Here is a 114,449-nt window from a genome sequence, read left to right as displayed (position 1 = left end):
CTACGCAGCCTTCTCCTCCACCGCCACCGACCTCCTCCCCGGCGCCCCGCGCGGCGGCCTCTTCGTCCGCGACCTGCGCACCGGAAAGCTGACCCGCGTGGCCGACGGCACCGACCCGTCGCTCAGCAAGGACGGCCGCCACCTCGCGTACACGGACGCGGGCCTGCACCTGCTGGACCGCCGCACCGGCCGCACCGAACGCCTCGACACCGGCCTCCCGGCCGGCTTCGGCCCGGGCGGCCACGCCTACCTGAGCGGGACCGCCCGGTACGCCGTCTTCACCGCCACCAGCGCCGCGGACGGCCCGGTCGTCTTCCTCCGCGACCGCGTCACGCACACCACCGAGCGGATCAGCCCGCCCAAGCCCACCTGGGAGCCGCGCAGCGCGGGCGACGCCACCGTCAGCGACGACGGCCGCCGGGTCGTCTACCAGTACACCTACTCCAACGGCCCGCGCGGCGACGACTGGAGCGACATCTGGCTCTACGACCGCAGCACCGGCACCCGCACCCAGATCGACCGCTCCACCGACGGGTCGCCCACCGCCCGCGAGTCCCTGAACCCCGCGCTGAGCGCCGACGGCCGTACCGTCGTCTTCGAATCGGCCGACACCCATCTGGTTCCGGACGACACCGACAACAGCTGGAACGTGTTCGTCCATCACCTCGCCACGGGCCGCAACGACCGCATCCAGGGCTACGGACGGGACGCGGCGGTCAGCGCGGACGGCCGGTACGTCACCCTCACCACCCACGAGGGCCCGGCATACCCCCTGTATGTGCGGGACTTGACGAACGGCACCCGCGCCCTGGTCGCGACCGAAGGACATGTGGAGCCCGGGGGAGTCTCGGCCCGCCGGATCGCCTTCACGTCCTACGACGTCACCCTGAACCCGCGCGGCGACGACAACAACGAACAGGACGTTTTCGTCAGGCATTTGCAGTAAGGGAATTCCCGGTTCGCCCGCCGGGCAGGAACGGCCCATGGGACAACAGCACTGGAAGCAGATCTGGGTCGGCTCGGCAGGCAACATGGTCGAGTGGTTCGACTGGTTCGTGTACGCGAGCTTCGCCACCTACTTCGCCGGGGCGTTCTTCCCGAGCGGGAATCCCACCGCGCAACTGATGAACACCGCCGGCATCTTCGCCGTCGGGTTCTTCATGCGCCCGGTGGGCGGCTGGCTGCTGGGCCGGGTCGGCGACCGGAAGGGCCGCAAGGCCGCGCTGACCCTCACCGTCACGCTGATGTCGGTGTCCGCGCTCCTCATCGCGGCCGCCCCGACGTACGACGTCGCCGGGTACGGCGGGGCCTTCGTACTGCTCGTCGCCCGCCTGCTGCAAGGACTCTCGGTGGGCGGCGAGTACGCGGCCAGCGCCACCTATCTGACGGAGGCCTCGGACCCCCGTCGGCGCGGCTTCGCCTCCAGCTTCCAGTACGTGTCGATGACCGCGGGCCAGATCGCCGGCCTCGGCCTGCTGATCATCCTCCAGCACACCCTCTCCGACACCGCGCTGCACGACTACGGCTGGCGCATCCCCTTCGCCGTCGGCGCGCTGGGTGCCGCCGTCGTCTTCTATCTGCGCCGGACCATGCTGGAGACCGAGGTCTACGAGGAGGACACCTCGCACGCGGCCGAGCGCGGCACCCTGCGCCTGCTGTGGCAGCACCGGCGGGAGGCGTTCCTGGTCGTCGCGCTGACCATGGGCGGCACGGTGGCCTACTACACGTACACCACCTACCTGACGAAGTACCTCTCCAACTCGGCGGGCCTGTCCAAGGAGACCGCGACCCTCGTCTCCTTCACCGCGCTCACCGTCTTCGCCTGCCTCCAGCCACTCGCCGGCGCCCTCTCCGACCGCATCGGCCGCCGCCCCCTCCTGATCACCTTCGCGGTCGGCTGCACCGTCCTCACCGTGCCGATCCTGACCCTCCTCAAACACGCGAACGGTTACTGGCCCGCCCTCGGCCTCTCCCTGCTCGCCCTCGTCGTGGTCACCGGCTACACCTCGATCAACGCCTGTGTGAAGGCCGAGCTCTTCCCGACCGGCGTCCGCGCCCTGGGCGTGGCCCTGCCCTACGCCCTCGCCAACGCCCTGTTCGGCGGGACGGCGGAATACGTCGCCCTGTGGTTCAAGAACGCCGGGATCGAGTCCGGCTTCTACTGGTACGTGGCGGGCTGCGCGGCCGTGTCGCTTGTGGTGTACGTCACCATGCGGGAGACGAAAGACCTGGATCTGGCACGGACGGCGTCCCGCGAGGCACCCAGTGTGACGACCGCATCCTGAGACGGTGAGTGAGCCGGAGGCGGGGCTGTGCCAGACTGCCCCCGTGCTCTCGTTCGCCATGATTATTGGCAGCAGGCGCGCCGGTCCGCAGTGACCACCACGTACGACCAGGTACGGGTGGCCATCGTCGTCCTCGACCCGCGCGCAGACCTCTCGCACCCGCGAGGGGTTTTTTCGTTTTCCGGCCCACCTTCAGCCGGAAGGCAGGCGCGAGGGACCATGGAGGGACGGTGGAGCCGGTCATTCCGGTACGACCGAGATTCGACATCAGGAGCCTTGAGACCATGACCGAGACGGAAACCAACGAGCTGGACGACTCGTTCCACGTCTTCGACACCACGCTGCGCGACGGCGCGCAGCGCGAGGGCATCAACCTCACCGTCGCGGACAAGCTGGCCATCGCCCGGCACCTGGACGACTTCGGCGTGGGCTTCATCGAGGGCGGCTGGCCGGGCGCCAACCCCCGGGACACCGAGTTCTTCGCCCGCGCCCAGCAGGAGATCGACTTCAGGAACGCCCAGCTGGTCGCCTTCGGCGCCACCCGCCGGGCGAACGCCAAGGCCGCGGACGACCCCCAGGTCAGGGCGCTGCTGGAGTCCGGCGCCCCGGTGATCACGCTGGTCGCCAAGTCCCACGACCGGCATGTCGAGCTGGCCCTGCGCACCACCCTCGACGAGAACCTGGAGATGGTCCGCGACACGGTCTCCTTCCTGAAGGGCCAGGGCCGCCGGGTCTTCGTCGACTGCGAGCACTTCTTCGACGGCTACCGCGCCAACCCCGAGTACGCCAAGGCCGTCGTACGGGCCGCGTCCGAGGCCGGCGCCGACGTGGTCGTCCTGTGCGACACCAACGGCGGCATGCTCCCCGCCCAGGTCAACGCCGTCGTCTCCACCGTCCTCGCGGACACCGGCGCCCGGCTCGGCATCCACGCCCAGGACGACACCGGCTGCGCGGTCGCCAACACCCTGGCCGCGGTCGACGCGGGCGCCACCCACGTCCAGTGCACGGCGAACGGCTACGGCGAGCGGGTCGGCAACGCCAACCTGTTCCCGGTGGTCGCCGCCCTGGAGCTGAAGTACGGCAAGCAGGTGCTGCCCGAGGGCCGGCTCCGCGAGATGACCCGGATCTCGCACGCCATCGCCGAGGTCGTCAACCTCACGCCCTCGACGCATCAGCCGTACGTGGGAGTCTCGGCCTTCGCACACAAGGCCGGGCTGCACGCCTCCGCGATCAAGGTCGACCCCGACCTCTACCAGCACACCGACCCGGCCCTGGTCGGCAACACCATGCGCATGCTGGTCTCCGACATGGCCGGCCGCGCCTCGGTGGAGCTCAAGGGCAAGGAACTCGGCGTCGAGCTCGGCGGCGACCGCGAACTGGTCGGCCGGGTGGTGGAGCGCGTCAAGGAACGCGAGCTGAAGGGCTACACCTACGAGGCCGCCGACGCCTCCTTCGAACTCCTGCTGCGCGCCGAGGTCGAGGGCAAACCCCGCTCCTACTTCCGCGTCGAGTCCTGGCGGGCCATCGTCGAGGACCGCCCCGACGGCACCCACGCCAACGAGGCCACCGTCAAGCTCTGGGCCAAGAGCGAGCGGATCGTCGCCACGGCCGAGGGCAACGGCCCGGTCAACGCCCTCGACCGCGCCCTGCGCGTGGGCCTCGAAAAGATCTACCCGCAGCTCGCCAAGCTGGACCTGGTCGACTACAAGGTCCGCATCCTGGAGGGCAAGCACGGCACCGAGTCCACCACCCGCGTCCTGATCTCGACCTCCGACGGCAGCGCCGAATGGTCGACGGTGGGCGTCGCGGAGAACGTCATCGCCGCCTCCTGGCAGGCCCTGGAGGACGCGTACACGTACGGCCTGCTGCGCGCGGGCGTGGAGCCGGCGGAGTAGCAAGGAGCCGGGCGGAACACCCGGCGCCGGCTCGGCCGACGCCGGGTGGGCCTCACCTCTCTCCCGACCGAGTCGGGTGGTGGGTGGGCAAGCCTTACTGGAGGTGCCACTTCTGGTTGGACGCCCCGGTGCAGGACCAGATCTGCGCCCGCGCCCCGTTCGCCGACGAGTTGTCCGTGACGTCCAGGCACTTGTTGGCCGCCGTGTTCACCACGTCACCCGTCGAGGAGTTGTACGACCACTGCTGTGCGCCGGTGCCGTTGCAGTCGTACAACTGCACCTTCGCGCCGTCCGCCGTCGACGCCGACGTCACGTCGAGGCACTTGCCGAGCGACCGGATCGACCCGTCGGACTGCACGGTCCACTGCTGGGCGGTGGAGCCGTTGCAGTCGTAGAGCTGGACGGCCGTGCCGTTCGTGGTCGAACCGCCCGCCACGTCCAGGCACTTGCTCGCGAGCCCCACGAACGCACCGGTCTGGCTGGAGCCGCCCGACTGGGTGCCGGACCAGGTGAAGGTCGCCGAGGTCTTGCCGGGGAGCGAGTAGGTGGCGTGCTGCGAGCCCCAGTTGATGGTCACCGTCTGCGCGCTCGACGAGTCGTTGTAGGCGATCAGCGCCTTCGAGCCGTCCGGGTTGCGCCAGGCCACGTTCGGGACGGTGGTGGACGCGGTGGAGGCGATCCGCTGCGCGCCGGGCCGTACGAACTTGGTCAGGTGGCCCATGTCGTAGTACTCGACGGTGTAGTCGACCGTCCCGCTCGCCCCGTCACCGTTGTGCACGGTGATCAGACCCGTGCAGGTGCCGCAGCCGCCGTTGTGCGGGCCCATGTTCTGGTCCACGGCCAGCGACCACTTGGTCACCGACTTCGCCCAGTTGCGGGTGTAGTCGATGATGTTGGACATGTCCTCCTTCTGCTGGTTGGCGACCCAGGTGCCGCCGGAGTGCTCGGTGCCGAAGGCGTCCAGCGTCGGGTACTGGTTGTGCACGGTGGTCTGCTCGGAGACGTCACCGCCGTAGCCGTGCCAGGCGATCCCGCCGAAGTTGGGGTGGTTGCGGATCGTCGAGTCGTTGACGAGGGCGGCCGCGTACGAGTCGTACACGTCCCAGTTCCAGTCGTGCGCGAGGACCTTGGTGGACAGGCCGGCCGACTGGAGCTGCGGCAGCAGGTCGTTCTTGAGGAAGTACTGCAGCCCGGAGGCGTTCCAGCTCATCGACGGGTAGCCGGAACAACAGGTCGGCTCGTTCTGCGGGGTGACGTAGGAGACGTTGACGCCCTGCGCCTGGTAGGCCTGGAGGTACTTCACGAAGTACGCGGCGTAGGCGGCGTAGTCCTCCGACTTGAGCCAGCCCCCGTTGAGCGAGCCGCTGTCCTTCATCCACGCCGGCGCCGTCCATGGCGAGGCCATGACAGTCAGAGAGGGGTTCAGCTGGAGCGCCTGCTTGGTGAGCGGGACGACGTCCGCGAGGTCGTGCGAGATGGAGAAGCTGTTGAGGTTCGGGTCGGTCTGCCCGGCGGCCACGTCGTCGTACGTGTACCCGTACCGGGCCAGGTCCGAGGCGCCCATCGGATTGCGCAGGAACGACAGCCCGATCCCGTTCGTCGGCGAGAACAGCTTCTGCATGGTGGCGTCCCGGGTGGCCTGGGACAGCGCCCCGCTGCTGTTCATCAGCCAGGCCGCGGTGTCCGTGAAGGACGCGCCGCCGCCGGTGAAGGCCTGGTAGCGGGTGTTCTCGTCGACGGTGATGTTCGTGCCGCTGCCCCCGGTCCCGGAGGAGAAGGCGAACGGCGTCTGCGCCTGGAGCCCGCGGGTGACATGGCGTCCGGCGGAGTCGTCGGTGGTGGTGAGGTACGCGGTGACCTGCTCACCGGCCGCGTGCGCCGGCGGTACGACGGCGCTGAAACCGGCCGCGGTGAGCAGCCCGGCCAGCAACAGGCGCAGTGTGTGGGGGGTTCTTCTCATGGGCACATCGCCCTTCCTGACGGGACGTCTTGACGGGGGTGCGAGCCGTTAGTTAACTCACGACGTGATCTAAGCCATGAGTGAACTGTGAGAGCCCCGAGTGAACCAGAGAGTCGAGGGAAGGTCCATGCCAAGAGCCGCCCTGCTCGTCTCCACCGCCCTACTCGCAGCCCTGATCCCCCTGTCCGCCGCCAGCGCCGCCGACGACCCGGCCCCCACCCCCGTCGACCGCTTCGAGGGTGAGGTCCCCTTCGCCTCCCAGCCCGCCGAGGGCATCTTCACCTGGGGAGGCGACAGCGACGACCCGCCCGCCCTCCAGTTCGCCGACCGCGCCGACGCCCCCGAGGGCGCCAAGGTCCTCTCCGGGACCTACGACATCAGCGGCTACGGCGGCTTCACCCACGACTTCGCCGCCACCGAGCCCGCCCACGACTGGTCCGCGCACAAGGGCATCCGTTTCTGGTGGGACGGCCAGGACAACGGCAAGAAGATCGCCTTCGAGATCAAGGACGGCGGCACCAACGGCGAGGCCTCCGAGCTGTGGACGACGTCCTTCACCGACGACTTCACCGGCTGGAAGCAGATCGAGATCCCGTTCACCGACTTCGTGTACCGGACCGACTATCAGCCGGTCGGCGGCATCGACCACGTCCTCGGCCTGGCCCAGATGTGGGGCTACGCGGTCACCCTCCCCGTCGGGGTCAAGGGTCAGTTCGCCATGGACGACGTGGAGTTGTACGGCAAGGCCGACCAGGCGCTGCGCGCGTCGGTCACCACGGACGCGGCCGTCTACCCGGTCAAGGAGGGCGGCACGGCGACCGTGAAGGTCACCGTCGCGACCACCGGCTCGGCCCCGATCGACGATCCGGTGACCGTCGCCTACGAGACGTCCGGCGGGACCGCCGAGGCCGGCAAGGACTACCAGGCGGTCTCCGGCACCGTCACCTTCCCGGCGGGCACGGCCTCCGGCGCCACACAGACCATCAAGGTGCCGACGCTGAAGGACCGTTCGGCCGAATCGGCCGAGACCATCCCGCTCAAGCTCACGGTCACCGGCGCCAAGGCTCCGGCCGAGACCCCGCAGGTCGTCGTCGACGCCCACGGACTGCCCTACCTGGACAGCAAGTTGCCCGTGAAGAAGCGGGTCGCCGATCTCCTCTCCCGGATGTCCCTGGAGGAGAAGGTCGGCCAGATGACCCAGGCCGAGCGCGGAGCCGTGGGCACCGGCGGTGACGTCACCGCCTACGACCTCGGCTCGCTGCTCTCCGGCGGCGGCTCGACCCCCACGCCCAACACGGCCGCGGCCTGGGCGCAGATGATCGACTCCTTCCAGCTCCGGGCGCAGGCGACCCGGTTCCAGATCCCGCTGATCTACGGCGTCGACGCGGTGCACGGCCACAACAACCTGGCCGGCGCCACGATCATGCCGCACAACATCGGCATCGGCGCCACCCGCGACCCCGGGCTCGCCGAGAAGACCGGCGCGGTGACCGCCTCCGAGGTCCGCGCCACCGGCATCCCCTGGGACTTCGCCCCCTGCCTCTGCGTCAGCCGTGACGAACGCTGGGGCCGCTCCTACGAGTCCTTCGGTGAGGACCCGGCCCTGGTGAAGTCCATGGAGACCATCATCCAGGGCCTCCAGGGGCGTGCCGACGGCCGCGACCTCAAGGACGACGACAAGGTCCTGGCCACCGCCAAGCACTTCGTCGGCGACGGCGGCACCGCCTACGGCTCGTCCACGACCGGCACGTACACCGTCGACCAGGGCGTCACCACGGTCACCCGGCAGCAGCTGGAGGCCATCCACCTGGCGCCGTTCCAGACCGCCGTGGACCGGGGCATCGGCACGGTCATGCCGTCGTACTCCTCGCTGGACATCGTCGGCGACGGCCAGGGCCCGGTGAAGATGCACGCCCGCGCCGACATGATCACCGGCGAGCTCAAGGGCCGGATGGGCTTCCAGGGCTTCGTGATCAGCGACTGGAACGCCATGGACCAGCTCCCCGGCGACTACGCCTCCCACGTGCGCACGGCCGTCAACGCGGGCGTCGACATGATGATGGTCCCGTACGGCTACAAGGACTTCACGACGAGCCTGACCGACCAGGTCAAGGCGGGCAGCGTCACCGAGCAGCGCATCGACGACGCGGTCTCCCGCATCCTCACCCAGAAGTTCAAGCTGGGCCTCTTCGAGCACCCGTACGCCGACACCGGCAACGCCTCGGAGATCGGCTCCACCGCGCACCGGGCCGTCGCCCGGCAGGCGGCCGCCGAGTCGCAGGTGCTGCTGAAGAACTCCGACGGCGTCCTGCCCCTGAAGAAGTCGGAGAAGGTCTACGTCGCCGGGTCCAACGCCGACGACCTCGGCAACCAGACCGGCGGCTGGACCCTCACCTGGCAGGGCCAGTCCGGCACCCACACCACCGGCACCACCATCCTCCAGGGCATGAAGAACGCCGGGGGAGACGTCACCTACTCCAAGGACGCCTCGGCGTCGACGAGCGGGTACGACGTGGGCGTGGTCGTGGTCGGCGAGACCCCGTACGCCGAGGGCGTCGGAGACGTCGGCAACGGCAACGACCTCACGCTGACCCCCGCCGACCAGGCCGCCGTGGACAAGGTGTGCGCGGCCATGAAGTGCGCGGTGCTGGTCGTCTCCGGGCGCCCGCAGCTGATCGGCGACCGGCTCGGCGAGATCGACGCCCTGGTGGCCTCCTGGCTGCCGGGCACCGAGGGCGACGGCGTGGCCGACGTGCTCTACGGGAAGAAGGCCTTCACCGGTCAGCTCCCGGTCACCTGGCCGAAGTCCGAGGCGCAGCTGCCGATCAACGTGGGCGACGCGTCGTACGACCCGCAGTACCCCTACGGCTGGGGTCTGACCACGCTGACCAAGGACCCCAAGGGCGGCGAGGCCACCCTGAAGGCGCTCGGCGCGGCGGCGAGGGCGGCGGAACGGACGGGCTCCGACTCGGCCGGCCGCAAGCTCGTCACCAAGGCCCGGCTGCTGGTCCAGGCGAAGATCGGGCAGTCGGTCACGGCTGCTGTCTCCAAGCCCTTCGCCGACGCGGACCACCTGCTGCTGACCGGCAAGTACGCGGCGGCGGTGGAGAAGCTGACGGAGGCCTACCGGGCAGCGTAGGAGGACAGCGCTCCTGGGGAGGCTTGGGGGTAGTTTCGAAGCATGAACGCGGTGCGACGGACCACCCGAAGCCTCCCGGGGCTGCTGTTCCTGGCGCTTGCGCTTGCGCTGGTCGCCCTGACCGCGCCCGCCCCACGGGCGAGCGCGGTCACCGGCGTCTCGGCGGTCGCCGACGCCCTGCGCAAGAACCCGGTGTACGTCGACCCGGCGGCCGCCGCCCAGCTCTCCACGGCCGACGCCGACGCGCTGGCCCGGCAGATCAAGGACGCGAACAAACCCCTGTTCGTCGCCGTCCTGCCGGCCGACTACCCCACCAAGAACCTCTTCACCGACCTGCGCACCGCCACCGGCGTCACCGGCCTCTACGCCGTCCGCCTCGGCGACCGCTTCGACGCCCGCGCCGACTCCTCCGTCCTGCCCCGGACGGCCGTGCAGAACCTGGTCACCAGCGTCCAGGGCGAGAGCGCCAAGACCCAGCTGACCGACTTCACCGACCGCGCCCTGACCAACATGGGCGGCAAGGCCCCCGCGAGCTGGGGCGGCGGCAGCACGGGCGGCTCGGGAGTCTCCAGTACGGCGCTGATCGCGGTCGGAGCCGCGGTCGTGGTCGGCGGGGCGGGCGCGTACGCCCTGGTCCGCCGCAACCGCCGGCGCCACGAAGAAGAGCAGCGGGCCGCCCTGGACCGGCTCCGGGTGGTCGTGGACGAGGACATCACCGCGTTCGGCGAGGAATTGGACCGCCTCGACTTCCACCCGGCCGAGCCGGGCGCCGACGACGCGATGCGCGCCGGCTACGAGCGCGCGCTGAACGCCTACGAGCAGGCGAAGTCCGCGATGGCCGACGCCCGCAGACCGGAGGACGTCCGGGCGGTCACCCAGGCCCTGGAGGACGGCCGTTTCTCGCTCGCCGAGCTGGCCGCCCGCCGCGAGGGCCGCCCGCTCCCGGAGCGCCGCCCGCCCTGCTTCTTCGACCCCCGGCACGGCCCCTCGGTCACGGACGCCACCTGGACCCCGCCCGGCGGCGCGCCCCGCGAGGTCCCGGTCTGCGCGGCCGACGCCACCCGCCTCGCCGACGGCCACGATCCCGCGGTCCGCGAGGTCGACACCGACTACGGCCGCCGCCCCTACTGGGACGCGGGCCCCGCCTACGGCCCCTGGGCGGGCGGCTACTTCGGCGGCGGCATCCTCCCCGGCCTCCTCCTCGGCACCGCCCTGGGCGGCTGGATGTCCGCCCCCGCCTACGCGGCCGACTACGGCACCGGGTACGGCGACTTCGGCGCCGGCGGCTACCAGGGCGGCGATGTGTCGGGCGCGGACTTCGACCCCGGGGACTTCGGGTCCTTCGGAGGCGGCGACTTCGGCGGGGGCGGGGACTTCGGCGGCGGGGGCGGCGACAGCGGGGACTTCGGCGGCGGCTTCTGACCTACCGGGCGTCCCCCAGCCGCTCCATCACGGCGGCCGCGAGCGACAGCACCCCGCGCTCGGTCTCGCTCAACGCCCCGAGCGCCTCGGCCAGCCAGGCGTCCCGCTGCGCCATGTCGTCCTCCAGCGCCCGCCGCCCCGCCGCGGTCAGGCTCAGCACGGACTGCCGTCGGTCGGCAGGGTCCGGCGCCCGCCCGACCAGCCCCTCCGTCTCCAGCTCCGCGAAGACCCGGGTCAGCGACTGCGGCCGCTGCCGCTCGGCGGCCGCGACCTCGCCGGGCGTGGACGGCCCGTGCCGGTACAGATGGCCGAGCACCGACAGCTGATTGGGACTGAGGCTCCCGTCCACGCGCTCCTGCCGCAGCCGACGGTTGAAGCGGAGGACGGCACGACGGAAACGGGCGGCTTCGGCGAGGTGCTCCATGGAGAGAGATCGTACGCGCATACTTACTACTGGCGGCGCAATATCCCGTACTCTCAACCCTTGTGACCGTCAAACTCATACGCAATGCGTACGAAGCCGGGCTGACGATGACAGCCGTGCTGCTCTCCTGGGGAGCCGCGCTGGCACTGGAGAGGGCCGCCGGGCTGCACACCGACGTGCTGGTCCTCGCGGTCGCCCTGTCCCTGACCCTCGCCTCCAGCCAGCGCACCGCCGACACCCGCCGCCGGCTCACCGCACTGGTGCTGCTGCCCGTCACGGCCGGCGCCTCGATCTTCCTCGCCCGCCTGATCGCCTCCCACTACCCGATCGGCGCCGCCGTCTACACGGCCGCGATGGCGCTGGCCATCTGGATCCGCCGCTACGGGCCCGCCGCCACCAAGGCCGGCACCCTGATCGCCCTCCCGCTGGTCGCCCTGCTCGTCGTGCCCGGCCCGGCCCTGCCGCCCGAGGCCCAGAGCGGGCTGGTGACCTGGGGCTGGTCGGCGCTGATCGGCGCGATGGCGTGCGCCGCTGTGTGGCTGGTGCAGGGGCCGGCGGACCACTTCGGCCCCTGGCGCCCGGACCCGGCCCCCGCCACACCCTCGCGCCGCTCCCGCCTCCACCCCCGCCCCAGCACCCGCATGGCACTCCAGATGGCCGCCGGGATCGCCGCCGCCTTCGCCCTCGGCCACCTGCTCTTCGACGACCACTGGCCCTGGGTCGTACTGACCGCCTACGTCGCCGCGAGCGGCAACCGCGGCCGGACCGACGTCCTGCGCAAGGGACTTGAACGCCTGGCCGGCGCCTGCCTCGGCACGCTCCTGGCGGCGGGCGTGGCGGCGGCCGGCGTCACCGGCCACACCGCGGTGGCCCTGATGTTCACGACCCTCGCGATCGCCCTCTGGCTGCGCCCCCTGAACTACGCCTACTGGGCCGCCGGCATGACCTGCGCCCTCTCCCTCCTCCTCGGCTACTTCGGCCAGGACGCCGCCTCCCTGCTGCCGACCCGCCTGGAGGGCATCGCGGTGGGCGCGGTCCTGGCGGTGGCGTCGGCCTGGTGGCTGCTGCCGGTACCGAAACGCCGCGAGCCCGGCGCGACACGGCCGGCATGGACCTAGTGGTGCCAGGCCTGGCCGCCCGTGTTGTGGATGAAGCGTTGCAGCACCTTGAGAGTGATGAGGTACTCCTCGTCGGGGATGCCCGCGTGCCGTTCCGCTCGCAGTTCGTCCTGGACGGCCGCGGCCCTGTCGTAGAACGCCCTGCCGTCGGCCGTGAGGCTCAGGCGGCCCGCGGCGTCCTCGGTGATCCATCCCTGGGAGATGGTCGTGTCGATCTCGGACTCCATGATCTCCGGGCCGGCGCCGAGGTAGTTCCGCAGGAGACGGGACACCTCGTCGCGGGTCTTGACGCGGTCGGCGTTTGCGACCTGCGCGAGGACCCACCACTGCGGCTGGGTGGTACCGATCCCGGAGAGCGCGGCGCGGATGCGGTCCACGACGGACTTGTAGGCGGCCCAACTCCAGTAGCCGATGGGCTGCTGGAGCAGTTCGGCGTCGGTGTGCGAGTACTGCATGACCGGTCCCTCCGTCTTGGCCTGCCTGTTTCGGAGTGACCGACCCTAGGAGCTCAACCTCGCTTGAGGTCAAGGTCCTTCGGCTCTGCGTGAGTGGACTGGCCACCAACGCGTTGCTCCACGGCGTCCCCCCGGGCCGCGGCTTCCGCGTCCGGCTCGCCCTACCCCGACGGAGTCCTCCGCGCCGAGGTCCACGACAGCGGCCCGGGCGAACTCCGCTACGGCGACATGTCCCCGGACTCGGAGCACGGCCGGGGCCTGCTGCTGGTCACGCTGCTCGCGGACAAGTGGGGGGTGGGGGAGCGGGAGCCGGGGAAGGTGGTGTGGTGCGAGTTCGCGGTGTACGGGTGATCATTCGTCGGCCCGCGGGGTACCCGGCGCGGCTCCACGAAGGTGAGTGAGCCGGGTGACCGGCCTAGACTTGGGGGCCTGGGAGGGGGACCCCACTCCAGGAGGACGCGATGGTGCGGCAGACCAGGCTGGACGGGGAGTCCGAGGAGTACCTCGGCGCCCGGGAGAAGCTGCGGCTGGCCGAGATCGACCTGATGCGGCGCCGGGAGGAGGTCGCGGCGCTGCGGCGGGTGCTCCCGCCGGGGCCGGCCGTCGACGACTACGTCTTCCTCGAAGGGCCCGGTGACCTCGACGCCGGGGACACCCCGGTGCGCGAGGTCGCGTTGAGCGAGCTGTTCTCCGGGCCCGAACGGCCGCTGGTCGTCTACCACTTCATGTACGGCAAGCTCCAGACCAGTGCCTGCCCGATGTGCACGATGTGGATCGACGGTTACAACGGCATCGCCCACCACGTGGCCCGCAACGCCGACTTCGTCATCGCCGCGGCCGCCGACCCGCCCACCCTCCGGACGTACGCCCGTGACCGCGGCTGGGACCGGCTGCGGCTGCTCAGCTGTGGTGACAGCACGTTCAAGTACGACCTGGGGAGCGAGGACGAGGACGGCGCGCAGGACTCCACGGTCTCCGTCTTCACCCGCGACGGCGACGGCACGGTCCGGCTCACCTACTCCGCCCATCCGCGCATGGCCGACGACATCCGGGAGCGCGGCATCGACCTGCTGACGCCCGTCTGGCACCTGCTCGACCTGACCCCACAGGGGCGAGGGGACTGGTACCCGACCATCGACTACTAGGGCGCGGTACGCGCAGGGCATCCGGACCTGGCCGAGCGCCGCCCTCAGGGGAGTGGAGGGCGGCGCTCAGCGGGTGTGATCGGGGCCGGTGGTCCGGCGCCGGGGGCTCACGCGTTCTTGATCGCCGAGATGTCGAAGTTCAGCTTGATCTTGTCGGAGACGAGGACGCCGCCGGTCTCCAGCGCCGCGTTCCAGGTGACGCCCCAGTCGGAGCGCTTGATCTCGGCCTTGCCCTCGAAGCCGACGCGCTCGTTGCCGAACGGGTCCTTGGCGGCGCCGTTGAACTCCAGGTCGATGGTGACCGGGCGGGTGACGCCGAGGATCGTGAGGTCGCCGGTGATGCGGTAGTCCTCGCCGCCGAGGGCCTTCGCCTCGGTGGAGCGGAAGGTCATCGTCGGGAACTCGTCGATCTTGAAGAAGTCGGCCGACTTCAGGTGACCGTCGCGGTCGGGGCTGCCGGTGGTGATGCTGTCCATCTTGATGTCGAGGGAGGCCGTGGACTTGGACGGGTCCGCGCCGTCCAGGTGCAGGGTGCCCTCGAACTCCTGGAAGCTGCCCTTGACGTTGGTGACCATCGCGTGGCGGGCCACGAAGCCGAGCGTGGTGTGCGCCGGGTCGATCGTGTAGTCGCCGGTCAGCGCGGCCGTGTCGGCGGTCGTGCCGGCGGCGGTGGTCTCGTCGTTCTTGCGGCCGAAGATGCCCATGAGGTGCTCCTTGAGGGGACGGGGCGCGACTTCCGAGCGGTGCGTGCAGCGGTACGTACGGAAGGCGCGACCTTGATGTTTAACGTTCAACGAACTCAATGAAAGACACCGTAGACCCATTCCATTCAACCTTCAACATCATCCGCACGCGTGTCGCGGTCATTACTCAACGTAGTGGTGTGTCGCGTGATAGGGCGACGGGACCCGCGGAGGGAGCGGCTAGGCTCTGTGTGGGTGAACCGCCGTCCGGAGGCCTGTATTACTCCGCGGGTGGTATGGGCCGCCGGTGAATGTGAGGCGCATCTCAACCTCGCCTTTGTCGCACCCCTACAACGGCGAAGCCCTCTGAGCAGTCGGAACGGCTGCATGTGGTTCTGGTTCTGTTCAGTGGTTCCAGGAAAACGCGTCGGAGACTGTACGGAGTCGACGTCTCGCATTCCTTGGTGTCCTTCGTAAGGTCGCTACATGACCGTTTTGGAAGAGACCACGGGCGAGCCCACCGGTGAACCGACGGACGCGCGCGGACGGGTCGCCGAGCTGCACGAGATCCGTGCGGTGGCCGTGGCGGGCCCCAGCGAGAAGGCGACCGAGGCGCAGCACGCCAAGGGCAAGCTGACGGCCCGGGAGCGCATCGAGCTGCTCCTGGACCCGGGTTCCTTCCAGGAGGTCGAGCAGCTGCGCCGGCACCGCGCGGTCGGCTTCGGGCTGGAGGCCAAGAAGCCGTACACCGACGGTGTCATCACCGGCTGGGGCGCGGTCGACGGCCGTACCGTCTTCGTCTACGCCCATGACTTCCGGATCTTCGGCGGCGCGCTGGGCGAGGCCCACGCCACCAAGATCCACAAGATCATGGACATGGCCATCGCGGCCGGTGCCCCGCTGGTCTCGCTGAACGACGGCGCCGGCGCCCGGATCCAGGAGGGCGTCTCCGCCCTCGCCGGCTACGGCGGCATCTTCCAGCGCAACACCAAGGCGAGCGGTGTCATCCCGCAGATCAGCGTGATGCTCGGCCCGTGCGCCGGTGGCGCGGCCTACTCGCCCGCCCTCACCGACTTCGTCTTCATGGTCCGCGAGACCTCGCAGATGTTCATCACGGGACCGGACGTCGTCAAGGCGGTCACCGGCGAGGAGATCACCCAGAACGGGCTCGGCGGCGCCGACGTCCACGCGGAGACCTCCGGCGTCTGCCACTTCGCGTACGACGACGAGGAGACCTGCATCGCGGAGGTCCGCTACCTCCTCTCGCTCCTCCCGCAGAACAACCGCGAGAACCCGCCGCGCGTCGAGTCCACGGACTCCGTCGACCGCCGCAGCGACGTCCTCCTCGACCTGGTCCCGGCCGACGGCAACCGGCCGTACGACATGACCAAGGTCATCGAGGAGATCGTCGACGACGGCGAGTACCTGGAGGTCCACGAGCGCTGGGCGCGGAACATCATCTGCGCGCTGGCCCGGATCGACGGCCAGGTGGTCGGCATCATCGCCAACCAGCCGCAGGTTCTCGCGGGCGTCCTGGACATCGAGGCGAGCGAAAAAGCTGCGCGCTTTGTTCAGATGTGTGACGCTTTCAATGTTCCGATCGTCACATTCCTGGACGTACCGGGCTTCCTCCCCGGTGTCGACCAGGAGCACGGCGGGATCATCCGCCACGGCGCGAAGCTCCTCTACGCCTACTGCAACGCGACCGTGCCCCGGATCTCCCTGATCCTGCGCAAGGCGTACGGAGGTGCCTACATCGTGATGGACTCCCAGTCGATCGGTGCCGACCTGACGTACGCATGGCCGACGAACGAGATCGCGGTCATGGGCGCCGAGGGTGCGGCCAACGTGATCTTCCGTCGGCAGATCTCCTCCGCCGAGGACCCCGAGGCCATGCGGGCCCGCATGGTCAAGGAGTACAAGTCCGAGCTGATGCACCCCTACTACGCGGCCGAGCGCGGCCTGGTCGACGACGTCATCGACCCGGCCGAGACCCGCGAGGTGCTCGCCAAGTCGCTGGCGATGCTGCACACCAAGCACGCCGACCTGCCGTCGCGTAAGCACGGCAACCCCCCGCAGTAATCCTGCGGAAACCTCTCTCACGGAGACTGACACCCATGAACGTGCCTGACATCCGCGTCGAGAAGGGCAATGCCGACCCGGAGGAAGTCGCCGCCATCACGGCGGTCCTCCTGGCCCGCGCGGCCGCCCGGCCGACCGCCGACACCGAGCAGACCCACCGCGGCCGCGCCAAGGCAGGCTGGCGCCGCCTGGAGCGCGAGAACGGCTTCCGCGCCCCGCACAGCTGGCACGGCTAGGCTGCGCCGCTCAGCCGACAGTACGTAGGAGAAGGGCCCCTCTCTGTCCGAGAGGGGCCCTTCTCCGTGTGCGAGGACCGAAAACTTTGGGCCCCTTCGAAGAAGGGGCCCAGTACGCGCCCCTCAAGGGGCGCTGGGGGTACCCCCCGGCCGAAGGCTGGGGGAGGAACTGCGCGACGAGCCACGATCCACTCGCAGTCGGCGTACGACCGGCCGTGGCAGCCAGGTCGCCGGAACTACCGCAGCCGAGCCATCAGAGCGTGCTCGACCAGAGTGATCAGCGCCGACTTCGCATCGGCGCGGTGCCGGGCGTCGGTCGTGATGATCGGCGTGTCGGGCCCGATCTGCAGCGCCTCGCGTACCTCTTCGGGGTTGTACGGCTGGTTGCCGTCGAAGCCGTTGAGGGCGATGACGAACGGCAGGCCCGAGTTCTCGAAGTAGTCGACCGCGGGGAAGCAGTCGGCGAGACGCCGGGTGTCGACCAGGACGATCGCGCCGATGGCGCCGCGTACCAGGTCGTCCCACATGAACCAGAAGCGGTCCTGACCGGGGGTGCCGAACAGGTACAGGATCAGGTCCTGGTCCAGGGTGATGCGGCCGAAGTCCATGGCGACCGTCGTGGTCGTCTTGTCCCCGGTGTGGGTGAGGTCGTCGATGCCGGCAGACGCGGACGTCATCACGGCCTCTGTGCGCAGCGGGTTGATCTCCGAGACGGCGCCGACGAACGTGGTCTTGCCCACGCCGAAGCCGCCCGCCACCACGATCTTCGCGGAGGTGGTGGAGCGGGAAGGACCGCCGCTAGAGCTTGCGAAGTCCACTGAGCACCCTTTCGAGCAGTGTCACGTCTGGCTGGCCACCGGCGTTCTCGTCGCCGCCGGGCTGATGGATGGCGACCAGGCCCGCCTCCGCCAAGTCGGCGACGAGGATCCTGGCCACGCCGAGAGGGATCGAGAGCAGGGCCGAGACTTCGGCCACCGACTTGATCTCCCGGCAGAGGTTGCAGATCCGCTGATGCTCGGGCAGTTGGCCCTGCATCTGGTGCGGCTGCGCGGTGGTGTGCACCAGCGCCTCGATGGCGAGCTGGTACCGCGGGCGGGTCCGGCCGCCGGTCATGGCGTACGGACGCACCAGGGGGTTGCTGGATCCCGAGGCCGGCGCCGGCTCGGGGCGGCGCTGCGGCTGCACCGGCTGGATGCGCGGCGCCGGCGGCTGGTCGTACGGCGAGGGACCGGGGCCCTGCGGAGCGTACGGCTGCCGGTGGCTCGGCGTGGAGGGGAAGTTGTACCGGTTCCCGGAACCGTCGCCCTGGCCCTGCGCAGGCCCGTACGACCAGTTGCCGTTATTAGAACCGCCTGGGGGTGTTGCCACTTTCTCTCCTCCTCCGACCGTGCCGGGCACCCAACCTTGTGGAGCCGCGTCCCGAAACCTTACGGCCCCGGGACGCGAAAACGCACCGTCTGACTATTAGTTGAGAAGGCTTCCCTGGAGTTCCGCACGCAGATCCGGGGTAAGTACCGTGCCCGCGCGGTCCACCAAAAGGGCCATCTCGTACCCAATCAGGCCGATGTCGGCCTCCGGGTGGGCCAGGACCGCGAGCGAGGAACCATCGGAAACGGACATGATGAACAGGAATCCCCGCTCCATCTCCACAACCGTCTGATTCACGCTGCCGCCCTCGAAGATCCGGGAGGCGCCTGCCGTCAGAGACGTCAGACCGGAGGCGACGGCCGCGAGCTGGTCGGCGCGGTCGCGGGGGAAGCCTTCGGACATCGCCAGAAGGAGTCCGTCGGCGGAGACCACCACCGTGTGGGACACCCCCGGGGTGTTGTCCACGAAGTTGGTGATCAACCAGTTCAGGTTCTGTGCCGCCTGGCTCATCGGGCTCACACTAACGCTCCTGGTTGTAGGTGCTGTCAGGACCGAAGCCCTGGCCGTTCGTTTCACTGCCTGCGCTGCGCCCGCGCTCGACGCCGCGACGCAGGTTGCTCAGCCTGCCCCGGATGTCCTCCGGGGCGCGGGAGACCTGTGGGCCTCCCTGAGGGGTGCTCTCGGCGGCTCCCTCGACCAGGTTGGCCTTGGGTACCCGCCTCGGCAGACCGGAGGAGGTGACCCCGCCCGCCTTGGGCCTCCGCAGCGCCGAGGCCTGCTGCCAGCGCTCGTCGTTCTGCGAACGCCAGGAGTTGTCGCCGGCCGGCCCGGGAGCCGGTGCCGGTGCCGCGGCCGGAGCCTGCTGCATGGCACCCGCGCCGTTCCGGCCGCCCGTGCCGCCGCCGACGGAGCCTCGGCGGGGCAGCCCCGCGTCGGTCAGCCGGTGGCCGTTGGAAGGGGCCGGTCCCGGACGGTCGAAGCCTACGTGGTTCCGCTCGTCCACGTCACCGGCCTGCGCCGACTCCGCTTGCGGAGCGTACTGGGCCGGGTAGCCGTTCGTGTAACCGTCCTGCTGCGGCCAGTCGTCCTGGTAGGGCTGCTCGCCGAAGGCCGGGAACGCCTCCGCGGCGGCGGCCTGCGCGGCCGCGGGCTCCTCCTGCACCGGCTCCGGATAAGTGGGCTCCGGGTAGCCGCCGTTGGCGGAGAACGCGTCGGGGGAGAACGTGTCGTTCTGCGGCAGGCCGCCGTTCGGCGCGTAGTACTGCTCGTCGTACGTGCTCTGCGGCTGCTCCTGGTACGCCGGCTGCCCGTCGTAGCCCGTGGGCTGCTCCTGGAAGCCCGTACCGTTCGGGTCGTAGCCCTGCCGGCCGCTGTCGAACTCGTCGACGTACGCAGGAATCTCAGCGGTCTCCTGCGGGGCCTGTGGGGCTTGTGAGGCCTGCGGGGGCTGCGCCTGGGCCTCCAGGGCCGCACGGCGCTCCTCGCGCATCAGCGAGCGGCCCACGGGGTCCAGGTCGCGGATGTCGTCGGGGACCTCGATGTAGCGGCTGTCGTCGAAGCCGAGTTCGGCCGCCGTACGCATCGGCTGGAGCTGCGGCTGGCCGAAGCTCTCGGGCTGGAACTGCTGCTCCGGGATGATCTGCGAGACCGTGAACTCGTCGCGCTCCAGAGGCTGTTCGCCGCCACCGCCGTGGGTGATCGCGTCCGGCAGCATGACCAGCGAGGTGGTGCCTGCCTGCTCGCCGGAGGGGCGCAGCTGGACCCGGATGCCGTGCCGGTCGGAGAGGCGCCCGACCACGAAGAGGCCCATGCGCTGGGAGATCGCGGCGTCCACGGTCGGCGGGTTGGCCAGCTTGTGGTTGATGTCCGCGAAGTCCTCGGCGGTGAGGCCGATGCCCTTGTCGTGGATCTCGATCATGATGCGGCCGTCGGGGAGACGGGTCGCGGTGACGCGGACCTTGGTCTGCGGCGAGGAGAACGTGGTGGCGTTCTCCAGGAGCTCGGCGAGCAGGTGCACGAGGTCGGTGACCGCGCGGCCGTGGATCTCGGCCTCCGGGACGCCGGAGAGCTCGACGCGCTCGTACTGCTCCACCTCGGAGGAGGCGGCGCGCAGGACGTCGACCAGCGGGACCGGCTGGTCCCAGCGGCGGCCGGGCTCCTCGCCGGCGAGGACCAGGAGGTTCTCGCCGTTGCGGCGCATACGGGTCGCGAGGTGGTCCAGCTTGAAGAGGTTCTCCAGCTGGTCCGGGTCGGCCTCGTTGTTCTCCAGGTCGGTGATCAGGGTCAGCTGGCCCTCGATCAACGACTGGTTGCGGCGCGACAGGTTGGTGAAGATCGCGTTGATGTTGCCCCGCAGCAGGGCCTGCTCGGCGGCGAGCCGGACGGCCTCGCGGTGGACCTGGTCGAACGCGCGGGCGACTTCGCCGATCTCGTCGGTCGAGGTGATCGGGATCGGCGCCACCCGGGTGTCGACCCGGCCGGGGTCGGTGCGGGAGAGCTGGTCGACCAGCATCGGCAGGCGCTGCTCGGCGATGCCGAAGGCGGCGTTGCGCAGCTGGCGCATCGAGCGGGACATCTGGCGGGCCACCATGCCGGCCAGGATGAACGCGGCGAGCAGCGCGACCATGACCGCGGCGGCGGTGATGAACGCGTCCGTCTTGGCGCTGTCGGCGATGTCGGAGGCCTCGCTCACCGCCTTGTCGGCCATGTCCGACTCGATCGTGCGGTAGGCCTGGTACTTGAGGGTGTTGACCGTCCACCAGTTCTCGGCGGTGATGCCCTGGGTGGCCAGCGCCTGGCGGGTGCTCGGGTCGGTGTCCTGCAGCGTGGCCAACGCGCTGACCATCGCGTTGTCCTTGGACGGCGGGGCCACGTAGTTCGGGTCCTTGGCCTTCGCCTGCTGGACCAGCGCCGCGCCGTCCGTCTTGATCTTCTTCTCGAGGTCGGTCAGCTTCTGCGCGTCCGCCTCGGTGCCGCCGCCGATGTACTCCTCGACGGCGATGCCCTCGAGGTAGGCGTACGAGGAGAGTGCGACCCGCTGGCTGGCCAGGTTGCCGGCGTCCGGGCCGGGCTTGACCAGCAGGTGCATGCCGATCGACCGCTCCAGCGACAGGGCCGCCTTGGTGAGCGAGATGGCGTAGACGGTACGGCCGTAGGAGGTGATGTTTCCGGTGCCCAGACCGAGCTCGTTGGCGAACTCCATCAGCGGGTGGGCGACCTGGGTGTAACCCTCTTCGGTCTGCACACCGCTGAGCTTGCTGGTGTACGCCGCGGCGCGCAGGTTCGTGAGCTGCGGCTCGGCCTCGCGGAACAGCTTCAGGCGGCGCTCCAGGCCCGGCTTCTGCGGCATGTTCTGCGCGGCGGCGTCGAAGGCGTCGGCGGCCTTGTCGGTCGCGGCACGCGCCTGGGTGACCGTCGCCTTGTCCTTGCCCAGGAGCAGCGGTGCCGCGCTGACGTCACGCTCGTTGTAAAGGGCGTCTCCGTAGCTGAGGGCGGCGCGGACCAGGCGCGCGGTGTTCTCCGCGTCCCGGGCGTCCTGCCAGGTGTCGATCGAGCTCTTCACCTGGAAGCCGCCCATGACCAGGCCGACGACCACGGGTATGAGCAGAATCGCGTTCAGCCTGGTCGGCACTCGCCAGTTCCGCGGGGAGAAACGGCCGCCGCTCTTCGCGGGCGCGGCCGGTGGTTCCGCGGCTGGCACAGGGGTGGGCGCCGCAGCGCGCGGCGGCGGGGTGAAGTTGCCCCGTGCCGACGGCTCGGGACCGTTCTTGCTTCGCCTCACTCGACCAACAACCTCTCGGCGGCGGGCACCTATCGTCGTGCCGCAGTCTCTCAGAGCCCGGTGTGTCTCAGACCACTACTCAGTACGTCTTTGACTTATGGGCAGTTCAGGCATTCCAGCACGGGGGCCGGTGCACTTCCAAACAGTCCATTGGGGCAGAGCGCACGGATGTAAGCCCCAGATAAAACGGTCATAAAGAGCGAGCCCCGCCAAAAGGCGGGGCCATTGTGAGCGCAGCGGCACCGCGTGACCGCGACGCGTGGCGATACCACTGGATTCCTCTGCCGAAACGTTATGAACACCGAAGCCGACCGTGTCAAAGGCCACAGTCGGCTCCGGTTTCCTTACGACAACTGCCGTAGGCGACGACGGACTTGGTTACCGCGCCGTGGCTACCGCAGGCGCGCCATGAGGGCGTGCTCCACCAGCGTGATCAGCGCGCTCTTGGCGTCGGCCCGGTGCCGGGCGTCGGTCGTGATGATCGGCGCGTCCGGTCCGATCTGCAGTGCCTCGCGCACCTCTTCGGGTGTGTAGGGCTGGTGTCCGTCGAAGCCGTTGAGGGCTATGACGAACGGCAGACCGCTGTTCTCGAAGTAGTCGACCGCCGGGAAGCAGTCGGCCAGACGCCGGGTGTCCACGAGCACCACCGCGCCGATCGCACCGCGCACCAGGTCGTCCCACATGAACCAGAACCGGTCCTGACCGGGCGTGCCGAACAGGTACAGGATCAGGTCCTGGTCAAGCGTGATACGGCCGAAGTCCATGGCCACCGTGGTGGTGGTCTTGTCCCCGGTGTGCGTCAGGTCGTCGATGCCCGCCGAGGCGGACGTCATCACGGCCTCCGTGCGCAGCGGATTGATCTCGGAGACCGCTCCCACGAACGTGGTCTTGCCGACGCCGAAGCCGCCCGCCACCACGATCTTCGCGGAGGTGGTGGCCCGACCTCCGTCAGAGCTTGCGAAGTCCACTGAGCACCCTTTCGAGCAGCGTCACGTCAGGAGCGCCGCCGTTGTTCTCGTCGCCGCCCGGCTGGTGGATGGCGACCAGGCCGGCCTCGGCGAGGTCGGCCACCAGGATCCGGGCCACACCGAGCGGCATGGCGAGCAGCGCCGAGACCTCGGCCACCGACTTCACCTCGCGGCACAGGTGGCAGATGCGCTGGTGCTCCGGGAGCAGCCCCATGAGCGCTGCCGGGTCGGCCGTCGTGCTGATCAGCGCCTCGATGGCGAGCTGGTAGCGCGGCCGGGTCCGGCCGCCGGTCATCGCGTAAGGACGTACCAGCGGCTGGTCGCCCTCGTCCCCGTACGGCTCCGCGTACGGATCATGAGAGGCGGTGGGCGGGGTCATCGTTCCTCCGGGCGGGACAGCAAGTCGGTCGGGCTAGCCGTCGGACGTGGCCGGTGGGGGGATTGTGGCGGCCGGACGGTGATTTGGTGAGGCGGGTTGGATCCGGGCTGTCAGTGGAGCAGACTGCCTTGCAGTTCGGCGCGCAGGTCGGGCGTGAGCACCGCGCCCGCGCGGTCGACCAGGAGCGCCATCTCGTAGCCGACGAGGCCGATGTCGCACTCGGGGTGGGCCAGCACGGCGAGGGACGAACCGTCGGAGACGGACATCAGGAAGAGAAAGCCGCGTTCCATCTCGACGACCGTCTGCGCCACGTTGCCGCCCTCGAAGATCCGGGAGGCCCCGGCGGTCAGCGAGGTGAGCCCGGACGCGACGGCCGCCAGCTGGTCGGCACGGTCCCGCGGGAAGCCTTCGGACATCGCCAGAAGGAGACCGTCGGCGGACACGACGACGGTGTGGGACACACCTGGGGTGTTGTCCACGAAGTTGGTGATCAACCAGTTGAGGTTCTGTGCCGCCTGGCTCATCGGACTCAACTAACGCTCCTGCTGGTGAGTGGGGCTCGGGAAGCTGCCGGTCTGCGGGCCGGTGCCGGCCTGCCTACCCTGCGCGATACCCCGACGGAGATTGGTCAGCCGGCCGCGGACGTCATCAGGCGCACGCGAGACCTGCGGACCCGCTTGGTGCTGTTGCTGCTGCGCCGTGCCCGGGACGAGGTTCGCCCGGGGGACCCGGCGCGGCAGACCGGAGGTGGTGACACCGCCCGCCGCCGGCTGCCGTACACGCTCCGCCTGCCGGACGAGGTCGTCGTTCGGGGAGGTGCGCCAGGCTGCCTGGGCGGGACGCTGGGGGGCCGCGGCGGCGGGCGCCGGCGGCTGGGCGGGCACCGGCGGGATCGGCGGAACCGACGCCGCCGAGCCGTTGCCGTTGCTCTGGGGACGCTGCTGCTCCTGCTGGCCGCCGTGGAACCAGTTGGTCTCCAGCGTGTCGTACAGCGGGGTACGACCGTCACCGGGACCGGTGGCCGGCGGCAGCGCCTCCGGCTCCTGGCGGACCGGCGGCGCGGGCGGGACCGGCGGGCGCTGCGGCGCGCCGAAGTCGAGGCCGCGGCCGTTGGTCCCCGGACGCTCGTACTGGCCGGTGCCGTACTGGCCGTTGCCGTTCTGGCCGTTGCCCGGGTAGCCGTTCTGCCGGCCGGGCAGGGAGTGCTGACCGGTGGCGCCGCCGTCGTAGGACGGCGTGGCGAACTGGCCGGTGGAGCCGTTGTCGTAGGCCTGCGGAGCGGCGAACTGCCCGGTGTTCTGGGAGCCGCCCTGCGGTCCGGTCGGCGCGCCGAAGACATCGGAGCGGACGAACTGGCCGTTGTCCTGCTGGCCGTTGACGTTCGGCCGCGGGAACGAGCCGGTGTCGTGCTGGCCGTTCAGGTTCGGGCGCGGGAACGAGCCGGTGTCCTGCGGGCCGGTCGTGCCCGGCCGCGGGAACGACCCCGTGTTCTGCGAGCCGTTCGGCGCGTTGACGTTCGGGCGCGGGAACTCGCCGGTCGACGGAGCCTGCGGGATCGCCGGCATCTGCGAGGTGGCGCCGAAGTCCTGCCGGTCGTCGATGCGGGGCATCGGCGCGGTGTGGGCCGGGTCCTGCTCGTCGTGGCCGCGCGGGGTGTCCAGCGAGGCACGGGAGAGCGGCGGCTGGGCGTTGTCGTCGCTCCAGCTGGGCCGGCCGGCCGGCGGGTTGGCACCGGGCAGCTCGGCCCGCGGGCCGCCGCGCGGCGGCAGCTGGGGCTGACGGCCCTGGTCGGAGGAGTTCGCGGAGCGCTGCGGCGGGACCGGAGCGCGGTTGCCGAAGGCGTCCTGGCCGCCGAAGGAGTCCTGCGGGTTGCCGAACGCGTCCTGGTTGCCGAAGGCACCGGCACCCGTGTTCGGCCGGCCCTGCGAGCCGCGTCCGCCGCCCTGCGCACCGGGACGGCCGCCGCTCGGGCCCGCGCCGGGCAGCGCGGCCCGGGGACCCTGGCCGGCGCCGACCTGGCCGCGCGGACCCGCACCGGCACCGAGCAGCCCGCCACCGGAGGGAGCGCCGGAACCGAGGGCACCACCGCGTCCGCCGGCCGCGGCGGCACCGCCGCCGAGCGCCGGAGCGGGGGCACCCGCGCCGAGCGGACCGCCGGCACCGCCCTGGCCGCCTCCGCGGCGGGCGGCGGCCGCACCGGCCGCTGCCTGCGCGGCGGCCGGACCGCCGGACTGAGCGGGGGCACCGGGCTTGCCGGGAGCGGGCTTCTTGCCGCCCTGGGCGACGTCGACCGGGAGCATGACCAGCGCGGTCGTACCACCGGAGTCGGACGGGCGCAGCTGGATGCGGATGCCGTGCCGCTGCGACAGACGACCGACCACGAAGAGGCCCATGCGGCGGGAGACCGAGACGTCCACGGTGGGCGGCGAGGCGAGCCGCTCGTTGATCGCCGCGAGGTCCTCGGGGGAGAGGCCGATACCGGTGTCGTGGATCTCGATCAGGACGCGGCCGTCGGGCAGCGCGTGACCGGTGACCTTGACCTTGGTCTGCGGGGAGGAGAACGAGGTGGCGTTCTCGAGGAGCTCGGCGAGCAGGTGCACGAGGTCGTTGACCACGCGGCCGGCCACTTCGGTGGTCGGCACGGCGGCCAGTTCGATGCGCTCGTACTGCTCCACCTCGGAGGCGGCGGCGCGGAGCACGTCGACCAGCGGGACCGGGCGGGTCCAGCGGCGGCCGGGCTCTTCACCGGCGAGAACGAGGAGGTTCTCACCGTTACGGCGCATACGCGTCGCGAGGTGGTCGAGCTTGAAGAGGGAGGACAGCTGGTCCGGGTCGGCCTCGCGGGACTCCAGTTCGGAGATGAGCGAGAGCTGACGCTGGATGAGGCCCTGGGAACGGCGCGAGAGGTTGGTGAACATCGCGTTGACGTTGCCCCGGAGGAGGGCCTGCTCGGCGGCGAGGCGGACGGCCTCGCGGTGCACGTCGTCGAAGGCCGCGGCCACCTGGCCGATCTCGTCCCGGGAGTGCACACCGACCGACTCCACGGACGTGTCGACGTCCTGCGGGTCGGACTCGGAGAGCTGCTTGACCAGCTCGGGCAGCCGGTCCTGGGCGACCTTGGTGGCGGTCTCCTGGAGGCGGCGCAGCGAGCGGATCATGGAGCGGGCCACGATGAAGGCGCCGACCAGCGACACGCCGAGGACGAGCAGGATCAGCGCACCGGAGATGATCGCGGACTGCTCGGAGGAGGCCCGCAGCTCGCGAGCCTTCTGCTCCATGTCCTCGAGCAGCGTGTGCTCGATCTTCTTCATCTGGTCGATCTTGGTCGAGCTGTCGTCGACCCAGTCGAGGTACGAGCGCTTGCTGAGCTCGTTCAGACCGTTCTGGGCGCCGAGTGCACGCTTGGCGTAGGTGTCCGCGGACTCGATCGTCGGGTTGTTCCCGTCGATCGGGCTGAGCAGGTCGGCCGCATTGCCGGCGTAGATCTTCCGGAAGATCGTCAGCTCGGAGGTCTCGCTCTCCTGGGCGGACTCGCCGTACAGGCGGTCGTTCTCGGAGAGGTCGCCGGCGCTCGTGCCGTTGTCCGGCAGGGCCGCGGCGATGACGGCGCGCTGCACGGACGCGTACTCCTTGGCGGTGGAGAACGCCGCCAGGGCGCGGGTGCGCTGGATCATCTCCGGGTTGCTGGAGGCCTGCGCCATGTCCTGGGAGAGGTCGATCAGCTGGGTGATCAGCCGGTGGTAGGCCTCGACCGTCTGGGTCGAGTTCTCCTTCTGCTGATAGGCGTCCTTGCGGATCTTCGCCAGGTCGTCCAGCTGGCCGGCCAGACCGACGAGGCTGTCGCGGACGCCCTGGAGCTGACCGTTCTTGCTCGCGGTGTCGATTTCCTCGGAGGCGTTGAGGAAGTTCTCGCGGGCGCGGTCGGTCTGGTCCTCCAGACCCTTGACCGCGGAGCCCGTGGGCGACCCGCCGTGCGCCAGCGGACCGGCCGTCTTGTCGCGCTCGGTCTGGAGCGCGGTGGCCAGCTCGGTCGCCTGCGTGGTCATGTCCGTCAGCAGCTGCATGTTGTCGAGCTGCTGGATGTCGTTGAGCGAGTCGTTGATGCGCACCGCGCCGAGCGTCGTCGCCGCCACCACGGGGAGCGCGAGCAGCGACACCAGGCGCGTGGAGATACGCCAGTTGCGCAGGGCTATGCGCGAGCCCGGGTTGGACGGTCCCTGCGCGGGCTTGATCGTCGGAGTCGGAGTTGCGGTCGGCTGGGGGCCCGAAGACGCCGACACGGCGGGGCGCCCGGAGCGCTCACCGCCGTCACCACCACCGCCGACCGGGGCCGGGCCCGGGTTCTGGGCGTGCTGGGGCGAGGAACCGCGGTCGGTCCCGCCGTGCGCCTCCGGCTCCGCCGAAGCGCTGCCATCCCTCTTGAAACGTCCCTGCACTAGCGTCGCAACCTCTGGACCAGGCGCCCCTCCGGGAATGGAAGGACACGGTGTCGGCGTTGAACGGGGAGCGCCCTGAATACGCACCCTGTTGGTCGTGAGTGTGACCGGCGCTGGCTCCCCCTGTCTCGCCGCCACTCGGCGCTGCGTTGCGCCCCCTGCGCGCCGGCTCGATCCTGCGGCGGTCCGTGGAATTCCAGCACAGTGCCGGATCTCCAACAAGGGCCGTGGACCGAGCTGTGACCTCCGTGACAGCGTGTGAGTGCCACGTTACGAGATGTGGAAGTCGATCGCGTACATAAAGGGCGTATCCCTGTCAGTCGCCGGTGCGTGGACCGTGTCCCAGTCGCCATGATCAGGAGCGGAATGACAGGTTCAGTTCGCCAATGTCCGTTTCGTTGCGGTGAGTTGCCAGCCGGATATGACCGCTTTGCCCCCGAGGTCGTGAGCAAACTCACATGCGCATCAAGGCCTCTTCACGGCTTCGGCCGGGAATTCGATGTTTAGCCTGGCGCTTTACAAGAGGGAAGTCTCTGCCAACCCACACATGACGGGGTCCAGTACAACCGTGAAGACGACGATGATGTTCCGCAACATAGCCAACCCCCGGCGCACCACCCTCGCCCACCTCAAGGACGCCGAGGAACTGCAGACCCCCGAGCTGCCCGAGCACTCCCTCGATCTCCCCTCCCAGACCGCCAACCCCCGGCGCACGATCCTCATGGAGATCCCGGCCGGGACCTCGGTCGCGGACTAGTACGGGACCCGGCCGCCGATCACTCACCCACCCGGTGACCGGGTTATTCCGCGGCGGCCACCCCTCACCGCGTTAGCCTGGGGCGTCAGACTCCAGCCGGCTCAGTGAGGGGCGCCAGGATCCCGTGCGCATCGCCAGGTTCTCCATCGACGGGAACGTCGCCTTCGGCGCCGTCGAGGGCGACAAGCAGGACGAACTCGTCCTCGACATCATCAAGGGCATTCCGTTCGCGGACTTCGAGCTCTCCGGTACGAAGGTCCCGCTGAGCAAGGTCCGCCTGCTCCCGCCGGTGCTCCCCAACAAGGTCGTGGCCTACGGCCGCAACTACGCGGAGCACGCGAAGGAGCTGGGCAACGAGGTCCCGGACGCCCCCTTCGCCTTCTTCAAGCCGTCCACCTCGGTGATCGGCCCCGGCGACGACATCCAGTACCCGTCCTTCTCCCAGGACCTCCACCACGAGGCCGAACTGGCCGTGGTCATCGGCCGCATGTGCCGTGAGGTCCCGCGCGAGCGCGCGGCGGAGGTCATCCTCGGCTACACCTGCGCCAACGACGTCACCGCCCGCGACGTCCAGAAGCGCGAGAAGCAGTGGGCCCGCGCCAAGGGCTTCGACACCTCCTGCCCGCTGGGCCCCTGGGTGGAGACGGACCTGGACCTCGCCACGGCGTCCGACCTGACGATCCAGCTCACGGTCAACGGCGAACAGCGCCAGCTCGGCCGTACGAGCGAGATGATCCACTCCATCGCGGACCTGATCGTCAACATCACCGAGGCCATGACGCTGCTCCCCGGCGACGTCATCCTCACCGGCACCCCGGCAGGGGTCGGCCCCCTCAGCGTCGGCGACGAGGTCGCCGTCACCATCGAAGGCATCGGCACTCTCACCAACAAGGTTGTCAAGCGTGGCTAGCGCACCCGGCACTCCCGTTCGCGTTCGTTTCTGTCCGTCCCCCACCGGTAACCCCCACGTGGGCCTGGTCCGCACCGCCTTGTTCAACTGGGCGTTCGCCCGGCACCACCAGGGCACCCTGGTCTTCCGCATCGAGGACACCGACGCGGCCCGCGACTCCGAGGAGTCGTACACCCAGCTGCTCGACGCGATGCGCTGGCTGGGCTTCGACTGGGACGAGGGCCCCGAGATCGGCGGCCCGCACGCGCCGTACCGCCAGTCGCAGCGCATGGACATCTACGCCGACGTCGCCGCCAAGCTCCTCGACGCGGGCCACGCCTACCACTGCTACTGCTCCCAGGAGGAGCTGGACAGCCGCCGCGAGGCCGCCCGCGCCGCCGGCAAGCCGTCCGGTTACGACGGCCACTGCCGCGACCTCACCGCCGAGCAGGTCGAGGAGTACCGGGCCCAGGGCCGCACGCCGATCGTCCGGTTCCGGATGCCCGACGAGACGATCACCTTCACGGACCTGGTCCGCGGCGAGCTGACCTTCACCCCGGAGAACGTCCCGGACTACGGCATCGTCCGCGCCAACGGCGCCCCGCTGTACACGCTGGTCAACCCGGTCGACGACGCCCTGATGGAGATCACCCACGTCCTGCGCGGCGAGGACCTGCTCTCCTCCACCCCGCGCCAGATCGCCCTCTACCAGGCGCTGACCGAGCTCGGCATCGCCCAGCAGACCCCGGCCTTCGGCCACCTCCCCTATGTCATGGGCGAGGGCAACAAGAAGCTGTCGAAGCGCGACCCGCAGGCCTCCCTGAACCTCTACCGGGAGCGCGGCTTCCTGCCCGAGGGCCTGCTCAACTACCTCTCCCTGCTGGGCTGGTCGCTCTCCGCGGACCAGGACATCTTCTCGGTCCAGGAGATGGTCGCGGCCTTCGACATCTCCGACGTGAACCCCAACCCGGCCCGCTTCGACCTGAAGAAGTGCGAGGCGATCAACGCCGACCACATCCGCATGCTGGACGTGAAGGACTTCACGGAGCGCTGCGCCCCCTGGCTCAAGGCCCCCTTCGCCCCGTGGGCCCCGGAGGACTTCGACGAGGCGAAGTGGCAGGCGATCGCCCCGCACGCCCAGACCCGCCTGAAGGTTCTCTCGGAGATCACCGAGAACGTCGACTTCCTGTTCCTCCCCGAGCCGGTCGAGGACGAGGCGTCCTGGACCAAGGCGATGAAGGAGGGCAGCGACGCCCTCCTGGCCACGGCCCGCGAGAAGCTGGAGTCGGCCGACTGGACCTCCCCGGAGTCCCTGAAGGAGGCTGTCCTGGCCGCCGGCGAGGCCCACGGCCTCAAGCTCGGCAAGGCCCAGGCCCCGGTCCGGGTGGCCGTCACCGGCCGCACGGTCGGCCTGCCGCTCTTCGAGTCCCTGGAGGTCCTGGGCAAGGAGAAGACGCTGGCGAGGATCGACGCGGCGCTGGCGAAGCTGAGCGCGTAGGCACGCGCGCGTGAAGGGGCGGCAACCGGATCGTCCGGGGCCGCCCTTCGCGCGTCCCCGAGCCGTCTCCGAGAGTTAACCCCTACGGCGAAGTCCCGCTTCTTGGGCGGACGTTGGACGTTTCCTGCGCGCGTGACGTAGGTGTGTGCAGCCTGCACAGGTGGCATGTCGCCGGGGAGTGCGCACCAGGGCGGCTTGACTCGATCGTGTGATGGTCGGCCGCTGGGCTTGCGGTGGTCTGGGCCGTTTGGGCTACGGTGATCGTGCGACCTGGGACGCCGGGTGCGGCGCCAGCGTGCGGGGCCCCTGCTCCACCAGAGTGATGGTTCAGGGCCTCCCCGTCGCCACTGGCCGCGCTCACATGGCCAGGTCGCGGAGGGAACCGGCCTCCTGGGATCGGACCACGCCTCGTGGACCTGAGCGACGGCACCTTCCGCACCTACGTCACGGGAGTGGCCGCCGAACCGCCGGTCCGCTTCAACGACCGCTGGCTGGTCGCCGACTGGAGGTACATCCGCGTCGGCGCGCCGGTCGGACCCCAGACCCGCCGCAGCCCCGCCCTGGCCGACCCGACCTGACTCACGGGCGACGCCGCCTGTCCCCAGCTGGAGGCCCTCGGCGACGGGCACGTCACCCACCTGTTCACCGACTCCTCCGGCCGGGAGTACGTGATCGAGACCGGCCTCGACACCGCCTCCCTGCAGAACGTGCAGACCGGCGACTCCCGGGGCCGCATCGCCGGCGGCACCGGCCGCTACGTCCTCTACAACGGCGGTACGCCCGGCGTCCAGAAGATCGTCGACTTCCCGCGCGGCGCCACCGCCGGCAAGATCGCGCTCAGCCGGCACCGCACCACGGCGGCCCTGTGGACGCCCGGCGGCGCCAAGGGGTCGATCACCGGGCACGACCTGAAGACCGGTGAGACCACGACCACGGTCACCACCGGCTCCCGGTGCGTCCCCACCGACATCCAGGCCGTCAACAGCCGCCTCTACTGGAGCTGCGGCGCATCCGGCCCGGCCGGGGTCTACGACCGGGCGGCCCAGCGGAACATCTCCGTCCCTGCCCGCCCCTCCCCGGCCCGCCTCGGCGACGGCTTCCTGGTGCGCGAGAACCGCACCACCCACCAACTGCTGCTCACCGACGTCCACACCGGGACCGCGCAGACCCGCGTCGTGGCCGTGCTGCCCACGACCGACCAGAACACCGGAACCAGTAACGGCCGTTGGGCCGTGGACCGGTTCGGCGGCCAGATCGCCTACCTCGACTACTACAAAAAGGTGTGGATCGTCCCCAGCGGCGTCCCCACCTCGCCGCTCGCCCAGATGGACGCGCAGGTCTACTCCCCGTCCGTCATCACCAGGTCGGCGCCCTGGTCCCCGGTGTGGCAGCTGAACAAGCCGTCCACCTGGACCCTGACCATCGCCACCCCCTCGGGCACGGTCCGGCGCACCCTGACCGGCGCCTCCACGGGCGCGGCCGTACGCCCGGCCTGGGACGGCACGACCGACAGCGGCGCCGCCGCCGCGACCGGCAGGTACACCTGGAAGCTCACCGCCCGCCCCCGCGACGGCCAGGGCCGGACCCTGACCCTGACCGGCACGATGACCCTGGGCTGACGGCGCCGGCGGAGTACGGTCGGTGTCATGACGATCAGGGCCGTGGTCTGGGACGTGGACGACACTCTCTTCGACTACACGAGTGCCGACCGCGAGGGCATGCGGGCGCATCTGGCGGCGGAGGGGCTGCTCGCCGGCTGGGGGAGCGCGGAGGCCGCGCTGGTGCGGTGGCGGGAGATCACCGACCAGCAGTGGGCGCGGTTCTCGGCGGGCGAGCTCTCCTTCGAGGACCAGCGCCGGGACCGGGTCCGCGTGTTCCTGGAGACGGAGCTGACCGACGCCGAGGCCGACGACTGGTTCCGCCGGTACCGGACGCACTACGAGGCCGTCTGGGCCCTCTTCCCGGACGTCCTGCCCGCCCTGGACGCCCTCGCGGCCGGCTACCGGCACGCCGTGCTCTCCAACTCCAGCCTGCACGTCCAGGACCACAAGCTGCGCACGCTCGGGGTGTACGACCGCTTCGAGGCCGTCCTCTGCGCGGCCGAACTGGGCGTTTCCAAGCCCGCCGCCGGCGCCTTCCTGGCGGCCTGCGAGGCCCTGGAACTCGCCCCGCACGAGGTCGCGTACGTCGGCGACCACCCGGAGATCGACGGGCGCGGCGCCGCCGACGCAGGGCTGCTGTCGGTGTGGATCGACCGCCACGGACTGTCCACCGGCCCGACCAACGGCCCGGCCACCAGGGCCGACGCCCCCGCCGGCCCGCACCGGATCGCCTCCCTTGCCGAACTGCCCGCGATCCTCCGCGCCGATACCCGTTTTGGAGCCCCGTCCACCTTCAGGTAATGTTCTTCCTGCGCCGCCGGGGAGCGGGCCGAAAGGCCGGAACCGGAGGCGCAAAACTAGAACAAGGTCCCCTCAGGGGCTTGCGTTCCAGTGGCCTATGGTGTAATTGGCAGCACGACTGATTCTGGTTCAGTTAGTCTTGGTTCGAGTCCAGGTAGGCCAGCTCGCAGAGCTCATCTGCAAAGCCCCCGTTGTGTAGCGGCCTAGCACGCCGCCCTCTCAAGGCGGTAGCGCCGGTTCGAATCCGGTCGGGGGTACGGAGATCATCCACAGGTGATCGCTAGGGCCCCCGTTGTGTAGCGGCCTAGCACGCCGCCCTCTCAAGGCGGTAGCGCCGGTTCGAATCCGGTCGGGGGTACGAACTGGTCTAAACCATCATTGGTCTATGGTGTAATTGGCAGCACGACTGATTCTGGTTCAGTTAGTCTTGGTTCGAGTCCAGGTAGACCAGCTCGGATCTGCGGAAACGCAGATCTTCGCCCCCGTTGTGTAGCGGCCTAGCACGCCGCCCTCTCAAGGCGGTAGCGCCGGTTCGAATCCGGTCGGGGGTACGTGAAGAAGGCCCTCCGCTTCGGCGGGGGGCCTTCTGCCTGTGCATGCGGCGCCCTACTCGAAGCCGTAGCGCCGGGCCGACTCCTCCTCCTGGGCCAGCCGGTGCAGGGCCTGGAGCATGGGCTCCACCAGCACCGCGCTGGCCACCGCGGCCTCCACCTTCTCCTCCTCCGATGGATGCGTCTCCAGGAAGTCCAGGTCGGCGACGGCCGCCTGGTACATCAACTTCGCGCGCGGTACGAGGAGTTCGGCGTCCCAGTCGTAGCCGAGCCGGCGGAACGCGGCCAGCGCGACCACCAGCTGCCGGTACGCCGGTGAGATCGTCGTCAGCTGCCTGGCGTTCTCCCAGCCCAGCGTGTCCAGCAGGGTGTCGGCCTCCCGGTGCGCGGCCCGCACGTACTCGTCGTCCTCGTCCGGCTCCGGCAGCTGCGGCAGTGCCCACAGCGCGGCGCCCACCCGGATCGTGCGGCCCAGCGAGTCGTCGTCGACGTGCCCGAGCACCTCGCGGACCGTCGCCACGGGGATCCGCCCCACCTGGATCATCGCCCGCACCAGCCGCAGCCGCCGCAGATGCGCCTCGTCGTACTCGGCGGTCGTGGCGTTGACCTGGCGGCCCGGCGGCAACAACCCCTCGCGCAGGTAGTACTTGATCGTCGCGGCGGACACCCCGCTGCGCTCGCTCAACCGGGCAAGCCGCATGTCTTGCGCGCCTCCTTGGTAAGTGCCACTATCCAAGCATCGACAGAAGGATAGTGCCGCTATCCGACAGGCCTCCGGGGGTGTCGTTCCTCATGTTCACCAAACCGATTCCGGGCCGTACGACCGCTGCCCGTGAGGGCGACGCGGTGGTTCTGCTCATCGGCATGCGCATCAACCACTTCTGGGCGGTCCACCAGTGGCTCCCGGTCATGCTGTCGATGTTCCGCATGCTGAGGGAGCTGGTGCGGGACCCCGGCCGGGGGCTGCTGGGCCGCATCCTGCTGACGGCGTCGCCGCGGACGTACTACGTCGTCCAGTACTGGGAGTCGAAGGAGAAGCTGTACGCGTACGCGAGTTCGCCGGAGACGGTCCACCACGGGATGTGGAGCATCGTGAACCGAAAGGAGCGCGCGGGGAAGCTGCGGGGCCATGTGGGCCTGTGGCACGAGACGTACGTGGCGCCCGAGGGCGGGTACGAGTCGATCTACTTCGACATGCCGGAGTTCGGGCTGGGCGCGGCGAGCGGGGTGGTGCCGGTGGAGAAGCGGGGGCGCTACGCGAAGGACCGGTTCGCCTACCGCTCCGGGAGCTGACTCACCTAGGGGCGCGGGGAACCGCGCGACCAGCCACGACGGCGCGGCAGACGGCAGACGGCCGGTGGTGGCAGACGCTGCGCCGTGGGAGCTCCGGTCATTGGGCGGCTGCGGGCAGCACGTGGCTGGTCGAGCTCACGCGGCGGAGCCGCACATCGATACAGCCCCGCGCCCCTGGTGGGGACAGTCCCCTGCGGAAAAAGTCTCACCCCCTGAGAAAGGGCCTGCCGCGGCGTTGAGGCCGGCCTCTTTCTCCGGGGGTGTCGGCTCTCAGCCGGTACGGCGCAGCGCCTCGGAGAGGCGGGCCGCCGCGTCGATCACGGCCTGGGCATGCATGCGGCCGGGGTGGCGGGTCAGGCGCTCGATGGGGCCGGAGACGGAGACGGCGGCCACCACCCGGTTGGAAGGGCCGCGCACCGGCGCCGACACCGACGCGACGCCCGGCTCCCGCTCGCCGATGGACTGGGCCCAGCCGCGGCGGCGGACGCCCGAGAGGGCCGTGGCCGTGAAGCGGGCGCCCTGGAGGCCGCGGTGCAGCCGCTCCGGCTCCTCCCAGGCCATGAGGATCTGCGCCGAGGAACCGGCCTTCATCGTCAGCGTCGAGCCGACCGGGACCGTGTCCCGGAGTCCGGACAGCCGTTCCGCGGCGGCCACGCAGATGCGCATGTCGCCCTGGCGGCGATAGAGCTGCGCACTCTCTCCGGTGATGTCACGGAGGTGCGTCAGCACCGGGCCCGCCGTCGCGAGCAGGCGGTCCTCGCCGGCCGCCGCGGCCAGTTCCGCGAGTCGCGGGCCGAGAATGAAACGGCCCTGCATGTCGCGTGCCACCATGCGGTGGTGTTCCAGGGCCACGGCCAGCCGGTGGGCCGTGGGTCGTGCCAGTCCGGTGGCCCCGACCAGACCCGCGAGGGTGGCCGGACCGGACTCCAGGGCGCTCAGGACAAGGGCCGCCTTGTCCAGGACGCCGACGCCGCTACTGTTGTCCATGCAACGATACTCACGTCTCACTCTGTGAAACGCAAGTTCAATTTTCCGTGGAACGCGCCACCCTGGAATCACACAGTGGCCCGCAGACCAACGGGCCCGGCGGCGGACGCCCGGAACCACGACTTCAGGGGCCCGGAACACGGGCAGCCGCTTCCTCAAGATCTCTAGTTGGGCCGGTGCACGTCTGCCGGCCGGAGGGAAAGCGATGGGTAGGACACTCGCGGAGAAGGTCTGGGACGACCACGTCGTCCGGCGCGCCGAGGGCGAGCCCGACCTCCTCTTCATCGATCTGCACCTGCTGCACGAGGTGACCAGCCCGCAGGCCTTCGACGGGCTGCGCCAGAACGGCCGCCAGGTGCGCCGCCTCGACCTCACCATCGCGACCGAGGACCACAACACCCCGACCCTCGACATCGACAAGCCCATCGCGGATCCCGTCTCCCGCGCCCAGCTGGAGACGCTGCGCAAGAACTGCGCCGAGTTCGGGGTGCGGCTGCACCCGCTGGGCGACGTCGAGCAGGGCGTCGTGCACGTCGTCGGCCCGCAGCTGGGCCTGACCCAGCCCGGCACGACCGTCGTCTGCGGCGACTCGCACACCTCCACGCACGGCGCCTTCGGCGCGCTGGCGTTCGGCATCGGCACCTCCCAGGTGGAGCACGTGCTGGCCACCCAGACGCTGCCGCTGGCCCGCCCCAAGACCATGGCCATCACGGTCGACGGCGAGCTGCCCGACGGCGTCACCGCCAAGGACCTGATCCTGGCGATCATCGCCAAGATCGGTACCGGCGGCGGCCAGGGCTACATCCTGGAGTACCGCGGCTCCGCCATCGAGAAGCTCTCGATGGAGGCCCGGATGACCATCTGCAACATGTCGATCGAGGCCGGCGCCCGCGCGGGCATGATCGCCCCCGACGAGACCACCTTCGCCTACCTCAAGGGCCGTGCCCACGCCCCCGAGGGCGAGGACTGGGACGCCGCCGTCGCGTACTGGAAGACCCTGAAGACGGACGCCGACGCGGAATTCGACGCCGAGGTGCACATCGACGCCGCCGCGCTCTCGCCGTTCGTCACCTGGGGCACCAACCCGGGGCAGGGCGCGCCGCTTTCGGCGGACGTCCCCGACCCGGCTTCGTACGAAGACGCTTCGGAGCGCTTCGCCGCCGAAAAGGCCCTGGAGTACATGGGGTTGGAGGCCGGCCAGCCGCTGCGCTCGATCAACGTGGACACCGTCTTCGTAGGCTCCTGCACCAACGGCCGCATCGAGGACCTGCGCGCCGCCGCCGAGATCCTCAAGGACCGCAAAGTCGCCGACGGCGTACGGATGCTGGTCGTCCCCGGCTCCGCGCGGGTCGGCCTCCAGGCCGTTTCCGAGGGTCTGGACGTGGTCTTCAAGGACGCCGGCGCCGAATGGCGGCACGCGGGCTGCTCGATGTGCCTCGGCATGAACCCCGACCAGCTGGCCCCCGGTGAGCGCTCCGCGTCCACCTCCAACCGCAACTTCGAGGGCCGGCAGGGCAAGGGCGGGCGCACCCACCTGGTGTCGCCGCAGGTCGCGGCCGCCACGGCCGTCCTGGGCCACCTGGCCTCGCCCGCCGACCTGTCCGACGCCGACGTTCGCACGCCCGCTGGAGTCTGATCAGCCATGGAAGCATTCACCACGCACACCGGCCGGGCCGTCCCGCTGCGCCGCTCCAACGTCGACACCGACCAGATCATCCCTGCTCACTGGCTCAAGAAGGTGACCCGGGACGGCTTCGAGGACGGACTGTTCGAGGCCTGGCGCAAGGACGAGAACTTCATCCTCAACCGCCCCGAGCGGCAGGGGGCCACGGTCCTGGTCGCCGGCCCCGACTTCGGCACCGGCTCCTCCCGTGAGCACGCCGTCTGGGCGCTGCAGAACTACGGCTTCAAGACCGTGATCTCCTCCCGCTTCGCTGACATCTTCCGGGGCAACTCGCTGAAGAACGGCCTGCTCACGGTGGTCCTGGACCAGAAGATCGTGGAGGCGCTGCAGGAGCTCACCGAGAACGACCCGCAGGCCGAGATCACCGTCGACCTGGAGAACCGCGAGGTACGCGCCGAGGGCGTCACCGCCTCCTTCGAGCTGGACGAGAACTCCCGCTGGCGGCTGCTGAACGGCCTGGACGACATCTCCATCACCCTCCGGAACGAGGCCGACATCGCCGCCTACGAGGCCAAGCGGCCGTCGTACAAGCCGCGGACGCTCCAGGTCTGAGCCGGAGCCCGCTTCGGCGGGAACCACCACATCTGAATACGGCTGGTTTCAGCCACCGCAACACCCCGCCTGTACCCCCGATCGCCACGATTGGGGGTACAGCCATGTCTGCACCCGAACGGGCGCTCGCGTTGTCGCAGGTCTTGCCAACTTCCCACGTTAGGGCGGATGTTGTCGGGGTACGTGAGTGCTGTGTCCGTGGCTTCCGCAAGTGCCCGGAAGGCCATTCGAGGCGCCAGTTGCACCCTGCGCAGGCGACAACTCGCCCCAGATGGCACAATCTGTGCATGGAACACGACGGCCAACTCCAGCTCTATGCGGCGGTCGCGGACCAACTCAAGGAAGCGCACACAAAAGTGCGCGCACTGCAAGTCCCGGAGGGCGTACGGATGGCGCTGACCCGGAAGCTGCTGGTCATTACGGCCGCGGCCAAGCACGACCTCGCCGACGCGGCAAGGCGGCTCGAACGGTTCAACGCGGACCTCGACGCGGGTCGAATCCCCGAAGAGGACCGCTGACCGGACCGTACGAGTCGGCCGAGTCCGTTGCGGCACAAGGGTGATAAGCCCGTTTCGTGTTTGATTTGCGGTATATATCTGCCTAACGTGCGAAAAAGCTTGAACACATTCGTTCTGGCGATGTCTCCGAAGGGGAAGACGTGAACAAGGCGCAGCTCGTAGAAGCGATTGCCGACAAGATGGGCGGCCGCCAGCAGGCCGCCGAGGCTGTCGACCATGTCCTGGACGCCATCGTCCGCGCGGTCGTCGCGGGTGAGCGGGTCTCGGTCACCGGCTTCGGGTCCTTCGAGAAGGTGGACCGCCCCGCCCGCTACGCCCGCAACCCCCAGACGGGCGAGCGGGTTCGGGTCAAGAAGACCTCCGTGCCGCGCTTCCGTGCCGGTCAGGGCTTCAAGGACCTGGTGAGCGGCTCCAAGAAGCTCCCGCGCGGCGGTGAGGTCGCGGTCAAGAAGGCGCCCAAGGGCAGCCTGACCGGCGGCGCTTCGGCGACGGTCAAGAAGGCGGCGGCGAAGAAGACCACCGCCAAGAAGGTGATCGCGAAGAAGGTCACCGCGAAGAAGACCACGGCCAAGAAGACGACGGCGGCCGCGAAGAAGACCACGGCCACGGCGAAGAAGGCGACCGCCAAGAAGACCACGGCCACGGCGAAGAAGGCCGCCGCGCAGAAGGCGCCGGCGAAGAAGGTCACCGCGAAGAAGGCGCCGGCGAAGAAGTCGACCGCGCGCAAGGCCACGGCGAAGAAGACGACGGCCGCTCGCTGAGGGCGGGGCGCCGGGACACTCACGCGACGGGCCGGATTCCCTGGGGGAGTCCGGCCCGCGGTGTGTTCAAGAGCTGGGTCGGGTTTCGGGTGCGCGCCGGTGGGGGCTTCTCGCGCCCACGCGGCGGAGCCGCATATCGAATACAGCCCCGCGCCCCTTGGGTTCTCGCCTCAGAGCGTCTGCAAGGTCACCAGGGTGATCCGAAGGTCGTCTCCGGTCCCCTCGGTCTCGATCCGCACCCGCTGCCCCGGCCTGAGCAGCCGCAGGCCGCCCGCCTCGAACGCCTCGCCGTCGAACGCCACCGGCGTTCCGTCGTCGAGGAGTACCTGACCACTGCGGGTCTCGGGGTCGTACGTGTATGCGGTCGCCTGCATGAGCGCAGCCTACTGGTCCGGGATCAGCAGGCGGGCCGCCACCGCGGCCGTGCGGGGGCCCACACCCAGGGCCAGGGCCGCGCGCAGGTCGGCGCCGGTGTCCACGTCCTGGCGTACCGAATCCACACCCACCAGACGCAGTTCCGCGGCGCCCGAGGCGGCGTGCCGGGCGCGGGAATCCGTGCCGAATGCGGGGGCCAATTCCTGGCCGGGGGTCGCCGCCAGCAGGGTGGTGCCGATTGCAGCGGCGTCCGGGAGAAAAGCGCGCGGGAATTCCGCGGCCGCGTCGAGCACCCGGGCCAATTCCAGCGGGCGGACGGCCGGGAGATCGGCGTTCAGGGCCGCCACGGGGCTTTCCGGACGCGACGCCCGGACGGCCGCCGCCCCGTGCCGCAGCGCCGCGTTCAGGCCGCTGCCCGGCGTGTCCGGGACGATGCGCGCACCCAGCGCCGACAGCTCACGCCCGGCCAGCGCGTCGTCCGTGACGACCGCCACATCCTTCACCGACTGGCAGGCCAGGGCGGCCGCCACCGTGTCCTGGGCGAAGGCGAGGGCCAGTGACGGACGCACACCGTCCGCCGCGGTGTCCGCGAGCCTGCTCTTGGCGCGGGCCAGAGGTTTGAGCGGGATGACCAGGGTCCACTGCACAGTCGTACCGTCCCTCCCTTGTTGCCTCATTGTCACCCGGGCTCACGGGGTGGTCGCGACACCGAGGCGTACGGTGTTCTCGACAGGCCGGCGGGCCGGGGCCACACTTCTTCCCGATCCCAGGCCGGGAAGAAGTCCTAGAGGAAGGTGTCCGCGTGCCCCGCCGGAGAATCGGCTTCTGGTACCGCTTCGCTGCGGTGCTCTGCAAACCTCCGCTGGTGGTTCTGATCAAGCGGGACTGGCGTGGAATGGAGAACATTCCGGCCGAGGGCGGTTTTATCACCGCGGTGAACCACAATTCCCACATCGACCCCTTCGCCTACGCCCACTATCAGTACAACACCGGCCGCGTTCCGCGATTCCTCGCGAAGAGCGGGCTTTTCAAGAAGGGATTCGTCGGCGCCGTCATGCGGGGCACCGGCCAGATCCCCGTCTACCGCGAGTCCACCGACGCGCTCAGCGCCTTCCGGGCCGCGATCGACGCCGTGGAGCGCGGCGAGTGCGTCGCTTTTTACCCTGAGGGAACGATCACCCGCGACCCGGACCAGTGGCCCATGGCCGCCAAGACCGGTGCCGCCAGGGTCGCCCTGCAGACCAAGTGCCCGGTGATCCCGGTCGCCCAGTGGGGCGCCAACGAACTGCTCCCCCCGTACGCGAAGAAGCCGCATCTGCTGCCGCGCAAGACGCATCACGTCCTGGCCGGCCCGCCGGTCGACCTCACGCGCTTCTACGGCAAGGAGATGACCCAGGACGTCCTCAAGGAGGCGACCGAGGTCATCATGGCGGCCATCACCCGCCAGCTGGAGGAGATCCGCGGCGAGAAGGCTCCCGAGACCCCCTACGATCCACGCCAGGTGCGGATCGAGCAGCGGCGCCGCACGCGTGCGCAGAGCGGTCTGGAAGAGGAGAGCGGCAAGTGAGCAAGCCTGCCAAGGCGGCGGTCTTCAGCGCGGGTTCATGGGGTACGGCCTTCGGGATGGTGCTCGCCGACGCCGGGTGCGACGTCACCCTGTGGGCGCGGCGCGCGGAGGTGGCGGAGGCCGTCAACTCCGGCCGTACCAACCCCGACTACCTGCCGGGTGTGGAACTCCCCGGGAACCTGCGGGCCACCACCGACCCCGCCGAGGCGGCCGCCGGCGCCGACTTCACGTTCCTGTCGGTGCCGTCCCAGACCATGCGGGCCAACCTCGCCGAGTGGGCGCCGCTGCTCGCGCCCCGGACGGTCCTCGTGTCCCTCATGAAGGGGGTCGAACTCGGCACCGCCATGCGGATGAGCGAGGTCATCGAGGACGTCGCCAAGGTCGGCGCGGACCGCGTCGCCGTCGTCACCGGCCCCAACCTCGCCCGGGAGATCGCGGCCCGCATGCCGGCCGCCGCCGTGGTCGCCTGCACCGACGAGACGGTCGCCCGGCAGCTGCAGGCAGCCTGCCACACGCCCTACTTCCGGCCGTACACCGAGACCGACGTGGTCGGGTGCGAGCTGGGCGGTGCGGTGAAGAACGTCATCGGCCTCGCCGTGGGCATCGCCGACGGCATGGGGCTCGGCGACAACGCCAAGGGTTCGCTCATCACGCGCGGTCTCGCGGAGACCGCGCGGCTGGGCACCGCCCTCGGCGCCGACCCGCTGACCTTCTCGGGGCTCGCCGGGCTCGGCGACCTGGTGGCCACCTGCTCCTCCCCGCTCTCCCGCAACCACACCTTCGGCACCAACCTCGGCAAGGGCATGACCCTGGAGGAGACCATCGCGGTCACCAAGCAGACCGCCGAGGGCGTCAAGTCCTGCGAGTCCGTCGCCGATCTGGCCCGCCGGCACGGTGTGGAGATGCCGATCACCGAGACGGTCGTCGACATCGTGCACGAGGGCAAGCCCCCGGTGGTCGCCCTCAAGGAGCTGATGTCGCGCAGCGCGAAGCCCGAACGACGCTGAGCGAACCCGCCCTGCCGACGCTGTCTCGGGGCCCTACCACCGGGTACTCTCAACGCGATATGAGCACCGAGAACCTCCTCCAGAGCCCTGAGCAGCCCGCTCGCAAGCCGCGCGTGGCCGTCGTCTTCGGCGGCCGCAGCTCCGAGCACGGGATCTCCATGGTCACCGCCGGAGCCGTCCTGAGCGCCATCGACCGGACCAAGTACGACGTCCTGCCGATCGGCATCACCCGGGAAGGCCGCTGGGTGCTCACGGCCGACGAACCCGAGCGCATGGCGATCAGCGAACGCCGTACCCCCGAGGTCGCCGACCTCGCGGAGTCCGTCGAGGGCGGGGTGGTGCTCCCCGTCGACCCGGCCAACCGCGAGGTGGTCTACAGCGAGCCCGGCTCGGTGCCCAAGGCGCTCGGCGAGGTCGACGTGGTCTTCCCGATGCTGCACGGCCCGTACGGCGAGGACGGCACCCTGCAGGGCCTCCTGGAGCTGTCCGGCGTCCCGTACGTCGGCTCGGGCGTGCTCGCCTCGGCCGTCGGCCAGGACAAGGAGTACATGAAGCGGGTGTTCTCCTCCTTCGGGCTCGCCGTCGGCCCGTACCTGGTGATCCGGCCCCGCGAGTGGCAGCAGGACGAGTCCGCCGCCCGCAAGCGGATCGTCGACTTCGCCGGCGAGCACGGCTGGCCGCTGTTCGTGAAGCCCGCGCGCGCGGGTTCGTCGATCGGCATCACCAAGGTCGACGGCCTCTCCGGCCTGGACGAGGCGATCGCCGAGGCCCAGTCCCACGACCCGAAGATCCTGATCGAGGCGGCTGTCCACGGCCGTGAGATCGAGGTCGGCGTCCTGGAGTTCGAGGACGGCCCGCGCGCCTCGGTCCCGGCGGAGATCCCGCCGCCCTCGGAGCACGCCTACTACGACTTCGAGGCCAAGTACATCGACTCCACCCCCGGCATCGTCCCGGCCCCCCTCACCCCCGAGGAGACCGCCGAGGTCCAGAAGCTCGCGGTGGACGCCTTCGAGGCCGCCTCCTGCGAGGGCCTGGTCCGCGCCGACTTCTTCCTCACGGAGGACGGCCGCTTCGTCATCAACGAGATCAACACGATGCCGGGCTTCACCCCGATCTCGATGTACCCGCAGATGTGGCAGGCGACCGGGATCGCCTACCCGGACCTGGTCGACCGCCTGATCCAGGCGGCGCTGAACCGGTCGACGGGGCTTCGCTAGAAATCGCCCCCAGCTGAAGCGCCCCGAAAGGGGCGCGGGGAACTGCGCGAGCAACCACTGACGACCCGCAGCCGAGAAGCGACCCCGAACGCCACGGCGACTAGTCGGCAATCCCTTCGGGAACCGCCTTCTTGACGGCAGGCGCCAGACTCACCAACGGCGCCATGCCATCCCCGGTCCGCCCCGCAGGAATCGTCACCTCGACATACGCCTTCCGCAACGTCGTCGTGAACCGAAACGATGTGTCGGCCCGCTGCTCCAGCAGCCACCCCACCCCGTTCACCTCAACCCCGTCGGCTTCCGGGTCGGCCATCTTCGCGGGTCGCGCAACACCGCAGCGCAGTATGATCGCCGGGTCCCCCCAGCCCGCGGTCAGCGTGGACGAGGGCTCGGGGTCACGGCGCGTGAGTCCGTCGACCTTCTTCGGCAGCACCCCGTCGAGGCGACGGCACAGCTTGGCGACCGCCCCGCCCGGACTGGGAACCGCCGCCGACGGGGCGTCGTCTGCTGATGAGCAGCCCGCTGCCGCGATCATCAGCGCGGCGAGCGCGGGCAGACCGAATGGCCGGTGACGGAAGAAGTTCACCGGCCAAGGGTAGACGGGGGCTACAGATGGACGACCGGGCAGGTCAGGGTACGCGTGATGCCGTCCACTTGCTGGACTCTCGCGACCACCAGCCGACCGAGTTCGTCGACGGTCTCCGCTTGCGCGCGCACGATGACGTCGTACGGTCCTGTCACATCCTCGGCCTGGATGACTCCGGGGATTTTACTGATCGTCTCGGCGACGGTCGACGATTTGCCGACCTCCGTCTGGATCAGGATGTACGCCTGTACCACGGAACCTCCAGGGCGGCCACGAGGATCATGTGGGGAAAAGGAACGCCACGGTATCGCGTCGCCGCTCACCGCGGGGAGACCTGCGCGGACAGGGGCTTGCGCGCCGGGGTGCAGGCACGACAGATGTTGACGGTCACCTCGACCGTATCCAGGACGACGGTGACGCGCGAGCGGGCACGGCAAGGCAGAGAAGGGGCGTAAGGGCAATGAAGGGCACTGTTGGTGAGCTGGGGGAGTTCGGGCTCATCAGGGAGCTCACCTCCCGTCTCACCACCACTCCGGCGGTCCGGGTCGGTCCCGGCGACGACGCCGCGGTGGTCGCCGCGCCCGACCGCCGGGTGGTGGCGAGCACCGACATCCTGCTGGAGGGCCGGCACTTCCGCCGCGACTGGTCCACGGCCTACGACGTGGGCCGCAAGGCGGCCGCGCAGAACCTCGCGGACATCGCGGCCATGGGTGCCGTGCCGACCGCCCTGCTGCTCGGCCTGGTCGTGCCCGCCGAACTCCCGGTGACCTGGCCCAGCGAGCTGATGGACGGCATCCGGGACGAGTGCCAGGTGGCCGGTGCCTCGGTGGTCGGCGGCGACGTGGTCCGCGGCGACACGATCATGGTGTCGATCACCGCGCTCGGCGACCTGCGCAACCAGGAACCGGTCACCCGGGCCGGCGCCCAGCCCGGCGACCTGATCGCCGTCACGGGCTGGCTGGGCTGGTCCGCGGCCGGCTACGCGGTGCTCTCCCGCGGCTTCCGCTCGCCGCGGGCGTTCGTGGAGGCGCACCGCCGCCCCGAGCCGCCGTACCACGCGGGCCCGGCCGCCGCCGCCCTCGGCGCGACCGCGATGTGCGACGTGAGCGACGGGCTGATCGCCGACCTGGGGCACATCGCCGAGGCCAGCAAGGTGCGGCTCGACATCCGTTCCGGCGCGATCGACATCCCGACCCAGATGAACGACATCGGCCAGGCCGTCGGCGTCGACCCCATCCAGTGGGTGCTCACCGGCGGCGAGGACCACGCGATCGTGGCGACCTTCCCGCCGGACGTGAAGCTGCCCGCCCGCTGGAAGGTCATCGGCGAGGTCCTCAACCCGTCCGCGCTGCCCCAGGTGACGGTCGACGGCGCGCCGTGGACCAGCAAGGGCGGCTGGGACCACTTCGGGGACATCGAGTCATGACCCTGCCGCGCGTACTGACGGTCGCGGGCTCCGACTCCGGCGGCGGGGCCGGGATCCAGGCCGACCTGAAGACCATGCTCGCGCTGGGCGTCCACGGCATGAGTGTGCTCACCGCGGTGACCGCTCAGAACTCGACGGGCGTGCAGGGGGCTTGGGAACTGCCGGTGGCGGCCGTCCGCGCCCAGTACCGGAGCGTGGTGGACGACATCGGGGTCGACGCGGTGAAGACGGGGATGCTTGCCTCGGCCGAACTCGTCGAGGAGGTCGCGGAGTTGCTCGCCGGGACCGACGCGCCCGTGGTCGTCGACCCGGTCGGCGTCTCCAAGCACGGCGACCCGCTCCTCGCCGCCTCCGCCCTGGACACGGTCCGCACCAGGCTCCTCCCGCTGGCCACCGTCGCCACCCCGAACCTCGACGAGGTGGCCCAACTCACCGGCGTACACGTCGAGTCGGAGGCCGATCTGCGCCGGGCCGCGGCGGCCGTGCTGTCGTACGGCCCGACCTGGGTGCTGATCAAGGGCGGGCACCTGCCCGGCGAGGCCGTCGACCTGCTCACCGACGGCACCGAGGAACTTCTGCTGCGCGCCCCCCGGTACGACAACCGGCACACCCACGGCACCGGCTGCACCCTCGCCTCCGCGATCGCGTCGCAGCTCGCGAAGGGGCAGTCCGTGCCGGAGGCGGTGACGGCGGCCAAGGAGTACGTCACCGGGGCGATCGCGGCCGGGTTCGCACTCGGCGCCGGGATCGGACCCGTGGACCACGGCTGGGCCCTCAGGAACCAAGCAGGGCCGGGTACTCCCGCAGCCTGATGTCGGTGGCCGCCTTCTCGGTCATCCTCTTGAAGAACCGGGCCAGCGGACGGGAGGAGAGCACCCGGTACATCCGGTCCCGGCTGCGGATGCGCCGCTCGGTCGGCGGGGCGAAGAACGGGCCCGCGTTCCCGGAGATCTTCTGGCAACCCTTGGCGAAGCCCCGGATCCGGGACTCGTACTCGGCGAAGGCGGTACGGAAGTCACCGCCCGCGAGAGCCAGTTCACCGGCGAGGACATACGCGCCGACGATCGCGACCCCTGTCCCCATCCCGCCCATCGTCGCCCCGTACCCGGCATCCCCGAGCAGCGCCACCCGCCCCTTGACGAGCCGGTCGACGTGGATCTGGGCGATCGCGTCGAAGTACACGTCGTCGGCCTCTTCCAGGGCCTTGAGGAGGGCGGGCCCCTCCCAGCCCATCCCGGCGAGGCGGTCCATGACGATCCGCTTGACCGCCGTGACGTCCCGGCGGTCGTACGACAGCTCCTCGGACCGGAAGACCAGCAGCGCGCCGGCGCGGTCCGGGTCGCCGTCGTAGTTGCCGATGACGAACGCGCGGCCGGGCTCGCTGTAGACCCGGCCGGTGCGGTCCAGGCCCAGGTGGTTGGGGGCGTCGAAGCCGGCCACGTAGTGGTCGAAGAAGCGCAGGTAGCGGGACTCGTCGCCGAAGACCAGGCGGCGGGTGTTGGAGTGCAGCCCGTCGGCGCCGACGACCAGGTCGAAGCGGCGGGGCGCGCCCTTCTCGAAGGTGACGTCGACGCCCTGCGGGTCCTCCGTGAGGGAGGCGATCGAGTCGCCGAAGACGTACTCGACGTCGTCCCTGGTGCGTTCGTACATGATCTGCGCGAGGTCGCCGCGGAAGATCTCCACGTCGCCGCTCATCAGCTCGGCGGGCAGGTCCACGCGCGGGCTGCCGTCGGCGTCGACGACCGTCTGGCGGCCCATGCGGGTCTGGCGGGCGTGGATCTCGTCCCAGATGCCCATGGCGGTCAGGACCGTGCGGTGGACATGGCCGCGGAAGTCGACCGCGAAGCCGCCGCCGCGCAGCTCCGGGGCCTTCTCGACGACGGTGACGCGGGCGCCGAGCCGGGCGAGGTTGAGGGCGAGGGCGGGTCCGGCGACGCTGGCGCCGGAGATCAGGACGTTGAGGTGGGCGAGGTTCTTCGTCGTGTTCTGCGTGGTGTTCTCTGTCGTGTTCTTCTGCGTCGTGTTCTTCGTCATGCGATGAGCTTCGGCGGGGGCGCTGACCGTCCCGCTACCGTTCGCTGACCGCCGCTGACCGTTGCCGTCGGCCCTGCTCGAAGGCCTGGTCGTACGCCTCGGCGGAGAGCTTCGCGCGCGCCTCCCGCTCGACGCGTACGACGTCCGGGTCGCCCTCGGTCCGGCCGCCCCGCAGGCCCGTCGCCGCGCCCAGCAGCTCCGCGGCCCGCTCGGCGGAGCCGGCGGCCGAGGCCAGCGCCTCGGCCGCGTCGGCGAGTTCGAGGTCGCCCGGCCCCTCCACGGCCAGCTCGGCGGCCTGCCGGAACCAGTCGCGGGCCTCCTCGGCGTGCCCCTCGGCGGCGGCCGTGCGGCCCAGCCCGATGAGGCTGCGGACGGTCTCGCCGACGCTGAACCAGTTGGCGGCGCACTCCTGGAGGGCGTTCTCGTAGTGCACGCGCGCGCGTGCCGTGTTCCCGGACAGCCGGGCCGCGTCGCCGAGGCCGCGCCGGGCGGCCGCCACCTTGTCGGGGAGCCCGGCGCCCCGCGCGAGCGCCAGCGCCTCGTCGAAGTGGGCCACGGCGGCGGCCGTGTCGCCCCGGTGCAGCAGCACGGTGGCCCGGGTGCGCAGCAGATCGGCGGTCTCCTCGGGTGCGGCCAGCTCCCGCACGTACGCCAGTCCCTCGTCGAGCAGTTCCAGGGCGCGCCCGGACTCACCGCGCGTGTGGGCGAGCATGCCGAGCGGGTCGAGGCAGTTGGCCAGGCCCCAGCGGTCGCCGGTGGCCCGGTATCCGGCCAGCGCCCGGGCGAAGTGCTCCTCGGACTCCCGCGGCCGTCCCGCGAACTGCGCCCGGAAGCCGAGGCCCACGTCGAGCAGGGCGCGCGCCCAGGGGGAGCCGCCGGCCAGGGTGAGCGCGTGCGCGTCGGTGGCGGGCCGCGGACCGGCCGCGACCGCCCACAGCACGAGGATGTACGGCAGCCGCAACGGCCCCCGGTACGCGTCCAGGACGGCGTCCACGCGCGCGATGAGCTCCGGTTCGTCGCCCGCGCCGGAGAGCGCGTTGATCGCGCACAGCACGTACTCCTCCTCCAGCCCGGGCGGCGGCGCGTCCCCGGCCGTGGCCAGCAGTTCCCGTGCCGTCGCCACCCGTTCGCCGTGCACCCCGCGCAGCCGCCAGAACCAGGAGAGGGGGCCCATGAGCCGCAGGGCCCCGCCGGTGTCGCGGCGCACGAGATGGCGCAGGGCCGCGTCCAGGTCGGCGTGCTCGGCGGCCAGCCGGGCCAGCCAGGGCAGCTGCCCGCCGCCGCGCAGGTGCGGCTCGGCCTCCTCGGCCAGCCGCAGGAAGTAGTCGGCGTGGGCGTCCGCCAGGTCCTCCGGACCGGGCAGGCTCTCGGCGGCGAAGGCCCGGATCGTCTCCAGCATCCGGTAGCGGCCCTCGGACACCTCCACGAACGACTTCTCGACCAGCGAGGCCAGCACGTCCTCCGGATACGGCAGCCCGCACACCGCCTCGACCGCTGCCAGCGTCGCGCCCCCGGAGAACACCGTCAGCCGCCGCGCCAGCTCCCGCTCCTCCTCGTCCAGCAGCCCCCAGCTCCACTCCACGACCGCGCGCAGGGTGCGGTGCCGGGGCGCCTTGGACCGGTCGCCGCGGGACAGGAGACGGAAGCGGTCGTGGAGGCGGTCGGCGAGTTCGTCGGGGGTGAGGGTGCGCAGCCGGGCCGCGGCCAGCTCGATGGCCAGCGGCAGCCCGTCCAGGGCGGCGCAGATGCCGGCCACGCGTGCGTGCCCGTCGAATCCGGGGCGTACCGCGCGGGCCCGGTCCAGGAAGAGCCGCACCGCGGGTTCCGGCGGCAGCGGGGGCACCGGGACCAGGACCTCGCCGGTGATGCCGAGCGACTCCCGGCTGGTGGCGAGCACGCGCACCCCCGGGCAGGCGGCGAGGAGCAGGGCGGTGAGCCTGGCGGCCTCCTCGACCAGGTGCTCGCAGTTGTCCAGGACGAGCAGCAGCTCGCGCTCCTCCAAGGCGGCCAGCAGCCGGTCCGTGGTGTCGGCGGCGGGACTGCGCAGGCCCTCGCGGACGCCGAGGGCGGCCAGGACGGCGTACGGGATCGTGGCGCCGTCGGTGAGCGGCGCGAGTTCCACGAAGCAGGCGCCGGGGTGCTGCTGGGCCGCCTCGATCGCGAGCCGGGTCTTGCCGGCCCCGCCCGGGCCGGTCAGCGTGAGCAGCCGGGAGGCGGTGAGGCCGGCGGCGATCCGGGCGAGCTCGGGCTCGCGGCCGACGAAGCGGGTGAGCTGGACCGGGAGGCGGGGCCGCTCGGGTGCCACGCCCCGCAGCAGCTCCAGATGGAGCGCGGACAGCTCCGGGGAGGGATCGGCGCCCAGCCGGTCGGCGAGGGTGCGGCGGGCCTCCTCGTACACCGTGAGGGCCTCGGCGGGGCGCCCGGCCGCGTGCAGGGCCCGCATCAGCTGGCCGTACAGCCGCTCGCTCAGCGGACGGCCGGCCAGCAGCGCCCGCAGCTCCGGCACCAGTTCCGAGCCGCCGCCGAGCGCCAGGTCCGCCTCGATCCGGTCCTGTACGGCGGCCAGCCGCAGCTCTTCGAGCCGCGCGGCCTCGGCCTCGGCGTCCGGGAGGTCGGGCAGCGCGGGGCCGCGCCACAGGGCGAGGGCCTCGCGGAGCCGCGCCGCGGCGGTCCCGTGGTCGCCGGCGACGAGGGCGGCGCGTCCGGCCCTCGACCAGACTTCGAACTGGTGTGCGTCCACAGTGTCGGGAGCGACCGCGACCCGGTACCCGGTCGCGGTGGCCTCGATCTCCGCGTGCGGGGCCAGCCTCCGGCGCAGCCGGGAGATCTGCGACTGGAGCGCGTTGGCGGCCCCGGCGGGCGGCTCGGCGCCGTACAGGCCGTCGGTGAGGCGCTGGATGGAGACCGACCGGCCGGCGTCCAGGAGCAGCAGGGTGAGCAGAGCGCGGGGGCGGGGGCCGCCGGGGTCGAGGGGAGTGCCGTCGTCGGTGCGTACGTCCAGGGGGCCCAGGATGCCGAAGCGCATGGGATCAGCTTGTCAGGCCTGGTGCCGGGCATGGCCGGGCACGGCAAAAAGCCGGCCCACCCGGAGGTGGACCGGCTCTGTGCAGCGAACCAGCTGTGGCCGCGCGCTCAGCGACAGTGCGTCAGCGCGAGACCTTGCCGGCCTTGATGCACGAGGTGCAGGCGTTCACGCGCTTCGGCGTCCCGCCGACCACGGTACGCACACGCTGGATGTTCGGGTTCCAGCGGCGGGACGTACGGCGGTGCGAGTGCGAGATGTTGTTGCCGAAGCCCGGCCCCTTGCCGCAGACGTCGCAGTTGGCAGCCACGGGTCACTCCAAAGACTTCAGATGCACTTACGGTTGAATCCCGGCGTGCCAGGATCGAGATCCTTCGGATCGAAGATCTTGAGTGGCATTGCCAGGGGAATGGCCCGATCAGATCGAGCAACCGGAGCAGCATACAACGGCTGCGTCCGTTAGACGAAACTAGCATGGCAGCTCAGGGCCCCGCCCCCGGCCCTCTTCCGGCGGACACCCTTCCGGGGTCTACGCTGCGTCCACGTTCGGCCGGCTCAAGGAGGCGCAGGTGGCGCAGGTGCCGCAGACATTTTTCGATGCTCTCGCGGTACGCACCTGGTGCGGACTGTCGCTCGGGGCGCTCGGGCGGGCGCGCGAGGAGATCGACGCGATCAACGTCTACCCGGTGGCCGACGGCGACACCGGCACGAACCTGTACATGACGGTGGAGTCGGCCGCGGGGGCCGTGGAGGCCGTCTTCGCGGGCTACGAGCTGGGCGAGGAGGTGCCGACCCTGGCCGACGCCGTCCGCGCGATGGCGCACGGCGCCCTCATAGGCGCGCGCGGCAACTCCGGCACGATCCTGGCCCAGTTGCTGCGTGGCATGGCCCACGTCCTCACCGAGAGTGAGGCGACTCACATCGAGGCGGACCGGCTGCGGCTCGCCCTGCGGCACGCCGCCGACGCCGCCCGCCGGGCCGTCGCCCACCCCGTCGAAGGCACGGTGCTGTCGGTCGCGGCGGCCGCGGCGGACGCCGCCGACGTGACCGAGGGCGACTGCGGGGCGGTCGCCCGGGCCGCCTACGAGGGCGCGTGCAAGGCGCTCGCGGCGACTCCCGGACAACTGGCCGTACTGGAGCGGGCCGGGGTGGTCGACGCCGGCGGGCGGGGGCTGGTCGCGGTGCTCGGGGCGCTGGTGGAGGCGTTCACGGGGGAGACGCCGACGGCTTTCGAACTGCATGCGCACGTGGCGGACCCGGTCGGGCACGCACGCGTGGACGCCGTTTCCGACGCCCGGGCCGAGAACTGCGCCGAGCGCGCCGGCGGGCCCGCGTTCGAGGTCATCTACCTCCTGGAGGCCGAGGACGCCGCCGTGGACCGGCTGCGGGTCCGGCTCGACGCCCTCGGCGACTCCCTGGTGGTGGTCGGCGGCGACGGCCTGTGGAACGTCCATGTGCACGTCGACGACGCCGGCGCCGCCGTCGAGGCGGGTGTGGAGGCCGGACGCCCTTACCGGATCCGGATCACGCACTTCGGCGCCGGGGACGTGCACACCGGCGGGGCGCGGCCGCCGCGCGAGCGGGTGCAGCGGGCCGTGGTGGCCGTCGTGCCGGGGGAGGGGCTGGCGGGGCTGTACACCGACGCCGGTGCGACCACCGTGCTCGCGCGCCCGGGGGAGCCGCCCGCCAGCGGGGAACTCGTGGACGCCGTGCGCCGCGCCAACGCGCGCGAGGTGGTGCTGCTGCCCAACGACGCCGACCTGCGGCACACGGCGGCCGCCGCGGCCGAGCAGGCCCGCGCGGAGGGCATCCGGGTCGCCCTCATCCCGACCCGCTCGGCGGTCCAGGGCATCTCCGCGCTCGCGGTGCACCAGCCGGACCGCCGCTTCGACGAGGACGTCGTCCAGATGACCTCGGCGGCCGGTGCCACCCGCTACGCCGAGGTCGTGCTCGCGGAGCGGCAGTCCTGGACCATGGCCGGCATCTGCCAGGCCGGGGACGTACTGGGGCTGATAGACGGGGACGTGGCGGTGATCGGCTCGGACGTGACGGCCACCGCCGAGACCGTCCTGGACCGCATGCTCCAGGCCGGCGGCGAGCTGGTCACCCTCGTCCTCGGCGACGAGGCCCCCGACGGCGTCGCCGACCGCCTGGAGGCACGCGTGCGCGAGGCGTACCTCGCCGTCGACACGGTGGTCTACCGGGGCGGCCGGCAGGGGGCTCCGCTCCTCATCGGCGTCGAGTGAGCCCCTCTCCCGCCCACCTTCACTCCTCCGTGGGCTCCAGCAGCTGCCGGGCCTCCGCCCGCCGGGCCCGGACCGTCTCGTCGGCCGGGTCGGCGCCCTCGTAGGCGTCCAGCACCGCACGCGCGCGTGCCGCCGCCGCGGCCGGCCTGCTGAGGTCGGCCTCCAGCCAGCCCGCGGCCAGTTCCGCGGCGGTACGGCTGTGCAGCCCGTCCTCGCCGACCCCGGCGAACACCGAGATCGCGGCAGCCATCTCCGCGAGCGCCGCCTCGAACGCCTCCTGGATCGCCGGATCGTCGGCGTCCTCCGGCACGGAACGGGCCAGCAGGTCGCCGAACTGCCGGTGGGTGTGCCCGAGTTCGTCGGCGAGCCGGTCCGCCGCGGCCGGGTCCTCGACGGCCTCCAGCGCCGCCTCGCACTCCCGGACCGCGTCCGCCATCAGCTTCCGCGCGCCTTCCGTCCCCGCCTCCGTCCGCAACGCCAGCCAGGCGCGGGCCCGCAGCGAACGCACCAGGAAGTGCACGTTGCCCATCGCCCGCCACAACTCGCCCGCGCGCGTGTACGCCCGGTCCGCCTCCGCGGGCAGCCCCGCGTTGCCCAGCGACTCGGCGGCCAGGTGGGCGAGGGTGGCGTGGTCGTGCTGCTCGGGCCAGTGCCGGGCGAGCTCCGCCGCCTGCAGCCGCCGTTCGGCCGCCGCGTGGTGCTCGCCGAGCTCGCTCAGGCAGTCCCCGAGCCACCACTGGGTCTGCACGACCGCGCCGTCGCCGTGCGTCTCGGCACTCAGGTCGGCCAGCGCCGACTCCAGCACCTCGGCGGCCTCCGCGAACCGCCCCTGCCGCAGCAGGAAGCCGCCCAGCTGGTGCCGGGCCCAGGCGCCCAGCGTGCCGCTCTGCCCGGCCTCGTCGGCCCAGTGCGCCGCCTCCAGGGCGTGCTCGGCGGCCTCCTCGGCGGCGCCCCGGCCGCCGACGACCTCCGCGAGCTGCAGATGCAGCTGCGCCCGCCCGACCGGCTCCACGTACGGCCCGCCGTGCTCCAGCGCCGCGCGCAGCGCCCGCTCCGCCTCGGCCAGGTCGCCCTGCTCATGGGCGAGCGCGGCCACCCGCACCTCGTACTCGACCGCGAACCACGGCAGCTCCGCACCGACGAACTGCGCCGTCGCCTGCCGGAACAGCTCGCCCGCCCGCTCCCCGTCCCCGGCGTGCTCGGCCAGTTCGGCGAGCATCGCCCGCCCCTCGGCCGCCCGGGACACCAGCCGTACGTCGGACCCGCCGCGCCCGCCGACCAGCGCCAGCAGCTCCCGTACGGCCTGCTCGGCGTCCCCGGCGCCCGTGGACCGCTCGTGCACCTGACGCATCAGGATCCGCGCCCGGCTCATCAGCACGGACGCCGTCTGCCGTACCCCGGTCGCGTCGTCCGCGTACAGCGCGAGGATCCGGTCGTACGGCTCGTCCATCGCGGCCAGCGCCTCGTCCAGCTCCCCGGAGAGCGCGCGTACGTAGGCGGCACGCGCGCGTGCGGCGATCGCCTCGCCCTCGTCGCCCGCCTCCGCGTACAGCTCCGCCGCCCGCTCGAACAGCTCGACACCCTCCGGGCCGCGCCCCATCGCCGTGTGGTCGGCGATCTCCGCGCGGACGTACGTGTCCACCTCGGTCTCCTCGGCGGCCCGCGCGACCGCCGCCCAGGCCTCCAGGGCGTGCGGCCGGAGCGTGTCCGACAGCCGGCGCGCCTCGGCCAGGAGCGCGGGCAGCGACGGCTGCTCCGACCGCTCCGACCGCTCCGACCGCTCCTGGGCGGGCGCCGGGGCGACCGGCGCGGGAGGCCCGGCGGGCGCCGTCCGCGGCGCCCGCACGCCCAGCGGCAGCCGGTCCACCAGCGGCCGCTGCGCCATCCGCTCGCGCAGCTGGTCGCCGACGTAGGAGGTGCCGTTGCGGGCGTCGAACCGCGCGGCCAGCTCCAGGGCCTCCCCGCGCGCGTGCCCGGCGAGTTCCCCGGCGGTCCACGTCCGCCCGGCGGGCCCCGGCACCCGCTGCCCGTCGAGCCCCAGCCCGGTCAGCCGCTCCATCAGCAGCGCCACCACCGCCAGGAAGTCCATCCGGCTGCGCGGCTGCCCGGTGTCCGTGAAGTAGGCGGGACGTTCCGCCAGCAGCTCAAGACCGCGCGCCTCGTTGCCGGTCAGCGCGCAGAACTCGACATGGTCCGCGTAGGCGCCCCGCATGCTCTCCATGGGGCGGACGAGCCGGAATCCGCGCAGGTGGTGCGCGCGGGCCTCGTCGACGCGGCCAAGGCGCAGCAGCGGCACCAACGAGGAAGCCAGCACCGTGTGCGGCTCGTGGGCGCAGCTGTACTCGCCGTCCAGCACCGGCCCCCACAGCTCCAGGGCCTCCTCGTCCCGCCCGTTCTTCAGCTGCCAGCCGCCCTGCCCGTGCAGCTCGCACGCGTGGCAGTCGGCCATCCGGTCCCGGTCCGCCGCCAGCCAGGCCGCGTACGCCCGCTCCGCCCGCGGCAGGTCACCGACGTGCCCGGCGACACTGAACTCCGCGCTGCGCACCGCCCGCTCCGAGTGCCCGGCCAGCCGGTAGCGGTGCTCCATCTCGCCCAGCCACTTCTCGATGGAGGCGAGCGGGACGTGCGGCTGGTCGAGCATGCCGGCCGTCATCCACTTGAAGACCCAGTGCAGCGAATGCGTCTCGTACTCGTCGAAGTCCTCGGGCCGCTCGTCCCACATCCGCAGCAGCCGTGCGAACGGGACGAACATCTTGTCCTTCTCGGAGCTGTAGTTGTAGACCTTCAGCTGGTGCCCGAGCGCCTCGATCACGGCGAGCGGGACGTTCAGCCTCTCGGCCTCCGCCAGCAGCTGCTCCGCGCGCGCGTTGCGGGCGGGACCCTCCGGCTCCTCGGAGTTCTCCGCCATCGCCCGGCGCAGCGAGTCGAAGTCAGCAATCTCCATCAGCGATCGTCTTCCCCATGAGTGGCCCACTCCAGGAGGCCGATGAACGAGCGGTTGAGCAGCGCCGAGTCGGCCGGCCGCAGCGGGCGCTGGGCCATCAGCAGCGCCTGACCGTAGAGCGACTCGGTCGCGGTGCCGATCAGCTCCGGGTCCTTGAGGGCACTGATCCGCCGGATCAGCGGGTTGAGGTGGTTGAGCACCAGACGGGCGCGGGGCGCGCTGCCGCGCAGCGAACCCAGGATGCCCGTCCACAGGTCGTCGGCCTGCTCCTCGGCCTCCGCGCGGGCCTGTTCGTGGCGGGCGGCGCGGTCGTCGAGGTGGAGGGCGGGGACCGAGAGGGGGTGGAAGGCTCTCAGTACAATGTCACATTGCAGTGGGTCGAGCTTCGCCCGTGCCACCCCGAGGAACCCAGCCACCGCCAGCTCCTCCGCCGGATCCACCGCGTCCAGATGCGCGGTCACGGTGTCGGCGTCCAGCTCCGCGACCACCGACCCGGGCCGCACCGACGGCAGCGCCTCGACCAGCTCGCTGTCGTACGTGTAACCGCCGTTGATCACCCCGACGCCCTGCGCGGAGGCGATCGGCGCGACCTGCCGGTACTCCTCGACCGTCCGCGTGAAGTGCACCACCGGGTGCCGCTGCGCGAACTCCTCCAGCGACAGCTGCCCGTCGGTGGTCTCGAAGGGGAGCCACGGCAGCATGGTCCGCAGCATCTCCGTGTCGTGCCGGGCCAGCGACTTCACCCCGAGGTGATGCACGGACAGGAACGCGGAGAGCCGTTCCGGATCACCGGCCGCAAGCCCGGTCAGCCAGGACCGAATCCTTTCGCCGAGCGCCTCCCGTACGGCGGCCAGCGTCTCGTCCTCGTACAGCGACTCGCGCGAGGCGGTCGGCCGCAGGCTGTCCGTGTCCAGGACACAGCGCACGAAGAACGCCCAGTCCGGCAGCAGCTGTTCGGCCCGCTCGGTCAGCAGCATGCCCTTGAGGTGCACGCGGTGCGTGGCCCGCTGCGCCGGACTCACCGCCGACGGCAGCACGTACGCCACCCCCCGGATCCCGGCCAGCGGCACGTCCAGCGCGATCGAGTCCAACGGCGTGAACCCGAACAACTCGTGACAGTGCCGGGCCAGCGCCACCCGCCGGGTGCTGGGGGAGGGGTATGGCCGGTCCCAGGGCGCCGGCAGGTCGGTGACGGCCTCGTCGCCCACCCGGACGTCGTACGGCAGCAGCGAACCGAAGTCCCGCGCCAGCGCGAGCACCCGCCGCTCGTCCAGCCACTCCGCCGCACCCGCCCGCGCCACCAGATGCACGGTGGTCCCGGGCTCGGGCCGCGCCTCGGGCGCCAACGTCCGTACGGTGTACGACCCGTCGTCCCGGGCCGTCCACTCCACGGGCGGCGCGTCCGGCGTGCGGGCGCTGCGGCTGACCACCCGGATCCGCTCGGCGACCACGAAACAGGCCAGCAGCCCGATGCCGAACTGGCCCAGGAAGTCGGAGCGGGCCTCCTGCAGCCCGTCTCCCCGCTTGGAGCTGCGCCCGATCGTGGCGAGCAGGCTGTGCACGTCCGACTCGGTGAGCCCGACGCCGCTGTCCTCCACCCGAAGGGAGCTGCCGTCGGCGTACAGCCGCACCCGCGCCGGGGCGTCGGGCTGCTCGGCCCGTCTCGCGGTGATCGCGTCCACGGCGTTCTGCAGCAGCTCGCGCAGGTAGACCTTGGGGCTGGAGTACAGGTGATGGGAGAGCAGGTCCACCAAACCACGCAGGTCGACCTGGAACGTATGAGGTGACTGTGATGCCTGGGATGACTGTGAGGTCTGGGAGTCCATCGTCGCTGCGCCGGAGGGGGGAAGACGTGGTCGGCGCGGGGTCGGGCGGTCCCTGGTGGGGCGGTGACCGCGGAAGGATGGCCGGAGCGCGCCATCCTATGACTCAAAACGGCCGCCTGACCAGGGGTTTCCCGAGACATATACGGCATTGTCAGTGGTGTGGTGTGCAATGGATCTCGTGCCCGCACTGGAAGAACCACTGAAGAAGGTGCTCGGCCCAGCCACCGCAAAGGTGATGGCCGAGCACCTCGGCCTGCACACCGTCGGCGACCTCCTGCACCACTATCCCCGCAGATACGAGGAGCGCGGCCAGCTCACCCACCTCGCCGACCTGCCCATGGACGAACACGTCACGGTGGTCGCCATGGTCGCCGACGCCCGCCTGCACACGTTCGCCTCCGCCAAGGCGCCCCGCGGCAAGGGCCAGCGCCTGGAGGTCACGATCACCGACGGCAGCGGCCGGCTCCAACTGGTCTTCTTCGGCAACGGCGTGCACAAACCCCACAAGGAACTCCTGCCGGGCACCCGCGCGATGTTCGCCGGCAAGGTCTCGGTCTTCAACCGCCGCCTCCAACTGGCACACCCGGCCTACGAGTTGCTGAGCGGTGACGACCCGGACGAATCCGTGGAGACCTGGGCCGGAGCCCTGATCCCGCTCTACCCGGCCACCGCCAAGCTGGAGTCCTGGAAGATCGGCAAGGCCGTCCAGACGGTCCTCCCCAGCGTCCAGGAGGCCCTGGACCCCCTCCCCCCGCCCCTCCGCGAAGGCCGCGGCCTGGTCCCCCTCCCCGAAGCCCTCCTCAAGATCCACCGCCCGCACACCAAGGCGGACATCGCGGCGGCCCGCGACCGCCTCAAGTGGGACGAGGCCTTCGTCCTCCAGGTCGCCCTGGCCCGCCGCCGCCACACCGACGCCCAACTCCCGGCGGCAGCCCGCAGACCGTCCCCCGACGGCCTCCTCACCGCCTTCGACGACCGCCTCCCCTTCACCCTCACGGACGGCCAGCAGAAGGTCTCGAAGGAGATCTTCGACGACCTGGCGACCGAACACCCGATGCACCGGCTCCTCCAGGGCGAGGTCGGCAGCGGGAAGACGATGGTCGCCCTCCGCGCCATGCTCGCCGTCGTCGACGCGGGCGGCCAGGCGGCCATGCTCGCCCCCACCGAGGTCCTGGCCCAGCAGCACCACCGCTCGATCACGGAGATGATGGGCGAGCTGGCCGAGGGCGGCATGCTCGGCGGCGCGGACCACGCCACCAAGGTCGTCCTGCTCACCGGCTCGATGGGCACGGCGGCCCGCCGACAGGCGATGCTCGACCTGGTCACGGGCGACGCGGGGATCGTGATCGGCACGCACGCGCTGATCGAGGACAAGGTCCAGTTCCACGACCTGGGCCTGGTGGTGGTGGACGAACAGCACCGCTTCGGTGTCGAACAGCGGGACGCCCTCCGCGGCAAGGGCAAACAGCCACCCCACCTCCTGGTCATGACCGCGACCCCCATCCCCCGCACGGTCGCGATGACGGTCTTCGGCGACCTGGAGACCTCGGTCCTGGACCAGCTCCCGGCCGGCCGCTCCCCGATCGCCACCCACGTCGTCCCCGCCGCCGACAAGCCCCACTTCCTGGCCCGCGCCTGGGAACGGGTCAGGGAGGAGGTCGGCAACGGCCATCAGGCCTACGTCGTCTGCCCCCGCATCGGCGACGAGGAGGACGACCCCAAGAAGGCGAAGAAGACCGCCGAGGACGAGGCGGAGAAACGTCCCCCGCTCGCCGTCCTGGACGTCGCCGACCATCTCGCCAAGGGACCGCTCAACGGCCTCCGTGTCGAGGTCCTGCACGGCCGCATGCACCCGGACGACAAGGACGCCGTGATGCGCCGCTTCGCCGCCGGCGACACCGACGTCCTGGTGGCCACCACGGTCATCGAGGTCGGCGTCAACGTCCCCAACGCCACCGCCATGGTGATCATGGACGCGGACCGCTTCGGCGTCTCCCAGCTCCACCAGCTGCGCGGCCGGGTGGGCCGGGGCTCCGCCCCCGGCCTCTGCCTCCTGGTCACGGAGATGCCGGAGGCGAGCGCGGCCCGCCAGCGCCTCACGGCGGTCGCCTCGACCCTGGACGGCTTCGAGCTGTCGAGGATCGACCTGGAGCAGCGGCGAGAAGGCGACGTCCTGGGCCAGGCCCAGTCGGGCGCCCGCTCCAGCCTCCGCGTCCTCGCGGTGATCGAGGACGAGGAGATCATCGCGGAGGCGAGGGAGGAGGCGACGGCGTTGGTGGCCGAGGACCCGGAGCTGACCAACCTGACCGGCCTCCGAACGGCCCTGGACGCCCTCTTGGACGAGGAGAGAGAGCAGTACCTGGAAAAGGGCTGAGCTTGACGCGCCCCGAAAGGGGCGCGGGGCTGTATCGATTTGCGGCTACCGCCGCGCGGGCGTGACAAGCCGCAGCGGACCCGCAGCCGCCGTCGCACACCAGGCACCCACCCCATGGGGCCTGCCAAACTGAACCCGTAAAGCCGCCCCCGAAGAAGGACCCCCCATGACCCGCGTGATCGCCGGCCAGGCAGGCGGACGGCGCCTCTCCGTGCCGCCCGGCACAGGCACCCGCCCCACCTCCGACCGCGCACGCGAAGGCCTCTTCTCCACCTGGCAGTCCCTCCTCGGCGGCCCCCTGGACGGCGAACGCGTCCTCGACCTCTACGCCGGCTCGGGCGCCGTAGGCCTGGAGGCCCTCTCCCGAGGCGCCGGCCACACCCTCCTCGTGGAGGCCGACCCCAGAGCCGCCCGCGTCGTACGTGAAAACGTAAAGAATCTGGGGCTCCCCGGCGCCGAAGTAAGAGCGGGCAAAGCCGAGCAGATCATCCAGTCCCCGGCACCCGCACAGCCGTACGACATCGTCTTCCTGGATCCTCCGTACGCCGTCTCGGACGACGATCTTCGGGAGATTCTCCTCACACTCCACTCTGAGGGCTGGCTCGCGCCGGACGCGCTCGTCACCGTGGAGCGCAGCACCAGAGGCGGCGTTTTCAACTGGCCGACCGGCTTCGAAGGCCTTCGGTCCCGTCGCTACGGCGAGGGAACGTTTTGGTACGGTCGCGCCGCCGCTACGTGCGAAGACGCACGATGACCGGACCGGAGAGCGAGGGATCTCAAGTGCGCCGCGCCGTCTGTCCCGGGTCGTTCGACCCGATCACCAACGGACACCTCGACATCATTGCCCGAGCGTCCCGTCTCTACGACGAGGTCTACGTCGCGGTGATGATCAACAAGTCCAAGAAGGGCCTGTTCGAGATCGACGAGCGGATCGACCTGATCCGCACGGTCACCGCCGACTACGGCAACGTCCGGGTCGAGGCCTTCCACGGCCTCCTCGTCGACTTCTGCAAGCAGCGCGACATCCCGGCCATCGTCAAGGGCCTGCGGGCCGTCAGCGACTTCGACTACGAGCTGCAGATGGCCCAGATGAACAACGGTCTGTCGGGTGTCGAGACGCTGTTCGTGCCGACCAACCCGACCTACAGTTTCCTCTCCTCCTCGCTGGTCAAGGAGGTGGCCCAGTGGGGCGGCGACATCGCCCACCTGGTTCCGCCGGCCGTTCTGGAGGCCCTCAACAAGCGTCTCGGCAGGGACTGATGGGGCTACAGTCGTCCCGTCCGTCTCCAACCCAGCTGTAGAGAGTGGCGAGCACAGGTGGACGTGCAGAAGAAGCTCGACGAGATCGTGAGCACGGTCTCCGGCGCCCGGTCCATGCCCATGTCGGCGTCGTGCGTGGTCAACCGTGCCGAGCTGCTCGCGATGCTCGAAGAGCTGCGCCAGGCGCTGCCCGGCTCGCTCGCGCAGGCCGAGGAGCTGATCGGCGGCCGGGACCAGATGGTCGAGCAGGCCCGCATGGAGGCCGAGCGGATCATCGAGACCGCGCACGCCGAGCGCGGCTCGCTGATCTCCGACACCGAGGTGGCCCGCCGCTCCCAGGCCGAGGCCGACCGGATCCTCGCCGAGGCCCGCCAGGAGGCCGAGGAGGTGCGCGCCGACGCCGACGACTACGTCGACTCCAAGCTCGCCAACTTCGAGGTCGTCCTCACCAAGACCCTCGGCTCGGTCGGCCGCGGCCGCGAGAAGCTGCTCGGCACCGGCCCCGGCCTGGACGAGCAGGGGTACGAGGACGAGGACGCCCCCGAGCGCAGCCACGACCCCGAGACCCTGCGCCGGGACGCCGACGCCTACGTGGACGTCAAGCTCGGCGCCTTCGAGGCGGTCCTGGCCAAGACCCTGGAGGCCGTCGGCAAGGGCCGCGCCAAGCTGCACGGCCGGATCGCCTCCGACGCCCTCGGTGCCCTGGCCGACGACAACACGACGTTCCAGCACTCCAGCGACGCCGACTACCTGGCCGACCTCGCGGCCCTCGCCGACCAGGACGACCGGGCGGCCCAGGCGGCCCAGGCCGAGCAGCCTGCCGCCGCCCAGCCCCAGCAGCCGCAGTACGACCAGCAGCCCATGCAGCAGCCCGTGGCGCAGGATCCGTACGGCTACCCCCAGCAGCAGCCCGTCTACGCCCAGCAGGACGCGTACGGCTACCAGCAGGACCCCTACGGCTACCAGCAGGCCGATCCGTACGCCGCTGCCTACCAGGGGTACGACACCGGCCAGCAGCCCGTCTACGACCCCCAGCAGCAGGCGGCCCAGCACCAGCAGCACCAGTCGTACGCCCTCGACGAGACCAGCCTCTTCGACACCGGCATGATCACGCCGGAGCAGCTGCGCGCCTACGAGCAGGGCCGGGGCCTGTAGAAACCCGGCGGAAGGCGGCCGGAAGTCGGCCGGCGGACGGGCGGAGGACCGGCGGATTGGGCCGACAGCGAAAGGTCCAGTATCCTGGCTCTTCGGTCGCGTCTACGTCCGCGATCCACGCTGCCCGGAGGTGTCTCCGGACGGCGTCCCTCTGAACTCGAAGATCGAAAGCAGGAATGGCTCCTCACGCGCGCCTCGACCACCGCAACCCGTTCGTGTTCGACACGCACGAGCTGGGACGGCGTCCTGGTGCCCTGCAGCGCCTGACCCGCACGATCGACGCTCCCGAGGACTTCGGGATCAAGGGGGTCATCGGAGTGCCGCAGGGCGCCCCGGTGGAGCTCGAACTCCGACTCGAGTCCGTCATGGAAGGTGTGCTCGTCACAGGCACCGCCCGTGCACAGGCCGAGGGGGAGTGCGTAAGGTGTCTGGAGCCGGTCGGGCAGGAGCTCGAAGCGGACTTCCAGGAACTGTTTTCGTACCCTGACGCCGACGACCGGGGCCGCGTGATCGCGGAACCGGGCGACGACGCCGAGGACGACGAGGACAGGTACTTCATCGAGGACGGCCTGTTCGACCTCGAACCCGTGCTGCGTGATGCGGTGGTGCTCGCACTGCCGATGCAGCCGGTGTGCCAGGACGACTGCCTGGGTCTGTGCTCCGAGTGCGGAGCACGGCTCACGGACGACCCGGACCACCATCATGACGCCGTCGACATCCGTTGGGCGGCTTTGCAGGGACTCGTCGGTTCCACCAGGGACGGCGAGAAGGACGAGATGAGCGGCGCTGACGCGGAAGCGGGCGTCGACGAGAAGCAGGAGAAGTAGCCGTGGCTGTTCCGAAGCGGAAGATGTCGCGCAGCAACACGCGCCACCGCCGGTCGCAGTGGAAGGCTGCGGTCCCCACCCTGGTTGCGTGCGAGCGCTGCCACGAGCCCAAGCAGCAGCACATCGCGTGCCCGTCGTGCGGCACCTACAACAAGCGCCAGGTCCTCGAAGTCTGAGCGGCCAGGTGAGAGGCACTGTGTCCAGTCCCAAGAAGGGCGATGAGCCCAAGGCGGACCCAACCGCCAAGAAGAAGGCGGACAGCACGGCCTCGTCCCACACGCTTCTGGAAGGGCGGCTCGGGTACACGCTCGAGTCCGCCCTTCTGGTGCGTGCGCTGACCCACCGTTCCTACGCGTACGAGAACGGCGGCCTGCCGACGAACGAGCGGCTGGAGTTCCTCGGTGACTCCGTCCTCGGTCTCGTCGTCACGGACACGCTGTACAACACCCACCCCGACCTGCCCGAGGGCCAGCTGGCCAAGCTCCGGGCCGCGGTGGTGAACTCGCGTGCGCTCGCGGAGGTGGGTCGCGGTCTCGACCTGGGTTCCTTCATCCGGCTCGGCCGCGGTGAAGAGGGCACGGGCGGCCGGGACAAGGCGTCCATCCTCGCCGACACCCTGGAAGCGGTGATCGGCGCGGTCTATCTCGACCAGGGCCTCGACTCGGCGTCCGAGCTGGTGCACCGGCTCTTCGACCCGCTGATCGAGAAGTCCTCGAACCTCGGAGCCGGCCTGGACTGGAAGACCAGTCTCCAGGAGCTCACCGCGACGGAGGGCCTCGGCGTGCCCGAGTACCTGGTCACGGAGACCGGCCCCGACCACGAGAAGACCTTCACTGCTGCCGCCCGCGTCGGAGGCGTCTCGTACGGCACCGGCACCGGCCGCAGCAAGAAGGAGGCGGAGCAGCAGGCCGCCGAGTCCGCCTGGCGCGCGATTCGCGCCGCGGCGGACGAACGCGCCAAGGCCAAGGCAGCCGAACAGGCGGCCCAGGCCGAAGCCGAGGAGGACGACGGCCCGCCGTCGTCCGCCGCCTCCGCCTGACGAACAGCGCAGCCCGAGCGCCCGCCACCTTTCCACGGAGGCGGGCGCTCGGATCGTCCACGGTCCTTCCCGGGAGTCCCGATGCCTGAATTGCCCGAGGTGGAGGTCGTACGGCGCGGCCTGGAGCGGTGGGTCGCCCATCGCGTCGTGGCCGAGGCCGAGGTCCTGCACCCGCGTGCCGTCCGACGGCACCCCGCCGGCGCCGACGACTTCACGCACCGGCTCAAGGGCCACCGCATCGGCACCCCGAGCCGGCGCGGCAAGTACCTGTGGCTGCCGCTGGAGGACACCGACCAGTCGATCCTCGCGCACCTCGGCATGAGCGGCCAGCTGCTGGTGCAGCCGCACGAGGCGCCGGACGAGAAGCACCTGCGCATCCGCGTCCGGTTCGCCGACGGCCTGGGCACGGAACTCCGGTTCGTCGACCAGCGCACGTTCGGCGGACTGTCGTTGCACGACAACACGCTCGACGGACTGCCGGACGTCATCGCGCACATCGCCCGCGACCCCCTCGACCCGCTGTTCGACGACGAGGCCTTCCACCAGGCGCTGCGCCGGAAGCGGTCCACCATCAAGAGGGCGCTGCTCGACCAGTCGCTGATCAGCGGAGTCGGCAACATCTACGCGGACGAGGCCCTCTGGCGGGCCCGTCTCCACTACGAGCGCCCGACCGCAGGCTTCACCCGCCCGCGCACCGCCGAACTCCTCGGCCACGTACGGGACGTGATGAACGCGGCCCTGGCCGTCGGCGGCACCAGCTTCGACAGCCTGTACGTCAACGTCAACGGCGAGTCTGGGTACTTCGACCGCTCGCTGGACGCCTACGGCCGGGAAGGGCTGCCCTGCCGGCGGTGCGGTACGCCGATGCGCAGGCGGCCCTGGATGAACCGGTCCAGCTACTTCTGCCCGCAGTGTCAGCGGGCGCCGCGCGTCTCGTCGTAACGCTCGCGGGCGGCCAGCACCTCGTCCATCCGGCCCTCCACGAAGTGCACGACGGCCAGCAGGTGCTCGGCGACCCCCCGGCCGAGCGGTGTCAGCTCGTAGTCGACGCGCGGCGGGTTGGTCGGCTGGGCCTCGCGGTGTACCAGGCCGTCGCGCTCCAGGGCCTGGAGCGTCTGGGAGAGCATCTTCTCGCTGACGCCGTCCACGCGCCGGCGCAGCTCGTTGAACCGGAACGATCCCTCGTACAGCGCGCTCAGGGTGAGCCCGCCCCACCGGCCCATGACGTGCTCAAGGGTGGTGCGGGAGGGACAGGCCCGGGCGAAGACGTCGTACGGAGGCTGCGGCTCCGTGACGCCGTCCTGGGTGATGGTCATGTGTCAAGCGTACGGGAGCACAGCGCTAACCAACAGGGTGCGCTAACTGCTGGTTAGTGTGCGGCTCTGCCGGCTAGTACCCGAAGTCCTGCGTCCACCACGGGCCGCCCTCGCCGAAGTGCACGCCGACCCCGAGGGTCTTGAAGTCGCAGTTCAGGATGTTGGCGCGGTGGCCCTCGCTGTTCATCCAGGCGTCCATGACGGCCTGGGCGGTGGCCTGGCCGCGGGCTATGTTCTCGCCGCCGAGGTTGGCTATGCCGGCCGCCGCGGCCCGGTCCCACGGCGTCTTGCCGTCCGGGTCGGTGTGGTCGAAGAAGTCCCGCGCGGCCATGTCGTCGCTGAACGCCTCGGCCAGCTTGGTCAGCGAGGAGTTCGCGGACAGCGCGCTGCAGCCGACCTTGGCCCGCTCCTCGTTCACCAGCTTCAGCACCTCGGCCTCGACGACGGCCTCCTCGGAGGAGGTGATCGGCGCTGCGGTCTTCACCGGTGCCTTGGTGGCCGTCTTGCTCGGGGTGGCCTTCGGCTTCGTGGACGGCGTGGCGGTGTGCGTCGGCTTCTCGGTCGCCGTTTTCGTCGGGGTGGGCGACGAGGAGGCGGAGGCGGACTTCGAGGCGGAGGCCGAGGGGGTCGGCGAGGCGGAACGCTGGGTGTCGCGGCTGGTCGAGGAGCCGGTGCCGCGGCTCTCGGCGCTGCCGGAGGTGCCGCCCTGCTCGGCGGCCGTGTTGCTGGGCGCGCCGTCGGCCTGCACCCGCTCGCCGCCGGTCGTGCTGCTGCCGCCGCCGAGCTTGTAGTTCTCCAGGCCCGGCACCATACCGGTGGCCACCGCGACCGTACCGATCGCGACCGCGGCGGAGACCCCCAGCAGCCCGGTGGCCACGGGCCGACCCGACTTCTTCCGGCGCCGGTGCCCGCCACCCGAGGAGGAGCCGCCTGCCGGGGTGAACTCCTCGGCCGGGAAGTCGGCGGTGTTCATGAAGCGGGTGTAGTCGTCCTCGGTGGCGAACAGGTAGGCCGAGCTGCGCGCGTTGGTGTCGGTGTACTCGTCCTGGCGCAGGTAGGCCGCCGTGCCGGTGCCGTAGCGGAGGCCCGCGTACGAGTCCTGCGGGTCGTGGCCGCCCGTGTACGAGCCGTCGTGCTCCGTGACCCCCGTGGCGTGGCCCGTGGCGGCGCGGCCGGCGGCGTGGCGTCGGTGGCGTCCCATGTCCTTGCCCTCTTCCCTCGTCCTCGCGGTCGGGGTCGACCAGGGGCCGGTGTGGCCAATGACTCCTTCTGGTCAACCAGACTCACCCGATCGAGTGAGTTTCATATGAGATTCATTGGGTGGGGACGGTACCGCATGCCACTGAGTGAGGAGGCGCACCGAGTGACATTGGCCGGTTAGGTTGCACCCATGAGCGAGGATGTGCGACTGGTCGCCTGGGTCCGTGGACGGGTGCAGGGTGTGGGATTCCGCTGGTTCACGCGGGCCAAGGCGCTGGAGATCGGGGGCCTGAGTGGTTTTGCTCTCAATTTGGGCGACGGTCGCGTCCAGGTGGTCGCGGAGGGCTCCAGGGCGGGCTGCGAAGGGCTGCTCGACTGGCTCCAGGGCAATGACACGCCCGGGCGGGTGGAGGGTGTCACCGAGATCTGGGACACACCCCGGGGCGGTTACGACGGCTTCGCCATCCGCTGAGCCCGATCTGTAAAGCGGCGCAGACGGAAGCGGAGTGATCTGCCACCGGCATGTGCCCCGAGCGGAAACGGCCTGGTGGTTGCCAAGAACCGCGTGTCGTGGCAGGCTCCGCACTTACAGCTGATCGCCACGCCCCGCGGGCCCCGCAGGAGTCGCAGCGTTGCCCGTCCAGGGCCGCCCGACGACGGGTTCGCTCGCCAATACGGGGCGTGATCGTGTTGACCGTCAAACTTTTTGGTGAGACGCTGAAAGCCCCGCGCACCTTAGCTGTTTGGCATGGCGCAACAGTCGAGCAACACTCGGATGTGTCAAGCACCGCGGGTGCGATCCCTCACGACCCACACCGCTTCGGTCGGTCACTCAGTGTGGAGGACCATCCATCATGGCAAAGGCGCTTCTCGGTTACGTCGGCGGCTCCGACCCGCGACTCCTCGCCGAGATGCGACGGCTCCAGCAGCGTGTCCAGGACCTCGAATCCGAGCTCGTACGGATCCAGGCCGAGAACGACGCGCTGACGGCTGCCGCTTCTCCCGACAGGATCATGGAGAGCATCGACGCAAACCAGGCGGAGCCTGCGCTCACCTGATCGCTGCATCGCTCCACAACAGCACATGCGGCGGTTGGGCAGCCCTTTCAACCGCTTAAGTTGTCAAGATTTGCAAGGGACGCTCCGGCGTCCCTTCTTTCTTGCCTTCCATGCCCCGACCTGCCCCCGAGCCGGGGCCTTCCAGCCCCGCGCATCCTTTCACCTTCTTTAACGTCTGGTGTGCCCTGCATGTTCATGCGCGAAACCGCGAGGTTGCGAGGGGTCGTGGAGTGCGGTAGCGGCGCCGGGTAGAGTCCGACGGCGTGCACCTCAAGGCCCTGACCCTCCGTGGGTTCAAGTCGTTCGCCTCGGCGACCACGCTCCGGTTCGAGCCGGGGATCACGTGCGTCGTCGGACCGAACGGCTCGGGCAAGTCCAATGTGGTGGACGCGCTCACCTGGGTCATGGGCGAGCACAGCGCCAAGTCGCTGCGCGGCGGCAAGATGGAGGACGTCATCTTCGCCGGCACCACCGGCCGCCCCCCGCTGGGCCGCGCCGAGGTGTCCCTGACCATCGACAACTCCGACGGCGCCCTGCCCATCGAGTACGCCGAGGTCACCATCACGCGGATCATGTTCCGCAACGGCGGCAGCGAGTACCAGATCAACGGCGACACCTGCCGCCTCCTGGACATCCAGGAACTCCTCTCCGACTCCGGCATCGGCCGCGAGATGCACGTCATCGTCGGCCAGGGCCAGCTCGACTCCGTCCTGCACGCGGACCCGATGGGCCGCCGCGCCTTCATCGAGGAGGCGGCCGGCGTCCTCAAGCACCGCAAGCGCAAGGAGAAGGCGCTGCGCAAGCTGGACGCGATGCAGGCCAACCTCGCGCGCGTGCAGGACCTGACGGACGAACTCCGCCGCCAGCTCAAGCCCCTCGGCCGGCAGGCCGCGGTCGCCCGCCGGGCCGCCGTCATCCAGGCGGACCTCCGCGACGCCCGCCTGCGCCTGCTCGCCGACGACCTCGTACGACTCCGCCAGGCACTCCGGACCGAGGTCGCCGACGAGGCCGCCCTCAAGGAACGCAAGGAAGCCGCCGAGCAGGAGCTGAAGAAGGCCCTCCAGCGGGAGGCCCTCCTGGAGGACGAGGTACGGCAGCTCACGCCGCGCCTGCAGCGGGCCCAGCAGACCTGGTACGAGCTCTCCCAGCTCGCCGAACGCGTCCGCGGCAGCATCTCGCTGGCCGACGCCCGGGTGAAGAGCGCCACCTCCACGCCCCCCGAGGAACGGCGCGGCCGCGACCCCGAGGACATGGAGCGCGAGGCCCACCGCATCCGTGAGCAGGAGGCCGAGCTGGAGGCCTCCCTGGAGGCGGCCCAGCACGCCCTGGACGACACCGTCGCCCACCGCGCCGAGCTGGAGCGCGAACTCGCCCTCGAAGAGCGGCGCCTGAAGGACGTGGCCCGCTCCATCGCCGACCGCCGCGAGAGCCTGGCCCGGCTGAACGGCCAGGTGGGCGCGGCCCGGTCCCGTGCCGCGTCCGCCCAGGCCGAGATCGACCGGCTGGCCGCCGCCCGCGACGAGGCCCAGGAACGGGCGGTCTCGGCGCAGGAGGAGTACGAGGCGCTGAAGGCGGAGGTCGACGGCCTGGACGCCGGCGACGAGGAACTCGCCGGACAGCACGACCAGGCCAAACACCGGCTCGCCGAGGCGGAGGCGGCCCTGACCGCGGCCCGCGAGGCCGTCACGGCTGCGGAACGCAAGCGCGCCGCGACCCAGGCCCGCCACGAGGCGCTGGCACTGGGCCTGCGCCGCAAGGACGGCACGGGAATACTGCTCGGCGCCCGCGACCGACTCACCGGCCTCCTGGGCCCGGCGGCAGAACTGCTCACGGTGACCCCGGGCCACGAGGTCGCCCTGGCAGCAGCCTTCGGCACGGCGGCGGACGCGATCGCGGTGACGACCCCGGCTTCGGCGGCCGACGCGATCCGCTTGCTGCGCAAGCAGGACGGGGGCCGGGCGGCGTTGCTGCTGGCGGGGGCCCCGGAGCCACCCCGGCCCGAGGCGCCCCAGTCGGGCGCGCCACACTCTGAAGCGCCCCAGTCCGTAGCGCCCCATAGGGGCGCGGGGAACGGCGCGACCGGCCACGACGGCGCCGCACCCGACCGACGACCCACCACCGCACCCCCGTCAGGGCACTTCGCAGCCGACTTGGTGCGGGGCCCGGCCGACCTGATGCCCGCGGTAAGACGCCTCCTCAGGGACATCGTCGTGGTCGAGACCCTCGAAGACGCCGAGGACCTCGTCTACCGCCACCCCCACTTCACCGCGGTGACCGCCGAAGGCGACCTCCTCGGCGCCCACTTCGCCCACGGCGGATCCGCCGGCGCACCCAGCCTGCTCGAAGTGCAGGCCTCCGTGGACGAGGCCGCCGCCGAGCTGGAGGAGCTCGCCGTCCGCTGCGAGGAGCTGTCGGAAGCCCAGGAGTCGGCCCAAGCGCACCGCAAGGAGTGCGCGGCACTCGTCGAGGAACTGGGCGAGCGGCGCCGCGCCGCCGACCGCGAGAAGTCGGCCGTGGCCCAGCAGCTCGGCCGCCTCGCCGGACAGGCGCGCGGCGCGGCGGGCGAGGCGGAACGTTCCACGGCGGCCGCCGCCCGCGCCCAGGACTCCCTCGACAAGGCACTCGAAGAGGTGGAGATCCTCGCCGAGCGGCTCGCCGTGGCCGAGGAGATGCCCGTCGAGGAGGAGCCCGACACCTCGGCGCGCGACCGCCTCGCCGCCGACGGCGCCAACGCTCGCCAGACCGAGATGGAGGCCCGGCTCCAGGTCCGTACCCACGAAGAGCGCGTCAAGGGGCTCGCCGGCCGCGCCGACTCCCTCGACCGCGCCGCCCGCGCGGAACGCGAGGCACGCGCGCGTGCGGAACAGCGCCGGGCCCGGCTGCGCCACGAGGCGGCGGTCGCGGAGGCCGTCGCCGCCGGTGCGCGGCAGCTGCTCGCGCACGTCGAGGTCTCGGTCGGCCGGGCGGAGCAGGAACGTGCCGCCGCGGAGGCCGCGAAGGCCCGCCGCGAGCAGGAGCTGACCGCCGCCCGCTCCACCGGCCGTGACCTCAAGGCGGAGCTCGACAAACTCACGGATTCAGTTCACCGGGGCGAGGTACTCGGCGCCGAGAAGCGGCTGCGGATCGAGCAGCTGGAGTCGAAGGCGCTGGAGGAGCTCGGTGTCGAACCGGCGGGGCTCGTCGAGGAGTACGGACCGCACCAGCTCGTGCCACCCTCGCCCCCCGCCGAGGGTGAGGTGCTGCCGGACGACCCCGAGCACCCGCGCAACCAGCCGAAGTCCTTCCACCGGGCCGAGCAGGAGCGCCGGCTCAAGGCGGCCGAGCGGGCCTACCAGCAGCTCGGCAAGGTCAACCCGCTCGCCCTGGAGGAGTTCGCGGCCCTGGAGGAACGGCACAAGTTCCTCAGCGAGCAGCTGGAGGACCTGAAGAAGACCCGCACCGACCTGCTTCAGGTCGTGAAGGAGGTCGACGAGCGCGTCGAGCAGGTCTTCACGGAGGCGTACCGGGACACGGCGAGGGAGTTCGAGGGCGTCTTCAGCCGCCTCTTCCCGGGCGGCGAGGGACGGCTGATCCTCACCGACCCCGACAACATGCTCACCACGGGCGTGGACGTCGAGGCCCGCCCGCCGGGCAAGAAGGTCAAGCGGCTCTCCCTGTTGTCGGGCGGCGAACGCTCGCTGACCGCCGTCGCGATGCTGGTGTCGATCTTCAAGGCGCGCCCCAGCCCGTTCTACGTCATGGACGAGGTCGAGGCGGCCCTGGACGACACCAACCTGCAGCGGCTGATCCGCATCATGCAGGAGCTCCAGGAGTCGTCCCAGCTCATCGTGATCACGCACCAGAAGCGGACGATGGAGGTCGCCGACGCGCTGTACGGCGTCTCCATGCAGGGCGACGGTGTGTCGAAGGTCATCAGCCAGCGACTGCGCTGACGCTGGGTCTTGGCCGACGGTTCCGGGTGCGGCGCCGTCGTGGCTGCTCGCGCAGTTCTTCGCGCCCCTTTGAGGCGCGTCACCTTCGCCTCTTCTTCAAGAAGTGAACGCATCTTCCTTGCGTGGTATCTGCAACTTCACACCTCACCGACTATTGACTTCGAAACTTGAAGGCATAGTCTCTGCAACGTTGCTTTTACCTTCAGGTGTGAGCGGTGTGTTGATGTGCGCCACTTAAACCTGAGAGGGCTCACCCCCCCACCCCCGGCGGCGTTGCCGGTGGCCCGAGGAGTTTCTTGTGACCAGCACTGCGCAGGCACCCCAGTCAGGAGCCGGGACGGCTCACCCCGATCACCTCGGGCATGTCATCTTCATCGCGGCGGCGGCCGCGATGGGCGGTTTCCTCTTCGGCTACGACAGCTCCGTCATCAACGGCGCCGTCGAGGCCATCCGGAGCCGTTACGACATCGGGTCCGCGGCCCTCGCCCAGGTCATCGCCATCGCCCTGATCGGCTGCGCCATCGGCGCCGCGACCGCCGGCCGCATAGCCGACCGGATCGGCCGTATCCGATGCATGCAGATCGCGGCCGTGCTGTTCACCGTCAGCGCCGTCGGCTCGGCGCTGCCGTTCGCCCTCTGGGACTTCGCCTTCTGGCGGATCATCGGCGGCTTCGCCATCGGCATGGCCTCCGTCATCGGCCCCGCCTACATCGCCGAGGTCGCCCCGCCCGCCTACCGCGGCCGCCTCGGCTCCTTCCAGCAGGCCGCGATCGTCGTGGGCATCGCCATCTCACAGCTGGTCAACTGGGGTCTGCTGAACGCCGCCGGCGGCGACCAGCGCGGCAAGCTGATGGGCCTGGAGGCCTGGCAGGTCATGCTCGGCGTCATGGTGGTCCCGGCCGTCCTGTACGGCCTGCTCTCCCTCGCGATCCCCGAGTCCCCGCGCTTCCTGCTCTCCGTCGGCAAGCGTGACCGCGCCCGCGCGATCCTCGAAGAGGTCGAGGGCAAGAACGTCGACCTGGACGCCCGGGTCACCGAGATCGAGCACGCGATGAAGAGCGAGCACAAGTCCACGTTCAAGGACCTGCTCGGCGGCTCCTTCTTCTTCAAGCCGATCGTCTGGGTCGGTATCGGCCTGTCCGTCTTCCAGCAGTTCGTCGGCATCAACGTCGCGTTCTACTACTCCTCGACGCTGTGGCAGTCGGTCGGTGTCGACCCGGCGGACTCGTTCTTCTACTCCTTCACGACGTCGATCATCAACATCATCGGCACCGTGATCGCGATGATCTTCGTGGACCGCATCGGCCGCAAGCCGCTGGCCCTCATCGGTTCGGTCGGCATGGTCGTCGGCCTGGCGCTGGAGGCCTGGGCCTTCTCGTACCACCTGGTCGACGGCAAGCTCCCGTCCGCGCAGGGCTGGACCGCCCTGGTCGCCGCCCACGTCTTCGTCCTCTTCTTCGCCCTGTCCTGGGGCGTGGTGGTCTGGGTCATGCTCGGCGAGATGTTCCCGAACAAGATCCGCGCCGCCGCCCTGGGCGTGGCCGCCGCCGCGCAGTGGATCGCCAACTGGGCCATCACCGCGAGCTTCCCGTCGCTGGCCGACTGGAACCTCTCCGGCACCTACGTGATCTACACGGTCTTCGCGGCCCTCTCCATCCCGTTCGTCCTCAAGTACGTCAAGGAGACGAAGGGCAAGGCCCTGGAAGAGATGGGCTGACCCGCACCAGGAGACCCCCGAACTCGGGGAGAAGGGCCAAGTCCCCGCTGCCCCTCTCCTCGTATCCCTCGCCGCCCCGCCCGGTCACTGCCCGGGCGGGGCGGCGGTTCGTGTGCGGGGCTCACCAGATCAGGACGCCGCCGCCGATCTCCAGGGCCTTGCCGATGCTCTCCTCGATGATCCGCAGGCGGGTCTCGATCTGGTGCCGGTGCTCCTCGACCGTGCGTGGCCGCTCGGTGCCGTGGGCGACGTCGTCGAGGCGGGAGCGGAGCAGGGCGACCTCGCGCCGGAACTCCGGCACGTCCGCGGCCTCGACATAGAGGTCCTGGTCGGCCAGCACGGGCAGGAAGCGGGCACCCAGCGAGCGCACGAACTCCGATCCCCACACCGTCCTGCGCCAGGACTCGAAGCCACCGGACCGGTACACGTCGTCGGGCACGTCGAGGATCCGTATCCCGCCGTCCGGCTCCCGGACGAACACTTCCACCAGCAGACTCATGGGCCCAGTGGATCACCGACGGCCACGACGGGGCCAGCGGTTGTCGCCGCGGGTCAGGCGGCCAGCGCCGGAAGCACCCGCTCCCCGAACAGCCTGAGGCTCCGCCACCCCTCCTCCACCGGCATCCCGCCCGCCAGCGGGTGCAGGACCAGGTTGTCCAGTCCCGCCGTCACGCACTCCTCCGGGGTGAGGATGCGGTAGACGCCCTCCTCGCGCAGTTCCCCGACCGTGGTCGCGGCCGACCGCACCGCCGAGTGGATGTCCCCCGACTGCCAGGACGCGTACGTCCGGGCCTCGTGCAGGAAGTGCTCGCCGTACGTCGCCCACGCCCGGTCCGGGTCCTCGGCGATGTGCAGCAGCGGTGTCTCGGCCGTGGGCATCATCGTCCAGCCCTCCGTGCCGTACTCGGTGAGCCGCTCCTTGTAGTACGCCTCCAGCTCCGGCAGGTGCGCGCTCGGGAAGAACGGCAGGCCGAGGCGGGCGGCGCGGCGGGCGGCGGCCCGGGAGGAGCCGCCGACCAGGAGCAGGGGGTGGGGGTCGGTGAGCGGGCGGGGTGTGACCCGTACCGTACGGCCCCGGTACTCGAACTCCTCCCCGGTCCACGCCTTCAGCAGCGTCTCCAGCAGCTCGTCCTGCAGCCGCCCGCGCCGCTTCCACTCCACGTCGAACAGGGCGTACTCCTCGGGCCGGTAGCCGATTCCGGCCACCGTCACCAGCCGGCCCCCGCTGAGCAGGTCGAGGACCGCGATGTCCTCCGCCAGCCGGAGCGGGTCGTGCAGCGGGCCGATCACCGCCGACACGGTCACCGCGATGGTCCGGGTCGCCCCGAACACCGCGCCCGCGAAGGCGAACGGCGACGGCAGCCAGTTGTTGTCGACGCCGTGGTGCTCCTCGGTCTGCACGGTGGTGACCCCGTGCTCGTCGGCGTACGCGGCCATGTCGAGGGCCGCTCGGTACCGGGCGCCCAGCGCGGCCGGGGAGGCGCCGGGCTCGACGAGGTTGAAGCGGACGACCGAGACGGGCATGGGAGTTCCCCTTCACCTTGGCCGGGCGGGTGTGGGGGACAGTAGCTGACGGTGCGTCAGACAGCCAGGGGTGCGGGCTTCCCGGCCGTCGCCGGCACCACCGCCGGCTTCGGCAGCACCGCGTACAGCAGGCCCGAGACGGCGATCGTGGCGAACCAGCCGAGGCCGTACCGGCCGACGGGGTTGTTCGTGGCGAGCGGGCCGGTGAACCAGTCGCACGTGGTGAAGAGCAGGCCGGCCGCCAGGCCGAGCGCCCAGGCCGCGACGGCGGCGGGGGAGAAGCCCGCCCGGTACCAGTAGGCGCTGCTGCGCGTGGTGTCGAGGAGGGCCGTGGCGTCGTACTCCCGACGGCGGAGCATGTCGGCCCCGAACACCCCCACCCATGCCGAGAACGCCACCGCAAGCAGCGACAGGAAGGCGATGAAGGAGGCCATGAAGGAGGTGGCCACCAGCATCAGGACGGCCCCGAGGGCCAGGGAGATGACCGCGTTCAGGGAGACCGCCCAGGGGCGGGGGATCCGGAAGCCGAGCGTCTGCGCGGTGAAGCCCGCCGAGTACATCGACATCGCGTTGATCAGCACCATCCCGACCAGGGCGATGAGGAGGTAGGGGACCGCCAGCCAGAGGGGCAGGATCTCGCCGAGGAAGGAGACCGGGTCGGTCGCCCTGGCGAGGCCCGGGGCGACGGACGCCGTCACCGCGCCCATCAGGATCAGGGGGAGTACGACGATCCCGGCACCGCCGACCGTGTTGCGTACGATCGCCGCCGAGGACGCCGTACCGGGCAGGTACCGCGTGAAGTCCGGCGCGGCCGGCGCCCAGCTCATCCCGCCCGCCGCGATCAGCCCGGCCCCGGTGACCATCGCGGCCGCGGACCCGGCGCGCTGTCCGAACACCTCGGCCCAGTCCGTCACCGCGATCAGACGGCCGAGGACCAGCAGCGAGAAGGCGCCGAACAGCCAGGTCGCCCACCGGTTGCAGTACCGCACCGCCTTGATGCCCATGCCCGAGATCGCGAACGTGGCGATCACGAAGAGGAGGAGCGTGACGATGATCAGCGCGGTGTTGCTCCTGATCCCGAACAGGATGTCGAGGACGGTCAGCAGCGTGTAGGTGCCGGTCACCGCGTTGATCGTCTCCCAGCCCCAGCGCGCCACCCAGATCAGCGCGCCGGGGAGCAGGTTGCCGCGCTGGCCGAAGACCGCCCGGGACAGGGCCATGCCCGGTGCGCCGCCACGCTTGCCCGCGATGCCGATCAGCCCGACCAGGCCGTACGACACGATCGGCGCCGCGACGCCGACCACCAGGGACTGCCAGAAGTTCAGCCCGAACGACACCGCCAGGCTCGCGCCCACGGTCACCAGCAGAACGGTGATGTTGGCGGCGATCCAGGTCGGGAGCAGACCACGGGGTGTGCCGGTGCGCTCGGAGTCCGGGACCGGTTCGATGCCCCGGGTTTCGAGGCCGTGGTGCTCCAGCGACTCTTCGAGATGTTCGAGCGCGCCATCGTGGTGGGCGGTGGTGCTCATAGGCAGTCATCGTACGTTAACCCGGCTAATGCCCTCAAAAAGGGCATCCGGATTCGGAGGATCATCCAGAAACTCCCGCGCGAGGGAGCAAAGTCGGCCGCGGGGGAGGGATGGATACTGGACGGGTTATGGAAACCGTCATCCTTGCTGTAGTCATCGCCGTGGTCGTGCTCGGTGCGCTCGGCGGGCTCATCGTCGGCAGCCGGCGCAAGAAGTCGCTGCCCCCGCCGCCCCCCGCAGCGCCCGACATCACCGCGCCCCCGGCCGAGCCGCATGTCGGCGACGAGGCCGAGACGCCGCGCGACGAACCGCGCCGGACGATAGAGGAGGTCGACCTTCCCGACGGCTCGGCTCCCGTCGCCGTCGAAGAGCCCCCCGCGGTCGAAGCGCCCGAGATCGAGATCCCCGAGCCCACCGCCGGCCGGCTAATCCGGCTGCGAGCCCGGCTCTCCCGCTCCCAGACCGCCCTCGGCAAGGGGCTGCTCACGCTGCTCTCGCGCGAGCACCTCGACGACGAGACCTGGGAGGAGATCGAGGACACCCTGCTCACCGCCGACGTCGGCGTGCAGCCCACCACGGAGCTGGTCGACCGGCTGCGCGAGCGCGTCCGGGTGCTCGGCACCCGCACCCCCGCGGAGCTGCGCGGGCTGCTGCGCGAGGAGCTGCTCAAGCTGATCGGCACCGACGCCGACCGCGTGGTGAAGACCGAGCCCGCCGACCGCAAGCCGGGCATCGTGATGGTCGTCGGCGTCAACGGCACCGGCAAGACCACCACCACCGGCAAGCTCGCGCGCGTCCTCGTCGCCGACGGCCGTACGGTCGTGCTCGGCGCCGCCGACACCTTCCGGGCCGCCGCCGCCGACCAGCTCCAGACCTGGGGCGAGCGGGTCGGCGCCCACACCGTGCGCGGCCCCGAGGCCGGTGACCCCGCCTCCGTCGCCTTCGACGCGGTGAAGGAGGGCAAGGAGATGGGCGTCGACGTGGTGCTCATCGACACCGCCGGGCGGCTGCACACCAAGACCGGCCTCATGGACGAGCTGGGCAAGGTCAAGCGGGTCGTGGAGAAGCATGCCCCGCTGGACGAGGTGCTGCTCGTGCTGGATGCCACCACCGGCCAGAACGGCCTCGTCCAGGCCCGGGTCTTCGCCGAGGTCGTCGACATCACCGGCATCGTCCTCACCAAGCTGGACGGCACCGCCAAGGGCGGCATCGTGATCGCGGTCCAGCGCGAACTGGGCGTCCCCGTCAAGCTCATCGGCCTCGGTGAGGGCGCGGACGACCTGGCGCCGTTCGAGCCGGAGGCGTTCGTTGACGCCCTTATCGGTGACTGACCCGGGTAAATTCACCCACCCGAGATCACGGAGAAGCGCCCGATCCCCGAGATGCAGTCGGGGACGGGCGCTTCGGCGTAGGGGCCGCCCGGGACCCCTGCGGCTATGCCCGCGACCGGTGCGCCACGTAGGCCAGCGTCCCCAGCAGCAGCCTCGCCGCCGGGAGCCTGGTCGCCGAGTCCAGGGCCGGCGGGCGCAGCCAGCGCACCGGGCCCAGGCCGCCCCGGTCGGACGGCGGGGCGGTGATGTACGTACCCGTGCCGAGGCCGCGCAGGTCCAGGGAGGTCGGGTCGTCCCAGCCCATGCGGTAGAGCAGCTCGGGGAGTTCGGCGGTGGCGCCGGGGGCGACGAGGAAGTGGGCGCGGCCGTCCGGGGTGGCGGTGACCGGGCCGAGCGGGAGGCCCATGCGCTCCAGGCGGGCCAGGGCGCGGCGCCCGGCGGGTTCGGCGACCTCGATCACGTCGAACGCGTGGCCGACCGGCAGCAGCACCGCCGCGCCCGGGAACTCGCCCCAGGCCTTGGTGACCTCGTCGAGCGTGGCGCCCGCGGACACCTGGGGCGCGAAGTCCAGCGGATGCGCTCCCGGCGCGGGACAGCCGGCATGCCCGCAGGAGCACGCGCCGCCCGCGGCCCGGGCACCCGGCACCACGTCCCAGCCCCAGAGTCCGGTGAACTCGGCGACGGCGGTGCAGTCCGATGAACGACCGCGCCGGCGCGTGCCGGAGCGGATCTCGCGAATGCCGCCGATCGTGAAGCCCATGCCCCCTCCAACGGGTCCGGCGCGCCGGTGGTTACGACACGGAACGAGACGGAAACGGAACGTGACGCTACGGCTCCGCCTTCCCTCTGGCCCGCAAGGTCATGGCAGCGCTCTGAAGCTCCCCGGGTGGTGCACCTGGGGATGTGCGCCCCTGAGTGCACCGCTCCGCCTACTCCCGGCCGTCCTATGTCAAGTGAATCGCGCCAAGGGCATCGTGAGTTCATTCGAAGGGGTGGCGAATGGTGGCGTTTCCGGGATCGCCGTGGCTGGAGCAGTGATCGTAGGATTACTTTGAGTGCACGAGGCCTGGGGGCACTTGCACTCGTGGGTATGCCGGAGGCAACTCGGCATCCCGTTCGAAGGGTGAGAACTACCGGACGGGCAGCCGTATTTACCGGCATTCTGATAGGGCTTGGCGCATCCGGCATCAAGTGGTCTCAGGGATGGGGGCGTTCCAGTGGGCGGCAACGGCGGAAGCGGGGCGACCGCGACCAGCACCGACAAGCGCCCCAACGAGCTGCTCAACTCGTGGTTCGTGCGCAGCGGCTGGTCGAAGGGCGAGCTGGCGCGGCAGGTGAACCGCAGAGCACGCCAGTTGGGCGCCAACCACATCTCCACGGACACTTCCCGGGTGCGCCGCTGGCTCGACGGGGAGAACCCGCGCGAGCCGATCCCCCGGATCCTCTCCGAGCTGTTCTCCGAGCGGTTCGGCTGTGTCGTCTCGGTCGAGGACCTCGGGCTGCGGGCCGCCCGCCAGTCGCCCTCCGCGACCGGCGTCGACCTGCCCTGGACGGGCCCGCAGACGGTGGCCCTGCTCAGCGAGTTCTCGCGCAGCGACCTGATGCTGGCGCGGCGCGGCTTCCTCGGAACCTCGCTGGTGCTGTCGGCGGGCCCGTCCCTCATCGAGCCCATGCAGCGCTGGCTGGTCCCCTCGCCGGGCGGTCCGCAGCAGGCCCCCGAGCCGGCCGTCGATCCCCGCCGCCCGGGCCGCATCTCCAAGCCCGAACTGGCCCTCCTGGAGTCCACCACGGAGATGTTCCGCCAGTGGGACGCGCAGTGCGGCGGCGGCCTGCGCCGCAAGGCGGTCGTCGGCCAGCTCCACGAGGTCACCGACCTCCTCCAGGAACCCCAGCCCGAGGCCACCGCCAGCAAGCTCTTCAAGGTCGCGGCCGAACTCGCCGAGCTGGCCGGCTGGATGTCGTACGACGTCGGTCTCCAGCCCACCGCCCAGAAGTACTTCGTGCTCGCCCTGCACGCGGCCAAGGAGGCCGGCGACAAGCCGCTCGGCTCGTACATCCTCTCCAGCATGAGCCGGCAGATGATCCACCTCGGCCGGCCCGACGACGCCCTGGAGCTGATCCACCTCGCCCAGTACGGCAGCCGGGACTGCGCGAGCCCGCGCACCCAGTCGATGCTGTATGCGATGGAGGCCCGCGCCTACGCCAACATGGGCCAGCCCGGCAAGTGCAAGCGGGCGGTCCGGATGGCCGAAGACACCTTCGCCGAGGCCGACGAGTGGGACGAGCCGGACCCCGACTGGATCCGCTTCTTCTCCGAGGCCGAGCTCTACGGCGAGAACAGCCACTCCTTCCGCGACCTCGCCTATGTCGCCGGCCGCAGCCCCACCTACGCCTCGCTGGCCGAGCCGCTGATGCGGAAGGCCGTCGAGCTGTTCGCGAAGGACGCCGAGCACCAGCGGTCGTACGCGCTCAACCTCATCGGCATGGCCACCGTGCACCTGCTGCGCGGCGAACCCGAGCAGAGCACGGTTCTGGCCTCCGAGGCCATGGGCATCGCCAAGAAGGTGCGCTCCGAGCGCGTCAACACTCGTATCCGAAAGACGGTCGACTCGGCCGTCCGCGACCACGGCGACCTCGCGGCGGTCGTCGACCTCACCGAACAGCTCGCCGTCGACCTCCCGGAGACCGCCGAGGCGGTCTGAACCCCGGCGCTTCCCAGACCCCGGCCGCGGCCGGCCCTCCCGAACTGCCCGACTCGGCTCCCCCATGCCAGGTCATCGGACGGCCGACCGCGGCCGGTTCTTTTCCTCCGAGAGAAGGTTGCGCCACGATAACGATCCCACAGCGGGACATCTCGCAATTCATCCATCCGTAACACGCCAGGCGCCTTCGTCACTCCGGCGAAACAACGAGGGGCAACGACCGAAACCGCGCTGCGCCAATCTCATGGCGCATAACCGGCCCACCCCCCGCTTGACCGGACCGCTCACGCTCCGACCCGCACGGGGCCGTACAACCGACGAGGAGACGCCGATGGCACCAGCCGCCATCACGCTTGCCGCGGAGGCACCCAAGCTGTCCTCCGCGAACACAGGCTTCATGCTCATCTGCTCCGCCCTGGTGCTGCTCATGACGCCGGGTCTCGCCTTCTTCTACGGCGGCATGGTCCGCGTGAAGAGCACCCTGAACATGCTGATGATGAGCTTCGTCAGCATCGGGATCGTCACCATCCTGTGGGTGCTCTACGGCTTCTCCCTGGCCTTCGGCTCCAGCAACGGCTTCATCGGCTTCAACTCCGACTGGCTGGGCATGAGCAACGTCGGCCTGACGGAGCTGTGGGACGGCTACACGATCCCGATCTTCGTCTTCATGGTCTTCCAGATGATGTTCGCGGTCATCACCCCGGCCCTGATAAGCGGTGCCATCGCCGACCGCGTGAAGTTCTCGGCCTGGGCGCTCTTCGTCGCCCTGTGGCTGACGATCGTCTACGTCCCGGTCGCCCACTGGGTCTGGGGCGCCGACGGCTGGGCCTACAAGCTCGGCGTGATCGACTTCGCCGGTGGTACCGCGGTCCACATCAACGCCGGTGCCGGCGCCCTCGGCGTCATCCTGGTCATCGGCAAGCGCGTCGGCTTCAAGAAGGACCCGATGCGCCCGCACAGCCTCCCGCTGGTCATGCTCGGCGCCGGTCTGCTGTGGTTCGGCTGGTTCGGCTTCAACGCCGGCTCCTGGCTCGGCAACGACGACGGCGTCGGCGCGCTGATGTTCGTCAACACGCAGGTCGCCACCGCCGCCGCCATGCTCGCCTGGCTCGCCTACGAGAAGATCCGGCACGGCGCGTTCACCACCCTGGGTGCCGCCTCCGGCGCGGTCGCCGGCCTGGTCGCCATCACCCCGTCCGGTGGTGCGGTCTCCCCGCTCGGCGCGATCGCCGTCGGCGCCATCGCCGGTGTCGCCTGCGCCGCGGCCGTCGGCCTGAAGTTCAAGTTCGGTTACGACGACTCCCTCGACGTGGTCGGCGTCCACATGGTCGGCGGCATCATCGGCTCGCTGCTCATCGGCTTCTTCGCCACCGGCAAGGGCCAGTCCGCCGCGACCGGCGTCTTCTACGGCGACCACTCCTTCACCCAGCTGTGGAAGCAGTTCGCCGGTGTCGGCGCGGTCCTCGGCTACTCCCTGGTCGCCTCTGCGGTCCTCGCCTTCCTCCTCGACAAGACCCTCGGCATGCGGGTCAGCGAGGACGAGGAGGTCTCCGGCATCGACCAGGCCGAGCACGCCGAGACTGCATACGACTTCAGCGGCACGGGCGGCGGTGTCATCGGCTCCGTCTCCGCCGCGGCCCTGGCCGGGACGAGCAAGAAGGTGGACGCATGAAGCTCATCACCGCCGTCGTGAAGCCCCACCGGCTCGACGAGATCAAGGAGGCCCTGCAGGCCTTCGGTGTCCACGGGCTCACGGTCACCGAGGCCAGCGGCTACGGTCGGCAGCGCGGCCACACCGAGGTCTACCGTGGTGCTGAGTACACGGTCGACCTGGTGCCCAAGATCCGCATCGAGGTGCTGGCCGAGGACGAGGACGCCGAACAGCTCATCGACGTCGTCGTCAAGGCCGCCCGCACCGGCAAGATCGGTGACGGCAAGGTCTGGTCCGTCCCGGTCGAGACCGCCGTACGGGTCCGCACGGGTGAGCGCGGCCCGGACGCACTGTAGAACAGAACCATCTGAATACAGGCAGGAGTCGCTGGGTGACGGGCACGGAAGTTCGGAACGACGCAGAGAACACGGGACCCAGCGGCTACGCGGCGGCCCGGCTGCGCCTCCTCACCGAGGGGGCGCGGTCCGGGCCGTCGCGCCGTACCGCCCTCGCCGAACTCACGGACGACTGGCTGACCGGCCTGTTCGCGGCGGCCACCGAGGGCATCAAGGGCGGCGTCTCCCTGGTCGCCGTCGGCGGCTACGGGCGCGGCGAGCTCTCCCCGCGCAGCGACCTGGACCTCCTGCTGCTGCACGACGGCGGCGCCCTGGGTGCGGTGGCCGCCGTCGCCGACCGGCTCTGGTACCCCGTCTGGGACCTGGGCCTGGCCCTCGACCACTCCGTGCGCACGCCCGCCGAGGCCCGCAAGACCGCCGGCGACGACCTCAAGGTCCAGCTGGGCCTCCTGGACGCCCGGCACATCGCCGGCGACCTGGGCCTGACCACCGGACTGCGCACCGCGATCCTCGCCGACTGGCGCAACCAGGCGCCCAAACGCCTCCCCGAACTCCAGGAGCTCTGCGCCGAGCGTGCCGAACGCCACGGCGAGCTGCAGTACCTCCTGGAACCGGACCTGAAGGAGGCCCGCGGCGGGCTGCGGGACGCCACCACGCTGCGTGCCGTCGCCGCCTCCTGGCTGGCCGACGCCCCGCGGGAGGGCCTCGCCGACGCCCGCAGGCGCCTCCTCGACGTCCGTGACGCCCTGCACCTGACGACAGGCCGCGCCACCGACCGCCTCGCGCTCCAGGAGCAGGACCAGGTCGCCGCCGAACTGGACCTCCTCGACGCCGACACCCTGCTGCGCCAGGTCTACGAGTCCGCGCGCGTCATCTCGTACGCCAGTGACGTCACCTGGCGTGAAGTGGGACGGGTGCTGCGCTCGCGCGCCGTCCGGCCCCGGCTGCGCGCCATGCTGGGCGGCGGCAAGCCGGTCACCGAGCGTTCCCCGCTCGCCGAGGGCGTGGTGGAGCAGGACGGCGAGGTGGTGCTCGCCCGCGCCGCACGCCCCGAACGCGACCCCGTGCTCCCGCTGCGCGCCGCGGCCGCCGCCGCCCAGGCCGGCCTCCCGCTCTCCCTGCACGCCGTACGGCGCATGGCAGCCACCACGCGCCCCCTGCCCACGCCCTGGCCCGCCGAGGCCCGCGAGCAGCTGGTCACCCTGCTCGGCTCCGGCCGCCCCACCGTCGAGGTCTGGGAGGCGCTGGAGGCCGAGGGCCTGATCACCCGCCTGCTGCCCGACTGGGAGCGGGTCCGGTGCCGCCCGCAGCGCAACGCCGTGCATGTCTGGACCGTCGACCGGCACCTCATCGAGACCGCCGTCCGCGCCTCCGAGTTCACCCGCCGTGTCCACCGCCCCGACCTGCTCCTGGTCGCCGCCCTCCTGCACGACATCGGCAAGGGCTGGCCCGGCGACCACTCGGTGGCCGGCGAGATCATCGTCAAGGACGTGGCGGCCAGGATCGGCTTCGACCGCGCCGAAGTGGCGGTCCTGTCGACGCTCGTACTGCACCACCTGCTGCTCATCGAGACCGCCACCCGGCGCGACCTGGACGACCCGGCCACGGTCCGCCTGGTCGCCGACGCGGTCGGCACCCAGGGCACCCTGGAGCTGCTGCACGCCCTCACCGAGGCCGACGCGCTGGCCACCGGCCCGGCGGCCTGGTCCTCCTGGCGCGGCTCGCTCGTCGCCGACCTGGTGAAGCGGGTCTCCGCCGTCCTCGCCGGGGACACCGTCGACGAGCCCGAGCCGGGCGCGCCCACGGCCGAGCAGGAGCGGCTGGCCATCGAGGCCTTCCGCACCGGCGCCCCGGTCCTCTCCCTGCGCGCCCAGACCGAGCCGGCGGCCACGGACGAGGAGCACGCCGGCGACCCCGAACCGCTCGGCGTCGAGCTGCTCATCGCCGTACCGGACCAGCCGGGCGTGCTCCCGGCCGTCGCCGGCGTGCTGGCCGTGCACCGCCTGGCGGTCCGCACCGCCGAGTTGCGCTCTCTCCGGCTCCCGGACGACGTCGACGAGGGCACGGTCCTGCTGCTCGACTGGCGGGTCGCGGCCGAGTACGGCTCCCTGCCGCAGGCCGCCCGCCTGCGGGCCGATCTCGTGCGGGCGCTGGACGGCTCGCTCGACATCGCCGGGCGCCTCGCGGAGCGGGACGCGGCCTACCCGAGGCGCCGGGGCTGGGTGGCCCCGCCGCCGCGCGTCACGGTGGCCTCCGCGGCCTCCCGGCACGCCACGGTGTTCGAGGTACGGGCCCAGGACGCACCGGGCCTGCTGTTCCGGATCGGGCGGGCGCTGGAGGACGCCGAGGTGCGGGTGCGCAGCGCGCACGTCAGCACGCTCGGCTCCAACGCCGTCGACGCCTTCTACGTGACCGGCACCGACCACGCGCCGCTGCCTGCGGAGGAGGCGGCCTCCGTGGCCCGCAAGCTGGAGGAGACACTGAGGGGCTGATCGCACGGGCGTGCAAGGCGGGAACCACTTCCTTGCGCGGCCGGATACCCTGGAAGACGCTCACTGCCCCCGACTCCGAGGACCGACGCCGCCGTGTTCGACACTCTCTCCGATCGCCTTTCAGCGACCTTCAAGAATCTGCGCGGCAAAGGGCGTCTGAGCGAAGCCGACATCGACGCCACGGCGCGCGAGATCCGCATCGCGCTCCTCGAAGCCGACGTGGCCCTCCCGGTCGTCCGCACGTTCATCAAGAACGTCAAGGAGCGCTCGCTCGGCGCCGAGGTCTCCAAGGCGCTCAACCCGGCCCAGCAGGTCCTGAAGATCGTCAACGACGAGCTGGTCACGATCCTCGGTGGCGAGACGCGCCGGCTGCGGTTCGCCAAGCAGCCGCCCACGGTGATCATGCTGGCCGGTCTCCAGGGTGCCGGTAAGACCACCCTCGCGGGCAAGCTCGCCCACTGGCTCAAGGAGCAGGGCCACTCCCCGCTGCTTGTCGCCGCCGACCTGCAGCGCCCCAACGCCGTCAACCAGCTGAGCGTGGTCGCCGAGCGCGCCGGTGCCGCCGTCTACGCGCCCGAGCCGGGCAACGGCGTCGGCGACCCGGTCAAGGTCGCCAAGGACTCCATCGAGTTCGCCAAGCAGAAGGTCCACGACATCGTGATCGTGGACACCGCCGGCCGCCTCGGCATCGACCAGGAGCTGATGCAGCAGGCCGCCGACATCCGGGACGCGGTCAGCCCCGACGAGATCCTCTTCGTCGTCGACGCCATGATCGGCCAGGACGCCGTCACCACCGCCGAGGCCTTCCGCGACGGCGTCGGCTTCGACGGTGTCGTGCTCTCCAAGCTCGACGGTGACGCCCGCGGTGGTGCCGCGCTCTCCATCCGCCAGGTCACCGGCAAGCCGATCATGTTCGCGTCGAACGGTGAGAAGCTCGACGACTTCGACGCCTTCCACCCGGACCGGATGGCCTCGCGCATCCTCGACATGGGTGACCTGCTCACCCTCATCGAGCAGGCGGAGAAGACGTTCAGCCAGGAAGAGGCCCAGAAGATGGCCTCCAAGCTGGCGTCGAAGAAGGGCCAGGACTTCACCCTGGACGACTTCCTGGCCCAGATGGAACAGGTCAGGAAGATGGGCAGCATCAGCAAGCTGCTCGGGATGCTGCCCGGCATGGGCCAGATCAAGGACCAGATCAACAACCTGGACGAGCGGGACGTCGACCGTACCGCCGCGATCATCAAGTCGATGACCCCGGGCGAGCGCCAGGACCCGAACATCATCAACGGCTCCCGTCGCGCCCGCATCGCCAAGGGTTCCGGTGTCGAGGTCAGCGCGGTGAAGGGGCTCGTCGAGCGGTTCTTCGAGGCCCGCAAGATGATGTCCCGCATGGCCCAGGGCGGCGGCATGCCGGGTATGCCGGGCATCCCGGGCATGGGCGGCGGCCCCGGCCGTACCAAGAAGCAGCCGAAGCAGGCCAAGGGCAAGCAGCGTTCCGGCAACCCGATGAAGCGCAAGCAGCAGGAGCTGGAGGAGGCCCAGCGCCGCGAGGCCGCCGCGCAGGGCGGGAACGCCTTCGGGCTGCCGCAGCAGGGCGCCGAGGACTTCGAGTTGCCGGACGAGTTCAAGAAGTTCATGGGCTGAGTTCACCTGTGCGGGTGCCAGGGGTTGGTCCGTGTCGTACGGTCCGCATATGACCAACCCCGCGCCGCCGCGCAAGTCACCCGACCAGCCCTGGCGTACCGAGGGCGCTCCCGAGGAGCCGCCCAAGCCGCCGAACGGCGGGCGGCGGATGCACGGCGGCTGGTGGCGGCTGATCGTCACCGCACTGGTCGTGTATCTGCTGGCCAACCTGGTGCTGTCGTACTTCGACCAGGCGAACGAGCCGACGGTCTCGTACACCGAGTTCACCAAGCAGGTGGACGCGGGCAACGTCGAGAAGATCTACGCCAAGGGCGACTCGATCCAGGGTCAGCTGAAGAAGGAACAGAAGAACCCCGAGGGCGGCGCGAACTACACCAAGTTCAACACCGAGCGGCCGTCGTTCGCCGGTGACGACCTCTGGACCAGCCTGACCAAGCACAACGTGACGGTCACCGCCGAACCGGTCGTCCAGCACCGCAGCTTTCTCGCCAATCTGCTGATCTCACTGGCGCCGATCATCCTGCTGGTCGCGGTGTGGGTCTTCATCGCCCGCCGGATGAGCGCGGGGCTCGGCGGCGCGGGCGGCATGCTGGGCCGCAAGACGCCGCCCAAGCCGGTCGAACTGGAGCCCGGACAGCAGCGGACCACCTTCGAGGACGTGGCCGGCATCGACGAGGTCGAGGGCGAGCTCAACGACGTCGTCGACTTCCTCAAGAACCCCGACGCCTACCGCAGGATGGGCGCCAAGATGCCGCGGGGCGTGCTCCTCGCCGGCCCGCCCGGCACCGGCAAGACGCTGCTCGCGCGGGCCGTCGCCGGCGAGGCGGGCGTGCCGTTCTTCTCGGCCTCCGCCTCCGAGTTCATCGAGATGATCGTCGGCGTCGGCGCCTCCCGGGTGCGCGAACTGTTCGCGGAGGCCCGCAAGGTCGCCCCCTCCATCATCTTCATCGACGAGATCGACACCATCGGCCGGGCCCGCGGCGGCGGCGCCTCCATGGGCGGCCACGACGAGCGCGAGCAGACCCTCAACCAGATCCTCACCGAGATGGACGGCTTCTCCGGCTCCGAGGGCGTCATCGTCATCGCGGCCACCAACCGCGCCGACATCCTCGACCCCGCGCTCACCCGCCCCGGCCGCTTCGACCGGGTCGTCCAGGTCTCGCCCCCGGACCGCACCGGCCGCGAGGCCATCCTGGAGATCCACACCCGGCAGATCCCGCTCGCCGAGGGCGTCGACCTCGCCCAGGTCGCCCGTACGACCCCGGGCATGACCGGCGCCGAACTGGCCAACCTCGCCAACGAGGCCGCCCTCCTCGCCGTCAAGCGCAAGCAGGACCAGGTCACCCAGTCCGACCTCTCGGAGGCCCTGGAGAAGGTCCAGCTCGGTGCCGAACGGCCGCTGGTGATGCCCGAGGAGGAGCGGCGCAGGACCGCCTACCACGAGAGCGGGCACGCCCTGCTCGGCATGCTCCAGCCCGGCGCCGACCCGGTCCGCAAGATCACCATCGTGCCGCGCGGCCGCGCCCTCGGCGTCACGCTGTCGACACCCGACGCCGACAAGTACGCGTACACCGAGGAGTACCTGCGCGGCCGGATCATCGGCGCCCTCGGCGGGATGGCCGCCGAGCAGGTCGTCTACGACGTGATCACCACCGGCTCCGAGAGCGACCTGGAACAGGTCACCAACATCGCGCGCGGGATGGTCTCCCGCTGGGGCATGAGCGAGGAGGTCGGCCGCCTCTCCGCCCTCCCCAGCGACGCCCAGCAGGCCTACGGCCTCGCCGCCGCACCCCAGACCCTCGACGTGATCGACACCGAGATGCGCCGCATCGTCGACGAGTGCTACGACGAGGCCCGCCGCAAACTCCAGGACCACCGGGGCCAGTTGGACGCCCTGGCCCAGGCACTCCTGGAGAACGAGACCCTGGAGGAGGCCGACGCGTACCGCATCGCGGGGATCACGAGACTGACCAAGGACCTGGACGAGGCCTGACCGCCTCGAATCCGCCCCCGCATCTGAACGCACCGAGCCTTGGCGCCCCGTAAGGGGCGCCGGGGGTACCCCCGGCCGAAGGCTGGGGGAGGAACTGCGCGACCAGCCTCAACGGCGCCGCATCCGAACCGTCGGTCGAGACCCGGCGTCAGCGCACCCGGGCGATCAGGTACCGGAAGACATTGGGCATCCACACCGTGCCGTCCGCACGCTGGTGCGGATGAAGCGCCTCGGCCAGCTCCTTGCCGACCTGCTCCTCGTCGGCCGCCGCGATCCCCGCGTCGAACAGCCCGGTCGACAGCAGCCCCCGCACCGCGCTGTCCGCGTCGGCGTACCCGAACGCGCAGGAGACCCGCCCGGACCCGTCGATCCGCAGACCGGCCCGCTGGGCGACCTCCTCCAGATCGTCCCGGCGCGCCGGGCGCCAACTCCCCGCGCTCCGCAAAGGATCGGCCAATTTCGCCGCGACCCGCAGCACGGACGAGGTCGCGCAGCGCTCCGGCGGACCCCAGCCGGCCAGCACCACGGCCGCCCCGTGCTCCGCCAGGGGAATCGCCTCCGCCATCAGGTCACCGAGCCGCTCGGCGTCGCCGGCCAGACAGCCGATCGGGTCGAAGACGGTGATCAGGTTGTACGCCGGTGCCTGCGCGTCCGCCGCGTCCCGGGGCGTGCCCTCGACGATCCGGGCGGCACGGCCACGCGCGCGTGCGCCCAGGGCCGGGTCGGGCAGCAGGCGCTCACGGGCGAGGGCGAGCCGTTCGGGGGAGGAGTCGACTCCGGTGACCGCGGCCCCTCTGGTCGCCGCCATCAGCAGGGCGAGACCGGAACCGCAGCGCAGGCCGAGCAGCCGGGTGGCGGGGCCCACTTCGAGTCGCTCGTGGACGGTCTCGTAGAGCGGTACCAGCATCCGCTCCTGGATCTCGGACCAGTCACGCGCGCGTGCGCCCAGGTTCACACGGGGTGGTGAGTCCGCGTGAGAAAGGTGGTGCCGCACGAGCGTAGGTGTCATAGGTAAGCGCCCCAATCCGCCGAGAGTTACGCACTGACCGATTCCGTGGCCCCCGTGCCGTGCGCTCGCACTTCCCACCTATGCCACATAACTCCGGGCTCGCGATGGCGTCCAGAGGTCGCGGGTCACCGCTTGTACGTGGGCTGTGACTGTGGCGAGATTTCACATCCCGGCAACTTGGGGCTCTACCATCGGACCCACGACACGGCGGTTCTGGCCATGGTCGGCCGACACGGTGACCGTACGGACTCCGGCCGCCGGAGACGGGCCGGTGCCGGATGACGACGGGCTGCGGGTAACACCGGGACCGCCGCGGACGCTGACGGGGGTGGGGCCCCGGCCACGAGAGCGACCGAAACGTCTCTTGCGCAACGCCGACCTCCGTCGCCCAGGCGTCCGGGCCGAGGGTACGTGGCGGGTCGTACGTCAGACTACGCACCGGCTTGGTACGAGCTGTGAGGCTTCTCCGCAGATCAGCGCACCCGTGCTCGTCTCCACGCATCAGCGGCAACTGACGGGTACGTGCAAATTATTTGGGATGCCCCGGAATAGGAACACAGGGGCCCTCCCGCTCGTTCTCATTACGTGAGCACGACACAGACACCACCTGTTCTCGCCGCAGAGCTGGCAGAGGCGTGGGCCGACATTCAGCGGTACCACCCCGAGCTGCCGGACCTTGCCGCGCCAGAGTCCCTGATCGGGGAGTCATCGTCCGCGTGCGGTCACGAGCTCTCCTTCGAACGGCTGCTCCATGAGGCAGTCCACGGCATCGCCGCCTCCCGGGGAGTCCGCGACACCTCCCGGGCCGGCCGCTACCACAACCGCCGATTCCTCGCGATCGCCGAGGAGCTGGGCCTGGACCACCCCGACGAGCCGCATCCCAGCAGCGGCTTCTCGCTGGTCACGCTCAACCCCGAGGCGAAGCGACGCTACCGCCCGACCATCGAGAGACTGCAGCGCGCTCTCAAGGCGCACACGGTGGCCACGTCCGCCGACACCTCCCGCACCTTCCGCGGCCCGGCCGCCCGCCACGGCTCCTCCGGCGGTGGCGTCCGCGTCAAGGCGGTGTGCGACTGCGGTCGCAACGTCCGGGTGGTCCCGTCGGTCCTGGCCCAGGCCCCCATCGTCTGCGGCGGCTGCGGCAAGCCGTTCCGCATTCCGGAGGTCGTGGGGGCGGCATAGGGGACGGCTGCTCGTGGCAGCCGTGGCCATTGCTCGTCGCCACACCCCCGGCCCCGACGGCGCCGGTCAGCGCACCCGACGTGACCTCACCTCCACGCCGGGTGCCTCTCCGGCATGCCCCCGCACCTCGGCCCGACCGTCGGCCAAAAGCGACCCGCAGGGTATGGCACAATGGCTAGCTGTACTCGACAGCCGCACAGGACCCCTCTCTCCTCCGGCTGACGCGTCCATCGGGCACTCGGGTACCGCAACCCCACGCGGCAGTCTCGCCGTGCCCAACCACGTCAAAACCAGGAGAACCCACTCCCGTGGCAGTCAAGATCAAGCTGAAGCGTCTGGGCAAGATCCGTTCGCCTCACTACCGCATCGTCATCGCCGACTCCCGCACCCGCCGTGACGGCCGTGCGATCGAGGAGATCGGCAAGTACCACCCGACCTACAACCCGTCGGTCATCGAGGTGGACGCCGACCGCGTGGCGTACTGGCTCGGCGTCGGCGCCCAGCCGACCGAGCCCGTGCTCGCCATCCTGAAGAAGACCGGCGACTGGCAGAAGTTCAAGGGCGAGCCCGCCCCTGCGCCGCTGCTCGTGGCCGCTCCGAAGGCCACGCGTCCGTCGTTCGAGGCGCTCGGCGGTGACGACGAGGGCAAGGGTGAGGCGATCACCCAGAAGAAGAAGGCTGAGAAGAAGGACGAGGCCGCGGCTGAGTCCGAGTCGACCGAGGCCTGAGCAGCATGCTCGAAGAGGCGCTTGAGCACCTCGTGAAGGGCATCGTCGACAACCCTGACGATGTGCAGGTCGCCTCGCGCGACCTGCGCCGCGGGCGCGTGCTGGAGGTCAGGGTGCACCCCGACGACCTCGGCAAGGTGATCGGCCGCAACGGCCGCACCGCGCGTGCCCTGCGCACCGTCGTGGGCGCCATCGGCGGTCGCGGAGTCCGCGTCGACCTCGTCGACGTCGACCACGTCCGCTGACGCTTATCGCAACCGGCTCGGGCCGGGGAGGGCCACTGGCCGTCCCCGGCCCGAGCCGTATGAGCAGGTCGAGCAGGAGATGACAGGAGAACAGGCACAGTGCAGCTCGTAGTCGCACGGATCGGCCGCGCCCACGGCATCAAGGGCGAGGTCACCGTGGAGGTACGTACCGACGAACCGGAGCTCAGGCTCGGGCCGGGCGCCGTACTCGCCACCGATCCCGCCGGCGTGGGACCGCTCACCATCGAGACCGGCCGCGTGCACAGCGGCCGCCTGCTCCTGCGCTTCGAGGGCGTCAAGGACCGCACCGGCGCCGAGGCCCTGCGCAACACCCTCCTGATCGCCGAGATCGACCCGGAGGAGCTGCCCGAGGGCGAGGACGAGTACTACGACCACCAGCTCGTCGACCTGGACGTGGTCACCGAGGACGGCACCGAGGTCGGCCGGATCACCGAGATCTCGCACCTGCCCTCCCAGGACCTCTTCATCGTGGAGCGGCCCGACGGCAGCGAGGTCATGATCCCGTTCGTGGCGGAGATCGTCACCGAGATCGACCTGGAGGAGCAGCGGGCCGTCATCGCGCCGCCGCCCGGCCTGATCGACGACCGGGCGGAGATCGACTCGTCCAGGGACGACGACGCATGAGGCTCGACGTCGTCACGATCTTTCCCGAGTACCTGGAACCGCTGAACGTCTCGCTGGTCGGCAAGGCACGCGCGCGTGGGCAGCTCGGCGTCCAGGTGCACGACCTGCGCGCCTGGACGTACGACCGGCACAACACGGTCGACGACACGCCCTACGGCGGCGGCCCCGGCATGGTCATGAAGACCGAGCCCTGGGGCGACGCCCTCGACACCGTCCTCGCCGACGGCTACGAGACCGGCTCGCACGCCCCCGCGCTGATCGTCCCCACCCCGAGCGGTCGTCCCTTCACCCAGGAACTCGCCGTGGAGCTCTCCGAGCGCCCCTGGCTGATCTTCACGCCGGCCCGCTACGAGGGCATCGACCGGCGGGTCATGGACGAGTACGTCACCCGGATGCCGGTCTACGAGGTGTCCATCGGCGACTACGTCCTCGCCGGCGGCGAGGCGGCCGTACTGGTGATCACGGAGGCCGTGGCGCGGCTGCTGCCCGGCGTCCTCGGGAACGCCGAGTCGCACCGCGACGACTCCTTCGCGCCCGGCGCCATGGCGAACCTGCTGGAGGGCCCCGTCTACACCAAGCCGCCCGTCTGGCGCGGCCGGGACATCCCCGAGGTGCTGCTCAGCGGCCACCACGGCAAGATCGCCCGCTGGCGCCGCGACGAGGCCCTGAAGCGGACCACCGCCCACCGGCCCGACCTGATCGAGCGCTGCGACCCCAAGGCCTTCGACAAGAAGGACCGGGAGATGCTCTCCATCCTGGGCTGGGCCCCGGACCCGGAGGGCGTACCCCACGGCCGATTTTGGCGCAGGCCGGAGGGCGTGGAAGAATAGGCCGCTGTTGTGCGTCCGTCCGGCGTGCGCCCCTGCCACAGGGGGACACGACGTCCGCCCCGACCCGCACGGCAGACCCCATGGAACACCTAGTTTCCGTTGATGACCTGTGGCATCAGCGAGGAAAGCAGACGAAATGTCTCACCTGCTCGACACCGTCGACTCCGCGTCGCTGCGCAGCGACGTCCCGGCCTTCCGCCCGGGTGACACCGTCAACGTCCACGTCCGCGTCATCGAGGGCAACCGCTCCCGTGTGCAGCAGTTCAAGGGCGTTGTGATCCGCCGTCAGGGCAGCGGTGTCCGCGAGACCTTCACGGTCCGCAAGGTCTCCTTCTCCGTCGGCGTCGAGCGCACCTTCCCGGTGCACACCCCGATCGTCGAGAAGATCGAGCTCGTCACCCGCGGTGACGTGCGTCGCGCCAAGCTGTACTACCTGCGCGACCTGCGCGGCAAGGCCGCGAAGATCAAGGAGAAGCGCGACAACTGATGTCGCGTGCCGGCCCCCGGAAGCCGTAGGCGAACGAGCCGGTAAGAGGGAGTCTCATCGACGCCGGATAGCATCTGGCCCCGATGGACACCGAAGCACAGCACACGGAGCGCGACCGCTCCTCCCGCCCCGAACCAGAGGCCGCGGAGGACCGGTCGCGTTTCGCGTTGGTGGCGCGGGCCACCGAGCGGGTCACCGACTGGCTGCCGGGCGGCTGGATCACCCTCACCCTCTTCGCCTGCCTGGCGTTTTTGCTCGTCCTCAACACTTTCGTGGCGCAACCATTCCAGATTCCCAGCGGATCCATGGAACAGGGATTGAGGATCGGGGACCGCGTTCTCGTAAATAAGTTGGCGTACCGTTTCGGTGCCGGGCCGCGCCGGGGAGATGTCGTGGTGTTCGACGGCTCCGGGTACTTCGGGGACGCCGACTACATCAAACGTGTCGTCGGTGTGGGAGGAGACCACGTGGTCTGCTGCGACAAGAAGGGGAGGATCGAAGTGAACGGCCGGTCGGTCGACGAGACCTCGTTCCTCTATCCCGGGGACACCCCCTCCACCGTGCCCTTCAACGTCGACGTCCCCGACGGCACGCTCTTCGTTCTCGGCGACCACCGCGGCGACTCCAGCGACTCCCGCGACCACCTCGGCTCGCCCGGCGGCGGCATGATCCCCGTCAGCAGGGTCATCGGCCGGGCCGACTGGATCGTCTGGCCGTACGCCCACTGGACCCGCCTCGCCCGTCCCGCCGCCTACGCGCGCGTGCCGGCCGCCGGAGCGTCCCATGGGTAACCGGGGTCGGCCGCGCGGCGTGCCGGTCGACGCCGCCGCCAACCTGCTGCCCACCGGCGCCCGGCGCGCCTCCGGCCCGTCCGGCGGCCGGTCCCGCGCGGAGCGGCGCAAGCTGCAGCGCAAGGTCAAGCGAAAGCGCCGGCGCGGTGCGGTGCGGGAGATACCGCTGCTGGTCGGCGTGGCCGTCCTGATAGCCCTCGTACTGAAGACGTTCCTCGTCCAGGCCTTCGTGATCCCGTCGGGCTCCATGGAACAGACGATCCGGATCGGCGACCGCGTCCTGGTGGACAAGTTCACCCCCTGGTTCGGGTGGCAGCCGCACCGCGGGGACGTCGTCGTCTTCCACGACCCGGGCGGCTGGCTGGCGGACGAGCAGACCACCAAGGCGAACGACCCGGTCGGGGTCAAGCAGGTCAAGGAAGGGCTGACCTTCATCGGCCTGCTGCCCTCCGCCAACGAGAAGGACCTCATCAAGCGGGTCATCGGAGTCGGCGGTGACCACGTCAAGTGCTGTGACGCACAGGGCCGGGTGACCGTCAACGGCGTACCGCTGACCGAGGGCGACTACCTGTATCCAGGGAACGTCCCCTCCGCTCAGCCGTTCGACATCACCGTGCCGAAGGGGCGGCTGTGGGTGATGGGCGACCACCGCGGCAACTCCGCCGACTCCCGCGCGCACCAGGACACCGACTACGGCGGCACGGTGGCCGTGACCTCGGTGGTGGGCCGTGCCATGATGATCGGATGGCCCATCGGCCACTGGACCAAGCTCGACGAACCTAAAACCTTCGCAAGCGTTTCTGACTCCGGGTCGGGGTCGACCGCGGCTCCCCGGGTGTCGCATAGGGTTGCCTCCGACGATCCGAACGGATACATCCAACTCCCGACCCCTGCGGAACTCCCGCTCGTTATGGGAGTGGTGGGCTTGCGCCGGGGATGGCGCAGGCGGCGGCACGGAGTAAGGAGTTGGCGTGGGGGATGTGGCGGTTGGCGCACGGTCGGGACACGACGGCGAGGAGCACAGCGGGCGCCCCGTGGAGAATGTCCCCCCCGCAGACGGCGCCTCGACCTCCGGGAACGGCACCGGGCCTGGCGGGGACGGCACCCCGGCAGACGGTCCGTACTCCGGCGGTGACGGCGGGGGCACGGACGGGGACCCGGGTGAATCGACGGCGCCCGCACCGAAGAAACCACGCTCCTTCTGGAAGGAGCTGCCGATCCTGGTCGTCATCGCCCTGGTGTTGGCACTGCTGATCAAGACGTTCCTGGTGCAGGCGTTCTCGATCCCGTCGGACTCGATGCAGAACACCCTCCAGCAGGGTGACCGCGTCCTGGTCGACAAGCTCACCCCGTGGTTCGGCTCCAAGCCGGACCGTGGCGAGGTCGTGGTCTTCCACGACCCGGACGACTGGCTGGCGGGCGAGCCCACCGCCCAGCCGAACGCGATCCAGACCTTCCTCAGCTGGATCGGCCTGATGCCGTCCGCCGAGGAGCGGGACCTGATCAAGCGGGTCATCGGCGTCGGTGGCGACACCGTCTCCTGCAAGGGCAGCGGCCCGCTCATGGTCAACGGCCATGCGCTGAACGAGCCTTATGTCTACCCGGGCAACACCCCTTGCAGCGTCGACGACCAGGGCGGCCAGTTCACGGTGCACGTGCCCCAGGGCTACATCTGGGTGATGGGCGACCACCGCCAGAACTCCCGTGACTCCCGCTACAACCAGTCCGACAAGCACCACGGCATGGTCCCGGTGAAGGACGTCGTCGGCCGTGCCATCGTCAAGGCCTGGCCGATCAACCGCTGGGGCACGCTGCCGATCCCGGACACCTTCGACCAGAGCGGCCTCAACACGCAGTCGTCCGCCGCGGCCTCCCTCACGGTCGCGCCGGAGGGCGTGGCCGTCGCCGCCGTCCTCCCGGTTGCGGTGTGGCGCCGCCGTCGGGGCGAGCGGATCGAGCAGAAGTTCGACAAGCGCGTGGCCGCGGGCAAGCGCTGACCGCGTGGAGCGCGACGTGACCGGCTCCCGCATGCCTCTGCTGACCGACGCATGTGAAGCCCTTGGGGAGCTTGTGACCAGGGGCGCCGAAGAAGGGCTGCCCCTGCCCGGTACCGCCGGGTAGGGTGCGGCCTCATGGGCGACAGCACGATACGTACGGCTCCGCGCGGCGGCGCAGGCACCAGCACGAGCGCGGCACAGGCCGGCAGCAGGCTCGGACAGCGGTTGTCCGGGATCGCCGTCGCGCTGGGCATCGTGCTGTTCCTCGGAGGATTCGGCTGGGGAGCGGTCGTCTACCGGCCGTACACCGTGCCCACCACTTCGATGACGCCGACGATCGACGCCGGGGACCGGGTTCTCGGCCAGCGCATCGACGGTAGTGAAGTGCGCCGGGGCGACGTCGTCGTCTTCAAGGACAAGAGCTGGGTCACCAACGCGGACGTCGTCAAGCGCGTGGTCGCGGTCGGCGGTGACACGGTCGCCTGCTGCACCAACGGCAAGCTGACCGTCAACGGCAAGCAGATCGACGAGCCGTATCTGCCGTCGGGCAGCGCGGCCGAGCTCCAGGGCTTCCCGACCGTCACCGTCCCGAAGGGCCGGCTCTTCCTTCTCGGCGACGAGCGACAGGGCTCCCTGGACTCCACCGCCCATCTCACGGACGCGGCCCAGGGCACGGTCGCGCGCAGCGCCGTCACCGCCCGGGTGGACTCCGTGATCTGGCCGATGAAGGGCCTGCTCAAGCGCCCGACCGGCTTCGAGACCCTGGGTGCGCTCTCCCAGCCCGGGCCGTTGCGCATCATCGAGTTCATGATCGTGGCCGGTGGTGTGCTGGTCCTCGCGGGCGGCGCCTACGGCCCGGTCGCGAACCTGCTGGGCCGATCCCGCACCCGTGGCCGTACGGAGCCCGCCGGTGTCCGCTGAGGCGCTGTCGGAGGCGTCGGAGGGCGGCCTGCGCAAGGTGGCCCGGGTGGTCCTTCTCGACCCCGAGGACCGCATCCTGCTCCTGCACGGCCACGAACCTGACGACCCGGCCGACGACTGGTGGTTCACGCCCGGCGGCGGTCTGGAGGGCGACGAGACCCGTGAGCAGGCCGCTCTGCGGGAACTCGCCGAGGAGACCGGCATCACGGACGTCGACCTCGGTCCGGTGCTGTGGCGCCGGACGTGCTCCTTCCCGTTCGCCGGCCGACGCTGGGACCAGGACGAGTGGTACTACCTGGCCCGTACGACGCAGACGGCCATCGATGTCACGGGCCTGACCGAGCTGGAGCGGCGCAGTGTGGCCGGAGCACGTTGGTGGACGTGCCAGGAACTGACCCGGGCGCATGAGACGGTGTATCCGACCAGACTCGCCGAGCTGTTCCGTAGGCTGCTCGACGAAGGTCCCCCCGCCGGGCCCGTCACCCTTGACACGGAAATCGTCTAGGGGTGCGCGGGACTGGCGCACAATGGTGGGATCGCACGGCTGAAGGGGAACATGCCATGAGCGCCGAGGACCTCGAAAAGTACGAGACCGAGATGGAGCTGAAGCTCTACCGGGAGTACCGCGATGTCGTCGGTCTGTTCAAATACGTGATCGAGACCGAGCGGCGCTTCTACCTCACCAACGACTACGAGATGCAGGTGCACTCGGTCCAGGGCGAGGTGTTCTTCGAGGTGTCCATGGCGGACGCCTGGGTTTGGGACATGTACCGGCCGGCCCGTTTCGTGAAACAGGTCCGCGTTCTCACGTTCAAGGACGTGAACATCGAGGAGCTGAACAAGACCGACCTGGAGCTTCCGGGCGGCTGAGGTGGCTCGTGTGGGTGACGGAGTTGTCCACAACCGCTGAGTAACCCACCAAGATCAACTTCTTGGTGGGGGATGCGTGACCGTTGGCGCCGGAGGTGGTGCCGACATGAACACGAATCAGGCACGCACGAATCAGGCACGCACGAATCGGGCACGCAGCGCGCTCGGCAGGTACGGCGAGACGCTGGCCGCACGGCGGCTGGCCGAGGCCGGTCTGACGGTCCTGGAGCGCAACTGGCGCTGCGGCAGGACCGGCGAGATCGACATCGTGGCGCGGGACGGGGACGTCCTGGTCGTCTGCGAGGTCAAGACCCGGCGGGCAGGCGTCTTCGAGCATCCCATGGCCGCGGTCTCCCCGGAGAAGGCGCAGCGCCTGCGCGGCCTCGCCGAACACTGGATCCACGCGCACGGCGGGGCACCGCCGGGTGGCGTCCGTATCGACGTGGTCGGCGTGCTCCTGCCGCAGCGCGGGGCGCCCGTGGTCGAGCACGCCCGGGGGGTGGCGTGAGATGGGGTTCGCGCGGACCTGCTCGGTGGCGCTGGTGGGTGTCGAGGGCGTGGTGGTGGAGGTCCAGGCCGACCTGGAGCCCGGGGTGGCGGCCTTCACCCTGGTGGGACTGCCGGACAAGAGCCTGACGGAGAGCCGGGACCGGGTCCGGGCGGCGGTGGTGAACTCGGGCGCCTCCTGGCCCTCGAAGAAGCTCACCGTCGGGCTGAGCCCGGCGTCCGTGCCGAAGAGCGGCAGCGGCTTCGACCTCGCGGTGGCCGCGGCCGTGCTCGGGGCGGCCGAGCGGATCGATCCCCGGGTGCTCGCCGAGATCGTGATGATCGGGGAGCTGGGCCTGGACGGCCGGGTCCGGCCGGTCCGGGGCATCCTGCCCGCCGTGCTGGCCGCCGCCGACGCCGGGTACGAGCAGGTGGTCGTGCCGGAGAACGCGGTGCCGGAGGCCTCGCTGGTGCCCGGGGTGTCCGTGCTGGGCGTCCGCAGCCTGCGCCAGTTGATCGCGGTCCTCACCGACGAACCGGTGCCCGACGAGGAGCCCGTCCCCGGCGAGATCCGCCCCGACCCGTTCCTCGCCGGGCTCGCCCTGCCGGGCATGGGGCTCGGCACCGGCATGGCCACCGGCGACCACGCGCCCGACCTCGCGGACGTCGCCGGCCAGCACGTGGCCCGGGCCGCCCTGGAGGTGGCCGCGGCCGGGCGCCATCACGTCTTCTTCAAGGGCCCGCCCGGCGCCGGCAAGACCATGCTGGCCGAACGGCTGCCGGGGCTGCTGCCCGAGCTGGGCCGGAAGGAGTCCCTGGAGGTCACCGCCGTCCACTCGGTCGCCGGGATGCTGCCACCCGGCCACCCGCTGGTCGACAGGCCGCCCTACTGCGCCCCGCACCACTCGGCGACCATGGCCTCGCTGGTCGGCGGCGGAACCGGCCTGCCACGCCCCGGAGCGGTCTCCCTCGCTCACAACGGCGTGCTCTTTTTGGACGAGGCCGCCGAATTCAATGCCAGCGTCCTGGACGCCCTGCGCCAGCCCCTGGAGTCGGGCAGCGTCGTCATCGCCCGGGCCGCCGGGATGCTGCGGATGCCGGCCAGGTTCCTCATGGTCCTGGCCGCCAACCCCTGCCCCTGCGGCCGGCACGGCACCCCCGGCGATGTCTGCGAGTGCCGGCCCTCCTCGATCAAGCGGTACCGGGCCCGGCTCTCCGGCCCCCTGATGGACCGCGTGGACCTCAGGGTGAGCGTCGAACCGGTCGCCCGGGAGGAACTGCTGCGGCTCCACACCGGCGCCGAACCCTCCGCCGCCGTCGCCGAGCGGGTGCGCACGGCCCGGGAGCGGGCCGCCCGCCGCTACGAAGGGCTGCCCTGGCGCACCAACAGCGAGGTCCCCGGGCACGAACTCCGCACCCGCTGGCACGTCCAGCCGGGCGCGCTGCTGAAGGCCGAGCTGGACCTCGACCGGGGCCTGCTCACCGCCCGCGGCCTGGACCGGGTGCTCCGGGTCGCCTGGACCCTCGCCGACCTGGCGGGCCGCGACCGGCCCTCGGCCAACGACGTCAACCTGGCCCTGGAGCTGCGTACCGGCGTCCGGCGCGGCGCGGTTCTGGAAGGGATCGCCCCATGAACGACACCGAGCTGCTCGCCCGGGTCTTCCTGGCCCGGGTCGTCGAGCCCGGTGACGAGACCGCCGGGCGGTGGGTGCGGGAGCGGGGCGTGCACGAGGTGGCGGGCCGGCTGCGCGAGGACGGGCAGCCTCTGCCCGGCGTCGGCGCCAAGCGGTGGGCGGGCCTGCTGGCCCGGGCGGCGCAGGCCGATCCCCGGGCCGACCTCTCCGTCGCGCGGGAGGCGGGCGCGCGGTTCGTGTGTCCCGGCGACACCGAGTGGCCCAGCCAGCTCGACGACCTGGGCGACGCCCGCCCCCTGGGCCTGTGGGTGCGCGGCCGGCCCAGTCTGCGGATGTGGGCGCTGCGGGCCGTCGCCCTCGTCGGGGCCCGGGCCTGCACCGAGTACGGCGCCCACATGGCGACCGTCCTCGCCGCGGGACTCGCCGAGCGCGGCTGGGTGGTGGTGTCCGGCGGCGCCTACGGAGTCGACGGCGCCGCCCACCGCGGAGCCCTCGGCGCCGACGGGGCCACCGTCGCCGTGCTGGCCTGCGGGGTCGACCGGCCCTACCCCCGGGGCCACACCGAGCTGATCAACAGGATCGCCGAACAGGGACTGGTGGTGGGGGAGTTGCCGCCGGGGGAGCACCCGACGCCGAGCCGGTTCGTGCTCCGCAACCGGGTCATCGCGGCGCTCACCAGAGGCACCGTCGTCGTGGAGGCCGCCCACCGCAGCGGCTCGCTGGTCACCGCGCGGGCGGCGCAGCGGCTCGGCCGGTTCACCATGGGCGTGCCCGGACCGGCCACCAGCGGCCTCTCGGCCGGGGTGCACGAGCTGCTCCGCGGGGAGGCCGTGCTGGTCACCGACGCCGCGGAGGTCGTCGAGCTCGTGGGCGACATGGGCGAGCTGGCCCCGGCCAGACGCGGCCCCGTCCTCCCGCGTGACCTGCTGGAACCCGCCGCCCGGCAGGTCCTCGCCGCCCTGCCCGGCAACCGGCCCGCCTCACCCGAAGAGGTGGCACGCGGCGCGCAGACGTCCGAGGACGAGGCCGTCGCGAGACTGTACGAACTCCGAGCACTTGGTTACGTCGAACGACACGGCGACGGCTGGAAGTTGACACGCCAGGCGATGATCTCGGTCCGCGCCGGTCGGAGCCGGTGCTGACCGAGCGTGTTCGGCCGTCCGGGGGAACCCCCGACGCCCTTGGGAATTCCCGGAGTTGACGCTTCCGGTCGGTCACGCAGAGCGACGCGCCGAGCGTGGTGGAGCGCGCCGTACAGGGGGTTCGCGCAGGGGTGGAGCCTCACTGTTCGCGCACCGCGACTCCTCAGTCACGCTACGCTCACGAAAGGCCTGGCGCAGACCGTGCCAACCGTCATGAGACCGACACCTCGCCCGACCATCGCTCTTCACTCCCCGCTCACTCCGCTCCACGGCACAACACAGCACTTCCTGGCACTTCACGGCAGAACGGCACAAGGCGACGAATGCCCCAGCACACCTCCGGGTCCGACCGGGCGGCGCTCCCCCCAGCCGCCCGCGACGGTGGCAGCGTGCGGCCGCCCGCTCCCTCGACGCTCGACGAGCTGTGGCGGTCGTACAAGGCGACGGGGGACGACCGGCTGCGGGAACAGCTGATCCTGCACTACTCGCCGCTGGTCAAGTACGTGGCCGGGCGGGTGAGCGTGGGCCTGCCGCCCAACGTGGAGCAGGCCGACTTCGTCTCCTCCGGGGTGTTCGGGCTCATCGACGCGATCGAGAAGTTCGACGTCGACCGGGAGATCAAGTTCGAGACGTACGCGATCACCCGGATCCGGGGCGCGATGATCGACGAGCTGCGGGCGCTGGACTGGATCCCGCGCTCGGTCCGGCAGAAGGCCCGGAACGTGGAGCGGGCCTACGCCACCCTGGAGGCGCGGCTGCGGCGCACGCCCTCGGAGAGCGAGGTGGCCGCCGAGCTGGGCATCGAGGTGGACGAGCTGCACGCCGTCTTCAGCCAGTTGTCGCTGGCCAACGTGGTGGCGCTGGAGGAACTGCTGCACGTCGGGGGCGAGGGCGGCGACGGCCTGAGCGTCATGGACACGCTGGAGGACACCGCCGCGGACAACCCCGTGGAGGTGGCCGAGGACCGGGAGCTGCGGCGGTTCCTGGCGCGGGCGATCAACACCCTGCCGGAGCGGGAGAAGACCGTGGTGACCCTCTACTACTACGAGGGGCTCACGCTCGCCGAGATCGGGAACGTGCTCGGGGTCACCGAGAGCCGGGTGAGCCAGATCCACACCAAGTCGGTGCTGCAACTGCGGGCGAAGCTGGCGAGTTTCGGCCGCTGACCGGGGGTTTCCGGCCGACGGCCGCGGCCGGGCGGGCCGCCTCTCGGTCGTGCTGTCTCCCGTCCGGCCCGGCGCGTCCGTAAAGTGGTCGACGTGCCAAGGATTCGAGCGGCCTCCGTGGCCGAGCACCGGTCGATGCAGCGAGCCGCCCTGCTGGACGCGGCGCGGTCCCTCCTGTCCGAGGGCGGGACGGAAGCGCTGACGTTCCCCGCGCTCGCCGAGCGCACGGGGCTCGCGCGGTCGTCCGTCTACGAGTACTTCCGTTCCCGGGCCGCCGTGGTCGAGGAGCTGTGCGAGGTCGACTTCCCCGTGTGGGCGGCGGAGGTCGCGACGGCGATGGAGCGGGCGGCTTCCGCCGAGGGCAAGGTCGAGGCGTATGTGCGGCAGCAGCTGGCCCTGGTCGGGGACCGGCGGCACCGGGCGGTGGTCGCGATCTCGGCGAGCGAGCTGGACGCGGGGGCGCGGGAGAAGATCCGGGCCGCGCACGGCGGGCTGGTCGCGATGATCGTGGAGGCGCTGGGGGAGCTGGGGCATGGCCAGCCTCGGCTGGCGGCGATGCTGGTGCAGGGGGTCGTGGACGCCGCGGTACGGCGGATCGAGCTGGGGGCGGCGGAGGATCCGGTGGTGATCACGGACGCGGCGGTGGCCATGGCGTTGCGGGGTGTGCAGGGCTGAGGCAGGTGGGGGGCCGGGGGTGGGGACGCTTACCGGCGCTTGCAGGGTGCCTCCCCCAGAGGGGGGACCCCAGCGCCCACCCGTGCCGCCCTGCGGCACGCCTGCCCGCAGCTGAGTAGCTGAAGGGGGCGGCTGGACAGCGCCCCGTCAGGGGCGCGCGGAACTGCGCGACCAGCCCCCACCGGCCCGCAGTCGCGCGACCGGCCCCCGTCACCCCTCCGGCAACGGAAACCCCGGCTCACCCTTCCGGCAGCGGCACCCCCAACACCGGCAACAGCCGCGACGGCCCCCGATCCCGCAGCCACGCCGGCAACAGCAGCAACGGGTCCACGTACTCGTCCCCCCTGAGCAGTCCCCAGTGCACACATGACCGAGCACCGCAGTGCGCGCCCCCCGGCTCCACCGTGCCCACCACCTCCCCCGCCGCCACCTCCTGCCCCTTCTCCACCGTGGCCGTCACCGGCTCGTAGGTCGTGCGCAGGTCCGTACCCGTCAGGGCCACCGACACCACCCCCCTCCCCGCCACCCGCCCCGCATAGGAGACCCGGCCCGCCGCCACCGCCCGTACCGGATCACCGGCGGCCGCGCCCAGATCGACCCCCCGGTGCCCGGGGCCGTACACCGTCGCCGGTGGTTCCCAGCCGCGCAGGACCGGTGGTCGTACCCCCACCGGCCAGGCGCGGGCGATCGCCGGCACGGGCGGCCCGGCAGGGGGCGGCGGGCCGTCCGCCGCGACCCAGGCCCGGGCCGCGGTCGCTCCCAGGGCCAGCGGCAAGGCCGTCGCCGCCCACATCCATCGCATCGCGCGTCGCATGACCAACATGGTCAAACGCTCCCGCACCCCGCCGATCATGGCCGGTTCCTGTGGATTACTCCCGAGTTGTGGACAGCGGCGTCACCCGGTGCCTCGCCGGTCCCGTACACTTCTTCTGGCGATCCGGGTCACCGGGTCGACTTCGCACGCCCCGACACCTGGCCAACAACAGCAGATGTCAGCGCTTCTCGGTCCTTCGTGGCACAGCGCACACGGGCGTCAGGCGCGGGAGCCGTCCGGCACCCGCGGCACAACCGAGAAATTCAAGGAGATACGGCCATGGCCGTCGTCACGATGCGGGAGCTGCTGGAGAGCGGCGTCCACTTCGGTCACCAGACCCGTCGCTGGAACCCGAAGATGAAGCGCTTCATCTTCACCGAGCGCAACGGCATCTACATCATCGACCTGCTCCAGTCGCTGTCGTACATCGACCGCGCCTACGAGTTCGTCAAGGAGACCGTCGCCCACGGCGGCACGGTCATGTTCGTCGGCACGAAGAAGCAGGCGCAGGAGGCCATCGCCGAGCAGGCCACCCGCGTCGGCATGCCCTTCGTCAACCAGCGCTGGCTGGGCGGCATGCTCACCAACTTCTCGACCGTCTACAAGCGTCTGCAGCGCCTCAAGGAGCTTGAGCAGATCGACTTCGAGGACGTCGCCGCGTCCGGTCTGACCAAGAAGGAGCTTCTCGTGCTGTCGCGCGAGAAGGCCAAGCTGGAGAAGACCCTCGGCGGTATCCGCGAGATGTCCAAGGTTCCCAGCGCCGTCTGGATCGTGGACACCAAGAAGGAGCACATCGCGGTCGGTGAGGCCCGGAAGCTCAACATCCCGGTCGTCGCGATCCTCGACACCAACTGCGACCCCGACGAGGTCGACTACAAGATCCCGGGCAACGACGACGCGATCCGCTCCGTCACCCTGCTCACCCGCGTGATCGCCGACGCGGTCGCCGAGGGCCTCATCTCCCGTTCCCGTGTCGCCACCGGTGACAAGGGCGAGAAGGCCGCCGGCGAGCCGCTCGCCGAGTGGGAGCGCGACCTGCTCGAGGGTGAGAAGAAGGCGGACGAGCCCGAGGTCCAGACCTCTGCCGAGACCGAGAAGGTCGCCGACGCCGAGCAGGCGGAGGCTCCGGCCGCCGCCGAGGCCGCTGTCGAGGCTCCGGCTGTCGAGGCTCCGGCTGCTGAGGCGCCGGCCGCCGAGGCTCCGGCCGCGGACGCCGAGCAGGCCTGACCCGTCAGCGTTGACGGCGGGGGCGGCGACATCCCGAACGCCCCCGCCGTTCACCCATAGATTCGCGATCAACATCTACGTGTGGATCGTGGATCGGGCAGATCTCCCGACTTCGAGAAAGACTTAACGACTCATGGCGAACTACACCGCCGCTGACGTCAAGAAGCTCCGCGAGCTCACCGGCGCCGGCATGATGGACTGCAAGAAGGCCCTGGACGCGGCCGAGGGCGATGTCGACAAGGCTGTCGAGGCGCTCCGCATCAAGGGCCAGAAGGGCGTCGCCAAGCGCGAGGGCCGCTCCGCCGAGAACGGCGCCGTGGTCTCGATCATCGCCGACGACAACTCCTCCGGCGTCCTCGTCGAGCTGAAGTGCGAGACGGACTTCGTCGCCAAGGGTGACCGGTTCCAGGCCGTTGCCAGCACCATCGCCGAGCACGTCGCCAAGACCGCCCCGGCGGACCTGGACGCGCTGCTCGCTTCCGAGATCGAGCCCGGCAAGACCGTCCAGGCGTACGTCGACGAGGCCAACGCCAACCTCGGCGAGAAGATCGTCCTGGACCGGTTCGCGCAGTACGCCGACGGCTACGTGACCGCCTACATGCACCGCACGATGCCCGACCTGCCGCCGCAGATCGGTGTCCTCGTCGAGCTGGACAAGCCGAACGCCGAGGTCGCCCGGGGCATCGCCCAGCACATCGCCGCCTTCGCGCCGAAGTACCTCGCCAAGGAGGACGTGCCGGCCGACGTCGTCGAGTCCGAGCGCCGCATCGCCGAGGAGACCACCCGCGCCGAGGGCAAGCCCGAGGCCGCCCTGCCGAAGATCGTCGAGGGTCGCCTCAACGGCTTCTTCAAGGACGCCACGCTGCTCGGCCAGCCGTACGCGCTGGACAACAAGAAGTCGGTCCAGAAGGTCCTGGACGAGGCCGGTGTCACCCTGAAGCGCTTCACGCGCATCAAGGTCGGCATCTGAGTCCGTACCGCGATCGACGCGCGACCCGCGGGGAAATCCCGATAGGGTCGGTCGACAGCAGTCGTCCGTACACACCGCCACACCCAGGGACGTGACGGACGGCGGCAGATCTGACGAGGAGGCCATTGCCGCGCACGGGCAGCGAAAAGCGACCCCACCGGCAATGGCCTTCTTTGTATGTGCACCACGTGAAAGAGGCGGGATCTCCATGACCACCAAGGCCCAGAAGAGCGACGACGGCAAAGTACGCGGCCGGTTTCTGCTGAAGCTGTCCGGAGAGGCCTTCTCCGGTGGCGGCGGCCTGGGCGTGGACCCCGACGTGGTGCACAAGATCGCCCGTGAGATCGCGGCCGTCGTCCGCGACGGCGCACAGGTCGCCGTCGTCATCGGCGGCGGCAACTTCTTCCGCGGCGCCGAGCTCCAGCAGCGCGGCATGGACCGGGCCCGCTCCGACTACATGGGCATGCTCGGCACCGTGATGAACTGCCTCGCCCTCCAGGACTTCCTGGAGAAGGAGGGCATCGACAGCCGGGTGCAGACCGCGATCACCATGGGGCAGGTCGCCGAGCCGTACATCCCGCTGCGCGCCGTGCGCCACCTGGAGAAGGGCCGCGTGGTCATCTTCGGCGCCGGTATGGGCATGCCGTACTTCTCCACCGACACCACCGCCGCCCAGCGCGCCCTGGAGATCGACGCCGAGGCGCTGCTCATGGGCAAGAACGGCGTGGACGGGGTCTACGACTCCGACCCCAAGACCAACCCCGACGCCGTCAAGTTCGACTCCCTCGGCTACGGCGAGGTCATCACCCGCGAGCTCAAGGTCGCCGACGCCACCGCGATCACGCTCTGCCGTGACAACAAGCTGCCGATCCTGGTGTTCGAGCTGGTGACGGAGGGCAATATCGGGCGCGCCGTCAAGGGTGAGAAGATCGGCACGCTGGTGGGCGACCAGGGCAGCCGGGACTGACCGGCACCGCCTGACGCACCCTGACCGGGGGATGGACAATGTCCTGCCGGTCGGGAACCGTCAGGGAAAGCAGACGCGACGCAGCCGGCCGCCGCCCCCGCAACGGAACCGCAGCCGGGCCTTACTCAAGACACGCAGGAGCAAGTGGTGATCGAAGAGACCCTCCTCGAAGCCGAGGAGAAGATGGAGAAGGCCGTCGTGGTCGCCAAGGAGGACTTCGCCGCGATCCGCACCGGCCGTGCGCACCCGGCGATGTTCAACAAGATCGTGGCCGACTACTACGGTGCGCCGACGCCGATCAACCAGCTGGCCTCGTTCTCCGTGCCGGAACCGCGCATGGCGGTCGTGACCCCGTTCGACAAGACGGCCCTGCGCAACATCGAGCAGGCCATCCGCGACTCGGACCTGGGCGTCAACCCGAGCAACGACGGCAACATCATCCGGGTGGTGTTCCCGGAGCTCACCGAGGAGCGCCGCCGCGACTACATCAAGGTCGCCAAGGGCAAGGCGGAGGACTCCAAGGTCTCCATCCGCTCCGTCCGCCGCAAGGCCAAGGACGCCATCGACAAGCTGATCAAGGACGGCGAGGTCGGCGAGGACGAGGGCCGCCGCGCCGAGAAGGAGCTCGACGACACCACCGCGAAGTACGTCGCACAGGTGGACGAGCTCCTCAAGCACAAGGAAGCGGAGCTTCTCGAAGTCTGATGAACGACTCATCCTGGGGAGCCCCGCCGCACGCCGGGCCGCAGCCCGGGCAGGCCGGACCACCGGCCGGGTACTGGGAACCGACCGATCAGGGCACCGGCCAGGGGTACGACCACGGCTCCGGCCAGGGATACGGCCCCGGCCCTGCCCACGGCTCCGGCCAGGGGTACGGCGCGGGCGCAGGCCCTGCCCAGGGTCCCGGCCAGGGGTACGACTTCGGTCGCGCCCACGGCTACGACCAGGGGCATGTCCAGGGAGCCGCCCCGGCGGGTCCCGCGTACGATGCGCAGAACGCGCAGCAGACTCGCCCCATGCCCATCGTGCCCGACGACGTACCCGCGTACGGCTCGGACCAGGACGGTGACAGGGGGGCCGCTCGGCTGAGCGGCCCCTTGTTCCGAGACGAGACGTTCCGCAACGACACACCGTCGGCGCAGCCCCTGCCCAACGCGGCGGCGCCGCAGAATCCGGAGCCCATGCCCGACGCCCCACAGCCGGCCCCCGCGCCGCAGAAGAAGAGCGCGGGGCGCGACCTGGGTGCGGCCATAGGGGTCGGCGTCGGACTGGGCGTCGTGATCGTGGCGTCCCTGTTCGTCGTCAAGGCCGTCTTCGTCGGTGTCGTGGCGATCGCGGTCGTGGTGGGCCTGTGGGAACTGACCAGCCGGCTCCAGGAGCGCAAGAGCATCAAGGCGCCCCTGGTCCCGCTGGCGCTGGGCGGCGCCGCGATGGTGGTCGCCGGGTACGCGCGGGGGGCCGAGGGCGCCTGGGTCGCCCTGGCCCTCACCGGCCTCGCGGTCCTTGTCTGGCGCATGACGGAACCGCCGGACGGCTATCTCAAGGACGTCACGGCGGGTCTCTTCGCGGCGTTCTACGTCCCGTTCCTGGCGACGTTCGTCGCGATGATGCTCACCGCCGAGGACGGCCCCTTCCGGGTGCTGACCTTCCTGCTCCTCACGGTGGTCAGCGACACCGGCGCCTACGCGGTCGGCTGGCGCTTCGGCACCCACAAGCTCGCCCCGCGCATCAGCCCCGGCAAGACCCGCGAGGGCCTGGTCGGCGCGGTGCTGTTCGCGATGGTCGCGGGAGCGCTGTGCATGGAGTTCCTGATCGACGACGGCACCTGGTGGCAGGGCCTGCTGCTGGGCCTCGCGGTCGCGGCCAGCGCCACGCTCGGCGACCTCGGCGAGTCCATGATCAAGCGGGACCTGGGCATCAAGGACATGGGCACCCTCCTCCCGGGCCACGGCGGCATCATGGACCGCCTGGACTCCCTGCTGCCGACGGCGCCGGTGGTGTGGCTGCTGATGGTGCTGTTCGTCGGCAGCGGCTGAGCCACTCGGACGCCGGCTTTCGGCTGGTGTACACAAGCGTCGGCAGCGGCCGGCGTACAGCTGTCGTAGGTGAGCCCCCGTCCTTCGCAGGGCGGGGGCTCGACGGCATGTCGGCCCCGGATGACGCAGCAGAAATCGCATGGTCATTCCGGTGGGAGGCAGACTTCCGGTGAGGACGCCGTCTCCTCCGACGCGCAGGGAGTGTGCCCATGCCTCTCGACCCGTCCCAGGCCTCCACCCCGTCCCCCACCCCGCCTCCTCCGCCGGTGCGGTCGTGGCCCGTCGACGATCTGCCCGCGCTCGACCCGGACCCGTTCCTGGACCAGCTGCTGCGCGAGGAGCCGGTCACCCGCGTCAGACTCGCGTACGGCGAGGGGGAAGCCTGGCTGGTCACCCGGTACGAGGACGTCCGTTTCGTCACCTCCGACCCGCGCTTCTCCCGGGAACTGGTCGTCGGCCGCGACGTCACCAGCATGCGCCCGGCGCCCGTGGCCTCCCAGACGGCCGGCCTGCAGTACATCGACCCGCCCGGGCACAACCGGCTGCGCCGGGTCGTCGCCCGTGCCTTCACCGGACGGGCCATGCAGCGGCTGCGGCCGATGGCGGAGCGCAGGGCCGGCGAACTCCTCGACACGATGGAGGCGGCGGGCCCGCCCGCCGACCTCATGGAGCATCTGCACGGCCCCTTCCCGATCGCCGTGATCCGTGACTTCCTCGGCGTCGACGAGAAGGACTGGCACCGCTGGGCGGCGACCGGCGAGGCGTTGCTCTCCGCCGGCCCCGACGCCGAGGAACGCGCCCGGGAGGCCGCCCGGACCACCCGGGCCCGGATCGCCGAGCTGCTGCAGAGCCGCCGCGAGGAGCCCCGCGAGGACCTCGCCGGAGTGCTGGCCCAGGCCACCGCGGACGGCGAGATCACCGACGACGAGGCGATCTCCCTGGCCACCGCCATCCAGGTCAGCGGCGGCCATGCGGTCCGCAACAACAGCGGCTCGATGATGTACGCGCTGCTCACCCATCCCAGGCACCTGGACCGGCTGCGCCGCGAGCCGGAGCTGCTGCCCAAGGCGGTGGACGAGCTGTTCCGCTACGTCCCGCACCGCAACGGCGTCGGCATCCCGCGGGTCGCCGTCGAGGACGTCGAGGTCGGCGGCCGGCTGATCCGGGCCGGTGACGTCGTCCACAACGCCTACGTCGCCGCCAACCGGGACCCCGCCGTCTTCACCGACCCCGACGACCTGGACTTCGACCGCACGGGCGGTCCCCACCTGGCCTTCGGCCACGGCCCCCACCACTGCATGGCCGCGATCATGGCCCGCATGGAGGCCGAGATCATGATCGGCTCGGTCCTCGCCCGCTTCCCCGGCATCCGGCCGGCCGTACCCCCGAGGAGGTCGAGTTCCAGCGCCAGGGCCTGATCCGCGGACCGCGTACGCTGCCCGTGACCTGGTGACCGGCGAGGACCGGCGAGGACCGAGGAGGACCCCACCATGCTGACGACCACCTACGTTCCCGGCGCCCCGAACTGGCTCGACCTGGGCACCCCGGACACCGACGCGGCCGCCGCCTTCTACTCCGCCGTCTTCGGCTGGGAGCACCGCTCGGCGGGACCGGAGGCGGGCGGCTACGGCTTCTTCGAGCAGGACGGCGGGACGGTGGCCGGGATCGGCCCGCTCACCGAGGAGGGCGCGAGCCCGTCCTGGACGGTGTACTTCCACACCCCGGACGCCGACGCCACCGCCAAGGCCGTGGAGCAGGCGGGCGGCAGCGTCCGGGTCGCCCCGGCGGACGTCTTCACCGCCGGCCGCATGGCCGCCTTCACCGACCCCACCGGCGCGGACTTCGCGGTCTGGCAGCCGGGCGAGACCCAGGGCCTGGACCTCGTCGCCGTGCCGGGCAGCCTGTCGCGGACGGAGCTCTACACCACCGACGCGAGCGCGGCGAAGGCGTTCTACGCGTCGGTGTTCTCCTGGCAGACGCGGGATGTGCCGATGGGCCCGCAACTGACCTACACGATCCTCACCCCGGCCGGCGCCGGCGCGACGGCGGCCCACGGCGGGCTGATGCAACTGCCCCAGGAGAACCTCGACGCCGGATCGACGCCGGAATGGCATCCGTACTTCGAGGTGAGCGACTGCGACGCCACGTTCGCCAGGGCCACCGAGTCCGGAGCCACCGTCCTCATCCCGGTCACCGAGGCACCGGGCATCGGCCGCTTCGCCATGTTCCTCGACCCCTTCGGCGCCCTCTTCGCCCTCATCACCACCGTCAGGGGCTGAGCCCCCGGCCCCCTGGACCCCGCCGGACCTTCGGTCGCGGGCCACCTCAGTGGATCTGCGACACTGGAGGGGTTATGCCTGCACCCGGAGAACTCACTTTCGTCGCGCCGCGCGGAGCCAAGAAGCCGCCGCGGCATCTCGCCGATCTCTCGCCCGCCGAGCGCAAGGACGCGGTGGCCGAGGTCGGGGAGAAGCCGTTCCGTGCCAAGCAGCTCTCGCAGCACTACTTCGCGCGGTACGCGCACGACCCCGAGCAGTGGACCGACATCCCGGCCGGTTCGCGGGACAAGCTGAGGGACGCGCTGTTCCCCGAGCTGATGACGGTCGTACGGCATCTGTCGACCGACGAGGGGACGACGCGCAAGACGCTGTGGCGGCTGTTCGACGGCACGCTCGTCGAGTCGGTGCTGATGCGCTACCCGGACCGGGTGACCATGTGCATCAGCTCGCAGGCGGGGTGCGGGATGAACTGCCCGTTCTGTGCGACCGGGCAGGCGGGGCTGGACCGGAACCTGTCCACCGCGGAGATCGTGCACCAGATCGTGGACGGGATGCGGGCGCTCCGGGACGGGGACGTGCCCGGCGGGCCCGCGCGACTGTCGAACATCGTCTTCATGGGGATGGGCGAGCCGCTCGCCAACTACAAGCGGGTGGTCGGAGCGATCCGGGCGCTGACCGACCCCGCGCCGGACGGGCTCGGGCTCTCGCAGCGCGGGATCACCGTCTCGACCGTCGGACTGGTCCCGGCCATCCACCGGTTCGCCGACGAGGGCTTCAAGTGCCGGCTGGCGATCTCGCTGCACGCGCCCGACGACGAACTGCGCGACACCCTCGTCCCCGTGAACACGCGGTGGAAGGTGCGCGAGGTCCTCGACGCCGGGTTCGAGTACGTCGAGAAGAGCGGTCGGCGGTTGTCGATCGAGTACGCGCTCATCCGCGACATCAACGACCAGGCGTGGCGCGGGGACCGGCTGGGGCGGCTGCTCAAGGGCAAGCCCGTGCACGTCAACCTCATCCCGCTGAACCCGACTCCGGGTTCGAAGTGGACCGCGTCGCGGCCGGAGGACGAGAAGGCGTTCGTCGAGGCGATCGAGGCGCACGGTGTGCCGGTGACGGTCCGGGACACCCGTGGGCAGGAGATCGACGGAGCCTGTGGTCAGCTCGCGGCAACCGAGCGGTAATCTGAGGGCCGTAGGTACATCTTCATATTCCGACAGGGGAGCGCCACAGCGCTGAGAGTGCGGCAATCGGGCCGCAGACCCTCTGAACCTCGCCCAGGTCATTCTGGGTAGGAAGTTCGGTCATCACTCAAGCTGTTGCGCCCTGCCCGCACACCGCGGGCAGGGCCGCGTCTCTTCCTGGTCAACCCCAGGAGGAAAACACCAGTGCACACAAGGACCTTCTTGGCCGCGGCCGTCGGGCTCGGCCTCGTCACGCTGTCCGCGTGTTCGTCGTCGGGTTCCGAGGCCGACTCCAAGACCGTCACCCTGGTCAGCCACGACTCGTGGGCCGTCTCCAAGAACGTGCTCCAGGACTTCGAGAAGCAGTCCGGCTACAAGGTCAGGGTCCTCAAGGACGGCGACGCCGGGCAGGCCGTCAACAAGGCGATCCTGACCAAGGACAACCCGCAGGGCGACGTCTTCTTCGGCGTCGACAACACCCTGCTCTCCAGGGCCCTCGACAACGGTCTCTTCCAGCCGTACGAGGCGAAGGGGCTCGGCACGGTCGGCACGGCGTACCAGCTCGACGCGGCCAAGCACCGCGTCACGCCCATCGACTACGGCGACATCTGCGTCAACTACGACAAGGCGTACTTCAGCAAGCACAAGCTGACCCCGCCGACGTCGTACGCCGACCTCGTGAAGCCGCAGTACAAGAACCTCCTCGTTACCGAGAACGCGTCCACCTCCTCGCCGGGGCTCGGCTTTCTGCTCGGGTCCGCCGCGCAGTACGGGGAGGGAGGGTGGCAGGACTACTGGAAGAAGCTCAAGGCGAACGGCGTCAAGGTCGTCGACGGCTGGGAGCAGGCCTACAACGAGGAGTTCTCCGGCTCGGCCGGCGGGAAGAAGGCGGGGGGCGACCGGCCGCTCGTCGTCTCGTACGCCTCCTCCCCGCCCGCCGAGGTGATCTACGCCGACCCGAAGCCGAGCACCGCGCCCACCGGCGTCGCGACCGGCACCTGCTTCCGGCAGATCGAGTTCGCCGGGCTGCTGAGCAACGCGGGGAACACCAAGGGCGGCAAGGCGCTCATCGACTTCCTGGTCTCCAAGGAGTTCCAGGAGGACATGCCGCTGAACATGTTCGTGTACCCGGTGGTGACGGGCGCGAGC

At 70.9% G+C, this 114,449-nt stretch carries 102 protein-coding genes, 5 tRNA genes and 1 pseudogene (2 of these 108 cut by a window edge); 77 read left to right on the top strand and 31 right to left on the bottom strand.

The annotated features are described in order from the left end of the window. The 3 genes from ABT137_RS13535 to cimA all read left to right on the top strand — a co-directional run. Window positions 1-946, top strand: the 3' portion of a protein-coding gene (locus tag ABT137_RS13535) for a TolB-like translocation protein (protein WP_351707189.1). It extends 203 nt beyond the left edge of the window; only the last 946 of its 1,149 coding nucleotides appear in the window; its start codon lies off the left edge, out of view; it ends in the stop codon at window positions 944-946. Between the two features lie 37 nt (window positions 947-983). Beyond that, window positions 984-2,285 carry an MFS transporter gene (locus ABT137_RS13530; protein WP_351707186.1) on the top strand — a complete coding sequence of 434 codons (1,302 nt, stop codon included), beginning with the start codon at window positions 984-986 and terminating at the stop codon, window positions 2,283-2,285. A gap of 284 nt (window positions 2,286-2,569) precedes the next feature. Then, window positions 2,570-4,180 carry a citramalate synthase gene (cimA, locus tag ABT137_RS13525; RefSeq protein WP_351707183.1) on the top strand — a complete coding sequence of 537 codons (1,611 nt, stop codon included), beginning with the start codon at window positions 2,570-2,572 and terminating at the stop codon, window positions 4,178-4,180. A gap of 94 nt (window positions 4,181-4,274) precedes the next feature. Here the strand turns inward: cimA and ABT137_RS13520 are convergent, their stop codons facing one another. Next, a complete protein-coding gene (locus ABT137_RS13520; protein WP_351707180.1) occupies window positions 4,275-6,140 on the bottom strand; it encodes a lectin in 1,866 nt (621 codons plus the stop codon). 127 nt (window positions 6,141-6,267) lie between these two features. On the opposite strand from ABT137_RS13520, the gene ABT137_RS13515 reads away from it, so the two are divergent. Both ABT137_RS13515 and ABT137_RS13510 read left to right on the top strand, forming a co-directional pair. Next, window positions 6,268-9,279 carry a glycoside hydrolase family 3 protein gene (locus ABT137_RS13515; RefSeq protein ID WP_351707178.1) on the top strand — a complete coding sequence of 1,004 codons (3,012 nt, stop codon included), beginning with the start codon at window positions 6,268-6,270 and terminating at the stop codon, window positions 9,277-9,279. 42 nt (window positions 9,280-9,321) lie between these two features. Then, window positions 9,322-10,701: a hypothetical protein gene (locus ABT137_RS13510; protein ID WP_351707175.1), complete on the top strand. Its 1,380-nt coding sequence runs from the start codon at window positions 9,322-9,324 to the stop codon at window positions 10,699-10,701. 1 nt (window position 10,702) lies between these two features. Here the strand turns inward: ABT137_RS13510 and ABT137_RS13505 are convergent, their stop codons facing one another. Then, window positions 10,703-11,125, bottom strand: coding sequence for a MarR family winged helix-turn-helix transcriptional regulator (locus ABT137_RS13505; RefSeq protein WP_351707172.1), 423 nt, complete (start codon window positions 11,123-11,125; stop codon window positions 10,703-10,705). Between the two features lie 62 nt (window positions 11,126-11,187). Between ABT137_RS13505 and ABT137_RS13500 the strand changes: the two genes are divergently transcribed. Further along, window positions 11,188-12,243 (top strand): FUSC family protein, encoded by a 1,056-nt coding sequence (locus ABT137_RS13500; RefSeq protein WP_351707169.1) that lies wholly within the window; start codon window positions 11,188-11,190, stop codon window positions 12,241-12,243. On the opposite strand, the gene ABT137_RS13495 is transcribed toward ABT137_RS13500, so the two are convergent. Then, entirely contained in the window at window positions 12,240-12,698 is a 459-nt protein-coding gene (locus ABT137_RS13495; protein WP_351707166.1) for a MarR family winged helix-turn-helix transcriptional regulator, read from the bottom strand. The two genes, ABT137_RS13500 and ABT137_RS13495, sit on opposite strands and share 4 nt — an antisense overlap. Before the next feature lie 35 nt (window positions 12,699-12,733). Here ABT137_RS13495 and ABT137_RS13490 point away from each other — a divergent pair. Both ABT137_RS13490 and ABT137_RS13485 read left to right on the top strand, forming a co-directional pair. Then, window positions 12,734-13,049 (top strand): annotated as a pseudogene (locus ABT137_RS13490) (ATP-binding protein). A 110-nt stretch (window positions 13,050-13,159) separates the two neighbouring features. Next, complete coding sequence (locus ABT137_RS13485; protein WP_351707163.1) at window positions 13,160-13,843, top strand: DUF899 family protein; 684 nt, start codon at window positions 13,160-13,162, stop codon at window positions 13,841-13,843. Between the two features lie 107 nt (window positions 13,844-13,950). Here the strand turns inward: ABT137_RS13485 and ABT137_RS13480 are convergent, their stop codons facing one another. Next, window positions 13,951-14,547 (bottom strand): YceI family protein, encoded by a 597-nt coding sequence (locus tag ABT137_RS13480; RefSeq protein ID WP_351707160.1) that lies wholly within the window; start codon window positions 14,545-14,547, stop codon window positions 13,951-13,953. Window positions 14,548-15,012: 465 nt separating this feature from the next. Between ABT137_RS13480 and ABT137_RS13475 the strand changes: the two genes are divergently transcribed. After that, window positions 15,013-16,608, top strand: coding sequence for an acyl-CoA carboxylase subunit beta (locus tag ABT137_RS13475; RefSeq protein WP_351707157.1), 1,596 nt, complete (start codon window positions 15,013-15,015; stop codon window positions 16,606-16,608). 35 nt (window positions 16,609-16,643) lie between these two features. Then, the gene (locus ABT137_RS13470) at window positions 16,644-16,844 is read left to right on the top strand and encodes an acyl-CoA carboxylase subunit epsilon (protein WP_046729245.1); all 201 of its coding nucleotides are present in this window, start codon (window positions 16,644-16,646) and stop codon (window positions 16,842-16,844) included. 236 nt (window positions 16,845-17,080) lie between these two features. Here ABT137_RS13470 and ABT137_RS13465 read toward each other — a convergent pair whose 3' ends face one another. The 8 genes from ABT137_RS13465 to ABT137_RS13430 form a co-directional block, all read right to left on the bottom strand. Next, the gene (locus ABT137_RS13465; protein WP_046729246.1) at window positions 17,081-17,662 is read right to left on the bottom strand and encodes a GTP-binding protein; all 582 of its coding nucleotides are present in this window, start codon (window positions 17,660-17,662) and stop codon (window positions 17,081-17,083) included. Further along, window positions 17,643-18,212 carry a DUF742 domain-containing protein gene (locus ABT137_RS13460; RefSeq protein ID WP_351707153.1) on the bottom strand — a complete coding sequence of 190 codons (570 nt, stop codon included), beginning with the start codon at window positions 18,210-18,212 and terminating at the stop codon, window positions 17,643-17,645. The genes ABT137_RS13465 and ABT137_RS13460 overlap by 20 nt, the downstream gene beginning before the upstream one ends. A 96-nt stretch (window positions 18,213-18,308) precedes the next feature. Next, window positions 18,309-18,722, bottom strand: a complete 414-nt coding sequence (locus tag ABT137_RS13455; protein ID WP_005479603.1) for a roadblock/LC7 domain-containing protein — start codon at window positions 18,720-18,722, stop codon at window positions 18,309-18,311. A 10-nt stretch (window positions 18,723-18,732) separates the two neighbouring features. Further along, window positions 18,733-21,993 carry a sensor histidine kinase gene (locus tag ABT137_RS13450; RefSeq protein ID WP_351707150.1) on the bottom strand — a complete coding sequence of 1,087 codons (3,261 nt, stop codon included), beginning with the start codon at window positions 21,991-21,993 and terminating at the stop codon, window positions 18,733-18,735. Window positions 21,994-22,385: 392 nt separating this feature from the next. After that, window positions 22,386-22,961: a GTP-binding protein gene (locus tag ABT137_RS13445; protein WP_046729249.1), complete on the bottom strand. Its 576-nt coding sequence runs from the start codon at window positions 22,959-22,961 to the stop codon at window positions 22,386-22,388. Next, window positions 22,942-23,340 carry a DUF742 domain-containing protein gene (locus tag ABT137_RS13440; protein WP_019058642.1) on the bottom strand — a complete coding sequence of 133 codons (399 nt, stop codon included), beginning with the start codon at window positions 23,338-23,340 and terminating at the stop codon, window positions 22,942-22,944. Before ABT137_RS13440 ends, ABT137_RS13445 begins: the two co-directional genes overlap by 20 nt. A gap of 110 nt (window positions 23,341-23,450) precedes the next feature. Beyond that, window positions 23,451-23,864, bottom strand: a complete 414-nt coding sequence (locus tag ABT137_RS13435) for a roadblock/LC7 domain-containing protein (RefSeq protein WP_003973453.1) — start codon at window positions 23,862-23,864, stop codon at window positions 23,451-23,453. Between the two features lie 9 nt (window positions 23,865-23,873). Then, on the bottom strand, window positions 23,874-27,776 hold the full coding sequence (locus tag ABT137_RS13430) for a sensor histidine kinase (RefSeq protein WP_351707147.1): 3,903 nt from the start codon (window positions 27,774-27,776) through the stop codon (window positions 23,874-23,876). 568 nt (window positions 27,777-28,344) lie between these two features. On the opposite strand from ABT137_RS13430, the gene ABT137_RS13425 reads away from it, so the two are divergent. The 11 genes from ABT137_RS13425 to ABT137_RS13375 all read left to right on the top strand — a co-directional run bounded on the left by ABT137_RS13425 (window position 28,345) and on the right by ABT137_RS13375 (window position 33,873). Continuing rightward, on the top strand, window positions 28,345-28,533 hold the full coding sequence (locus ABT137_RS13425; RefSeq protein WP_351707144.1) for a hypothetical protein: 189 nt from the start codon (window positions 28,345-28,347) through the stop codon (window positions 28,531-28,533). A gap of 124 nt (window positions 28,534-28,657) precedes the next feature. Then, on the top strand, window positions 28,658-29,443 hold the full coding sequence (locus ABT137_RS13420; RefSeq protein WP_351707141.1) for a fumarylacetoacetate hydrolase family protein: 786 nt from the start codon (window positions 28,658-28,660) through the stop codon (window positions 29,441-29,443). After that, window positions 29,436-30,920: a glutamate--tRNA ligase gene (gene gltX, locus ABT137_RS13415; RefSeq protein WP_351707138.1), complete on the top strand. Its 1,485-nt coding sequence runs from the start codon at window positions 29,436-29,438 to the stop codon at window positions 30,918-30,920. The genes ABT137_RS13420 and gltX overlap by 8 nt, the downstream gene beginning before the upstream one ends. Before the next feature lie 410 nt (window positions 30,921-31,330). Beyond that, complete coding sequence (locus ABT137_RS13410) at window positions 31,331-31,498, top strand: hypothetical protein (protein ID WP_351707135.1); 168 nt, start codon at window positions 31,331-31,333, stop codon at window positions 31,496-31,498. A gap of 90 nt (window positions 31,499-31,588) precedes the next feature. Then, on the top strand, window positions 31,589-32,539 hold the full coding sequence (locus tag ABT137_RS13405; RefSeq protein ID WP_351707132.1) for a FlgD immunoglobulin-like domain containing protein: 951 nt from the start codon (window positions 31,589-31,591) through the stop codon (window positions 32,537-32,539). A gap of 27 nt (window positions 32,540-32,566) precedes the next feature. Continuing rightward, complete coding sequence (locus tag ABT137_RS13400) at window positions 32,567-33,322, top strand: HAD family hydrolase (protein WP_351707129.1); 756 nt, start codon at window positions 32,567-32,569, stop codon at window positions 33,320-33,322. 91 nt (window positions 33,323-33,413) lie between these two features. Next, a tRNA-Gln gene (locus tag ABT137_RS13395) sits at window positions 33,414-33,485 on the top strand. Between the two features lie 21 nt (window positions 33,486-33,506). Next, a tRNA-Glu gene (locus tag ABT137_RS13390) sits at window positions 33,507-33,579 on the top strand. A 28-nt stretch (window positions 33,580-33,607) separates the two neighbouring features. Continuing rightward, window positions 33,608-33,680 (top strand) — tRNA-Glu (locus ABT137_RS13385). A 21-nt stretch (window positions 33,681-33,701) separates the two neighbouring features. Continuing rightward, window positions 33,702-33,773: transfer RNA gene (locus ABT137_RS13380), tRNA-Gln, on the top strand. 27 nt (window positions 33,774-33,800) lie between these two features. After that, window positions 33,801-33,873 (top strand) — tRNA-Glu (locus ABT137_RS13375). A 55-nt stretch (window positions 33,874-33,928) separates the two neighbouring features. Here the strand turns inward: ABT137_RS13375 and ABT137_RS13370 are convergent. Continuing rightward, window positions 33,929-34,573, bottom strand: coding sequence for a MerR family transcriptional regulator (locus tag ABT137_RS13370; protein WP_351707126.1), 645 nt, complete (start codon window positions 34,571-34,573; stop codon window positions 33,929-33,931). A 92-nt stretch (window positions 34,574-34,665) separates the two neighbouring features. Here ABT137_RS13370 and ABT137_RS13365 point away from each other — a divergent pair, with 92 nt between their 5' ends. Next, entirely contained in the window at window positions 34,666-35,166 is a 501-nt protein-coding gene (locus ABT137_RS13365) for a DUF4188 domain-containing protein (RefSeq protein ID WP_351707123.1), read from the top strand. Window positions 35,167-35,436: 270 nt separating this feature from the next. Here ABT137_RS13365 and ndgR read toward each other — a convergent pair whose 3' ends face one another. Further along, a complete protein-coding gene (gene ndgR / locus ABT137_RS13360; RefSeq protein ID WP_089098541.1) occupies window positions 35,437-36,153 on the bottom strand; it encodes an IclR family transcriptional regulator NdgR in 717 nt (238 codons plus the stop codon). A gap of 205 nt (window positions 36,154-36,358) precedes the next feature. Between ndgR and leuC the strand changes: the two genes are divergently transcribed. From leuC to ABT137_RS13340, 4 genes are all read left to right on the top strand, one after another. After that, window positions 36,359-37,789 (top strand): 3-isopropylmalate dehydratase large subunit, encoded by a 1,431-nt coding sequence (gene leuC, locus ABT137_RS13355; protein WP_089098540.1) that lies wholly within the window; start codon window positions 36,359-36,361, stop codon window positions 37,787-37,789. A 6-nt stretch (window positions 37,790-37,795) separates the two neighbouring features. Continuing rightward, entirely contained in the window at window positions 37,796-38,389 is a 594-nt protein-coding gene (gene leuD, locus ABT137_RS13350) for a 3-isopropylmalate dehydratase small subunit (RefSeq protein ID WP_351707119.1), read from the top strand. A gap of 287 nt (window positions 38,390-38,676) precedes the next feature. Beyond that, the gene (locus tag ABT137_RS13345) at window positions 38,677-38,907 is read left to right on the top strand and encodes an SCO5555 family protein (RefSeq protein ID WP_351707116.1); all 231 of its coding nucleotides are present in this window, start codon (window positions 38,677-38,679) and stop codon (window positions 38,905-38,907) included. A 140-nt stretch (window positions 38,908-39,047) separates the two neighbouring features. Then, on the top strand, window positions 39,048-39,668 hold the full coding sequence (locus ABT137_RS13340; RefSeq protein WP_351707113.1) for an HU family DNA-binding protein: 621 nt from the start codon (window positions 39,048-39,050) through the stop codon (window positions 39,666-39,668). Between the two features lie 170 nt (window positions 39,669-39,838). Here the strand turns inward: ABT137_RS13340 and ABT137_RS13335 are convergent, their stop codons facing one another. Both ABT137_RS13335 and cofC read right to left on the bottom strand, forming a co-directional pair. Next, complete coding sequence (locus ABT137_RS13335) at window positions 39,839-40,042, bottom strand: hypothetical protein (protein WP_351707110.1); 204 nt, start codon at window positions 40,040-40,042, stop codon at window positions 39,839-39,841. A 9-nt stretch (window positions 40,043-40,051) separates the two neighbouring features. Continuing rightward, window positions 40,052-40,690 carry a 2-phospho-L-lactate guanylyltransferase gene (gene cofC / locus ABT137_RS13330; protein ID WP_351707107.1) on the bottom strand — a complete coding sequence of 213 codons (639 nt, stop codon included), beginning with the start codon at window positions 40,688-40,690 and terminating at the stop codon, window positions 40,052-40,054. Window positions 40,691-40,845: 155 nt separating this feature from the next. On the opposite strand from cofC, the gene ABT137_RS13325 reads away from it, so the two are divergent. From ABT137_RS13325 to ABT137_RS13315, 3 genes are read left to right on the top strand one after another with little or no spacing between them, the layout of a single operon-like run. Further along, window positions 40,846-41,610 (top strand): lysophospholipid acyltransferase family protein, encoded by a 765-nt coding sequence (locus ABT137_RS13325; RefSeq protein WP_351707104.1) that lies wholly within the window; start codon window positions 40,846-40,848, stop codon window positions 41,608-41,610. Further along, entirely contained in the window at window positions 41,607-42,617 is a 1,011-nt protein-coding gene (locus ABT137_RS13320) for an NAD(P)H-dependent glycerol-3-phosphate dehydrogenase (protein WP_351707101.1), read from the top strand. The genes ABT137_RS13325 and ABT137_RS13320 overlap by 4 nt, the downstream gene beginning before the upstream one ends. 59 nt (window positions 42,618-42,676) lie before the next feature. Further along, a complete protein-coding gene (locus tag ABT137_RS13315; protein WP_351707098.1) occupies window positions 42,677-43,834 on the top strand; it encodes a D-alanine--D-alanine ligase family protein in 1,158 nt (385 codons plus the stop codon). Window positions 43,835-43,934: 100 nt separating this feature from the next. Here ABT137_RS13315 and ABT137_RS13310 read toward each other — a convergent pair whose 3' ends face one another. Together ABT137_RS13310 and ABT137_RS13305 are read right to left on the bottom strand one after the other, a co-directional pair. Continuing rightward, on the bottom strand, window positions 43,935-44,420 hold the full coding sequence (locus ABT137_RS13310; RefSeq protein ID WP_351707095.1) for a DUF3515 domain-containing protein: 486 nt from the start codon (window positions 44,418-44,420) through the stop codon (window positions 43,935-43,937). Window positions 44,421-44,440: 20 nt separating this feature from the next. Next, window positions 44,441-44,674, bottom strand: coding sequence for an Lrp/AsnC family transcriptional regulator (locus ABT137_RS13305; RefSeq protein ID WP_351707092.1), 234 nt, complete (start codon window positions 44,672-44,674; stop codon window positions 44,441-44,443). A 206-nt stretch (window positions 44,675-44,880) separates the two neighbouring features. On the opposite strand from ABT137_RS13305, the gene ABT137_RS13300 reads away from it, so the two are divergent. Both ABT137_RS13300 and thiD read left to right on the top strand, forming a co-directional pair. Then, window positions 44,881-45,846, top strand: a complete 966-nt coding sequence (locus ABT137_RS13300) for a thiamine-phosphate kinase (RefSeq protein WP_351707089.1) — start codon at window positions 44,881-44,883, stop codon at window positions 45,844-45,846. Beyond that, a complete protein-coding gene (gene thiD, locus ABT137_RS13295) occupies window positions 45,843-46,658 on the top strand; it encodes a bifunctional hydroxymethylpyrimidine kinase/phosphomethylpyrimidine kinase (RefSeq protein WP_351707086.1) in 816 nt (271 codons plus the stop codon). The genes ABT137_RS13300 and thiD overlap by 4 nt, the downstream gene beginning before the upstream one ends. Here the strand turns inward: thiD and ABT137_RS13290 are convergent. From ABT137_RS13290 to rpmB, 3 genes are all read right to left on the bottom strand, one after another. Continuing rightward, window positions 46,621-47,880, bottom strand: a complete 1,260-nt coding sequence (locus ABT137_RS13290; protein WP_351707083.1) for an FAD-dependent monooxygenase — start codon at window positions 47,878-47,880, stop codon at window positions 46,621-46,623. The genes thiD and ABT137_RS13290 overlap by 38 nt on opposite strands. A 34-nt stretch (window positions 47,881-47,914) precedes the next feature. Further along, window positions 47,915-50,905, bottom strand: a complete 2,991-nt coding sequence (locus ABT137_RS13285; protein ID WP_351707080.1) for an ATP-binding protein — start codon at window positions 50,903-50,905, stop codon at window positions 47,915-47,917. 121 nt (window positions 50,906-51,026) lie between these two features. Further along, window positions 51,027-51,212, bottom strand: coding sequence for a 50S ribosomal protein L28 (rpmB, locus tag ABT137_RS13280; RefSeq protein WP_003993230.1), 186 nt, complete (start codon window positions 51,210-51,212; stop codon window positions 51,027-51,029). Between the two features lie 259 nt (window positions 51,213-51,471). Between rpmB and ABT137_RS13275 the strand changes: the two genes are divergently transcribed. Continuing rightward, on the top strand, window positions 51,472-53,148 hold the full coding sequence (locus tag ABT137_RS13275) for a DAK2 domain-containing protein (protein WP_351707077.1): 1,677 nt from the start codon (window positions 51,472-51,474) through the stop codon (window positions 53,146-53,148). 19 nt (window positions 53,149-53,167) lie between these two features. On the opposite strand, the gene ABT137_RS13270 is transcribed toward ABT137_RS13275, so the two are convergent. Continuing rightward, window positions 53,168-56,095 (bottom strand): tetratricopeptide repeat protein, encoded by a 2,928-nt coding sequence (locus ABT137_RS13270; RefSeq protein ID WP_351707500.1) that lies wholly within the window; start codon window positions 56,093-56,095, stop codon window positions 53,168-53,170. Continuing rightward, complete coding sequence (locus ABT137_RS13265; protein ID WP_351707074.1) at window positions 56,092-57,918, bottom strand: HSP90 family protein; 1,827 nt, start codon at window positions 57,916-57,918, stop codon at window positions 56,092-56,094. The genes ABT137_RS13270 and ABT137_RS13265 overlap by 4 nt, the downstream gene beginning before the upstream one ends. Window positions 57,919-58,087: 169 nt before the next feature. Here ABT137_RS13265 and recG point away from each other — a divergent pair, with 169 nt between their 5' ends. From recG to mutM, 8 genes are all read left to right on the top strand, one after another. Next, a complete protein-coding gene (gene recG, locus ABT137_RS13260) occupies window positions 58,088-60,292 on the top strand; it encodes an ATP-dependent DNA helicase RecG (protein WP_351707072.1) in 2,205 nt (734 codons plus the stop codon). A gap of 166 nt (window positions 60,293-60,458) precedes the next feature. Continuing rightward, complete coding sequence (gene rsmD / locus ABT137_RS13255) at window positions 60,459-61,046, top strand: 16S rRNA (guanine(966)-N(2))-methyltransferase RsmD (RefSeq protein ID WP_351707069.1); 588 nt, start codon at window positions 60,459-60,461, stop codon at window positions 61,044-61,046. Beyond that, window positions 61,043-61,552, top strand: coding sequence for a pantetheine-phosphate adenylyltransferase (coaD, locus tag ABT137_RS13250; RefSeq protein ID WP_093498868.1), 510 nt, complete (start codon window positions 61,043-61,045; stop codon window positions 61,550-61,552). Before rsmD ends, coaD begins: the two co-directional genes overlap by 4 nt. Window positions 61,553-61,609: 57 nt before the next feature. Beyond that, window positions 61,610-62,707 (top strand): F0F1 ATP synthase subunit B, encoded by a 1,098-nt coding sequence (locus tag ABT137_RS13245; RefSeq protein ID WP_351707065.1) that lies wholly within the window; start codon window positions 61,610-61,612, stop codon window positions 62,705-62,707. A gap of 176 nt (window positions 62,708-62,883) precedes the next feature. Continuing rightward, on the top strand, window positions 62,884-63,534 hold the full coding sequence (locus tag ABT137_RS13240; protein ID WP_351707062.1) for a YceD family protein: 651 nt from the start codon (window positions 62,884-62,886) through the stop codon (window positions 63,532-63,534). A 2-nt stretch (window positions 63,535-63,536) separates the two neighbouring features. Continuing rightward, complete coding sequence (gene rpmF / locus ABT137_RS13235) at window positions 63,537-63,710, top strand: 50S ribosomal protein L32 (RefSeq protein WP_003951102.1); 174 nt, start codon at window positions 63,537-63,539, stop codon at window positions 63,708-63,710. A gap of 8 nt (window positions 63,711-63,718) precedes the next feature. Beyond that, window positions 63,719-64,573, top strand: coding sequence for a ribonuclease III (rnc, locus tag ABT137_RS13230; protein WP_351707059.1), 855 nt, complete (start codon window positions 63,719-63,721; stop codon window positions 64,571-64,573). A gap of 81 nt (window positions 64,574-64,654) precedes the next feature. After that, window positions 64,655-65,515, top strand: a complete 861-nt coding sequence (gene mutM, locus ABT137_RS13225) for a bifunctional DNA-formamidopyrimidine glycosylase/DNA-(apurinic or apyrimidinic site) lyase (RefSeq protein WP_351707056.1) — start codon at window positions 64,655-64,657, stop codon at window positions 65,513-65,515. On the opposite strand, the gene ABT137_RS13220 is transcribed toward mutM, so the two are convergent. Both ABT137_RS13220 and ABT137_RS13215 read right to left on the bottom strand, forming a co-directional pair. Further along, complete coding sequence (locus ABT137_RS13220; RefSeq protein WP_351707053.1) at window positions 65,488-65,889, bottom strand: winged helix-turn-helix transcriptional regulator; 402 nt, start codon at window positions 65,887-65,889, stop codon at window positions 65,488-65,490. The genes mutM and ABT137_RS13220 overlap by 28 nt on opposite strands. 73 nt (window positions 65,890-65,962) lie before the next feature. Continuing rightward, window positions 65,963-67,090 (bottom strand): CAP domain-containing protein, encoded by a 1,128-nt coding sequence (locus tag ABT137_RS13215; RefSeq protein WP_351707050.1) that lies wholly within the window; start codon window positions 67,088-67,090, stop codon window positions 65,963-65,965. Window positions 67,091-67,279: 189 nt separating this feature from the next. Here ABT137_RS13215 and ABT137_RS13210 point away from each other — a divergent pair, with 189 nt between their 5' ends. The 4 genes from ABT137_RS13210 to ABT137_RS13195 all read left to right on the top strand — a co-directional run bounded on the left by ABT137_RS13210 (window position 67,280) and on the right by ABT137_RS13195 (window position 73,796). Then, entirely contained in the window at window positions 67,280-67,561 is a 282-nt protein-coding gene (locus ABT137_RS13210; protein WP_351707047.1) for an acylphosphatase, read from the top strand. A gap of 382 nt (window positions 67,562-67,943) precedes the next feature. Next, window positions 67,944-68,147 carry a hypothetical protein gene (locus ABT137_RS13205; RefSeq protein WP_093498859.1) on the top strand — a complete coding sequence of 68 codons (204 nt, stop codon included), beginning with the start codon at window positions 67,944-67,946 and terminating at the stop codon, window positions 68,145-68,147. Between the two features lie 263 nt (window positions 68,148-68,410). Then, window positions 68,411-72,079, top strand: coding sequence for an SMC hinge domain-related protein (locus ABT137_RS13200; RefSeq protein WP_351707044.1), 3,669 nt, complete (start codon window positions 68,411-68,413; stop codon window positions 72,077-72,079). A 298-nt stretch (window positions 72,080-72,377) separates the two neighbouring features. Next, window positions 72,378-73,796: a sugar porter family MFS transporter gene (locus tag ABT137_RS13195; protein ID WP_351707041.1), complete on the top strand. Its 1,419-nt coding sequence runs from the start codon at window positions 72,378-72,380 to the stop codon at window positions 73,794-73,796. 121 nt (window positions 73,797-73,917) lie between these two features. On the opposite strand, the gene ABT137_RS13190 is transcribed toward ABT137_RS13195, so the two are convergent. The 3 genes from ABT137_RS13190 to ABT137_RS13180 are packed head-to-tail and all read right to left on the bottom strand — an operon-like array spanning window position 73,918 to window position 76,849. Next, window positions 73,918-74,295, bottom strand: coding sequence for a hypothetical protein (locus ABT137_RS13190; protein WP_351707038.1), 378 nt, complete (start codon window positions 74,293-74,295; stop codon window positions 73,918-73,920). 53 nt (window positions 74,296-74,348) lie between these two features. Next, complete coding sequence (locus ABT137_RS13185; RefSeq protein ID WP_351707035.1) at window positions 74,349-75,320, bottom strand: LLM class flavin-dependent oxidoreductase; 972 nt, start codon at window positions 75,318-75,320, stop codon at window positions 74,349-74,351. A 56-nt stretch (window positions 75,321-75,376) separates the two neighbouring features. Then, window positions 75,377-76,849: a cytosine permease gene (locus ABT137_RS13180; RefSeq protein ID WP_351707032.1), complete on the bottom strand. Its 1,473-nt coding sequence runs from the start codon at window positions 76,847-76,849 to the stop codon at window positions 75,377-75,379. 128 nt (window positions 76,850-76,977) lie between these two features. On the opposite strand from ABT137_RS13180, the gene ftsY reads away from it, so the two are divergent. Next, a complete protein-coding gene (ftsY, locus tag ABT137_RS13175) occupies window positions 76,978-78,180 on the top strand; it encodes a signal recognition particle-docking protein FtsY (RefSeq protein WP_351707029.1) in 1,203 nt (400 codons plus the stop codon). A gap of 103 nt (window positions 78,181-78,283) precedes the next feature. Here the strand turns inward: ftsY and ABT137_RS13170 are convergent, their stop codons facing one another. Continuing rightward, window positions 78,284-78,940, bottom strand: a complete 657-nt coding sequence (locus tag ABT137_RS13170; protein ID WP_351707027.1) for a bifunctional DNA primase/polymerase — start codon at window positions 78,938-78,940, stop codon at window positions 78,284-78,286. 457 nt (window positions 78,941-79,397) lie between these two features. Between ABT137_RS13170 and nsdA the strand changes: the two genes are divergently transcribed. The 6 genes from nsdA (at window position 79,398) to ftsH (ending at window position 89,018) form a co-directional block, all read left to right on the top strand. Beyond that, a complete protein-coding gene (gene nsdA / locus ABT137_RS13165) occupies window positions 79,398-80,882 on the top strand; it encodes a transcriptional repressor NsdA (protein ID WP_351707024.1) in 1,485 nt (494 codons plus the stop codon). A gap of 331 nt (window positions 80,883-81,213) precedes the next feature. Further along, entirely contained in the window at window positions 81,214-82,554 is a 1,341-nt protein-coding gene (locus ABT137_RS13160) for an ammonium transporter (RefSeq protein ID WP_351707021.1), read from the top strand. After that, window positions 82,551-82,889 (top strand): P-II family nitrogen regulator, encoded by a 339-nt coding sequence (locus ABT137_RS13155; protein ID WP_089098508.1) that lies wholly within the window; start codon window positions 82,551-82,553, stop codon window positions 82,887-82,889. The genes ABT137_RS13160 and ABT137_RS13155 overlap by 4 nt, the downstream gene beginning before the upstream one ends. A gap of 35 nt (window positions 82,890-82,924) precedes the next feature. After that, a complete protein-coding gene (locus ABT137_RS13150) occupies window positions 82,925-85,381 on the top strand; it encodes a [protein-PII] uridylyltransferase (protein ID WP_351707017.1) in 2,457 nt (818 codons plus the stop codon). 93 nt (window positions 85,382-85,474) lie between these two features. After that, window positions 85,475-87,025 carry a signal recognition particle protein gene (gene ffh, locus ABT137_RS13145; protein WP_351707014.1) on the top strand — a complete coding sequence of 517 codons (1,551 nt, stop codon included), beginning with the start codon at window positions 85,475-85,477 and terminating at the stop codon, window positions 87,023-87,025. Window positions 87,026-87,074: 49 nt separating this feature from the next. After that, entirely contained in the window at window positions 87,075-89,018 is a 1,944-nt protein-coding gene (gene ftsH / locus ABT137_RS13140) for an ATP-dependent zinc metalloprotease FtsH (protein WP_351707011.1), read from the top strand. 148 nt (window positions 89,019-89,166) lie between these two features. On the opposite strand, the gene ABT137_RS13135 is transcribed toward ftsH, so the two are convergent. Then, the gene (locus ABT137_RS13135; RefSeq protein ID WP_351707008.1) at window positions 89,167-90,027 is read right to left on the bottom strand and encodes an SAM-dependent methyltransferase; all 861 of its coding nucleotides are present in this window, start codon (window positions 90,025-90,027) and stop codon (window positions 89,167-89,169) included. Window positions 90,028-90,612: 585 nt separating this feature from the next. Between ABT137_RS13135 and ABT137_RS13130 the strand changes: the two genes are divergently transcribed. The 17 genes from ABT137_RS13130 (at window position 90,613) to ABT137_RS13050 (ending at window position 103,826) form a co-directional block, all read left to right on the top strand. After that, the gene (locus ABT137_RS13130) at window positions 90,613-91,209 is read left to right on the top strand and encodes a hypothetical protein (RefSeq protein WP_093498845.1); all 597 of its coding nucleotides are present in this window, start codon (window positions 90,613-90,615) and stop codon (window positions 91,207-91,209) included. A 308-nt stretch (window positions 91,210-91,517) separates the two neighbouring features. Beyond that, a complete protein-coding gene (rpsP, locus tag ABT137_RS13125) occupies window positions 91,518-91,937 on the top strand; it encodes a 30S ribosomal protein S16 (protein WP_089098502.1) in 420 nt (139 codons plus the stop codon). 5 nt (window positions 91,938-91,942) lie between these two features. Next, the gene (locus tag ABT137_RS13120) at window positions 91,943-92,182 is read left to right on the top strand and encodes an RNA-binding protein (RefSeq protein WP_005479813.1); all 240 of its coding nucleotides are present in this window, start codon (window positions 91,943-91,945) and stop codon (window positions 92,180-92,182) included. A 99-nt stretch (window positions 92,183-92,281) separates the two neighbouring features. Next, a complete protein-coding gene (gene rimM, locus ABT137_RS13115) occupies window positions 92,282-92,827 on the top strand; it encodes a ribosome maturation factor RimM (protein WP_351707005.1) in 546 nt (181 codons plus the stop codon). After that, window positions 92,824-93,657 carry a tRNA (guanosine(37)-N1)-methyltransferase TrmD gene (trmD, locus tag ABT137_RS13110; protein WP_351707002.1) on the top strand — a complete coding sequence of 278 codons (834 nt, stop codon included), beginning with the start codon at window positions 92,824-92,826 and terminating at the stop codon, window positions 93,655-93,657. The genes rimM and trmD overlap by 4 nt, the downstream gene beginning before the upstream one ends. Before the next feature lie 136 nt (window positions 93,658-93,793). After that, the gene (gene rplS / locus ABT137_RS13105) at window positions 93,794-94,144 is read left to right on the top strand and encodes a 50S ribosomal protein L19 (RefSeq protein WP_351323547.1); all 351 of its coding nucleotides are present in this window, start codon (window positions 93,794-93,796) and stop codon (window positions 94,142-94,144) included. Between the two features lie 83 nt (window positions 94,145-94,227). After that, entirely contained in the window at window positions 94,228-94,935 is a 708-nt protein-coding gene (gene lepB, locus ABT137_RS13100; protein ID WP_351706998.1) for a signal peptidase I, read from the top strand. Continuing rightward, window positions 94,928-96,070 carry a signal peptidase I gene (gene lepB, locus ABT137_RS13095; protein WP_351706995.1) on the top strand — a complete coding sequence of 381 codons (1,143 nt, stop codon included), beginning with the start codon at window positions 94,928-94,930 and terminating at the stop codon, window positions 96,068-96,070. The genes lepB (ABT137_RS13100) and lepB (ABT137_RS13095) overlap by 8 nt, the downstream gene beginning before the upstream one ends. Next, complete coding sequence (lepB, locus tag ABT137_RS13090; RefSeq protein ID WP_351706992.1) at window positions 95,970-96,932, top strand: signal peptidase I; 963 nt, start codon at window positions 95,970-95,972, stop codon at window positions 96,930-96,932. Before lepB (ABT137_RS13095) ends, lepB (ABT137_RS13090) begins: the two co-directional genes overlap by 101 nt. A 135-nt stretch (window positions 96,933-97,067) precedes the next feature. Then, window positions 97,068-97,853, top strand: a complete 786-nt coding sequence (lepB, locus tag ABT137_RS13085; RefSeq protein WP_351706989.1) for a signal peptidase I — start codon at window positions 97,068-97,070, stop codon at window positions 97,851-97,853. Then, entirely contained in the window at window positions 97,843-98,358 is a 516-nt protein-coding gene (locus ABT137_RS13080; RefSeq protein ID WP_351706986.1) for an NUDIX hydrolase, read from the top strand. Before lepB (ABT137_RS13085) ends, ABT137_RS13080 begins: the two co-directional genes overlap by 11 nt. A 56-nt stretch (window positions 98,359-98,414) precedes the next feature. Continuing rightward, the gene (locus ABT137_RS13075; protein WP_008745401.1) at window positions 98,415-98,723 is read left to right on the top strand and encodes a DUF2469 domain-containing protein; all 309 of its coding nucleotides are present in this window, start codon (window positions 98,415-98,417) and stop codon (window positions 98,721-98,723) included. Window positions 98,724-98,829: 106 nt separating this feature from the next. Further along, window positions 98,830-99,231, top strand: a complete 402-nt coding sequence (locus tag ABT137_RS13070) for a YraN family protein (protein ID WP_351706983.1) — start codon at window positions 98,830-98,832, stop codon at window positions 99,229-99,231. Window position 99,232: 1 nt separating this feature from the next. Beyond that, window positions 99,233-100,843 carry a YifB family Mg chelatase-like AAA ATPase gene (locus ABT137_RS13065; protein WP_351706980.1) on the top strand — a complete coding sequence of 537 codons (1,611 nt, stop codon included), beginning with the start codon at window positions 99,233-99,235 and terminating at the stop codon, window positions 100,841-100,843. Beyond that, a complete protein-coding gene (gene dprA / locus ABT137_RS13060) occupies window positions 100,840-101,985 on the top strand; it encodes a DNA-processing protein DprA (protein ID WP_351706977.1) in 1,146 nt (381 codons plus the stop codon). The genes ABT137_RS13065 and dprA overlap by 4 nt, the downstream gene beginning before the upstream one ends. Before the next feature lie 323 nt (window positions 101,986-102,308). Continuing rightward, a complete protein-coding gene (gene whiG, locus ABT137_RS13055) occupies window positions 102,309-103,151 on the top strand; it encodes an RNA polymerase sigma factor WhiG (RefSeq protein ID WP_351706974.1) in 843 nt (280 codons plus the stop codon). 117 nt (window positions 103,152-103,268) lie between these two features. Further along, window positions 103,269-103,826: a TetR/AcrR family transcriptional regulator gene (locus ABT137_RS13050; RefSeq protein WP_351707497.1), complete on the top strand. Its 558-nt coding sequence runs from the start codon at window positions 103,269-103,271 to the stop codon at window positions 103,824-103,826. 238 nt (window positions 103,827-104,064) lie between these two features. On the opposite strand, the gene ABT137_RS13045 is transcribed toward ABT137_RS13050, so the two are convergent. Next, window positions 104,065-104,640 (bottom strand): murein hydrolase activator EnvC family protein, encoded by a 576-nt coding sequence (locus ABT137_RS13045; RefSeq protein WP_502984509.1) that lies wholly within the window; start codon window positions 104,638-104,640, stop codon window positions 104,065-104,067. A gap of 279 nt (window positions 104,641-104,919) precedes the next feature. Between ABT137_RS13045 and rpsB the strand changes: the two genes are divergently transcribed. The 9 genes from rpsB to ABT137_RS13000 form a co-directional block, all read left to right on the top strand. Continuing rightward, complete coding sequence (gene rpsB / locus ABT137_RS13040; protein WP_351706971.1) at window positions 104,920-105,867, top strand: 30S ribosomal protein S2; 948 nt, start codon at window positions 104,920-104,922, stop codon at window positions 105,865-105,867. Window positions 105,868-106,000: 133 nt separating this feature from the next. Next, entirely contained in the window at window positions 106,001-106,837 is an 837-nt protein-coding gene (tsf, locus tag ABT137_RS13035; protein ID WP_351706968.1) for a translation elongation factor Ts, read from the top strand. 208 nt (window positions 106,838-107,045) lie between these two features. Next, window positions 107,046-107,804 (top strand): UMP kinase, encoded by a 759-nt coding sequence (gene pyrH, locus ABT137_RS13030; protein ID WP_351706965.1) that lies wholly within the window; start codon window positions 107,046-107,048, stop codon window positions 107,802-107,804. A 147-nt stretch (window positions 107,805-107,951) separates the two neighbouring features. Beyond that, window positions 107,952-108,509: a ribosome recycling factor gene (gene frr, locus ABT137_RS13025; protein ID WP_089098486.1), complete on the top strand. Its 558-nt coding sequence runs from the start codon at window positions 107,952-107,954 to the stop codon at window positions 108,507-108,509. Beyond that, on the top strand, window positions 108,509-109,840 hold the full coding sequence (locus ABT137_RS13020) for a phosphatidate cytidylyltransferase (RefSeq protein ID WP_351706962.1): 1,332 nt from the start codon (window positions 108,509-108,511) through the stop codon (window positions 109,838-109,840). Before frr ends, ABT137_RS13020 begins: the two co-directional genes overlap by 1 nt. 209 nt (window positions 109,841-110,049) lie before the next feature. Continuing rightward, window positions 110,050-111,258, top strand: coding sequence for a cytochrome P450 (locus ABT137_RS13015; RefSeq protein ID WP_351706959.1), 1,209 nt, complete (start codon window positions 110,050-110,052; stop codon window positions 111,256-111,258). A gap of 72 nt (window positions 111,259-111,330) precedes the next feature. Continuing rightward, window positions 111,331-112,119 (top strand): VOC family protein, encoded by a 789-nt coding sequence (locus ABT137_RS13010; RefSeq protein ID WP_351706956.1) that lies wholly within the window; start codon window positions 111,331-111,333, stop codon window positions 112,117-112,119. Window positions 112,120-112,193: 74 nt separating this feature from the next. Beyond that, window positions 112,194-113,300 (top strand): dual-specificity RNA methyltransferase RlmN, encoded by a 1,107-nt coding sequence (gene rlmN / locus ABT137_RS13005; protein ID WP_351706953.1) that lies wholly within the window; start codon window positions 112,194-112,196, stop codon window positions 113,298-113,300. A gap of 204 nt (window positions 113,301-113,504) precedes the next feature. Continuing rightward, window positions 113,505-114,449, top strand: partial view of a thiamine ABC transporter substrate-binding protein gene (locus tag ABT137_RS13000; protein ID WP_351706950.1) — the 5' portion only. Its footprint extends 123 nt past the window's final position; only the first 945 of its 1,068 coding nucleotides appear in the window; the start codon lies at window positions 113,505-113,507; its stop codon lies beyond the right edge, outside the window.

Origin of the sequence: Streptomyces sp. NPDC001980 (assembly GCF_040296885.1) — a bacterium.
Lineage (GTDB): Bacteria > Actinomycetota > Actinomycetes > Streptomycetales > Streptomycetaceae > Streptomyces.
Note: the sequence above shows the minus strand (reverse complement) of the source record. Positions and strands in the feature narration are given on the sequence as shown.

What these genes read in the sequence shown, in the direction of transcription:
- ABT137_RS13530 (WP_351707186.1), top strand. Translation starts at nt 984, where the DNA reads ATGGGACAACAGCACTGGAAGCAGATCTGGGTCGGCTCGGCAGGCAAC.
- cimA (WP_351707183.1), top strand. Translation starts at nt 2,570, where the DNA reads ATGACCGAGACGGAAACCAACGAGCTGGACGACTCGTTCCACGTCTTC.
- ABT137_RS13520 (WP_351707180.1), bottom strand. Translation starts at nt 6,140, where the DNA reads ATGAGAAGAACCCCCCACACACTGCGCCTGTTGCTGGCCGGGCTGCTC.
- ABT137_RS13515 (WP_351707178.1), top strand. Translation starts at nt 6,268, where the DNA reads ATGCCAAGAGCCGCCCTGCTCGTCTCCACCGCCCTACTCGCAGCCCTG.
- ABT137_RS13510 (WP_351707175.1), top strand. Translation starts at nt 9,322, where the DNA reads ATGAACGCGGTGCGACGGACCACCCGAAGCCTCCCGGGGCTGCTGTTC.
- ABT137_RS13505 (WP_351707172.1), bottom strand. Translation starts at nt 11,125, where the DNA reads ATGGAGCACCTCGCCGAAGCCGCCCGTTTCCGTCGTGCCGTCCTCCGC.
- ABT137_RS13495 (WP_351707166.1), bottom strand. Translation starts at nt 12,698, where the DNA reads ATGCAGTACTCGCACACCGACGCCGAACTGCTCCAGCAGCCCATCGGC.
- ABT137_RS13485 (WP_351707163.1), top strand. Translation starts at nt 13,160, where the DNA reads ATGGTGCGGCAGACCAGGCTGGACGGGGAGTCCGAGGAGTACCTCGGC.
- ABT137_RS13480 (WP_351707160.1), bottom strand. Translation starts at nt 14,547, where the DNA reads ATGGGCATCTTCGGCCGCAAGAACGACGAGACCACCGCCGCCGGCACG.
- ABT137_RS13475 (WP_351707157.1), top strand. Translation starts at nt 15,013, where the DNA reads ATGACCGTTTTGGAAGAGACCACGGGCGAGCCCACCGGTGAACCGACG.
- ABT137_RS13470 (WP_046729245.1), top strand. Translation starts at nt 16,644, where the DNA reads ATGAACGTGCCTGACATCCGCGTCGAGAAGGGCAATGCCGACCCGGAG.
- ABT137_RS13455 (WP_005479603.1), bottom strand. Translation starts at nt 18,722, where the DNA reads ATGAGCCAGGCGGCACAGAACCTGAACTGGTTGATCACCAACTTCGTG.
- ABT137_RS13440 (WP_019058642.1), bottom strand. Translation starts at nt 23,340, where the DNA reads ATGACCCCGCCCACCGCCTCTCATGATCCGTACGCGGAGCCGTACGGG.
- ABT137_RS13435 (WP_003973453.1), bottom strand. Translation starts at nt 23,864, where the DNA reads ATGAGCCAGGCGGCACAGAACCTCAACTGGTTGATCACCAACTTCGTG.
- ABT137_RS13400 (WP_351707129.1), top strand. Translation starts at nt 32,567, where the DNA reads ATGACGATCAGGGCCGTGGTCTGGGACGTGGACGACACTCTCTTCGAC.
- ABT137_RS13370 (WP_351707126.1), bottom strand. Translation starts at nt 34,573, where the DNA reads ATGCGGCTTGCCCGGTTGAGCGAGCGCAGCGGGGTGTCCGCCGCGACG.
- ABT137_RS13365 (WP_351707123.1), top strand. Translation starts at nt 34,666, where the DNA reads ATGTTCACCAAACCGATTCCGGGCCGTACGACCGCTGCCCGTGAGGGC.
- ndgR (WP_089098541.1), bottom strand. Translation starts at nt 36,153, where the DNA reads ATGGACAACAGTAGCGGCGTCGGCGTCCTGGACAAGGCGGCCCTTGTC.
- leuC (WP_089098540.1), top strand. Translation starts at nt 36,359, where the DNA reads ATGGGTAGGACACTCGCGGAGAAGGTCTGGGACGACCACGTCGTCCGG.
- leuD (WP_351707119.1), top strand. Translation starts at nt 37,796, where the DNA reads ATGGAAGCATTCACCACGCACACCGGCCGGGCCGTCCCGCTGCGCCGC.
- ABT137_RS13345 (WP_351707116.1), top strand. Translation starts at nt 38,677, where the DNA reads ATGGAACACGACGGCCAACTCCAGCTCTATGCGGCGGTCGCGGACCAA.
- ABT137_RS13335 (WP_351707110.1), bottom strand. Translation starts at nt 40,042, where the DNA reads ATGCAGGCGACCGCATACACGTACGACCCCGAGACCCGCAGTGGTCAG.
- ABT137_RS13315 (WP_351707098.1), top strand. Translation starts at nt 42,677, where the DNA reads ATGAGCACCGAGAACCTCCTCCAGAGCCCTGAGCAGCCCGCTCGCAAG.
- ABT137_RS13300 (WP_351707089.1), top strand. Translation starts at nt 44,881, where the DNA reads ATGAAGGGCACTGTTGGTGAGCTGGGGGAGTTCGGGCTCATCAGGGAG.
- thiD (WP_351707086.1), top strand. Translation starts at nt 45,843, where the DNA reads ATGACCCTGCCGCGCGTACTGACGGTCGCGGGCTCCGACTCCGGCGGC.
- ABT137_RS13290 (WP_351707083.1), bottom strand. Translation starts at nt 47,880, where the DNA reads ATGACGAAGAACACGACGCAGAAGAACACGACAGAGAACACCACGCAG.
- ABT137_RS13285 (WP_351707080.1), bottom strand. Translation starts at nt 50,905, where the DNA reads ATGCGCTTCGGCATCCTGGGCCCCCTGGACGTACGCACCGACGACGGC.
- ABT137_RS13265 (WP_351707074.1), bottom strand. Translation starts at nt 57,918, where the DNA reads ATGGACTCCCAGACCTCACAGTCATCCCAGGCATCACAGTCACCTCAT.
- recG (WP_351707072.1), top strand. Translation starts at nt 58,088, where the DNA reads ATGGATCTCGTGCCCGCACTGGAAGAACCACTGAAGAAGGTGCTCGGC.
- rsmD (WP_351707069.1), top strand. Translation starts at nt 60,459, where the DNA reads ATGACCCGCGTGATCGCCGGCCAGGCAGGCGGACGGCGCCTCTCCGTG.
- coaD (WP_093498868.1), top strand. Translation starts at nt 61,043, where the DNA reads ATGACCGGACCGGAGAGCGAGGGATCTCAAGTGCGCCGCGCCGTCTGT.
- ABT137_RS13240 (WP_351707062.1), top strand. Translation starts at nt 62,884, where the DNA reads ATGGCTCCTCACGCGCGCCTCGACCACCGCAACCCGTTCGTGTTCGAC.
- mutM (WP_351707056.1), top strand. Translation starts at nt 64,655, where the DNA reads ATGCCTGAATTGCCCGAGGTGGAGGTCGTACGGCGCGGCCTGGAGCGG.
- ABT137_RS13220 (WP_351707053.1), bottom strand. Translation starts at nt 65,889, where the DNA reads ATGACCATCACCCAGGACGGCGTCACGGAGCCGCAGCCTCCGTACGAC.
- ABT137_RS13215 (WP_351707050.1), bottom strand. Translation starts at nt 67,090, where the DNA reads ATGGGACGCCACCGACGCCACGCCGCCGGCCGCGCCGCCACGGGCCAC.
- ABT137_RS13210 (WP_351707047.1), top strand. Translation starts at nt 67,280, where the DNA reads ATGAGCGAGGATGTGCGACTGGTCGCCTGGGTCCGTGGACGGGTGCAG.
- ABT137_RS13205 (WP_093498859.1), top strand. Translation starts at nt 67,944, where the DNA reads ATGGCAAAGGCGCTTCTCGGTTACGTCGGCGGCTCCGACCCGCGACTC.
- ABT137_RS13190 (WP_351707038.1), bottom strand. Translation starts at nt 74,295, where the DNA reads ATGAGTCTGCTGGTGGAAGTGTTCGTCCGGGAGCCGGACGGCGGGATA.
- ABT137_RS13185 (WP_351707035.1), bottom strand. Translation starts at nt 75,320, where the DNA reads ATGCCCGTCTCGGTCGTCCGCTTCAACCTCGTCGAGCCCGGCGCCTCC.
- ABT137_RS13180 (WP_351707032.1), bottom strand. Translation starts at nt 76,849, where the DNA reads ATGAGCACCACCGCCCACCACGATGGCGCGCTCGAACATCTCGAAGAG.
- ftsY (WP_351707029.1), top strand. Translation starts at nt 76,978, where the DNA reads ATGGAAACCGTCATCCTTGCTGTAGTCATCGCCGTGGTCGTGCTCGGT.
- ABT137_RS13170 (WP_351707027.1), bottom strand. Translation starts at nt 78,940, where the DNA reads ATGGGCTTCACGATCGGCGGCATTCGCGAGATCCGCTCCGGCACGCGC.
- ABT137_RS13160 (WP_351707021.1), top strand. Translation starts at nt 81,214, where the DNA reads ATGGCACCAGCCGCCATCACGCTTGCCGCGGAGGCACCCAAGCTGTCC.
- ABT137_RS13155 (WP_089098508.1), top strand. Translation starts at nt 82,551, where the DNA reads ATGAAGCTCATCACCGCCGTCGTGAAGCCCCACCGGCTCGACGAGATC.
- ftsH (WP_351707011.1), top strand. Translation starts at nt 87,075, where the DNA reads ATGACCAACCCCGCGCCGCCGCGCAAGTCACCCGACCAGCCCTGGCGT.
- ABT137_RS13135 (WP_351707008.1), bottom strand. Translation starts at nt 90,027, where the DNA reads ATGACACCTACGCTCGTGCGGCACCACCTTTCTCACGCGGACTCACCA.
- ABT137_RS13120 (WP_005479813.1), top strand. Translation starts at nt 91,943, where the DNA reads ATGCTCGAAGAGGCGCTTGAGCACCTCGTGAAGGGCATCGTCGACAAC.
- trmD (WP_351707002.1), top strand. Translation starts at nt 92,824, where the DNA reads ATGAGGCTCGACGTCGTCACGATCTTTCCCGAGTACCTGGAACCGCTG.
- rplS (WP_351323547.1), top strand. Translation starts at nt 93,794, where the DNA reads ATGTCTCACCTGCTCGACACCGTCGACTCCGCGTCGCTGCGCAGCGAC.
- lepB (WP_351706998.1), top strand. Translation starts at nt 94,228, where the DNA reads ATGGACACCGAAGCACAGCACACGGAGCGCGACCGCTCCTCCCGCCCC.
- lepB (WP_351706995.1), top strand. Translation starts at nt 94,928, where the DNA reads ATGGGTAACCGGGGTCGGCCGCGCGGCGTGCCGGTCGACGCCGCCGCC.
- lepB (WP_351706989.1), top strand. Translation starts at nt 97,068, where the DNA reads ATGGGCGACAGCACGATACGTACGGCTCCGCGCGGCGGCGCAGGCACC.
- ABT137_RS13075 (WP_008745401.1), top strand. Translation starts at nt 98,415, where the DNA reads ATGAGCGCCGAGGACCTCGAAAAGTACGAGACCGAGATGGAGCTGAAG.
- ABT137_RS13070 (WP_351706983.1), top strand. Translation starts at nt 98,830, where the DNA reads ATGAACACGAATCAGGCACGCACGAATCAGGCACGCACGAATCGGGCA.
- ABT137_RS13065 (WP_351706980.1), top strand. Translation starts at nt 99,233, where the DNA reads ATGGGGTTCGCGCGGACCTGCTCGGTGGCGCTGGTGGGTGTCGAGGGC.
- dprA (WP_351706977.1), top strand. Translation starts at nt 100,840, where the DNA reads ATGAACGACACCGAGCTGCTCGCCCGGGTCTTCCTGGCCCGGGTCGTC.
- whiG (WP_351706974.1), top strand. Translation starts at nt 102,309, where the DNA reads ATGCCCCAGCACACCTCCGGGTCCGACCGGGCGGCGCTCCCCCCAGCC.
- ABT137_RS13045 (WP_502984509.1), bottom strand. Translation starts at nt 104,640, where the DNA reads ATGCGACGCGCGATGCGATGGATGTGGGCGGCGACGGCCTTGCCGCTG.
- rpsB (WP_351706971.1), top strand. Translation starts at nt 104,920, where the DNA reads ATGGCCGTCGTCACGATGCGGGAGCTGCTGGAGAGCGGCGTCCACTTC.
- tsf (WP_351706968.1), top strand. Translation starts at nt 106,001, where the DNA reads ATGGCGAACTACACCGCCGCTGACGTCAAGAAGCTCCGCGAGCTCACC.
- pyrH (WP_351706965.1), top strand. Translation starts at nt 107,046, where the DNA reads ATGACCACCAAGGCCCAGAAGAGCGACGACGGCAAAGTACGCGGCCGG.
- ABT137_RS13020 (WP_351706962.1), top strand. Translation starts at nt 108,509, where the DNA reads ATGAACGACTCATCCTGGGGAGCCCCGCCGCACGCCGGGCCGCAGCCC.
- ABT137_RS13015 (WP_351706959.1), top strand. Translation starts at nt 110,050, where the DNA reads ATGCCTCTCGACCCGTCCCAGGCCTCCACCCCGTCCCCCACCCCGCCT.
- ABT137_RS13010 (WP_351706956.1), top strand. Translation starts at nt 111,331, where the DNA reads ATGCTGACGACCACCTACGTTCCCGGCGCCCCGAACTGGCTCGACCTG.
- rlmN (WP_351706953.1), top strand. Translation starts at nt 112,194, where the DNA reads ATGCCTGCACCCGGAGAACTCACTTTCGTCGCGCCGCGCGGAGCCAAG.